This window comes from Pantoea sp. Ap-967 (genome assembly GCF_011752565.1).
Taxonomy (GTDB): Bacteria; Pseudomonadota; Gammaproteobacteria; order Pseudomonadales; family Pseudomonadaceae; genus Aquipseudomonas.
In genome coordinates, this window is record NZ_VWXK01000027.1 from 1 (window position 1) to 81269 (window position 81269).

Here is an 81269-nt window from a genome sequence, read left to right on the forward strand (position 1 = left end):
ATGTGTTCCTGTGTGACCATCTCCTGGGGAGGCTTGGACGGGGTGAAAACCGCGTCCAAGCCTCAAATGTGTAAACCATGTCCCCGGTTTACGATGTAAACGATGTCTCCGGTCGTACACCCGCGAAGGCCGCGACACGGCACTAGAGGCTGAACCGCCCCACCATTCCCCGCAATTGCTGCCCCAGCTGCTCCAATTCCCCGCTGGAAGCCGCTGTCTTCTCACTGGCCGCGCTGGTCTGGTCCGACACATCGCGCACGCTGATAACACTGCGGTTGATTTCCTCGGCCACCACGCTTTGTTCCTCGCTGGCCGTGGCAATCTGCTGGTTCATGCCCTGGATGCTCGATACCGTGTCGGTGATCTGGCCCAAGGCGTGCCCTGCCTTGCGGCTAAGCTCCACGCTCTGTTCAGTCAGCCGCTTGCTGTCGTCGATCAGGCGTGTCACTTCGTCGGTGCCGCTGTGCAGGCTGCAGATCAACTGCTCGATTTCCTCGGTCGATTGCTGGGTACGCTGGGCCAGCCCACGCACCTCATCGGCCACCACGGCAAAGCCGCGGCCCGCTTCCCCGGCCCGGGCCGCCTCGATGGCCGCGTTCAGCGCCAGCAGGTTGGTCTGCTCCGACACCGACTTGATCACATCGAGGATGCTGCCAATGCGCTGGCTTTCCCCCGCCAGGTGCTGCATGGCGGCCATGCAGTGGTCCATCTGCCCGGCCAGCCGCTCGATACGTGCAATCGCCTCGCTCACCACCTCATCGCCCAGCTGCGCCTGGTGGTCGGCCTCCGAGGCGGCTTGGGAAGCCTGTTCGGCATTCTGCGCCACCTCCTGTACGGTGGCGCTCATCTGGTTCATGGCCGTGGCCACCTGGTCGGTTTCCTCGCGCTGCTGGCCGATGCGCAGCTTGGTGTCCTCGCTGCTCACCGCCAGCTGCGAGGCCGCCAGTGACAGTTGGCCGACGCCTTTGTCGATGCCGCCGATCAGCTCCCGCAGGCTCAGGGTCATCTCGCGCATGCTGACCTGCAACTGCCCCATCTCATCCCTGCGCTCGACCGTTTCCACCTGGGACAGGTCGCCCTGGGCGATGCGCGAGGCCTGGGCCAGGGTGTGGTGCAGCGGCTGGGTGATCTGCCGGGTAATCAGCCACCCGGCGATCACCCCCACCACCAGGGCCAGCAAGGCCACGCTGGTGAGCAGCGAGCGGGCGGCCAGGGCTTCGCTGTCGCGTTGCGCCACCTTGCGCTGGCCCAGCTCCACGCTCACTGCGCGCAGGTCGTTGCCCATCTGCTCCATGCTTTGCTGCAACTGCTCGACCTTGACCGCCGTCTTGCGGTACTGGTCCAGGCGGGCGCGGTATTTGGCCAGTTCGATGCCGGGCTGGTCGGTCAGTGTGCGCGGCAAGCCCAGCGGGGCCAGCTCCCGAAGCAGTTGCCCAAGGCTGTTGTCGGCGCCTTGCAGGGCGGTGTCGCCCACCTTGGCGAAGTCTTCGAGGGGCGAGAAGGTGTAGGCGGGCACCAGGCTTTGCTGGTTGGCCGTCTCGACCTGGCGGCCCAGGGTATCCATACGGGTCAGTACGCCATTTTGCTGGCTGTCGGCCGGCATCTTCAGCAGGGCCTGGGTTTGCAGCTCATCGATCACATCGTTGAGCCTCTGCTCCTGCTCCTGCATGGCGATACGTTGTGCGCCGCGGTTCTCTACCGCCTGTTGCAGGGCGGTGAAGTCGGCCTGCAGGCGCTGCAGCAGTTGCAGCTTCTGGGTCAGCAACTGGCGCGACTCGTCCACGCTGCTGCGCTGTTGCAGGGTGGTCAGCATGCTGTCGAGTTGCTGCAAGGTGGCGGCGATCTGCGCTTTGCTGGTGTCGTCGGCGAGTACGCGGTAGGTGATGCGCTCGGCGCGCAGGTCTTTGGTCAGGTCGTTGATGCGGCCGATTTCACTGAGTTGTTCCGAGCGGGTAATGGCGCCGTCCAGGGCGCGCCAGCCGCTGACCGTGGTGGCCAGGGTGAGGGCCAGCACCACGGCGAAGCCCAGGGCGAGCTTGGCGGCGACACTGATATTGCCGAGCCTGTGGTTGAGGTAGCCGAACATGGCAGGTCTCCTTCCGATTGAGAGGGTAGGGGTGCTGGCGGAGTGCCGGCATCCCATCCCTGCCCATCGGCGGAGGGGCTGTAGGACTTGACCTGAAACTTATGTAGGAAAATTCGCCACAGACAGTGGGAAAAATGTTGAGCCTGCAACCCCCCTGTAGGAGCGGGCTTGCCCCGCGAACACCGGCAAAGCCGGTGCCATCCACCGCGTCGCCTGCTTCGCGGGTCAAGCCCGCTCCTACAATCTTGGCGTTAACACACGCTCGGCTCAGAGCCTGAACCGCCCCACCAACCCCTGCAGATGCGTCCCCAACCGCGCCAGCTCAACGCTGGAACTGGCCGTCTCCTCGCTCGCCGCGGAGGTCTGGTCGGAAATGTCCCGCACATTCATCACGCTGCGGTTGATCTCCTCGGCCGTGGCGCTCTGCTGCTCTGCCGCCGTGGCAATCTGCTGGTTCATCGCCTGGATCGACGACACCGTATGGGTGATGGTTTCCAGCGAGCTGCCGGCACGGCGGGTCAGCTCGACGCTGCTGTCGGTGAGCTGGCGGCTGGCGTCCATCACGCTGGCCACACGCTGCGTCCCGCTTTGCAGGCCGGCGATCAGTTCCTCGATTTCCTCGGTGGACTGCTGGGTGCGCTGGGCCAGGCTGCGTACCTCGTCGGCCACCACGGCAAAGCCACGCCCGGCCTCACCGGCGCGAGCCGCCTCGATGGCGGCATTGAGGGCCAGCAGGTTGGTTTGCTGGGCCACCGACTTGATCACGTCGAGCACGCTGCCAATCTTGTCGCTCTCGGCCTTGAGCTGGTTCATCGCCTCGCTGGAGTTCACCACCTCGCTGGCCAGCCGCTCGATCTGCGCAACGGCTTCGCCCACCACCCGGTCACCCTCGCGGGCCTGCTGGTCGGCCATCGCCGCGGCCTCCGAGGCCTGCTCGGCATTGCGCGCCACCTCATGCACGGTGGCGGCCATTTCGTTCATCGCGGTGGCCACCTGGTCGGTTTCGACCTTCTGGTTGTTCACCCCGGCACTGGTTTGCTCGGTAACTGCCGACAACTGCTCGGCGGCGCTGGCGATCTGGGTGACGCCGTCGCCGATGCCGCCGATCAGCTCGCGCAGGCCCTGGGTCATGCGCTGCATGCTGGCTTGCAGCTGGCCGAGTTCATCGCGGCGGCTGGACTGCAGGTCCTGGCGCAGGTCACCGTTGGCGACGCGCTCGGCGGCGGCGAGGATCTGGCGCAGCGGAATGATGATCTGCCGGGTAATGGCCCAGGCCGCCAGCAGGCCCAGCACCAGCGCCAGCACGGTGGCGCTGGCGAGCATCAGCTTGGCTTGGTGGGTGCCGGCATCGCGTACCTCGGTTTGCGAAACCGTCATCGCCTCGCTGGTCTGCAGCAACACCGAGCCCTGGTCGGCCATGCGCTGCAGGGCTTGCTCGCTGGCGCTTTGGGCGCTGCTGAACTGGTTCACCGCATCGCGGTAACCGGCAAGCGCCGTGGCGGCATCATCCAGGCTTGCGGCGTATTCGGCGGGCAGCTTGGCCGGCAGCGCCTTGAGTTCGGCCAGGGCCTGGTCGATGGCCTGCAATGCGGTTTGCTGGTAGTCGGCATTGCCACTGTAGGTGTAGCCGCGCACCTGGTAGCGCGCCTGCTGCACCAGGGCGCTGACCTCCACGGCATACTGGTACTGGCCAAGGTCGCCGGCCTGGAGCAGGCGTTGCTGCACACGGCTGATCAGGGCAACCGCCTTGTCGGCGGTGTCACCCAGCACGCCGCGCGCGGCTTCACGGCGCTGGCCGGATTGCTTGATGTCCTGGAAGGCCTGCTGGTACTGGCTCAGCGCGGCCTGCTGTTGTTGCAGGCGCTGGCGGTCGGCGGGCTGGTCGATCTGCGCGAGCATGGTGCTGATCTGGCGCTCAAGGTTGCCCAGGGCCTTTTCCAGCTCGCCGATGGCGGCGTCGTTGCGGTCGCGCTGGTAGTGCTGGCGGGCGATGCGCAGCTCCTGGGTGTACTGGTGGATCAGCGAGATATTGCCCAGCTTGTCACCGCGCTCAGTGACGCTGTTCAAGCCTTGCCAACCGGTCAAGGTAATGGCGAGGGTCAACAGAAGCACCAGGCCGAAGCCCAGCCCCAGCTTGCGATTGACGCTTACGTTCCCCAGCGATTGGGCTAACCATTGGTACATGTTCGACTCCCCGGCAGTGTGGCAGCACGGCTTTATTGTAGTGATGCCACACCATCGGCGCGCGCCGGGGAAACTTGATAGTGAAAAGCTGACCCGCTTGTCAGAAAATCCTTGAGAGCAGGGCAGTTACCGCCGTTTCCACCCGCAGGATGCGCTCGCCCAGTTGCACGGGGGCAAGGCCGGCCTTGCCGAGCAAGTCCACTTCATAGGGAATCCAGCCCCCTTCCGGGCCAATGGCCAGGGTTACCGGGCCTTCGACGGCGCGCGGGCAAGCGGGGTAGGGGCCGGGGTGGCCGACCAGGCCGAGGGTGCCGGCGGCTATGGCCGGCAGGCGGTCCTCGACGAAGGGCTTGAAGCGCTTTTCGATGAGCACTTCCGGCAGCACCGTGTCACGCGCCTGCTCAAGGCCGAGGATAAGGTTGTCGCGGATGCTGTCCGGGTGCAGGAAGGGGGTTTGCCAGAAGCTTTTCTCGACCTTGTAGCTGTTGACCAGGATCAGCCGCTGCACGCCCAGGGTCGCCACCGTCTGGAACAGCCGGCGCAGCATCTTCGGGCGCGGCACGGCCAGTACCAAGGTCAGCGGCAGCTTGGCCGGTGGCGGTTGGTCGAAGGCTACCTGCAGCTCGGCTTCGTGCTGCTCCAGGCGCAGCACCGTGGCCTTGCCCATCAGCCCGCCGATGCGGCCCACGCGCAGGCTGTCGCCCACCGCCACGCCGTGGATATCCTGCATGTGGGTGAAGCGTCGGTCGGCGAGCACGACGCGGTCGGCCGCAACGAAGTCGGCCTCTTCAAGAAGCAACAGGTTCACGGCAAGGTCGCTGGCGGCTGGTCGTTGTGGTCGTTGCTGGCTTCGTCGTCAGCGTGGCTGCGCTTGCGGATCAGCCCACCGCACAGCACACCGATCTCGAACAACAGCCACATGGGCACCGCGAGCAGGGTTTGCGAGAAGATGTCCGGCGGCGTCAGGATCATGCCGACCACGAAGCAGCCGATGATTACGTAAGGGCGCACTTTCTTCAGGTACTTCACGTCGACCACGCCGATCCACACCAGCAGCACCACCGCCACCGGGATCTCGAAGGCCACGCCGAAGGCGAAGAACAGGGTCATCACGAAGTCGAGGTAGGCGGTGATGTCGGTCATCATGGTCACGCCGGCCGGGGTGGCAGCGGCGAAGAACTTGAACATCAACGGGAACACCAGGTAGTAGGCGAAGGCCATGCCGGCGTAGAACAGCAGGATGCTCGACACCAGCAAGGGAATGGCGATGCGCTTTTCGTGGCGGTACAGCCCCGGTGCGATGAAGCCCCAGATCTGCTGAAGAATGAACGGGATGGCCAGGAACAGCGAGACGATCATCGTCAGCTTGAACGGCGTGAGGAACGGCGAGGCCACGTCGGTGGCGATCATCGTTGCGTTGGCCGGCAGGTGCTCGCGCAGGGGCGCCGACACCAGGGTGTAGATCTGCTGGGCGAAGGAGAACAGCCCGGCGAAGATCAGGAAAATGACGGCCACGCAGCGCAGCAGGCGGGTACGCAGTTCAGTCAGGTGCGAGACCAGCGGCATGGGCTGGTCGTGTTCCGGGTTTTCGCTCATGGGGCTCGCGGCGGTTGAGGCTGATCAGGCGGTGTGGCCGGGGCGGCGGCCTGTTCGGCAGCAGGCGGGGCAGGCGTTGCGCCCGGCTGGGCGGCGGCGGGCGGCTGGGCCGGCGGCGTTTGCGGGTTGAGGATGCGCTTGGCTTCCTCTTCCATCTGCAGGATGTGCTCGTTGTGCAACTGGCGGCGGATGTCGTCGGCGCCGATCTCGCGCTCGACCTCCATCTTGATCGCGTTGAAGCTGCGCTTCAGCCGGCCGATCCAAAGCCCCGCAGTGCGCGCGGCGCCGGGCAGGCGCTCGGGGCCGAGCACCAGCAGGGCAACCAGGCCTACCAGCAGCAGTTCGCTGAAGCTGATGCCGAACATGGGTCAGTCTTTCCGCTGTGGCTCTTGGACCGGCTGGGCCTGGCCCTCGATGGTGTGGCCCTGCTGTGGCTGGGCAGTGTTCTGCACCGGTGGCACGGGCTGGGCAGGCGGCGGGGTTTGCTCGGCCGGCTTGTTCTCTTCGTCGTTCATGGCCTTGCGAAAGCCCTTGATCGACTCGCCCAGGTCGCTGCCGAAGTTCTTCAGCTTCTTGGTGCCGAAGACCAGTACCACGACCACCAGCAGGACGATCCAGTGTTTCCAGTCAAAAATACCCATTTCGTACTCCTGAAAATTGTCTGTTTACCCTGAGGGCTAGTTACCCCGAGGGCTAGCGGTGCACCCGTTGTGGGAGCAGGCGTGTAGTAACGCCCCCGAAACTATCAGGCAGACGGCTGTCGCGCTGCCTTCTCATCGTGCCCGGACAGCCCGAACCGGCGGTCCAGCTCATCGAGCACGGCTTGCGGATGCTGGCCCAGCGCACTGAGCATCACCAGGCTATGGAACCACAGGTCTGCGGTTTCGTAGATGACATCGCTGCAATCCTTGCTCAGCGCCGCATCCTTGGCGGCGATGATGGTCTCGACGGACTCTTCGCCGAGTTTTTCCAGGATCTTGTTCAAGCCCTTGTGGTACAGGCTGGCCACGTAGGAGCTGTCGGGGGCGGCCTGCTTGCGCTCTTCGAGCACGGCAGCCAGGCGGTCGAGGGTGTCGCTCATGTCAGTGTCCTGCGCTGTAGATGGCATCCGGGTCTTTCAGGACCGGGTCGACGATTTTCCACTGGCCGCCTTCGAAGACGCGGTAGAAGCAGCTTTCACGGCCGGTGTGGCAGGCGATATGGCCCAGTTGCTCGACCATCAGGATGATCACGTCGGCATCGCAGTCCAGGCGCAGTTCATGCAATTTCTGCACATGGCCGGACTCCTCGCCCTTGCGCCACAGCTTGCCACGGGAACGCGACCAGTAGATGGCGCGTTGCTCGGCGGCGGTCAACGCCAGCGACTCGCGGTTCATCCAGGCCATCATCAGCACGCGTCCGGTCTTGTGGTCCTGGGCGATTGCCGGTACCAGGCCATCGCTGTTCCACTTGATCTCGTCCAGCCAGTCTTTCATCGTCGACTCCAAAACGGGCCCGCTCCTGTGCCGGGCCCTTTGCGCTAGTGTGCCAGCCAGCAGCGCGGCTGGCTATTGGCGCACGATCAGGTAAAGGCCGGCGGCCAGCATCAACCAGGCCGGCCAAGCGGCCGGGGCAGCCAGGCTGGCGGCCTCGGCGGCGCTGGCGGCCAGCACCGCACCCCCGGCGAGCAGGCCCGCACCGAGCAGGCGCAGGGCCCAGCGGTCGCCCTGGCGGCGCCGCTCGGGCAGTGGCGGGTCTTGCAGGTGCGGCTGCGACAGGCGTTCGAGCAGGTCGCGGGTCATGCCCGCCAGGTGCGGCAGTTGTTCGGCCTGGCTGTACAGGTTGCCGATCACCGCCTTGGGGCTCATGCGTTCGCGCATCCAGCGTTCGAGGAATGGCTTGGCGGTGCTCCACAGGTCCAGGTCCGGGTACAGCTGGCGGCCCAGGCCTTCGATGTTGAGCAGGGTCTTTTGCAGCAGCACCAGCTGCGGCTGCACTTCCATGTTGAAGCGCCGCGCCGTCTGGAACAGGCGCATCAGCACCTGGCCGAAGGAAATATCCTTTAACGGTTTTTCGAAGATCGGTTCGCACACGGTGCGAATCGCCGCTTCGAATTCATTGACCTTGGTGTGTGCCGGCACCCAGCCTGAATCGATGTGCAACTGGGCCACACGGCGGTAGTCACGCTTGAAGAAGGCGATCAGGTTGCGCGCCAGGTAGTCCTGGTCCTCGGCGGTGAGGCTGCCGACGATGCCGCAGTCGATGGCGATGTACTGCGGGCTCCACGGCTTGACCGTGCTGACGAAGATGTTGCCCGGGTGCATGTCGGCGTGGAAGAAGCTGTCGCGGAACACCTGGGTGAAGAACACCTCCACGCCGCGCTCGGCCAGCAGCTTCATGTCGGTGCGCTGGTCGGCCAGGGTGGCCATGTCGGTCACCGGCACCCCGTAGATGCGCTCCATCACCAGCACCTTGGGCCGGCACAAGTCCCAGTACACCTGGGGCACGTACATCAGCTCGGAGCCTTCGAAGTTGCGCCGCAACTGGCTGGCGTTGGCCGCCTCGCGCAGCAGGTCGAGCTCGTCGTAGATGGTTTTCTCGTAGTCGCCGACGATTTCCACCGGGTGCAGGCGGCGGGCATCGGCCGAGGCGCGCTCGGCGGCCTTGGCGATCAGGAACAGCCAGGCCAGGTCCTGGGCGATGACCGGCTTGAGGCCAGGACGCACCACCTTGACCACCACTTCCTCGCCGCTTTTGAGGCGGGCGGCGTGCACCTGGGCCACCGAGGCCGAGGCCAGCGGCTCGACGTCGAAGCGGCTGAACAGCTGCGCCACCGGCGCGCCCAGCTGCGACTCGATCAGCGCCACGGCCTGCTTGGGGTCGAACGGCGGCACGCGGTCCTGCAGCAGCATCAGCTCATCGGCGATGTCGTTGGGCAGCAGGTCGCGGCGGGTGGACAGCAGCTGGCCGAACTTGATGAAGATCGGCCCCAGGTCTTGCAGCGCCAGGCGCAGGCGTGCGCCACGGCTAAGCGCCGAGGGCTTGCGGGGCAGCCAGCGCCACGGCATCAGCAGGCGCAAGCTGGCCAGCCACCAGGGCAGCAGCGGTTGGTCGAACAGCAGGTCATCGAGACGGTAGCGGATCACCACGCGCTGGATGCGGAAAAGACGGCGGACGGCGAGCAGCTTCATGCGTTATCGCTGGTATCAAGGGATCGGGAGAGGCGCTGCAGGCGCGCCTCGAGGCGTTCGATGTCGAGCTTGAGGCTGTCGAGCTCGCTGAAGGCGGCTTCGGCTTCGCGCTTGCCCACCAGGGTGCGCGACTCTTCGGCCAGGTATTCGGACAGGTTGTCGCTGAAACGTCCCAGGCCCTGGCGGGTCCAGCGTGCGCGCAGGCGAATGTGCCCGGCCAGCATCGCCGTGGCCACCGGGCCCAGCCAGCGTTGCAGCTCGTGCTCCCAGTCCAGCTCCAGGTCCTGCAGCACGCCGAACAGGTCGAGCAGCACGGCGCTGTCGCCATGCAGTTCCACCTGCGGGCTGTGCAGCACGGCGGTTTTGTCGCGGGCCACGGCCAGTTGCACCAGGCTGCCGGCCGGGGCGCGCAGGCTGCAGTCGACTTCACCTTCCCAGTGGGCGGCGAGCATCAGGCCTTCTTCATCGGGCAGGATGAACACCCGCAGGGCGGGCTGGCGGCAGTCGATCTCGATGACCTTGCCTTCCAGCGCGGCCAGGCGCGGCAAGGCCGTGCTGTCCATGCGCAGCACGCGGTTCAGGCCATGTTCGACGCTGGCGAGCAGCCCGGCCAGCAGCATCAGGGCTTGATTCCCCGGTGCACGGCAACGATGCCGCTGGTCATGTTGTGGTAGGTGACACGGTCGAAACCGGCCTCGACCATCATGCTCTTGAGGGTTTCCTGGTCGGGGTGCATGCGGATCGATTCGGCCAGGTAGCGGTAGCTCTCGGCGTCATTGGTGATCAGCTTGCCGGCCAGCGGCATGAAGGCGAACGAGTAGGCGTCGTAGGCCTTGGACATCAGCTTGTTGGTCGGCTTGGAGAATTCCAGGATCAACAGCCGCCCACCGGGCTTGAGCACGCGCAGCATCGAGCGGATGGCTGCGTCCTTGTGGGTGACGTTGCGCAGGCCAAAGGCGATGGTCACGCAGTCGAAGTGGTTGTCCGGGAACGGCAGCTTTTCGGCGTCGGCCTGAACGAACTCGATGTTGCCGGCCACGCCGCGGTCGAGCAGGCGGTCACGGCCAACCTTGAGCATCGAATCGTTGATGTCGGCGAGTACCACCTGCCCGCTCGGGCCTACCAAGCGCGAGAACTTGGCGGCCAGGTCGCCGGTGCCGCCGGCGATGTCCAGCACGCGGTTGCCGGCGCGCACGCCCGACAGCTCGATGGTGAAGCGCTTCCACAAGCGGTGCATGCCGCCGGAGAGCACGTCGTTCATCAGGTCGTACTTGGCGGCCACCGAGTGGAACACTTCGGCGACTTTCTTCGCCTTCTGGCTTTCAGGCACGTCCTGGTAGCCGAAGTGGGTGGTGGGTTCGGCGTGTTCGCCTTTGCGCTGGTCGTTCATATCGCTTCACCGGAAAAAATTACCGCCATTCTAGGGCGAACGGGCGGATTTGTCTTGGCGGGGTGTGCCCCGGGGCAGGCGCGGGCATAATGCCCATTATGTCTACATACCCAGGAATACCCGCATGACCCAGATCAGCGTCGAACGCAAACACTCCCTCGGCCGCGAAGCCGCCCGCGCCAAGGCCGAAGCGTTGGTCGACAAGCTCAGCCGCGAATACGACCTCAAGGCCACCTGGAACGGTGACCGGGTGGATGTGGCGCGCAGCGGCGCCAACGGCAGCGTGCACATTGGCGAAGACAGCATCCGCGTGGAGCTGAAGCTGGGCATGATGCTGTCGATGATGAGCGGCACCATCAAGGGCGAGATCGAACGGGCGCTGGACAAGGCCCTGGCCTGAGGCCCTGCCACCTTAGGGTGAAGATTCTAATTTCCCTCTCTACCTTGTGCTCAAGCCCAACCTCCATGGGCGGTTCCTCCCTCCACTCATGAGCATGAGGTACAGAACATGGCCAAAGTGAATGTGAAGCACAAGGACGACGCTCCGGGCACCCTGAGCGAAGTGCGCGGTTATGCGCGCAAGATCTGGCTCGCCGGTATCGGCGCCTACGCCCGTGTCGGCCAGGAAGGTTCCGACTACTTCAAGGAACTGGTAAAAGCTGGTGAAGGCGTCGAGAAACGTGGCAAGAAGCGCATCGACAAAGAGCTCGATGCCGCCAACCACCAGCTCGAAGAAGCCGGTGAAGAAGTCAGCCGCGTACGTGGCAAGGTCGAGCTGCAGCTCGACAAGATCGAAAGAGCTTTCGACGCACGGGTAGGCCGCGCCTTGAATCGCCTTGGCATTCCGTCTAAACATGACGTTGAGGCGTTGTCCATCAAGCTTGAACAGCTGCATGAGCTGCTTGAGCGCGTCGCGCACAAACCATAAGGAGAGCAGGATGGCTGGCAAGAAGAGTACCGACAAAGAAGGCAGCTCCTGGATTGGCGGGATCGAGAAATACTCCCGCAAGATCTGGCTGGCAGGGCTGGGTATCTATTCGAAAGTCGACCAGGATGGGCCGAAGCTGTTCGACTCGCTGGTGAAGGACGGCGAAAAGGCCGAGAAGCAGGCAAAGAAAACCGCTGAAGACGTGGCAGAAAGCGCCAAGTCCTCGACCACCTCGCGGGTTTCCGGGGTGAAGGACCGTGCACTGGGCAAGTGGAGCGAACTCGAAGAAGCCTTCGACAAGCGCCTGAACAGCGCCATCTCGCGCCTGGGCGTGCCAAGCCGCAACGAGATCAAGGCCCTGCACCAGCAGGTCGACAGCCTGACCAAGCAGATCGAGAAACTGACCGGTGCGTCGGTTACCCCGATCTCCTCGCGCTCGGCCGCCGCCAAGCCGGCAGCGGCCAAGGCTGCTGCCAAGCCACTGGCCAAGGCCCCGGCAAAAACGGCAGCGGCCAAGCCGGCGGCTAAAACGGCCGCCGCTAAGCCAGCGGCCAAGACCGCAGCGGCCAAGCCAGCCGCAAAACCTGCTGCCAAGCCGGTTGCAGCCAAGCCTGTCGCGGCGAAGAAACCGGCCGTGAAGAAAGCCCCGGCCAAGCCTGCTGCCGCCAAGCCAGCTGCACCGGCTGCCAGCGCCGCACCGGCGGCTACCCCGGCACCGGCCCCAAGCGCCGCCCCGGCCAGCAACCCGCCATCGGCACCGGCCAGCACCGGTTCGCTGCTCTGATCGCGGCGTGATGCCTTCGCGGCGGTTCGGCGTCCCGACAAGCCCGCTCCTGTAGGAGCGGGCTTGCCCCGCGAATGCGTCGGTGCAGCAACACACCCGTGTCAGGCCTACCCCTCTAGATACCGCACCGCCAACTGCTCAGCCTGCGCCCGCGCCTGTTCCTGCAAATGCGGCGCCACCAGCATCATCACCTGGTACACCACGATCCCCACATCCCCCTCGCGCCCCAGCACCCGCTGGTAATCGAGCGAGAACATCAGGGTCAAGGTGATCTGCTCCACCAGTTGCCCCAGCGCCTGGGTTTCACTGGTCACCAAGCCCTGCCCCTTGAGGCTGGCCAGCAAGGCCGCCAGCGTGCGCTTGAGCGCGTTTATCAAGCTGCGCATGCCGCGCGCAAGCTTTGGCAGGCGCCCGGTCAGGTTGGACAGGTCCTGGAACAGGAACCGGTACTGGGCCATGCGCTCGACGATCAGGTGCAGGAACAGCCAGTAGTCCTCGGCCTCCAGGCGCACCTCCAGCGGTGGGTCCAGCAGGGGCACCAGGGCTTCCTCGAAGCGCTCGAACAGCCCCAGCACCAGCGGCTCCTTGCCGTGGAAGTGGTAGTACAGGTTGCCCGGGCTGATGCCCAGCTCGTTGGCGATCTCCAGGGTCGAGACGTTGGGCTCGCCCTGCTGGTTGAACAGCTGCAGGGCGCATTCGAGTATCCGGTCGCGGGTCTTCATCCAGTCGGGGTACTCATCGGCTCAGGACATACGTGCCTGGCGCAGGGCCCAGCGGTGGGTAGGTGCTGTTGCCCAGCTCGGTGCGCGGCACCTTCAGCGGCCCGGAGCGCGGCGTCACCCACTCCAGCCACAACGGCCACCAGCTGCCCTCGCGGCGCTGGGCGTCGTGGAACCAGGCACGCGGGTCGCTGGACAGCTTGGGGTTCTCGAGGAAATACGCCTTGGGGTTGCCCGGCGGGTTGATGATGCTCTGGATATGCCCACTGTTGGCCAGCACGAACTGGCGCTCGCCGCCCAGCAGCAACGCCGAGCGATACACCGCATCCCACGGGGTGATGTGGTCGTTGCTGCCCGCCACGGTGAAGCTGTCCAGGTCCACCTGTTGCAGGTCGATCGGCGTGCCGCACACCTCAAGCCCGGCGGCGTGGGTGAGCGGGTTGAGCTTGAAGAAGTCCAGCAGGTCGCCGTGCAGGGCCGCTGGCAGGCGCGTGCTGTCGGCGTTCCAGTAGAGGATGTCGAAGGCCGGTGGGGTCTTGCCGAGCAGGTAGTTGTTGACCCAATAGTTCCAGATCAGGTCGTTGGGCCGCATCCAGGCGAAAATCCGCGCCACCTCGCCACCGTCCAGCACGCCGCGCTGGTAGGAGCGGCGCTTGGCCGCCTCGATGGTCTGCTCGTCGGCGAACAGGCTGGCGGGGCTGTCGAACTTGCTGTCGAGCAGGCTCACCAGGTAGGTGGCGCTGCGCACCCGGCGCAGCTGGTGCTTGGCTTGCAGGTGGCCTTGCAGCGCGGCCATGGTCAGGCCACCTGCGCAGGCGCCCATCAGGTTCGGGTCGCGGCTGCCGCTGATGCTGCGGCAGGCGTTCAGGGCTTCTTCCAGTGCCTGCACGTAGCTCGACAGGCCCCATTCGCGGTGGCGCGGGTCGGGGTTGCGCCAGCTGACCATGAACACCTGCAGGCCGCTTTTGAGCATGTACTGGACGAAGCTGTTGTTCGGCTGCAGGTCGAAGATGTAGTACTTGTTGATCTGCGGTGGCACCACCAGCACCGGCCGGGCGTGTTGCTTCTCGCTCATCGGCTTGTACTGGATCAGCTCCAGCAGGTCGTTGCGAAACACCACCGCGCCAGGGGTGGCCGCCAGGTTGCCACCCACCTCGAAGGCGCGCTCGTCCACCTGGCGTGGCAGGCCGTCGTTGTGCCGCAGGTCGTCGAGCAGGTGGGCCACGCCGCGTACCAAGCTCTGCCCACCGGTGTTGAACAGCTCCTTCACCGCCAGCGGGTTGAGCAGCGAATTGCTCGGTGCCAGGGCGTCGTTGATCAAGGTGAACAGAAAGTGCGCACGGGCGCGGTCGTCGTCGTCCAGGTGGCTTTCGTCGATCCACAGGCGGGTTTGCTTCTGCCACGCCAGGTAGGCCTGCAGGCCGCGCCGGTAGAACGGGTTCTGGCTCCACGTCGGGTCGTTGAAGCGAGTGTCCCGCGGGCTGGGTTGGTAAGGCGTGTCGCCGAGCATCACCCGGCCCAGCTGGCCGCCCAGGGCCACCAGGTGGCGGGCGGTGTGCAGGGGGTTGAGCAGGCCGTGGCGGCCCACGCTGCGCAACGTCGAGATCAGGTCACGGCCGCGCACACCGAGGATGGCGTTCTGTACGTTCATGCTGGTGGCGGGAAGCGTTGACGTTCCCTTGGCCGTTTTTTCTTTCATGGCAACACTCCGTTGTCAGGCCACGGCTTGGTTTCATGCAACAGCAAGCAACAAATCAGCCACCGGTGGCGGGGCTGGGGTGCATGACCGCGCGCTGACGCTCTTGCTGGAGAAACTTCATGATGATGGGGGCGACGGCCTCGGCCCGGGTGATCAGGAACAAATGACCGTCGTCGATAATGTGTAGCTGGGCATTGGGAATTCGCCAGGCCAGCAGGCGCATGTTGATCAAGGGAATCAGCGGGTCGTCGTCACCGGCCAGCACCAGGGTTGGCTGCTGGATCTTGTGCAGCCAGTGGACGCTGGTCCAGCCAAGGCCGGCGAACAGCTGCCAGTAGTAGCCCAGCTTGCCGCCCGAGCGCACCTTGGCTGCGTGGTGCATGGCCAAGTCCGGGTTGCGGCGAAAGCCGCCCCCGTAGATCAGCGGCGCGATGCGCAGCACGTGGGAGGGCTGCACGTAGCGCCGCGGGCTTGCCATCATCCACAGCACCTTGGGCTTGCCCGGCACCATCACCGCACCGGCGGCGGTGGCGGCCAGCACCAGCTTCTTGCAACGCTCCGGATAGTCATGGGCGAACTGCTGGGCCAGGGCGCCGCCCCAGGACACGCCGATGACGTTGACCTGGCCGTAGTCCAGGTAGTCGAGCATGCGCGCACACAGTTTGGCCAGGCCTGGGAAGCGGTACGGATGCTTGGGGGTGGACGAGCCACCCACGCCCGGCACGTCGAAGGCGATCACCTCCAGGTCCGGGTCCAGGGCCTCGATGAACGGGAATACCAGCTCCAGGTTGGCGCCGATGCCATTGAAGATCAGCAGCGGCGTCAGGTGTGGCTTGCCTGGGCGCACGGCGGTGCGGATGGATTGGTCGTCCAGTTCAACGGTGCGGTAAACGTAGGGTTGCGACATGCACGTGGCTCGGTGGTGAAAAAATCGCCGTGGTGCCCAGCGGGCCGCCACGGCATTGCAGCTCAACGCTCGTGGACGTAAGTCCCTGGCGATGCTTCCCCGGCGGCATAGGTGCGGTTGCCCAGGCGGGTCGGGGCCTTCTTCAACTCGCCCGAGCGCTCGCCCAGCCAGGCTTGCCAGTGCAGCCACCAGGAGTCGGCATGTTTCTCGGCGTTTTCCTGCCAGGCTGCTGGGTCACCCGGGCGGTCGGCACCGGTCATGTAGCGCGCCTTGGGGTTGCCGGGTGGGTTGAGGATGCTCTGGATATGGCCGCTGTTGGACAGCACGAACTCGATCTTGCCGCCGAACAGGTGCGCCGAGCGGTAGCACGAGTGCCACGGGGTGATGTGGTCGTTGGTGCCGGCGACGCTGAAGATGTCGCACTTGACCTGCTTGAGGTCGATGGAGGTGCCGCACACTTCCAGGGCGTCGGGGCGGGTCAGCGGGTTGTTCTTGAACATCTCGATGAGGTCGCCGTGGAACGCGGCGGGCAGGCGCGTGGTGTCGTTGTTCCAGAACAGGATGTCGAACACCGGCGGCTCGTTGCCGAGCAGGTAGTTGTTCACCCAGTAGTTCCAGATCAGGTCGTTGGGGCGCATCCAGGCGAACACCTTGGCCATGTCGCTGCCTTCGAGCACGCCAGCCTGGTAGGAGTGGCGCTTGGCCGCTTCCAGGGTCTGCTCGTCGACGAACAGTGCCACCTGGGTATCGACCGTGGTGTCGAGCACGCTGACCAGCAGGGTCAGGGCATTGACCTTCTGCTCGCCGAGCGCGGCGTAGTGGCCCACCAATGCGGTGCAGGTGATGCCGCCGGAGCAGGCGCCGAGCATGTTCAAGTCTTTGCTGCCGGTGATCGACAGCACCGCGTCGACGGCTTCCTTGAGCGCATCGATGTAGGTCGACAGGCCCCATTCGCGCTGGGCCTTGGTCGGGTTGCGCCAGCTGATGATGAAGGTCTGCTGCTGCGAGCGCAGGCTGAAGCGGGCCAGGCTCTTGTCCGGGCTCAGGTCGAACACGTAGAACTTGTTGATTTGCGGCGGCACCACCAGCAGCGGGCGGGCATGCACCTGCTCGGTGATGGGGCTGTACTGGATCAGCTCCAGCACGTCATTGCGGTACACCACCGCGCCTTCGCTGGTGCCCAGGTTCTTGCCCACCTCGAAGGCTTCCATGTTCACCTGGCTGGGCATGCCGCCGTTGTTGACCATGTCCTTGGCCAGGTTCGACAGGCCGTCGAGCAGGCTCTTGCCGCCGGTTTCGAAGAAGCGCTTGACCGCTGCCGGGTTGGACAGGGTGTTGGTGGGCGCCATGGCCTCGGTCATCAGGTTGATGACGAACTGGCCGCGGCTGATGTCCTGGGGCGACAGGTCGCTGCTGCCGATCCAGTCCTGTAGCTCCTTGCGCCAGGCCAGGTAGGTTTGCAGGTAGCGGCGGTACAGGGGGTTCTTGCTCCAGGCCGGGTCGGCGAAGCGGCGATCGTCGCTTTCCGGCACCAGGCTGGACTTGCCCAGCAACACATTCTTCAGCTCCAGGCCGAAATGCGCCACGTGCTTGGCGCTGTGCAGCGGCTGGCGCACGGCCTGGCGCAACACAGTACGAGCAGAGCTCAGCAGGTCTTTGCGGCGAATGCCGATGACCGGGTTCAGGCCCAGGGTGTTTTCCGAGGCCTGCCGCTGCAACTCATCGTTGTTCTTGTTACTCATCTACGACGCTCCGTTGTCCTGAGACGAGTACCGGTTTGCCAAGGCCTGTGCCCCGGCGGACAGCCCGGTACTGCTACTCGGGTGACCAGTGATAAGGAACAGCGGTGCTGCGGGCCGGATGCTTTCGGCGATGAGCTGCGGGGGATTCTGCGTGTGAAGACAGCCTGCTTTCGCTCGCGACCTTTTACATACCGACCAGTGCCTGATCGCCTTCAAGGCGATGCAGGGAACTTGCCAGCTCCATTGGTTACCCGACTTTCATGTAATGCGCAAGACAACCCGTTTAAGAGTTGTCTGTAAGGCATTCAAACAGATGAGATTAGAAAATGCGCTCTAAAGCCTGGAAGCGTTGAGCTAGAGCATGAGTTTGACCACGGATTCGGCCGGGTCGCGGGATTTGCCGGCCTTGTGCAGTTCATCCAGGTACTCGGCCCACAGCTGCGCCTGGCGCAGGCACAACTGCTCAAGGTACTCCCAGGTGAACAGGCCGCTGTCATGGCCGTCGTCGAAGGTCAGTTTCAGGGCGTATTGGCCGGCAGGTTCCAGGCCGACGAGGCCGACGTTGATCTTGCCAAATTGCAGGATGGGGTTGCCGTGGCCCTGGACCTCGGCGGAAGGGGAGTGCACGCGCAGGAACTCGGCGGGCAGCTGGTAGACCTCGCCGGGGGCGTAGGTGAGGCTGAGGGTCTTGGAAGCTTTGTGCAGGTTGATGGCGGTGGGCAGGCGGGCCATGGCGGGAATCTCTTGTGAGCAGATGTTGCAAGCTTCGGGAGATTCCGGGGATTGTGCAAGGGGGCTGCCTTGCAGCCCTTTTCGCGACCTGCGGTCGCTCCTACCAGGAACCGTGATCCGCCGCCGGACCGCGATGCACCGCCGGACCGCAATCCTGCGACGGAATGCGATTCTCCGGTAGGAGCGACCGCCAGGTCGCGATGGGCCGCAAAGCGGCCCCTGCGGTCTTACAAAATGTACCGCGACAGGTCTTCGTTCTGCGCCAGCTCACCGAGGTGGCCATTCACATACGCCGCATCGATACGAATCGGTGCTTCGTCGTGGCTGCTGGCCAAATCGCCTGCACTGAACGACACCTCTTCGAGCAGGCGCTCAAGCAGGGTGTGCAGGCGGCGGGCTCCGATGTTCTCGGTTTTTTCATTGACCTGGTAGGCGATTTCGGCCAAACGCTTGATGCCGTCGGCAGCGAACTCGATGTTCAGCCCTTCGGTCTTGAGCAGAGCACTGTACTGCTCGGTCAGCGAGGCATGCGGCTCTTGCAGGATGCGCTCGAAGTCTTCCGGGGTCAGCGCCTTGAGCTCGACACGGATCGGCAGGCGGCCTTGCAGCTCTGGCACCAGGTCGCTTGGCTTGCTCAGGTGGAACGCACCGGAGGCGATGAACAGAATGTGGTCGGTCTTGACCATGCCCAGCTTGGTGTTGACGGTGCAGCCTTCGATCAGCGGCAGCAGGTCGCGCTGCACGCCTTCACGGGACACATCGGCGCCGCCGACATTGCCGCGCTTGGCCACCTTGTCGATTTCGTCGATGAACACGATGCCGTGCTGTTCGACCGCTTCCAAGGCCTTGGCCTTGAGCTCTTCTTCGTTGACCAGGCGGCTGGCTTCCTCGTCGCGCACCATCTTCAGCGCGTCCTTGACCTTCAGCTTGCGGCTCTTGCGCTTGCCCTTGCCCATGTTGGCGAACAGGCTCTGCAGCTGGTTGGTCATCTCTTCCATGCCGGGCGGCGCAGCGATTTCCACGCCCACGTTCTCGGCCACTTCGATTTCGATTTCCTTGTCGTCCAGCTGGCCTTCGCGCAGGCGCTTGCGGAACAGCTGGCGGGTGTTGGAGTCGCTGCTGCTTTGTGCCGCTTCCTCGCTGAAGCTGGTGACCCGCGCCTGCGGCAGCAGGGCGTCGAGGATGCGGTCTTCGGCGGCGTCTTCGGCGCGGTGGCGCACGCGGACGATTTCCTGCTCGCGGAGCATTTTCAGGGCAGCATCGGCCAGGTCACGGATGATCGACTCGACATCGCGGCCCACATAGCCCACTTCGGTGAACTTGGTGGCTTCGACCTTGAGGAACGGCGCGTTGGCCAGCTTGGCCAGGCGGCGGGCGATTTCGGTCTTGCCGACGCCGGTAGGGCCGATCATCAGGATGTTCTTTGGCGTGACTTCAGCACGCAATTCGGCAGGCAGTTGCATGCGCCGCCAGCGGTTGCGCAGGGCGATGGCGACGGCGCGCTTGGCGTCGTCCTGGCCGATGATGTGGCGGTTGAGTTCGTGGACGATTTCGCGGGGGGTCATGGACATGATCAATAGGGTCCTTGCACGGGGCTTATCAGCGTGGAAAAGCTCCGCCACCGGGGCGGAGCGCCAGAACAGCTGATTTACTCGGCCAGGTCCTGCTCCTCGATGGTCAGGTTGTGGTTGGTGAACACGCAGATGTCACCGGCGATGTTCAGGGCGGCCTCGGTGATTTCCCGGGCCGACAGGTCGGTCTTGTTCAGCAGGGCACGCGCCGCAGCCTGGGCGTAGCCGCCGCCGGAACCCATGGCGATCAGGCCGTCTTCGGGTTCGACCACGTCACCGTTGCCGGTGATGATCAGCGAGGCGTCCTTGTTGGCCACGGCCAGCATGGCTTCCAGGCGGCTCAGGGAGCGGTCGGTGCGCCATTCCTTGGCCAGCTCCACGGCGGCACGCACCAGGTGGCCGGAGTGTTTCTGCAGTTGGGCCTCGAAGCGTTCGAACAGGGTGAACGCATCGGCGGTGGCACCGGCGAAACCGGCAATCACTTCACCGTTGTACAGGCGACGGACTTTTTTCGCGTTGCCTTTCATCACGGTGTTGCCGAGGGATACCTGGCCGTCGCCGCCCATGACGACTTTGCCGTTACGGCGGACAGAAACGATGGTGGTCAAGGGGAGAGTCTCCACGCAGCGGGGCAAAATTGCCTGATGCAGACTCATATGGGGGTGGGGGGAAGAATTTCAACCGAAGGGGATGAATGGTTGCTGAACCTGGCGCGGCCAATGGTAGGAGCGACCGTAGGTCGCGAAAAGGGCCGCTTTGCGGCCCTGGGCGGCTGTGCCGCCCTTTCGCGACCTCTGGTCGCTCCTACCTGAAGCAGCGTGCGTTGCCGGTCAGGCCTCGTGGCAGACGTGGCCATCGACCAAGGTATAACGCACGGCCGCCGGCAGGCAGTGGCCGATGAACGGGCAGTTGTCGCCGCGCGACAGCCATTGCTCGCCAGCAATAGTCGAGGCCTTGGCATCGAACAGCACCAGGTCCGCAGCGCCGCCCACTTTCAGCTCGCCGGCCGGCAGGCGCATCGCCTTGGCCGGGCCGCTGCTCAGGCGCGCCAGCAGGGTCGGCAGGTCGAGCAGGCCGTCCTCGACCAGGGTCATGGCCAGCGGCAGCAACAGCTCGACGCTGCTGATACCCGGTTCGGTGGCACCGAACGGGGCCAGCTTGGCATCGCGCTCGTGGGGCTGGTGATGGCTGGAAATCGCCTGGATCACCCCCGACTTCACCGCCTCGCGCAGGCCGTCGCGGTCGGCGGCGGTACGCAGGGGCGGCTGCACGTGGTACAGGCTGGAGAACTCGCGCAGCGATTCGTCGGTGAGAATCAGCTGGTACAGCGCCACGTCCGCGGTCACCGGCAGGCCCAACTGCTGGGCCTGGGCGATCAGCCGGGCGCCACGGGCGCTGGTGATCTGGGTGAAGTGGGCGCGCACGCCGCTCTGTTCCACCAGCAACAGGTTGCGCGCCAGGGCCACGGTTTCGGCGCTTTCCGGGATGCCGGGCAGGCCGAGGAAGCTGGCCATGGCGCCTTCGTGGGCCAGGCCGCCCTGGGCCAGGTCGCGGTCCTGGGAGTGGAACACCACGGTCAGGTCGAAGGTGGCCGCGTATTCCAGGGCACGGGCCAGGGTACGGTTGTTGGGGATTTCCTTCAGGCCGTTGCCGAAGGCCACGCAACCGGTGTCACGCAGGGCCACCAGTTCGGCCAGTTGCTCGCCTTCCAGGCCCTTGGTCAGGGCGCCGATCGGGTAGACCTTGCTGTTGGCGGCCTCGCGGGCGCGGTCGAGGATCAGCTCGGCCACTGCCGAGGTGTCCAGCACCGGCTTGGTTTGCGGCGGGCAGCACAGGCTGGTGACGCCCCCGGCCACGGCGGCGCGGGTTTCGCTGGCGATGCTGCCCTTGCGGCTGTAGCCCGGCTCGCGCAGCGACACACCGAGGTCGACCAGGCCAGGGGCGGCAATCAGGCCGTCGGCCTGAATCGTGCGGCTGGCGCTGAAGCCTGCAGGCGCGGCGCCGATGGCAGCGATGCGTCCGCCGTCCAGGTGCAGGTCGGTGACCTGGTCCAGGCCGCTGGCAGGGTCGATCACCCGGGCGCCAAGAATGCTGATGGTCACTGGGCGTTCTCCTGGTCGAATTGACGTTGCGCGTTCTGCCCGCTCATGGCCATGGACAGTACCGCCATGCGCACGGCGATGCCGTAGGTGACCTGGTTGAGAATCACCGAGTGCTTGCCATCGGCCACCGCCGATTCGATCTCGACCCCGCGGTTGATCGGGCCAGGGTGCATGACGATGGCGTCGGGCTTGGCGCCGGCCAGGCGCGCGGTGGTCAGGCCGAACAGGCGGTAGAACTCGCCTTCGCTGGGCAGCAGGCCACCGGCCATGCGCTCACGCTGCAGGCGCAGCATGATCACCACGTCGACGTCCTTGAGGCCTTCGGCGAGGTCGGTGTACACCTTCACGCCGTATTGCTCGATGCCGATCGGGATCAGGGTTTTCGGGCCGATCACGCGGATGTCCGGGCAGCCCAGCGCCTTGAGCGCGAGCATGTCGGAGCGAGCCACGCGCGAATGCAGGATATCGCCGACGATGGCCACCGACAGGTTCTCGAAGCTGCCCTTGTGGCGGCGGATGGTGAGCATGTCGAGCATGCCCTGGGTCGGGTGCGCGTGGCGGCCGTCACCGCCGTTGATCACGGCCACGTCCGGGCACACGTGCTCGGCAATGAAGTGCGCGGCGCCCGAGTCGGAGTGGCGCACGACGAACATGTCGGCGGCCATGGCTTCGAGGTTGCGCAGGGTGTCGAACAGGGTTTCGCCCTTGCTGGTCGAGGAGGTCGACACGTTCAGGCTGATCACGTCGGCGGACAGGCGCTGGGCGGCCAGTTCGAAGGTGGTGCGGGTGCGGGTCGAGTTCTCGAAGAACACGTTGCACACGGTCTTGCCGCGCAGCAACGGGACTTTCTTCACGGCCCGGGCGCCGACTTCGAGGAACGAGTCGGCGGTGTCGAGGATCTCGGTGAGCAGTTCGCGGGGCAAACCGTCGAGCGAGAGGAAGTGGCGCAGCTGGCCCTGGTCATTGAGCTGCAGCGGGCGCTTGGCGTCGATTGGCGTCATCGCGAGGGGACTCTTAAAGGGCGGAAGCGGAAGCGAGGTCCTGGCGCTCGAGGGCGAGCGGTGCGGGCCCGGTCAATTTTACCCGTTCATGGGCGGCCAGCGACAGGGTGGCGCCGAGTACATTGGGGCGGATCGGCAGTTCGCCGGCATCCAGGTCGAGCAGGCAGACCAGGGTGACGCTGGCCGGGCGGCCGTAATCGAACAGTTCGTTGAGCGCGGCGCGGATGGTGCGGCCGCTCATCAGCACGTCGTCGACCAGCACCAGGTGCTGGCCTTCCACCTCGAACGGCAGCTCCGACGGGCGCACTTGCGGGTGCAGGCCGTTCTGGCTGAAGTCGTCGCGGTAGAACGACACGTCCAGGGTGCCCAGCGGGCTCTGGTCGGCCATGGCTTCCTGGAGGGCCTGGGCAACCCAGACGCCGCCGGTGCGGATGCCGATGTAGCGGGGTTCGCTGATGGCGCGGCGGGCCAGATGGGCGCGTAGGTCGACAGCCATCTGCCGGATCAGCTCGGCGGGATTGGGTAGGCTCATTGCGTATCTCCTGGGGGCGCCGGGGTGTGGTTGCCCCGGCGTGGACGCGGAAAGATCAGGTATTGGCCTCCAGCCAGCCTTGCAGCAGCAGGGCAGCGGCAATGGCATCGACCGGGTTGTCGCGGTAACTGCCGCGCTGGCCGCCGCGGGCCAGGCGTTCGCCCTTGGCCTCGAAGGTGGTCAGGCGTTCGTCGTGGGTGTGCACGGGCAGGTTGAAGCGGCCGTTCAGGCGGCGGGCGAATTTTTCCGCGCGGGCGCTCATTTCGCTGGGGGTGCCGTCCATGTTCAGCGGCAGGCCGACGACGATGGCGTCGGGTTTCCACTCGTTGATGAGTTTTTCCACCTGGGCCCAGTCCGGCACGCCGTTCTGCGCCTTGAGGGTGCACAGCTCGCGGGCCTGGCCGGTGATGACCTGGCCCACGGCCACGCCAATCTGCTTGCTGCCGTAGTCGAAGCCCAGCAGTAGGCGCAGCGTAGGGGTCTGTTCGGCCATCAGGCGTGGCCCGCCTGGCTGGTCAGCAGGCTGAGGTTGATCCCCAGGCTTGCGGCGGCGGCGTCCAGGCGCAGGTCGCTGTTCAGGCCGAAGATGATCTCCGGGTCGAACGGGCAGTTGAGCCAGGCGTTATCGGCCAGTTCCGCTTCCAGCTGGCCTGCTTCCCAGCCGGCATAGCCGAGGGTAATGAGGCTTTGTTTGGGCCCTACACCGGCGGCGATGGCCAGTAGCACGTCCTGCGAGGTGGTCAGCGACAGCCCTTCCAGGGCCACGGTGGCCTGGAAGCTGCATTCGCTGCTGTGCAGCACGAACCCGCGGTCGGTTTGCACCGGGCCACCCTGGTAGATCGGCACCTGCAGCGTGCTGGCCGGCGGCGTTTCGTCCGGGCGCAACTGCTCGAGGATGTCGGCCAGGCTCAGCTCCTGCGGTCGGTTGACCACAAGGCCCATGGCGCCATTGGCGTTGTGCTCGACGATATACGTGAGGGTCTGGGCGAAGTTCGGATCGGCCATGTGCGGCATGGCGATCAGGAACTGGTGCTTGAGGTAGCTCGGGGTGAGGGTTTTCATGGGGGATAGTGTGGCGCCAGGTGGCGAGGCTGACAAGGTGTCATCGCCGGTCTGGGAGGGCGCCGCTGTGCGGCGCATCGCGAGCTGCGCTCGCTCCTACACAGTGCGCGTAGGGCCGGGGGATGATTGGCCCGAAACAAACGTAGGAGCGAGCGCAGCTCGCGATGCGCCGCGCGGGCGGCGCTCGATATCCGCGCCACCCCATGCTGCAAGCCCTGCGCACAGCGCCCCCAATCAATTACTGGACAAACGGTCCCCACGGGCAAAACGCCAGGTGCGGATGATCTCCAGCCGGTCGAACTCGGCCAGGTCGCCGGTGAACGGTGCGAACGGCGCCGCCAGGCGCACGATACGCTGGGCCGCCTGGTCCAGCACCGGCTGCCCGGAAGACTCCAGCACCAGCACTTCGTACAGCGAGCCATCGCGGTTGATCGACACCATCATCCGCAAGCTGCCGTAGATCTGCTGGCGACGCGCTTCGTCGGGGTAGTTGAGGTTACCCACCCGTTCTATCTTCTTGCGCCATTCTTCCTTGTACCAGGCGCCCTTGTCGCGCATGGTCGAGGCGGCGTTCAGGCGGTGGATGCGCGGGCGCTTGGCGTACATCTGCTGCTCGTTGGACAGCTCCGCCTCAAGGCTGGCGATCTGGCTCGACAGCTGCGAGCTGTCGAAATCCGGCGTGGCCGCGGCCGGCTTGGGCTGTGGCTTGCTTTCCTTGGGCTTGGGCTCGACCTTCTGCGCCTTGGCCGCCTGGGTGGCCACGGCGGACTTCTGCGGCACCGGTGGCGGCGCCACTTCAGGCTTGGCAGCCGGCGGCGGGGTCACCTTGTTGATCTTGCTGTCCTGGAACGGCGCCACCTCGGTGGTGGTGGGCACCGCTTTCTTTTCCAGGGTGCCGCTGCCTTGCTGGTTGTCCTGGGCCTGGTAGTCGGCCTTCTCGGGCGCTTTCTCGCTCTTGAAGGTGGCCAGGGTGATGTCCATGGTCTGGCGGATTTGCGCAGGCTTGACCACGCTGAAACCCACGCCGAGGATCAGCGCCAGGTGCACCAGGGCAGCCAGGAACAGGGTAAAGCCAAGCCTGTCCACCGGGCGAACGCGGGGTGGCAGCAGGTCGGCGGGGATGTCGGCAGGCAGCGTCATCGGGTATCCAGCAACTGCGAAGCGGGGCAGTGGCTCAGTCGAAAAGGACCGGCATCATACCCCACTCCGTGCATTTGCTCTGTGTTGGCGGTCAGCGCGCCTTGAGCTGGCGATCAATGGCATCCATCAGCTTGCCACCGATATCGGTGTTGTAGGCCGCATCGATCTCGCGGATGCAGGTCGGGCTGGTGACGTTGATCTCGGTGAGGTAATCGCCGATCACGTCGAGGCCGACGAACAGCAGGCCCTTGGCCCGCAGGGTCGGGCCGACCTGGGCGGCGATCCAGCGGTCGCGCTCGGTCAGCGGGCGCGCTTCGCCACGCCCACCGGCAGCCAGGTTGCCGCGGGTTTCGCCGCTGGCCGGGATACGTGCCAGGCAGTAGTCCACCGGCTCGCCGTCGATCATCAGGATGCGCTTGTCGCCGTCCTTGATTGCCGGCAGGTAGGCCTGCGCCATGATCTGCTGGGCACCCAGCGCGGTCAGGGTTTCCAGGATCACCGACAGGTTGGGGTCGCCGGCCCGGTGGCGGAAGATCGAGGTGCCGCCCATGCCGTCCAGCGGCTTGAGAATCACGTCACCATGCAGGGCTGCGAATTGGCGGATGATGTCCGGGCGGCGGCTGACCAGGGTTGGCGGCGTGCACTGCGGGAACAGCGTGGCGAACAGTTTTTCGTTGCAGTCGCGCAGGCTTTGCGGGCGGTTGACCACCAGCACGCCTTCGCCCTCGGCCTGCTCCAGCAGGTAGGTGCTGTAGACGAACTCCATGTCGAACGGTGGGTCCTTGCGCATCAGGATCACGTTCAGCTCGGCCAGCGGGGCGTCCTGTTCCTCGCCCAGCTCGAACCAGCGCGCCGGGTCGGCGAACACCTTCAGTGGGCGCATGCGCGCGCGGGCCTTGCCCTCGCCCTGGTAGAGGTCGTGCTGCTCCATGTAGAACAGCTCCCAGCCACGGGCCTGGGCCGCCAGCAGCATGGCCAGCGAACTGTCCTTCTTGTAGGAGATGGACGCGATGGGGTCCATGACAATGCCGAGGCGAACGCTCATGGGGTGGTTCCTCTGGCGGCCGGTGGCCGCGGTCGATCGAAAGAAAAGTGGCTCAGGGTGGCGCTGTGAGCGCCGCAGGTCAAGGGGCGCGGCAGATGGAACGGGCACCCGGAGTGTGCTAAAAATGCCAGTCACAGTGCTGTACAACAGGCCTTTGGGGCTGCTGCGCAGCCCTTTCGCGACACAAGGCCGCTCCCACAGGGTTCGGCGTGATTCTTGTGGGAGCGGCCTTGTGTCGCGAAAGGGGCGCGAAGCGGCCTCGGGCTTTCAGCATCAAACAGCGACGGTAGCGCAAAACATGGAACAACCCCTGAAGGTGATGGTGATCGACGACTCCCGCACGATCCGCCGCACCGCGCAGATGTTGCTCGGCGAGGCCGGTTGCGAGGTGGTCACCGCCAGCGATGGCTTCGATGCCCTGGCCAAGATCGTCGACCAACAGCCTCAGATCATCTTCGTCGATGTGCTGATGCCCCGCCTGGACGGCTACCAGACCTGCGCCGTGATCAAGCACAACAGCGCCTACAAGGACATCCCGGTGATCCTGCTGTCGTCGCGCGATGGCCTGTTCGACAAGGCCCGTGGCCGGGTGGTCGGTTCCGACCAGTTCCTGACCAAACCCTTTAGCAAGGAAGAACTGCTCGACGCGATCAGGGCCCACGTGCCTGGTTTCGTCGCGCTCGAACAACCCGCAACCTGACCGCGCCCCGCCCGGCGCGGCCTTCAATGTCCTGATGGGGAACCAGCATGGCCCGCGTTCTGATTGTCGACGACTCGCCGACAGAGATGTACAGATTGACTGAATGGCTGGAAAAGCACGGCCACCAGGTGCTCAAGGCCGACAACGGTGCCGACGGCGTGGCCCTGGCCCTGCAGGAAAAGCCCGATGCGGTGCTGATGGACATCGTCATGCCCGGCATGAATGGCTTCCAGGCCACCCGCCAGCTGAGCAAGAACCCGGAAACCGCCGGCATTCCGGTGGTGGTGGTGACCACCAAGGACCAGGAAACCGACCGCATCTGGGCCCAGCGCCAGGGTGCCCGTGATTTCCTCACCAAGCCGGTGGAAGAGGACGCCCTGATCGCCAAGCTCAAAGAAGTGCTGGGCGCTTGACCACCCGCCCGCAAGGCGCGTCGCTGACCGCCTTCGAACTGTTGCTGGACATCGACCGGCGCTGCCGTCTGCTGGTGGCCGACCAGCCACCGCAGGACACCCGCCTGCAGCACTGGAGCGGCATCGGCTTTCGCATCGCCGGGCAGTGGTTCGTCGCGCCCATGGGTGAGGTGGCCGAAGTGCTGCGCGAGCCGCGCAGCAGCCGGGTGCCTGGGGTACAGCCCTGGGTGTGCGGGGTGGCCAACCTGCGTGGGCGGCTGCTGCCGGTGATGGACCTGAGCAGCTTCTTCGGCCTGGGCCCGGCCGCACCCGGCAAGCAGCGGCGGGTGTTGGTGCTGGACCATGAAGACCTGTTCGTTGGCCTGTTGGTCGACGAAGTGCTGGGCCTGCAGCATTTCGCCCTGAGCAGCCTGCAACTGTCGCCGCCGCAGCCTTTGCTGCGTGCCGCCGCCCGCTTCGTTCAGGGGCATTTCGCGCGTGAACGCACCTGGGCGATCTTCAGCCCCTTCGCCCTGGCCCAGGCGCCGGGCTTTCTTGACGTGGCGCTATAGGACTTTCGAACGTGAACAAGCCGGCCACCCCCGTCGCCCCCGCCAGCATGACCCCCCGCACGCGCAGCATCGTGCAGATCACCGTGCTGTTCGTGATCCTGATCCTGTCGATCATCCTGCTGTTTGCCAACTTCGCCTACCTCAATACCCAGGCCAACCACGACAAGCAGTACATCGGCCACGCCGGCGAGTTGCGCGTGCTGTCCCAGCGCATCGCCAAGAACGCTACCGAGGCCGCAGCCGGCAAGGCCCTGGCCTTCAAGCTGCTGTCCGATGCGCGCAACGACTTCGAGCGCCGCTGGAGCTACCTGCGCGAAGGCGACAAGTCCACCGGCCTGCCCCCGGCCCCGGTGGCGGTGCGCGATGAAATGGAAACCGTGCGCCAGGACTGGGAAAACCTGCGCAAGAACACCGACACTATCCTCGCCAGCGAACAGACCGTGTTGTCGTTGCACCAGGTGGCGGCGACCCTGGCCGAAACCGTGCCGCAGTTGCAGGTCGAGTACGAAAAAGTGGTGGAGATCCTGCTGCAGAGCGGCGCCCCGGCCAACCAGGTGGTGGTGGCCCAGCGCCAGTTGCTGCTTGCCGAGCGTATTCTCGGTTCGGTCAACACCGTGCTGGCCGGCGACGACAGCGCCGCCCAGGCCGCCGACAGCTTTGGCCGCGACGCCAGCCGCTTCGGCCAGGTGCTCGAAGGCATGCTCGGCGGCAACCCGGCCATCCAGGTAACCCGTGTCGAGGACGCCGATGCCCGCGCGCGCCTGGCCGAGATTGCCGAGCTGTTCCAGTTCGTGGCGGGCTCGGTGGATGAAATCCTCGAAACCTCGCCCGAGCTGTACCGCGTGCGCGAGGCGGCCAGCAACATCTTCAGCCTGTCGCAAACCCTGCTCGACGAGGCCTCGCACCTGGCCAACGGCTTCGAGAACCTGGCCGGCGGGCGTACCCTCGACACCGTGGGGGGTTACGTTCTGGGCCTGCTGGCGCTGGCCTCGATCATCCTCATTGGCCTGGTGATGGTGCGCACCACCCACCGCCAGTTGCATGAAACCGCCGAGAAGAACGAGCGCAACCAGCAGGCGATCATGCGCCTGCTCGATGAAATCGAAGAGCTGGCCGATGGCGACCTGACCGTGACCGTGTCGGTCACCGAGGACTTTACCGGCGCCATCGCCGATTCGATCAACTACTCCGTCGACCAGCTGCGCGACCTGGTGGCCACCATCAACCACAGCGCCGAGCAGGTGGCAGCCGCGGTGCAGGACACGCAGAACACCGCCCGCCAGCTGGCCAAGGCCTCGGAGCATCAGGCCGAGCAGATCAGCGAGGCGTCCGAGGCGGTGGGCGACATGGTCGAGTCGATCGACCGGGTGTCGGCCCATGCCTACGAGTCGGCCAAGGTCGCCGAGCGCTCGGTGGCCATTGCCAACAAGGGCAACGAGGTGGTGCACAACACCATCAACGGCATGGACAACATCCGCGAGCAGATTCAGGACACCGCCAAGCGGATCAAGCGCCTGGGTGAGTCTTCCCAGGAAATTGGCGATATCGTCAGCCTGATCGACGACATTGCCGACCAAACCAACATTCTTGCCCTGAACGCGGCGATTCAGGCCTCGTTGGCCGGTGAGGCCGGGCGCGGCTTTGCCGTGGTGGCCGACGAAGTGCAACGCCTGGCCGAGCGCTCGTCTTCGGCCACCCGGCAGATCGAGGCGCTGGTGCGCACCATTCAGGCCGACACCAACGAGGCGGTGATCTCCATGGAGCAGACCACCGCCGAAGTGGTACGCGGCGCCCGCCTGGCCCAGGATGCCGGCGTTGCATTGGCCGAGATCGAGGGTGTGTCGCAGAACCTGGCCGAGCTGATCCACAGCATCTCCGATGCGGCCCAGTTGCAGACCTCCTCGGCCGGGCAGATTTCCCACACCATGGCGGTGATCCAGCAGATCACCGCGCAAACCTCCGCAGGCTCCGGCGCCACCGCCGACAGCATCCGCCACCTGGCGCGCATGGCCAGCGAGATGCGCCGGTCGGTGTCCGGTTTTACCCTGCCGGCACCTGCCGAGCGCAGTTGAGGAGCGCCCATGGCCGCTGCCGTCACCCCCGAGCGCCACGACACCGTGGCCCTGGCCTGGACCCGGGCCGCCATCCTCGATTGCCTGGGCCAGGCGCGCCAGGCCCTGGAGCGCTTTGCCGGGGAAACCGGCGACCCGTCGATCCTGGCCTTCGTGGTGGACAACCTGCACCAGGTGCATGGCTGCCTGCGCATGCTCGAACTCAGCGGCGCCACGCGCCTGGCCGAGGAACTGGAGCTGCTGGCCAGGGCCTTGGCCGACGGCCAGGTCAGCCCGCGAGGCGACTGCCTGGGCCCGTTGTTCCGCGGCCTTGAGCAGCTGCCGTCGTACCTGGAGCGGCTGCGTGGTGCGCGCCATGACCTGCCGCTGGTGATGCTGCCGCTGCTCAACCAGCTGCGCGCCTGCCGCGGTGTCGAGCCCCTGGCCCAGGCCAGCCTGATCAGCGGCGCCGCCCAGCGCTTTGCCGGTGACGACGACCTGGCCAACCTCGACCTGTCGCTGGGCAACTGGCGCGAGCAGCTGCAGGCAGGCCCCGGCCGCGACGCCCTGCGCTCGGTAATCACCGCCCTGTGCGATGACCTGGTGCGCATCAAGGAGCGCCTGGACCAGTTCGTGCGCGGCGACCGCCAGCACAACGAAGAACTGGATGCGCTGCTGGCGCCCTTGCGCCATGTGGCCGACACCCTGGCCGTGCTGGGCTTCCAGCAGCCACGGCGGGTCATCATCGACCAGGTACTGGCCTTGCAGGCGCTGGCCCAGGGCGAACGGGCGGTGGATGACGCGGTGCTGATGGATGTGGCCGGTGCCTTGCTGTACGTCGAGGCCACGCTCAACGGCATGGTGCTGCCGCTGGAGGAGGGCGGCGCCGGCAGCCTGCCGGGTTCGGACCTGGCGGAGATTCGCCAGCTGGTGCTCAACGAGTCGCTGAATGTGTTGCAACAGGCCAAGGACCTGATCGGCGATTGCCTGGAGTCCGGCTGGCCACGCCAGCGCCTGCAACCCTTGCCGGGCTTGCTGCAGCAGGTGCGTGGGGCGCTGGCGATGCTGATGCTGCCGGCAGCTGCCGAAGTGTTCGGCGGCTGCGCAGGTTATGTGCTGGGCTGGCTGCAGCACCTGGACGTGGAGCCACCCGCGCAGGACCTGACCCACCTGGCCGAAGCCTTGAGCGCCGCCGAGTGCTACCTGCAATGGCGCGTCGCCGACCCACTGGCCGACGCCCAGCCCTTTCTCGACATGGCCCGTGCCAGCCTGACCGCACTGGGCGTGGCCTGTACCCACGCCGGCCCGCAGGGTGGTTGCGAGCCTGGCAGCGACGGCATCGACGATGAGCTGCGCGAGGTGTTTCTCGAAGAAGCCGGCGAGTTGCTGCCGGAGATCGAACGGCACTGGCTGCGCTGGCGCGCCGACAATCGCCTGAATGATGCCCTGGTGCACGTGCGCCGCGACCTGCACACGCTCAAGGGCAGCGGGCGCATGGTGCATGCCGAAGCGGTGGCGGAACTGGCCTGGGGCGGTGAGCACCTGCTCAACCGTGTGCTCGAAGGGCGCATTGCCCTGAGCCCGGAAGGCGTGGTGGCGCTGCAGCGGGTGTTCGTCCACCTGCCGGACCTGCTCGCCGACTTCGCAGCCGGCCAGCTGCCGCAGCTCAGTGAAATCGAACAGCTGGCGGCGCACCTGCATGCCCTGGCCGAAAATGACAGCCCGGCGCCAGCCGAGATCGATGGCCTCGACCCACAGCTGCTGGATATCTTCCGCAATGAAGCACAGGGCCACCTGGCCAGCCTGGCGACGTTCCTGCAGGCCGCAGGCGGCCAGGATTGCGAGGTCAACGATGCCCTGCAGCGCGCCCTGCACACCCTCAAGGGCAGCGCGGCCATGGCCGGGGTCATGCCCATCGCCGAGCTGGCCACCGCTTTCGACCGCCTGGTGCGCGAGTACCGCAGCCACCAGCTGCCCTTGCAAGCGCCGGAGCTGCAGTGGCTGCAGGCGGCCCACGGCCTGTTCCGCCAGGGCCTGGCGCAGCTGGGCAGCTCGCCCTTGGCGGCGATTCCTGGCGCGGTGCAGTTGATCGAGCTGGTTGGCGAGGCCGTGGACCTGCGCCTGGCCAGCCTGCACGCCGAACCCCATGCCGGGCGCCGCGGCAAGCGCGACCCGCAGTTGATCGCAAGCTTCCTGGCCCAGGCCATGGACATCCTGCTCGATGCCGAGTCGCTGCTGTCTCGCTGGCAACAGCAACCGGCCCAGCGCGAGCCGCTGGACACCCTGCTCGACGCGCTGACCAGCCTCGGCCATGCCGCGCACCTGGCCGACCTGTGGCAAATGGATGCCGTGTGCGAGGCGCTGCTCGACCTCTGCGGCGCAGTGGAAGAAGGCAGCCTGGGCGCCAGTGCGCGCTTTTTCACCGCCGTCCAGCAAACCCTGGATGCGTTGTTGGACATGCTCGACGAAGTGGCCGCCGGGCAGGAAATCACCCCGCGCCCAGACTGCGTGGACGCCCTGCGCCACCTGCTCGACGGCGCCCTGGCGCCGGATGCCACAGGGTTGGTGAGCCGTGATGCGGTCACCCCGCTGGATGGGCTGCCTGAGCCGGCCGAAGAGGCCGAAAGCCCCGGGGACAAGGAACTGCTGGAAGTCTTCCTCGAAGAAAGCTCGGACATCGTCGAAAGCGCCGCCGCCGCCCTGGCGCGCTGGCAGGCCGACCCGCGCAGCAGCGTCGAGGTGGAGAACCTGCTGCGCGACCTGCACACCCTCAAGGGCGGCGCGCGCATGGTCGAAATCGCCGCCATCGGCGACCTGGCCCACGAGCTGGAATTCCTTTACGAACTGCTCGCCGCCGGCCGCCTGCCGCCGAGCGCTGCGCTATTCGCCCTGCTGCAGAACTGCCACGACCGGCTGGCGCACATGCTCGACGCGGTGCGCCTGGGCCAGCCGCTGCACGCGGCCACCGCGCTGATCGACTACATCCGCAACTTCAGCAGCGCCGCGTTGACCGACAGCGCCGCCGGGCAGGTGCAGGCCGACAGCGCACCTGCCGAGGCGCCGGCGGTAGCGCCGGAGCGGGCGCCCGGCGACATGGTCAAGGTCGACGCCGAACTGCTCGACGACCTGGGCAACCTGGCCGGTGAGCACTCGGTGATTCGCGGGCGCATCGAACAGCAGGTCAACGATGCCCAGTTCGCCCTCAACGAGATGGAAACCACCCTGGAGCGCATGCGCGACCAGCTGCTGCGCCTGGACATCGAAACCCAGGGCCGGATCAGCAGCCGCCAAGCCTTCGAGGGCGATGCCTACGAAGACTTCGACCCGCTGGAAATGGACCGCCACTCCCAGCTGCAGCAGCTGTCGCGGGCGCTGTTCGAGTCGGCTTCCGACCTGCTCGACCTGAAGGAAACACTGGCCCAGCGCGCCCAGGAGGCCTACAGCCTGTTGCAGCAGCAGGCGCGGGTGAACAGCCAGTTGCAGGAAGGCTTGACCGCGACCTTGATGGTGCCCTTCGAGCGCCTGGTGCCGCGCCTGCAGCGGGTGGTGCGCCAGGTGGCCAGCGAGCTGGGCAAGCAGGTTGAACTGGTGGTGGGCAATGCCGAGGGCGAGCTGGACCGCAGCGTGCTCGAACGCATGGTCGCGCCGCTGGAGCACATGCTGCGCAACGCCGTCGACCATGGCCTGGAAGCGCGTGAGGCGCGCCTGGCGGCTGGCAAGCCGGAGCAGGGCACCATCCACCTGAATCTGCTGCACGAGGGCGCCGACATCGTCATCGAGATGACCGACGATGGCGCGGGGGTGCCCCTGGAAGCGGTGCGGCGCAAGGCAATCAAACGTGGCCTGCTGGACCCGCAGGCGCAGCTGAGCGACCACGAGATCCTGCAGTTCATCCTGCGCCCGGGCTTTTCCACGGCAGAGAAGATCACCCAGATTTCCGGGCGTGGCCTGGGCATGGACGTGGTGCACGAAGAGGTCAAGCAACTGGGCGGCTCGATGACCATCGAGTCGGCCCCGGGCAAGGGCGCCCGTTTCCTGATCCGCCTGCCGTTCACCGTGTCGATCAACCGCGCCTTGATGGTGCATGTGGGCGAGGAGCAGTACGCCATCCCACTCAACACCATCGAAGGCATCGTCCGCGTGCCGCCGGCGGAACTGGCGGCCTGCTACCAGCTCGACGTGCCGCGCTACGTGTATGCCGGGCATGAATACGAATTGCGCTACCTGGGCGAGCTGCTGCAGGGGGTGCCACGGCCGGTGCTGCTGGGGCAGAGCGTGCCGCTGCCGGTGTTGCTGGTGCATTCCCAGGAGCAGTCGTTCGCCATCCAGGCCGACAGCCTGTCGCCCAGCCGCGAGATCGTGGTCAAGAGCCTTGGGCCGCAGTTCGCCGCGGTGGCCGGGCTGTCCGGCGCGACGTTGCTCGGCGATGGCCGGGTGGTGCTGATTCTCGACCTGCTGGGCCAGCTGCGCGGCCAGCAACGGCGCCTGGCGCGCCTGCCGGGTGGCAGTGGCGTGCAGCAAACGCTGTTCGGCCCGGCGCCGCGGCGGGCCTTGCTGGTGATGGTGGTGGACGATTCGGTGACCGTGCGCAAGGTCACCAGCCGCCTGCTCGAACGCCACGGCATGAGCGTGCTGACCGCCAAGGACGGGGTCGACGCCATGGCCCTGCTGGAAGAACACCGGCCCGATGTGTTGTTGCTGGACATCGAAATGCCGCGCATGGACGGCTTCGAAGTGGCCACCCGCATTCGCCGCGACGAGCGCCTGAAGGACTTGCCGATCATCATGATTACCTCGCGCACCGGGCAGAAGCACCGCGACCGGGCCATGGCCATTGGCGTCAACGACTACCTGGGCAAGCCCTATCAGGAGTCGGTGCTGCTGCAGAGCATCGCCCACTGGAGCCACAGCCATGCTTGAACTGATTGCCGGGCAGCGCAGCAGCCTCACGGGGTTGCTGCTGCCCCTGGGTGACCGCACCCTGGTGTTGCCCAATGTGGCGGTGGCCGAACTGATTGGCCAGCGCAACCTGGTGTGCCAGCGCGGCGAGCCGGGCTGGCACCTGGGCTGGATCGACTGGCGCCAGCAGCACCTGCCGCTGATTGGTTTCGAGGCCGCCTGTGGCGGCGAGACGCCGTGTGGCGAGCGGGCGCGCATCGTGGTGCTCAATGCCCTGGGCGATACCGGGCTGCGCTACCTGGCGGTGCTGCTGCAGGACATACCGCGCTCGTGCAAGCTCGACAGCCAGCTCAACTACGTGGATGTGGCGCTGGGCAGCCTGGAGCTGGCGGCGGTGCAGGTGGGCGAGCAGGTGGCACGGGTGCCGGATCTGGCGGGGCTTGAACGGTTGGTGCGTGACGCGCAATTGCAATCTGCGCTTGGGTAGGATGTTTGGGTTGAGGGCCTCTTCGCGGGGCAAGCCCGCTCCTACAGGAACCCAGCCCGGATCAGGAGGTCTGTGTCTGCATGTATTACGGTGAACGCTTCAACGCCTGGACCCACCTTGTCGGTGCCGTCCTGGCCTGTATCGGTGCCATCTGGCTGATCGTGGTCGCGGGCCTGCAGGGCGACCCGTGGAAAATCGTCAGTTTCTCCATCTACGGCAGCACCTTGCTGCTGCTCTACAGCATCTCCACCCTCTACCACAGCACCCGTGGCCGGGCGAAGGTGATCATGCGCAAGCTCGACCACCTGTCGATCTACTTGCTGATCGCCGGCAGCTACACCCCGTTCTGCCTGGTGAGCCTGCGCGGCCCCTGGGGTTGGAGCCTGTTTGGCGTGGTCTGGGGCCTGGCGGTGATCGGCATGCTGCAGGAAATCAAACCGCGCTCCGAGGCACGCATCCTGTCGATCATCATTTACGCGGTGATGGGCTGGGTGGTGCTGGTGGCGGTCAAACCGTTGCTCAATACCCTGGGCAGCGCCGGTTTCGCCTGGCTAGCGGCCGGCGGCGTGTTCTACACCGTCGGCATCATCTTCTTCGCCCTCGACAGCCGCTTGCGCCATGCCCACGGGATCTGGCACCTGTTCGTGATCGTCGGCAGCCTGCTGCACTTCGTGGCGGTATCGTTCTACGTGCGTTAGCCGCGTCAGGAAAAATCGCCCCACAGCTGCTGGGCCACCGACAGTGCCACCACGGGGGCGGTTTCGGTGCGCAGCACGCGCGGGCCGAGGCGGGCGGCGTGGAAGCCGGCGGCCTTGGCCTGGTCCACTTCGGCATCGCTCAGGCCGCCTTCGGGGCCAATCAGGAAGGCCAGTTTCGCGGGCTTTTGGTGGCTGGTCAGCGGCTCGGCCACCGGGTGCAGCACCAGCTTGAGGTCAGCCTCGGTGGCCTTGAGCCATTCGGCCAGGGTTAGCGGCGGGTGAATCACCGGCAGGGTCGAGCGGCCGCATTGTTCGCAGGCGCTGATCGCCACCTGGCGCCAGTGGGCCAGGCGCTTGTCGGCACGTTCGTCCTTCAGGCGCACTTCGCAGCGTTCGCTGACGATCGGGGTGATGGCGTTGGCGCCCAGCTCGGTGGCCTTCTGGATCGCCCAGTCCATGCGCTCGCCACGGGACAGGCCCTGGCCGAGGTGCACGTGCAGGGGCGAGTCGGCCTGGCCAGGCAGGGCCTGGTCGAGGCTTACACGCACGGTCTTCTTGCCGACTTCGAGCAACTGGCCGAGAAATTCCTGGCCGCTGCCGTCGAACAGTTGCACGGCGTCGCCGGGGGCCATGCGCAGCACGCGGCCAATGTAATGGGCCTGGGCTTCAGGCAGGTCGTGCTCGCCAAGGCTCAAGGGGGCGTCGATGAAGAAGCGGGACAGTCTCATGGTTCAACTCGAAATAAGGTGTGGGCACAGCCCCTGGTAGGAGCGACCGAAGGTCGCGAAAGGGCCACATGGCTAAGTAGAGGTGCCAGGGGGCTGCCTTGCAGCCCATCGCGACCTTCGGTCGCTCCTACCGGGGACTGGCATGTCGCTTGGGGCTTAGCCCGGGTCGCGGAAGTCGGGGTGGAAATTGGCGGGCACGGCCACGCTGACGCTGTCGCGGGTGGCGATGTCGATGCCTTCGCTGGCCACCTCGGCGAGGAAGTCGATCTGCTCCGGGGTAATCACGTACGGCGGCAGGAAGTACACCACGCTGCCCAGTGGGCGCAGCAGGGCGCCGCGGGTCAGGGCGTGCTCGAACACCTTCAGGCCACGCCGCTCCTGCCAGGGGTAGGCGGCCTTGGTGGCCTTGTCCTGGACCATCTCGATGGCCAGGGCCATGCCGGTCTGGCGAATTTCGGCAACATGGGCGTGCTCTGCCAGGTGCGCGGTGGCGCTGGCCATGCGCGTGGCCAGGGCCTTGTTGGCCTCGATCACGTTGTCCTGCTCGAAGATGTCCAAAGTCGCCAGGGCAGCGGCGCAGGCCAGCGGGTTGCCGGTGTAGCTGTGCGAGTGAAGGAACGCGCGCAGGGTTGGGTAGTCGTCGTAGAACGCCTGGTAGACCTTGTCGGTGGTCAGGCAGGCGGCCAGCGGCAGGTAACCGCCGGTCAAGGCCTTGGACAGGCACAGGAAGTCCGGGCGGATGCCGGCCTGCTCGCAAGCGAACATCGTGCCGGTGCGGCCGAAGCCCACGGCGATTTCGTCGTGAATCAGGTGCACGTCGTAGCGGTCGCACGCTTCGCGCAGCAGCTTGAGGTACACCGGGTGGTACATGCGCATGCCGCCGGCACCTTGAATCAGCGGCTCGATGATCACCGCCGAAAGGCTTTCATGGTGCTCGGCCAGGGTCTGCTCCATGGCCGCGAACATGTTTCGCGAGTGTTCTTCCCAGCCCATGCCCTCGGGGCGCAGGTAGCAGTCTGGGCTGGGCACCTTGAGGGTGTCGAGCAGCAAGGCCTTGTAGGTTTCGGTGAACAGTGGCACGTCGCCCACCGACATCGCGGCGATGGTTTCGCCGTGGTAGCTGTTGGTCAGGGTGACGAAGCGCTTTTTCGCCGGTTTGCCGATGTTCTGCCAGTAGTGGAAGCTCATCTTCAGCGCCACTTCGATGCACGACGAGCCGTTGTCGGCGTAGAACACCCGGTCCAGCCCCGCCGGCGTCATGGCCACCAGACGCTCCGACAGCTCGATGACCGGCTGGTGGCTGAAACCTGCCAGGATCACGTGTTCCAGCTGGTCGACCTGGTCCTTGATGCGCTGGTTGATGCGTGGGTTGGCATGGCCGAACACGTTGACCCACCAGCTGCTCACCGCATCCAGGTAACGCTTGCCGTCGAAGTCCTCGAGCCACACGCCTTCGCCCCGGCGAATCGGGATCAGCGGCAGCTGCTCGTGGTCTTTCATCTGGGTGCAGGGGTGCCACAGGACCTTCAGGTCGCGTTGCATCCACTGATCGTTGAGGCCCATGGGCACTTCTCCTGGCGTTGCGGCGTGGTTCGAACCTGTAAGCCTAAGCAAAGCCAGGGGGCAGGACAACCGTTGCCGGCCAAAGGCGGCCAAGGTGCGCGGCGCCGTCGCTGCACTGCTGGCCGAAACCTGTGGCAAAAATAAAATTTCCTGTTGCCTGAGGCACTTGATATCGCCGTGCTGGCAGGCCCTCAATAGCTGACGTATTCTTAGCGCATCGCTCTCGGGGCATTCCTGCCTCTTCTCATTCCTGTAATTTCAACTCGGAGTTCGCCGACATGGCTGCTGCTTGGGTGCGCCTGTGCGCGTTGGTATTGATCGGTGTGTCCAGCGCGGGGGCACTGGCGAAGGACAAGACACCCACGGCGATCGTGGTGGGTGGCGGCCTGGCAGGCCTGACCGCCGCCTACGAGCTGCAGAACAAGGGCTGGCAGGTGACCTTGCTGGAAGCCAAGGCGGGCATGGGCGGGCGTTCGGGCCTGGCCACCAGCGAGTGGATCGGCAACGGCAAGGCCCAGCCGGTGCTCAACCAGTACCTGGAGCGCTTCAAGCTCGATACCCTGCCAGCACCGGAATTCGTGCGTACCCCCGGTTACCTGATCGACGGAGAATACTTCAGCGCCACGGACCTTGCCACCAAGCAGCCGGCCACCGCCGAAGCCCTCAAGCGCTACGAGAAAACCCTCGACGACCTGGCCCGCTCGATCGACGACCCGCTCAACCCGCAGGCCACCAGCACCCTGTTCGCCCTTGACCAGATGAACGTGTCCACCTGGCTCGACAAGCTGCAACTGCCGGCCACTGCGCGTCAGTTGGTCAACCAGCAGATTCGTACCCGCTACGATGAACCGTCGCGCCTGTCGCTGCTGTATTTCGCCCAGCAGAACCGCGTTTACCGTGGCGTCAGCGACCGCGACCTGCGCGCCGCGCGCCTGCCTGGCGGCAGCCCGGTACTGGCCCAGGCCTTCGTCAAGCAGCTCAAGACCATCAAGACCAGCTCGCCGGTGACCGCCATCGTCCAGGACAAGGACGGCGTCACGGTCAAGGTCGGTAGCGTCGGCTACCAGGCCGATTACCTGGTCATGGCCGTGCCGCTGCGCGCCCTGGCCAAGATCCAGATCACCCCGGGCCTGGACGCCCAGCACCTGGCGGCGCTCAAGAGCACCAACTACGGCTGGCGCGACCAGCTGATGCTCAAGTTCAAGCAGCCGGTATGGGAAAGCCGTGCGCGCATGTCGGGTGAAATCTTCAGCAACACAGGCCTTGGCATGCTGTGGATCGAGCCAGCGCTCAAGGGCGGCGCGAACGTGGTGATCAACCTCTCCGGTGACAACGCCCGCCTGCTGCAGGCGTTTGGCGACAAGCAGATGGTCGACCAGGTGCTGATCCGCCTGCATGCGTTCTACCCGCAGGCCCGGGGTGCGTTCACCGGTTACGAGGTCAAGCGCTACAGCGTCGATGCCGGCACCGGTGGCGCCTACCTGGCCTACGGCCCAGGGCAGATCAGCAAGTACTGGCGCCTGTGGGAGCGCCCGGTGCAGCGTATCGCCTTTGCCGGCGAGCACACCGACGCGCTGTACCCAGGCACCCTCGAAGGCGCCCTGCGCAGTGGCCAGCGTGCCGCCGGCCAAGTGCAGGACCTGCTGGCCGGCAAGTCGTTCGACCCGGCCAAAGCCGCGGCAGTGGCCGCAGCGGCAACCGCAACCGCGGGCGCAGTGGCTGCCAAGCAGGAAAAACCGGGGTTCTTCTCGCGCCTGTTCGGCGGGGCAGACAAGCCTGAAGTGAAGGCAGAACCGGTGGCCAAGGCGGTAGAAGCAGCGCCAGCGCCTGCGCCGGCACCTGCTGCAGCCCCTGCACCTGCTGCAGCCCCTGCACCGGTTGCACCGGAAGCGGTGGCCAAGGAAGAACCGGCCAAGCCTGCCGCAACCAAGGCGGCACCGGCCAAGCACGCCCCGGCGCACAAGCCGGCGGCCAAACCCGCAGCCAAACAGGCGCACAAGGCAGTCGAGCCGAAGAAGGCGACGGTCAAGTCTGCGCCGGCCAAGAAGCCTGCCAGCGATTCCCAGGCCAAGGCAGGCTGAGTCCTGCACTGGCCCCTTCGCGGGGCAAGTCGGGTCGCCGCACCGCCGCTCCTACATTCGATACCATTGTCCATGTAGGAGCGGCGGTGCGGCGACCCGACTTGCCCCGCGAAGGGGCCGCACTGGCATCCCCCCACTCTCCGGCTATCGTTAATGTTTCCTTAATAGCGAACTTGCACACTAATCATCGGATTTCTCGATAATCCAAAGCAATTTTTTAAGCTTTTATTCGATACGTTAACCGATAGTCTGTGCACAGCTCTCACGGGAAACCACGTCATCATGCAAATGCGCAACTCACCCTCTCGCTATGGCGTGGTCAGCATCGTCCTGCACTGGGGCGTGGCCCTGGCGGTCTTCGGCCTGTTTGGGCTGGGCCTGTGGATGGTCGGCCTCGACTACTACGACCCTTGGCGCAAGGCCGGCCCCGACCTGCATAAAAGCATTGGCCTCACCCTGCTGGGCGTGATGCTGCTGAGGGTGCTCTGGCGCTTCGTCAGCCCGCCGCCACCGGCACCGGCCAACCACGGCGCGTTTACCCGCCTGGCTGCCAAGCTGGGCCACCTGGCGCTGTACCTGGGGCTGTTCGCGGTGATGATCGCCGGTTACCTGATTTCCACCGCCGACGGCGTTGGCATTCCGGTGTTCGGCCTGTTCGAAGTGCCGGCCCTGATCAGCAACCTGCCCGACCAGGCAGACCTTGCCGGTGCCATTCACCTGTGGCTGGCCTGGGGCCTGGTGGTCTTCGCCGTGCTGCACGCCCTGGCTGCGCTGAAACACCATTTCATCGACCGTGACGCGACCCTGACCCGCATGCTGGGCCGCAAAGCTTGACTCTCAACCTCAATTGCATAGGAAGGAACTAAGGATGTTGAAAAAGACTTTTGCCGCTCTGGCGCTCGGTACTGCACTGTTCTCCGCCGGCCAGGCAATGGCTGCCGAGTACAAGATCGACAAGGAAGGCCAGCACGCGTTCGTCGACTGGAAGATCAGCCACCTGGGCTACAGCTTCATCCATGGCACCTTCAAGGACTTCAGCGGCGACTTCACCTGGGACAGCGCCAAGCCTGAGGCCAGCAAGATCAACGTCGACCTGAAAACGGCCAGCGTATGGTCGAACCACGCCGAGCGTGACAAGCACATCGCCAGCAAGGACTTCCTGGACGTCAGCAAGTACCCGGATGCCAAGTTCGTCTCCACCGCCGTCAAGTCCACCGGTGACAAAACTGCCGACGTGACCGGCGACCTGACCCTGCACGGCGTGACCAAGCCGGTCACCTTCAAGGCCACCTTCAACGGTGAAGGCAAGGACCCGTGGGGCGGCGAGCGCGCAGGCTTCAACGCCACCACCACGCTGAACCTGAACGACTTCGGCATCAAGGGCCCAGGCCCGACTTCGCAGACCCTGGACCTGGACATCAGCGTCGAAGGCGTGAAGCAGAAGTAATCTGTTCCAGTTGAAAAACCGAGGGGGCCGCTTTGCGGCCCTTTCACAGCAAAAAGCCGCTTCTACAGAAGCGGCTTTTTGCTGTGAAAGGGCTGCCAGGCAGCCCCCTTGGTCTATCGGTCAGCCTTTACGGGTGAGCAGCGCTGGGCGCTCGCCACGTGGGCGGCTTGGCAGGTCGTCCAACTGCTCGGGCGTTGGGAAACGGTCGAGCTTGGATTCCTTGCGGATGATCACCGGCTGGTGCTGTTCGCGGGTGCTGCGTACTGCCGGTTCCTGGCGCGAGGCATCGTCACGGCCGGCCGAGCGGCCACGGCCAGCGCCATTGTTGTCACGGCGAGCGCCGCCACCGTTGTTGCTGCGCGGGCGCTTGTCGCCGTTGGCACTGCGCGGCTGGCCGCCGTTGTTGCTGCGCCCCTGGCCCTGGCCGCCGCCGTTGCTGCGTTGGCCATTGCCTTGGCCTTGCCCTTGCCCTTGCCCTGCGCCACCTGGGCGGCGGTTGCGGCCCTGGTTCTTGGCATTCTGGTAGGGGCTGACGTAATCGGCGCGGTTGCCGAAGTTGTCGACATCGTCGTCCAGGAATTCTTCCGGGTCACGGTCGGCAGTTGCCTTGGGCGCGCTGTTGCTGCTGGCCTGCTGCTGGCGTGGCTTCTTGTCACGCGGCTTGCGCGGTTGCTGCTGTTGCTTGTCGCCGGCCTTTTCCTTGTCGGCTGGCTTGTCGGCCGCCTGCTGCTTGGCCTTGCCTTTGTCCTTGCCCTTGTCCTTGCGCCCGCCGTTGGCGTCTTTGCCGCCTTCGCCGCGGGCCTGCTGGTTACGGCCACCACGGCCATTGTTCTGCGGGCGCTCGCGCACTTCGGGCTTCTCGGCTTCCACCTGGCTGGCATCGAAGCCCATCAGGTCGCCATCGGGAATCTTCTGCTTGGTGACGCGCTCGATGCTCTTGAGCAGCTTTTCTTCATCCGGCGCGACCATGGAGATGGCCTCGCCCGAGCGCCCGGCACGGCCGGTACGGCCGATGCGGTGCACGTAGTCTTCCTCGACGTTGGGCAGCTCGAAGTTGACCACGTGGGGCAGTTGGTCGATGTCCAGGCCGCGGGCGGCGATGTCGGTGGCAACCAGCACCCGCACGCTGTTGGCCTTGAAGTCGGCCAGGGCTTTGGTGCGGGCGTTCTGGCTCTTGTTACCGTGGATGGCGGCGGCGGTCAGGCCGTGCTTTTCCAGGTATTCGGCCAGGCGGTTGGCGCCGTGCTTGGTGCGGGTGAACACCAGCACCTGCTCCCAGGCACCCAAGGTAATCAGGTGCGCCAGCAGCGCGCGCTTGTGGCTGGCCGGCAGGCGGTAGACGCGCTGCTCGATACGCTCGACGGTGGTGTTCGGCGGCGTGACCTCGATGCGCTCCGGGTTGTGCAGGAGCTTGTCGGCGAGGTCGGTGATGTCCTTGGAGAAGGTGGCCGAGAACAGCAGGTTCTGGCGCTTGGCCGGCAGGCGGGCGAGGACCTTCTTGACGTCATGGATGAAGCCCATGTCGAGCATGCGGTCGGCTTCGTCGAGCACCAGGATTTCCACGTGGGCCAGGTCGACCTTGCCTTGGCCGGCCAGGTCCAGCAGGCGGCCTGGGCAGGCCACCAGCACGTCGACACCCTTGGCGATGGCCTGGATCTGCGGGTTCATGCCAACGCCGCCGAAGATGCAGGCGCTGACCAGGGGCAGGTCGCGGGCGTACACCTTGAAGCTGTCGTGCACCTGGGCCGCCAGCTCGCGGGTCGGGGTCAGCACCAGCACGCGCGGCTGACGCGGGCCGTGGCGCTGGGACTTGTCCGGGTGGCCAGCAGGGAACAGGCGTTCAAGGATCGGCAGGGCGAAGCCACCGGTTTTACCCGTGCCCGTTTGCGCGGCAACCATCAGGTCACGGCCCTGCAACACGGCGGGAATGGCCCGCTGTTGCACGGGAGTCGGCTGGGTATAGCCCGCAGCTTCGATAGCGCGGACAAGAGCCTCGGAGAGACCGAGGGAAGCAAAGGACATGGGCAATCCTGTTCTCGTGTGGGCTGGGCCCGTAGGGATGTTCTGCCTGGCGCGACGGGCATCGGTGGGATGCGATCGCGTCCGGTCCAGCTGGGCTTTCACTGCACATCCGGGAAACGGAAGGTAGACGCCTGGGGGCGTCGGTGCCGATCGGGATGCCTGTTGCGAGGCCGAGCGTCCGGGCGTGAGCCGGGCGGGAAGGCCCGAGTATAACAGAGCTAACGCGGCGTGCTGCTTTCCTGCTGCTCAACGGCGTCAGCAAGATCGCTGGCGTCGCCAATGTAGCGTTCGATAATCGCCAGGTAGGCCGGTTCTTGCCTGAAACGGCGCAGTTCCTCGGTAAACGCCTGGGCCAGCGCTTCACGCCCCGGTTTGCGCGCAAGGCCCAGGTACTGGGCCCTGCGGTTGATCACCAGGGGCAATTCCTCGACCTGCTGTTCAACGCCCAGGTGCCGGCGCAGGTAGCGCCCGACCCGGCGGTCGGTAATCAGCAGGTCGATGCGCTTGCGCATGAGCTTGCCGAAATTGGCCTCATGGCTGGGCGCCGCCTCGCGGCGAAAGGCGTCGGACTCGTTGAATTCGGCGCCATAGTCGTAGCCAGGCGAGGTGCCCACGGTAAGCCCGGCAAGGTCTTGCAGTTGGTTGACGGCGTGGCGCCGGTCGCGGGCCTGGTACAGCACGAACTCGACCTCCGACATCGGCTCGGCGGTGTAGATCATCCAGGCCTGGCGCGCCTCGACCTGGAACACATCCATCACCCCGTCGGCCTGGCCTTGCTCGACCATTGCCAGGCAACGCCGCCAGGGCATGAATTGCCATTGCACTTCGATCCCCAGGCGCCTGAACACCTCGCTGGTGATTTCGTAGTCGATGCCCTTGGCCTGGCCGGCTTCCTGATAGATGTACGGGGCCCAGTCGTCGCTGACCAGGCGCAGCCGTTCGCCCAGCGCCATCGGGCTCAGGCAGGCGAGCAGCAGGATGCACAACAGGCGGGAGAGGGCGGGCATGGCGCGAGATTACGCGCTCGGTCGTGGCTTAGCCAGTTAAGTTGATAGGCGCCTGGGCCAGCCTCTTCGCGGGTAAACCCGCTCCATGGAGCGAATCGCAATTATCTGATTTAACAGAAAACCCTGTAGGAGCGGGCTTGACCCGCGAAGCAAGCACCGCGGTGGATGGCACCGGCTCCACGCTCAGGCATGGGGCGCGCGTAGCAGGTGCGCCTCGATATCCTTGCGGCGCTCCCCCAGCGACAGGCGCAGGCTTGGATGGCGCAGGCACTGGCGCAGCTCCTCGGGCGCCATTTGCCCGTGGCGGTGGTTGAGGTTTTCCAGCGCCTTGTCCCACCAGGCCGGGGCGCAGGCGCGGTCGAACTCGTTGGGGTAGGGGTAGCAGCCATACAGCAGCTCGCGCACGAACTGGCGCTCGCGGCTCGGCAGGGTCAGGCTCAAGGCCCTGTAGCCCAGGCGTTGCCAGGCCGGTGGGCGGGGCAGTTGGTCATTGACCAGGAGCACGTCGGCCAGCGCCGCCTCGCCCAGTGGGTCATCGCCGTGCTTGCGCAGCCAGGCCTGGATCTTGGCGCGAAACTGCGCCTTGCGGCTCCAGTAGTGGTGGATCACATCGGTACACCCGGCCAGTGCCAGGTGGCGGTAGGCGGCCACTGCCAGGCAGAACTCTTCCAGGGTGTAGGCGCTGCGGGCCAGCGGGTGGAATTCGTCCATCATGGCGATGGAGCGGTCGAGCACTTCGGCGTTTTCGGCGCACAGGCCGATCACGCCCGAATTGACCAGGGGCATCTGGCAGTCGGCCAGGCCGCGCTCGGCCAGGATGCCCAGCAGGTTCTTGTACAGCAGGCACTTCTGGTCCTCGCCATAGCGGCCGCCGACCGCGTTGCACAGCAGGGTGCCAGGCTTGACCCGCTGGAACAGCTGCAGCGGCGAATGGCGGAAAAAGGTGTCAGTATCGATCAATACGGCCTGCGGGCAATCGCGCAGCACCTGGCGCAGCAGCACGTGCTTGCTGCGAAAGTGATAACCATGGGGGGCATTCCAGGCCGTGCGGGTGGCTTCGTCGAGCAGGTGCACGGTGACCGGCAGCCTGGCATAAGGCTCGGCAGTGTCGGTGTAGACCTGGATATCGATGGCCGGGGCGTGGAGGTTGCCCAAGTGCGCAAGGGCGCTGACGATGCTGAAACAGGCTTCCTGATGGTACGTGGCTGGGCCGAATGCCAGGTACACGAGCTGTGGGCGTGATGGCAGGCAATGTTGCATGACGCGAAACCTGTTTGGACCAGAAAAAATTAAGGCCTCAGTCTACGACCAAAGCCTTAATCGAATCTGAACCAGAGTTTGCCAAAAAATGTCAGCGCGGCAGCTTCAGGTTGTTCCAGATCGCCAGGCTCGGTTCAGCCTGGTTCAGGGTGTAGAAGTGCAGGCCCGGTGCGCCGCCTTGCAGCAGCTGTTCGCACATGCGGGTGATCACTTCCTCGCCGAAGGCCTGGATGCTGGCGGCGTCGTCGGCATAGGCTTCCAGCTGCTTGCGGATCCAGCGCGGGATCTCGGCGCCACAGGCGTCGGAGAAGCGTGCCAGCTTGTTGTAGTTGGTGATCGGCATGATGCCCGGCACCACTGGAATGTCCACGCCCAGCTTCTGCGCGCGCTCGACGAAGTAGAAGTAGCTGTCGGCGTTGAAGAAGTACTGGGTGATGGCGCTGTCGGCACCGGCCTTGACCTTGTGCGCGAAGTTGGCAAGGTCAGCTTCGAAATTCGGCGCTTGCGGGTGCATTTCCGGGTAGGCGGCGACTTCCAGGTGGAAGTGGTCGGCGGTTTCCTGGCGGATGAACTCGACCAGGTCGCTGGCGTGGCGCAGCTCGCCACTGGCCATGCCCATGCCCGACGGCAGGTCGCCACGCAGGGCAACGATGCGCTTGATGCCGGCTGCCTGGTATTCGGCCAGCAGGGCGCGCAGGTCTTCCTTGGTATCGCCCACGCACGACAGGTGCGGTGCGGCAGGCACTTTCACTTCGTTTTCCAGCTGCAGCACGGTGTTCAGCGTGCGGTCGCGGGTCGAGCCACCGGCACCGTAGGTGCAGGAGAAGAAGTCCGGGTTGTAGGTCGCCAGCTGGCGGGCGACGCCCATCAGCTTCTCGTGACCGGCCTCGGTCTTGGTGGGGAAGAACTCGAAACTGTAGCGGCGTTCTTGTGACATCAGGCGTTCCTCGTGCAGCCTGCTTCGGGTGGCAGGTTGCAAGTAAAAGCCAGATCGGTGATGGCCGATCTGGCTTGGGCGGCGTTCAGGTTGCGGTCTTGAAGCGCGACGCTTCAAGCCTGCCGCTTAGTAGCGGTAGGCGTCCGGCTTGAACGGGCCTTCGACGGTCACGCCGATGTACTCGGCCTGTTGCGGGGTCAGCTGGGTAACCACGCCGCCGAAGCCGCGGACCATTTCCAGGGCCACTTCTTCGTCGAGTTTCTTCGGCAGCACTTCAACGGTCAGGCGCTCGGCTTTCTTGGCGGCTGGCAGTTCGGCGAACTTCTGCTCGAACAGGAAGATCTGCGCCAGTACCTGGTTGGCGAACGAGCCGTCCATGATGCGGCTTGGGTGGCCGGTGGCGTTGCCCAGGTTGACCAGGCGGCCTTCGGCCAGCAGGATCAGGTAGTCGTCGTTGTGCGGGTCGAAGGTGCCAGCGCCGGTGCGGTGGATCTTGTGAACCTGCGGCTTGACCTCTTCCCATGCCCAGTTCTTGCGCATGAAGGCGGTGTCGATCTCGTTGTCGAAGTGGCCGATGTTGCAGACCACGGCACGCTTCTTCAGGGCCTTGAGCATGTTGGCGTCGCAGACGTTGACGTTACCGGTGGTGGTGACGATCAGGTCGATGCGGCCCAGCAGGTCGGCGTTGATGCCGGCTTCGGTACCGGTGTTGATACCGTCCTTGAACGGCGAAACCACTTCGAAGCCGTCCATGCAGGCCTGCATGGCGCAGATCGGGTCGACTTCGGTGACCTTGACGATCATGCCTTCCTGGCGCAGCGACTGGGCCGAGCCCTTGCCCACGTCACCGTAGCCGATCACCAGGGCCTGCTTGCCCGACAGCAGGTGGTCGGTGCCGCGCTTGATGGCGTCGTTCAGGCTGTGACGGCAACCGTACTTGTTGTCGTTCTTGCTCTTGGTGACCGAGTCGTTGACGTTGATCGCCGGGACTTTCAGCTCGCCTTTGGCCAGCATGTCCAGCAGGCGGTGCACGCCGGTGGTGGTTTCTTCGGTCACGCCGTGGATCTTGTCCAGCATGGCCGGGTATTTCTTGTGCAGGATTTCGGTCAGGTCACCGCCGTCGTCCAGCACCATGTTGGCGTCCCACGGCTGGCCGTCCTTGAGGATGGTCTGCTCGATGCACCACTCGTACTCCTGCTCGGTTTCGCCTTTCCAGGCGAACACCGGGATGCCGGCAGCGGCGATGGCGGCGGCGGCCTGGTCCTGGGTGGAGAAGATGTTGCACGACGACCAGCGTACTTCGGCGCCCAGGGCGACCAGGGTTTCGATCAGCACGGCGGTCTGGATGGTCATGTGGATGCAGCCGATGATCTTCGCGCCCTTGAGCGGTTGCTCGGCCTGGTACTTGCGGCGCAGGCCCATCAGTGCCGGCATTTCCGATTCGGCGATGATGACTTCCTTGCGGCCCCAGTCAGCCAGGGAGATGTCGGCGACCTTGAAGTCGGAAAAACCTGCAGGCGTGTTTACAGCGCTCATGAGAGCCTCCATTCGTAGTGTGCGAATGGGCGCCGTTGTGCGTTGAGCGTCCGCTTGCGCGGACAACGCCCCAACCGAGCCTGACAGGCCGAGCCTGCTGCAGCGCCCCTCGGTTGGGTGGCGGGATGGCCGCCACCGCGGGTGGCCATGAAATCGGCAGGGATTATAGCCGGGGCTGTGTGACACACCCAAGGCTTTCTGTCGATTAATCGCGACGATAGTCGATGATCAATGGAGCGGCGGCGACCGCTCTGCCATCATTGCTTCACGTCAGCCAAGCCGGTCAGGAGCCAAGATGAACTTTCACACCCGCAAATGGGTAAAACCCGAAGACCTCAACCCCAACGGCACGTTGTTCGGCGGCAGCCTGCTGCGCTGGATCGACGAAGAGGCCGCGATCTATGCCATCGTCCAGCTGGGCAACCAGCGCGTGGTGACCAAGTACATTTCCGAAATCAACTTCGTCAGCGCCTCGCGCCAGGGCGACATCATCGAACTGGGCATCACCGCCACCGAATTCGGCCGCACCTCGATCACCCTCAAGTGCGAAGTGCGCAACAAGATCACCCGCAAGGCGATCTTGACCGTGGACAAGATGGTCTTCGTCAACCTGGGCGAAGATGGCCTGCCGGCGCCGCACGGGCGGACCGAGATCAAGTACATCCAGGACCAGTTCCCGGATTCGGAAGTCGAGTAAGCGTTTCGCCAGTGCCGGCCTCTTCGCGGGGCAAGCCCGCTCCTACAGGCGGGCTTGCCCGCGAAAAGGCCGGAACCTGTCTCAAGGCTGGGCGCTGACCCTGCGCACCACCCCACCAATGCTCAAGCCCTGCACCAGAATCGACGACAGCACCACGATATAGGTGATCGACAGCAGCAGGTCGCGCTCATCGCCCATGGGCAGCGACAGCGCCAGGGCCACCGACACGCCGCCACGCAGGCCGCCCCAGGTCAGTACGCGGATGGTGCCCTGGGGCACCGTGCGCCAGCGGCGCAGCAGCAGGATCGCCGGGGCCACGGTCAGCAGGCGCGAGGCCAGCACCGCCACCGCCAGCACACTGCCGGCCGCCAGGTGCAGCCAGTTGAACGGCAGCAGCAACAGCTCCAGGCCGATCAGGGCGAACAGCAGGGCGTTGAGCATGTCGTCGATCAGCTCCCAGAAACCGTCCATGTAGCGGCGGGTCATGTCGTTCATCGCCAGGTTGCGCCCCAGGTTGCCGATGATCAACCCGGCCACCACCATGGCAATCGGCGCCGACACATGCAGCTCGTAGCACATGGCCGAGCCGCCAATCACCAGTGCCAGGGTCAGCATCACCTCCACCTGGTACTGCTCGACGCTCTTGATCATGCGGTAGGTGGCATAGCCGATCAGGCCGCCGAACAGCACCCCGCCAATGGCCTCGCGGGCGAACAGGATGGAGGTGTCGGCAATGCTCGGCGTTTCGCCCAGTTGAATGATGCCCAGCAGCACGGTGAACACCACGACTGCGGTGCCGTCGTTGAACAGCGACTCACCGACGATGGTGGTTTTCAGCGGCTTGGGGGCATTGGCGGTACGTAGCGCACCCAGCACGGCGATCGGGTCGGTGGGCGAGATCAGTGCGCCGAACAGCAGGCAGTAGATCAGCGGCACCTGCCAGCCGAACAGGGCGAACACCCAGTGCGACAGGTAGCCGATCACCACGGTGGCGATCAGCACGCCCAGGGTCGCCAGCAGCCCGATGGGCCAGCGGTAGCTGCGCAGGTCGCTGAGGTTGACGTGCAGCGCACCTGCGAACAGCAGGAAGGCCAGCATCCAGTGCATCAGCAGGTCGTTGAAATCGATCTGGTTCATCAGCCCTTCGACGCGCTCTTCCAGGCCAGGGAAGCCGATCAGGCTCAGGCCCTGCAGCATCAGGGAGAACAGCAGCGCCGTCACCATCACGCCGATGGCGGGTGGCAGGCCGATAAAGCGGTAGTTCACATAGGTGAGGAGGGTGGTGAGGCAGATAAACGCGGCAACTAATTCAAGCATCCCGAATCCTGTGACAGTGGCTTCCAAGTCGTTACCCGAATGGCTCGGGCAGTTCTTTGATGATCTGGCGAGGGCCTCGGGACACAGCTTTTGACCCAAATCCCACAATTCGTTCCCAGCACAGCGCTACCGCCATGCCCGCCAACGCCTTATATTCAACCCCTGAAGATCGTCACAAGGACCCCAAGGCGTGCTGGCAACTTCCCTGGTATTGGTCGCCGCCCTGCTGCACGCGACCTGGAACACCCTGATCAAGTTCAGCGCCGAGCGGTTGCTGGTGATCGCCAGCATGGATGTGGTGGCATTGATCTTCGCGGTGTTCGCCGTCGCCTTCACCGAATTTCCCCCTGGCGAGATCTGGCCCTGGCTGCTGGCCTCGGCACTGGCCGAGCAGCTGTACCGCTTCCTGCTGATCCAGGCCTACCGCGTGGGCGACCTGGGGTTGGTCTATCCGCTGATGCGCGGGCTGTCGCCCCTGGTGGTGCTGGGGTTGACCCTGGCCTTTGCTGGCGAGTCGCTGAGCCAGCAACAAATCATCGGTATCCTGCTGATTCCTTGCGGCATGGCCTGCCTGCTGTGGCAAGGCGGCGGCGGGGACCGCCTGCCTTGGTCGATGCTGCCGGTGGTGGCGCTGATCGGCCTGTGCATCGGCTGCTACACCTGGTTCGACGGCCAGGCGGTGCGCCTGTGGGGCAAGCCCTGGGACTACCTGGTATGGCTGACCTTGCTCAGTGCCTGGCCTTTCCCGTTACTGGCCAGCGTGGCCAGGCGCGCGCCGTTCGTGCTGTTCTGGCGCACGCAGTGGCGGCTGGGCCTGGCGGTGGGGTTTTGCGTGCTGTTCAGCTACGCGCTGGTGCTGTGGGCCATGCACCTGGGGTCGGTGGCCGAGGCGGCGGCGCTGCGCGAGCTGAGCGTGGTGCTGGTGGTGCTGCTGGGCATGCGCTACCTCAAAGAACCTTTTGGCGGGCCAAGACTCCTAGCTTGCGGGCTGGTGTTGGCCGGCATGTTGGTAATGAAGCTGTGACCTTACGACTGAACAAGGAGTGCTGTGCATGACCGTTGCCCTGTGGTGCATCCTGATCGCGTTGTTTCTGGCGCCGCTGTGCGCGCTGATTGCCAAGGTATCGAGCGGCCGCTTCGGCCTGAAGGACAACCACGACCCGCGGGCCTTCCTCGACACCCTGTCGGGCTTGCCGCGCCGCGCGCACGCCGCCCAGCAGAACAGCCACGAGGCCTTTCCGGCGTTTGCCGCGGCGGTGCTGGTGGCCGATATCGTGGGCAATGCCGAACAGGTGACCCAGGATGTGCTGGGGGTGCTGTATATCACCAGCCGGCTGCTGTACATCATCTGCTACCTGGCGGACTGGGCAGCGTTGCGCTCGGTGGTGTGGTTCGCCGGGGTGGCGTTGATCGTGTCGTTCTTCGTGGTTTCCATTTAGTGAGCGACTAACTAGCTGATTTAGCGGAAAACTCTGTAGGAGCGGGCTTGCCCCGCGAAGCAGGCAACGCGGTGCGTGGCACCGGCTGCGCCGGTGTTCGCGGGGCAAGCCCGCTCCTACAGAGGCAAAGCGTAACGTCAGAGGACTTTAGGCACTTCAGGCAACGGTTTGCCCTTGGGCCACAGCATCCAGATCTGCCCCTGCTGCTTCATGTTCCCTGCCAGCTCACCCGCTTCAGGCCCGGTTCCCCAGAACAGGTCGGCGCGCACCTCGCCCGCAATCGCCCCTCCGGTGTCCTGGGCACCCACTGGCCGCACCACCGGCGTGCCATCAGGCCGGGTGGTCGACAGCCACAACAAGCTCCCCAACGGAATCACCTTGCGGTCGATGGCCACGCTGTAGCCTGCCGTCAGCGGCACGTTCAGCGAGCCGCGTGGGCCTTCGTTGCTGTCTGGGCGGGTGCTGAAGAACACGTAGCTGGGGTTACTGGCCAGCAGTTCCGGCACCCGCTGCGGGTTGGCCTGGGCCCAGGCATGGATGGCGCCCATGCTCACTTCTTCCTTTTTCAACTGGCCCTGGTCCACCAGCCAGCGCCCGATTGGCCGGTAGGGGTGGCCGTTCTGGTCGGCATAGCCCAGGCGCAGCTGGCGGCCGTCTTCCAGCTGCACCCGGCCAGAGCCCTGGATCTGCAGGAACTGCAGGTCCATCGGGTCGGTCAGCCAAGCCAGTACCGGCGCCTTGACGCCGTTGCGGTTGATGACCTCAGCCGTGTCGTAGGGCTTGAGCACGCGGCCATCCAGGCGCCCGCGCAGGCGCTTGCCCTTGAGCTCGGGGTACACGCTGGCCAGGTCGACGACGATCATGTCGTCCGGCACCCCATACACTGCCACGTGGGCGGCTTCGGTGCGCTTCAGGCTGCCGGGGTAGACCGGTTCGTAGTAGCCGGTGATCAGGCCGTTGGCGTTGTTGTCGGCGGCTCGCAGGCCGTAGACCTGCAGGTTCTGCTCAAGGAATGTGCGCACCTGGGCGGCGCTTGCGCTGTCGCTGCCGGCCGCTTCGCAGGTGGCGGCCCACACCGGGTCGCGCTTGAGCTTTTCGCAGCCGCTGCGCCAGGCATAGAAGCCGGCCAGCAGGTCTTCGTCGCTGACCGCGGGCAGGTCTTGCCAGGTGGCCGGGGCATAGGTGGCGATGGCATGGGGCTCAGGCTTGGCGTTGTCGCCGCCGTTGCAGCCTGCCAGCAAGGCCAGCGCGGGGAGTGTCCAGGCCAGGTGGCGCAGGGCAGATTTCATCAGTGGGTACCTGTTGGGGGCGAACATGAAGATTCGCCCTTGTGTTTTATGTGGCTATTGGTCTTTGCCCGATGGGCGGCGATACTGGCGGCCCATTTACCTAGGCCGACGTGAACCCGATGTTCAAGCGATTGACCGTTGTACTGCTTGCCGCCCTTGCCCTGAGCGCCTGTGACCGGGTTGACCCGAACTCGCCGCTGGGCAAGCGCAAGGCCATCTTCAAGGACATGCTCAAGACCAGCGAAGACCTGGGGGGCATGCTGCGCGGGCGCTTGCCGTTCGACGGCGTGAAATTCGCCGTGGGTGCGGCGAAACTCGATGGCCTGGCCCATGAGCCGTGGCAGCACTTCCCGCAGGTGCGTGATGGCGGCGACAGCAGTGCACGGGCGGACGTGTGGCAGCGGCAAGCGCGCTTCCAGGACCTGGCCAGGCAGCTGGAGGGGGTGACCGGTGAGCTGGTGGGCGTAACCCGCACCCAGCCGCTGGACGCGGCGCGGTTGAAAGCGCCGATGGACAAGGTGGAGGCGGCGTGCAAGGCGTGCCATAGCGAATTCCGCAATCACTGAAGCGCTGGGCTGGCGCTCACTCTGTAGGAGCGAGCGTTGCTCGCGATGGGGCGCGTAGCGGCCCCAGGCTTTCAGCTTCGTGGCCACAATTGCCGGGGCTGCCTTGCAGCCCATCGCGAGCTGCGCTCGCTCCTACAGGTACCGCGCTGGCTGGCCCAGGCGCCTTAGCGGTCCAGGTCGTCAACCGCTTCCTGCAATTCCTTGCGTGACTCGGCCAGCTTGTCCTTGCGCTTGTTGATCTTCTCGGCGTCGCCTTTCTTCTCGGCTTTCTTCAAGTCTTTTTCACGCTGTGCCACTTCGTGACGCGCATCCAGCACCTTTTGCTCGCGCTCTTTGCGCAGGCTGCTGTCGGTGCAGTTCTGCGCACCGCGCAGGGCCTCTTCCAGCCCGGCCACCTGGTCGTTGTTGCCGTGGTCACGGGCAATCTGCAACTGGTTCTCGATGGCGCTGCGCTTGGCGGCGCAGCCGGTCAGGCCTTCATCGGGCGCGGCGGCCTGTGCGGCGCCAGCCGCCAGGCCCAGCGCGGTCAGCAGGGCGAGGGTGGACATGGATTTCATCAAAGCCTCCTGGACGGGGCGGGGCAGCAAAAGTTGGGGCAAATCCTGCCTTGGTTTTCACGATTTAGAAACCCTTCTTCGATGTTTCTGAAACAAGTTGGGCGTTTTCCTACAGCTGTTATTGTTAAAAGGCGTTGCCAACTCATTGAAAGCCCTCTATTCCGCGCGCTCCCAGCTGCTCGGCAAGCGCCTGCACCTCTGCGGTGGCGAAGAACGCCGTGAGTTGCCGTGCGCGGATGTCACCGATGCCCGGCAGTGCCTGCCAGTCCTGGGCGCCAAGCCCGGCAAGGTGTGCCCAATCGCCAGGCAGGCTGAGGTTGCGTGGGGCGGGCACGCCGAGCCCGCGCAGCCATTGGCTGAAAGGCCGGGCCCGGCCCAGCGCGAAGCTTGCCTGCAACTGCCTGGCTACCGCGCTGCTGATGCCGGGCAGGGCCGCCAGTTGTTCCACATCAAGGCTTAGCCAGTCGCCCAGCTGGGTCACCTGCCCGGCCTGCACCAGTCGCCGCCAGGTGCCTGGCCCGGTGCCCGGCATGGCCAGCCCCTGCTTGCCACTGAGCCACACCAGGCGGGCGATGAACTGCTCCTGGCAGCCATCGCTGGCCTGCCAGCAGCTGTGGGCGCCGTATTGCCCGGGGCCGGGCGGCGTGACCGGCTGGCGCTCGGTGGCGCGGTGCACCACTTGGTCGAAGCGTGGGATGGTCAAGCCGGCAAGGCTGATGGCCACTTGGTCACCCGGGCGAATATCCAGCGCTTGCCAGCGGGCCAGGGAGCCCAGGCTGACCTGGGTAACCCGGCGATCGTCCAGCTCAACGGTGTTCAGCTTCAACACCGGGGTGACGCGCCCGGTGCGGCCAACCCGAAACTGCACCTCACGCACCTCGGCCATGGCCTGGGAAAACGGGTATTTCCAGGCTGCGATCCAATACGGCGCACTGGCCTGCCAGCGGTCGGCAGGGGGGCGGCTGTCCTGGCGCAGGATGACGCCATCGGTGGCAAAGGGTAGCGCCGAGCGGTACCAGTGCTCGCGCCAGTGGGCCGCTTCCTGGGCGCTGGTGATGGCCACACTGAAGCGCTGGCTGTCGCCGAAGCCCAGTTGCGCCAGCTGTAGCAGGCGCTCGGCCTGGCTGGCCGGGCCCTGGGGCCAGTCCCAAACGAACAGGCCGATGGTTGCGCCCTGCTCGTGGCTCAGTTGTTTGCGCGCCAACAGCCCGGCCACCGTGCCGCGGGCGTTGGCCGCGCCGGCCTGGGCTTGCACGTGGGCGTCCAGGCGCAGGTAAAGCTCGCCTTGCACCACCAGGTTTCGCGGCTCGGGCAATTGCCGGGTGATCGCGCCCAAGGCCGCGATATGCCGGCTCCAATCGTGACCCTGAACGCCGTCACCGCGGCTCAGCACTTGCACCAGCTGGCCGTTTTGATAGACCAGCGTGGTGGCCACGCCATCGACCTTTGGCTGCAACCAGACACCGGATTTACCGCGCATCCAGCGCTCCACTGCCTGCGCGTCGCCGAGTTTGTCGACGCCGGTGTGGGGGACCGGGTGGGCGATTGGGCCACGGGCGCTGGCCAGCGGGTTTGGTTGGTGCGCCAGGGCGAAACAGCCTTGCAGGTTTTGCAGGCGTTGGCGGCTCTGGTCGTAGAGCGTGTCGGCGACCAGGGCCTGGCCCAGGCGGTGGTAGTGGTCATCCCATTGGCTCAGGGTATTGCGTAGCTGCAGGACTTCCGCCCGGGCGCGTTCGGGTGGCCAGTCCGGGCACTGGGCGGCTTGGGCGGGGAGCGCGAGGAAAAGCAGGAGCAGCAACAGCGGCATGGCACGCATCCTTGCGTGGCGAGGTGGAGCGCTCAGCCTAGATACAGGCGAGCGCGAATGCGCGTTGCAGTTGTCAGGTGATATGTCGGGCGGCGCTTGCGCGGCGCCTGCCTGGTAGGAGCGAGCAAAGCTCGCGATACGATGCATCAGGCAAAAAAAAAGCCCCCGCCGATCCACTCGGCAGGGGCTTTGGTCAACCGCGGCAGGAAAAATTACAGGCCAGCAGCGTCACGCAGCGCCTGGGCGCGGTCGGTGCGTTCCCAGGTGAAGGTGGTGAAGGTGTCGTCGCCGACGGTCTTCTGCTGCGGCTCGCGGCCGAAGTGGCCGTAGGCTGCGGTTTCCTGGTACATCGGGTGCAGCAGGTCGAGCATCTTGGTGATGGCGTACGGGCGCAGGTCGAAGCACTCGCGCACGATCTGGATGATCTTGTCGTCGGAAACCTTGCCGGTGCCGAAGGTGTTGATCGAAATGGAGGTCGGCTGGGCCACGCCGATGGCGTAGGACACCTGGATCTCGCAGCGCTCGGCAAGGCCGGCGGCAACGATGTTCTTGGCGACATAGCGGCCGGCGTAGGCGGCGGAACGGTCGACCTTGGACGGGTCCTTGCCGGAGAACGCGCCACCACCGTGGCGGGCCATGCCGCCGTAGGAGTCGACGATGATCTTGCGGCCGGTCAGGCCGCAGTCGCCCACTGGGCCACCGATGATGAAGTTGCCGGTCGGGTTGATGTGGAACTGGGTGCCCTTGTGCAGCAGTTCGGCCGGCAGGGTGTGCTTGACGATCAGCTCCATCACGGCTTCCTGCAGGTCTTTCTGCGAAACCTCAGGGTTGTGCTGGGTGGACAGCACCACGGCGTCGATGCCCACCACCTTGCCATTTTCGTAACGGCAGGTGACCTGGGACTTGGCATCCGGGCGCAGCCAAGGCAGCAGCTTGGATTTGCGCGCTTCGGCCTGGCGCTCGACCAGACGGTGCGAGAAGCAGATCGGTGCCGGCATCAGCACGTCGGTTTCGTTGCTGGCGTAGCCGAACATCAGGCCCTGGTCGCCAGCGCCCTGGTCTTCTGGCTTGGAGCGGTCAACACCCTGGGCGATGTCCACCGACTGCTTGCCGATGATGTTCATCACGGCGCAGGTGGCGCCGTCGAAGCCGACGTCGGAGCTGTTGTAGCCGATGTCGATGATGACCTTGCGCACCAGGTCTTCCAAGTCGACCCAGGCCGAGGTGGTGACTTCGCCGGCGATGATCGCGACACCGGTCTTGACCAGGGTTTCACAGGCGACGCGGGCATACTTGTCCTGGGCGATGATGGCATCGAGGACTGCGTCCGAAATCTGGTCGGCGATCTTGTCCGGATGCCCTTCGGACACGGACTCGGAGGTGAAAAGGGAGTATTCGCTCATCTCGACGGGTTCCTAAAATTTACCGATGGTGTGTGTCGCCAGCCGTCCGCTGAAAATGGCGGACCTGGATCTGGAAACCGTTACGCAAGCCCACATAGAGGCTGTCCCCCGGGGCCAGCCCGGCTGCTGTGGCCCAACGGGCCAGGTCGTCCTGCTCAAAACCCAGCCAGAGGTCGCCGCAGGCATCGCGCGCCCACCCCTGGTCATGGCTGCACAGTTCGGTGACCAGCAGGCTGCCGCCTGCCTTCACCCGTTTGGCCAGCTGGCGCAGGGCCAGGGCCGGGTCGCTGAAATGGTGCAGGACCATGTTCAGCACAACGCAGTCGGCTTCCACATCCGTTGCACCCAGTGCATCGGCCAACTGCAGGTTTACGTTGCCCAGGTGTTCGCGTTCGCACACCTGGCGCGCCAGTTCGAGCATGGTCGGGCTGTTGTCCAGGGCCGTGACCTGGGCAAAGCGCCGGGCCAGGTCCGGGAGGAAACCACCATCGCCCGGGCCGACCTCCAGCACGCTGGCGCTGGCGGCGAAATGCAGCTTGTCGAGCAGGGCCAGCAGGCTTTCGCGGTATTGCGGCAGGCCGGCGATCAGGTCTTGCTGGGCGCGGAATTTCTCTTCCACCCGCAGGAAAAAGTCTTGGCTGGTGGCGGCGCGGCGCTGCTGCACTTGGGCGATACGCGCCTGCACGTCGTGCGCCAGGGGCAGCTCGTCGACCTCTTCGAGCAGCGCCGTGTGCAGGCGACCACCGAAATGCTGGCTGTCGGGCAGGGCACGGCGATAGAAGATCGCATTGCCTTCGCGGCGGGTGGCCACCAGGTCGGCCTGGGCCAGCACCTTGAGGTGGTGGCTCATGCCCGACTGGCCGATGCCGAAGATCTGCGCCAGTTCCAGCACGCCGAACGAGTCGCTGGCCAGGGCGCGCAACACGTTCAGGCGCAGCGCATCGCCACTGGCCTTGCACAGGGCGGCCAGGGTATCGCTTTGCTGGGGAACGGGTTGCTCATTGATGTTCATGGGGCGGCAGTCTAGACAGGCATGGCAGCACCCGCAAGGCCTATATCAAAAAGTTTTGATATTGAGTGATAGGCGGAAAACCCCATGCCTGCCGGGGCCTTTTCGCGGGTAAACCGGCTGTCACAGGATGAGGCCCGCACTGTTCTCCGGGTTTTTACCCGAAATGAGTGCCAATCAGAGGAAAATCCCCCAACTGCGACCATCCGTCATTGCCCCCAGCCCCCGCAGTGGGCGAAAATGGTCGCCTTTTTCGTGACACCACCCAATTCAAGCCCCAGGAGATAAGCGATGCCCAGCCGTCGTGAACGTGCCAACGCCATTCGTGCCCTCAGCATGGATGCCGTGCAAAAGGCCAACAGCGGCCACCCAGGTGCCCCCATGGGCATGGCGGATATCGCCGAAGTGCTTTGGCGCGACTATCTGAAGCACAACCCGAGCAACCCGAAATTCGCCGACCGCGACCGCTTCGTGCTGTCCAACGGCCACGGCTCGATGCTGATCTACTCCCTGCTGCACCTGACCGGCTACGACGTCACCATCGATGACATCAAAGGCTTCCGCCAGCTGCACAGCCGCACCCCGGGCCACCCGGAATACGGCTACACCCCAGGTGTGGAAACCACCACCGGCCCGCTCGGCCAGGGTATCGCCAACGCCGTGGGCTTCGCCCTGGCGGAAAAAGTCCTGGCGGCCCAGTTCAACCGTGACGGCCACACCATCGTCGACCACAACACCTACGTGTTCCTTGGCGACGGCTGCATGATGGAAGGCATCTCCCACGAAGTCGCCTCGCTGGCCGGCACCCTGGGCCTGAACAAGCTGGTCGCCTTCTATGACGACAACGGCATCTCCATCGACGGCGAAGTGCACGGCTGGTTCACCGACAACACCCCGGCCCGTTTCGAAGCCTACAATTGGCAGGTCATCCGCAACGTCAATGGCCACGATGCCGACGAAATCAAGATGGCCATCGAGACGGCGCGCAAGAGCGACCGCCCGACCCTGATCTGCTGCAAGACCATCATCGGTTTCGGCTCGCCGAACAAGCAGGGCAAGGAAGACTGCCACGGTGCTCCGCTGGGCAACGACGAAATCGCCCTGGCCCGCAAGGAACTGAACTGGAACCACGGCCCGTTCGAAATCCCCGCCGACATCTATGCCGAGTGGGATGCCAAGGCCGCTGGCGCCAAGGCCGAAGCCGACTGGAACCAGCGCTTCGACGCCTACGCCAAGGCTTACCCGGAGCTGGCTGCCGAGTTCAAGCGCCGTGACAGCGGCGAGCTGCCGGCCGACTTCAGCGAAAAAGCCCAGGCCTACATCAATGAAGTGGCTGCCAAGGGCGAAACCATCGCCAGCCGCAAGGCCAGCCAGAACGCGCTGAACGCCTTCGGCCCGCTGCTGCCTGAATTCCTCGGCGGCTCGGCTGACCTGGCCGGCTCCAACCTGACCCTGTGGAAAGGTTGCAAGGGCGTGGAAGCCAATGACGCCAGCGGCAACTACGTGTTCTACGGCGTGCGCGAGTTCGGCATGACCGCCATCATGAACGGCGTTGCCCTGCACGGTGGCCTGGTGCCTTACGGCGCCACCTTCCTGATGTTCATGGAATACGCCCGTAACGCTGTGCGCATGTCGGCGCTGATGAAGCAGCGCGTGATCCACGTCTATACCCACGACTCCATCGGCCTGGGCGAAGACGGCCCGACCCACCAGCCGATCGAGCAGCTGACCAGCCTGCGCAGCACGCCGAACCTGGACACCTGGCGCCCGGCCGACGCGGTGGAATCTGCCGTGTGCTGGAAAAACGCCCTGGAGCGCAAGGACGGCCCTTCGGCGCTGATCTTCTCGCGCCAGAACCTGCAGCACCAGGACCGCGACGCCCAGCAGATCGCCGACATCAGCCGCGGCGGCTATGTGCTCAAGGACTGCGCCGGCGAGCCTGAGCTGATCCTGATCGCCACCGGTTCCGAAGTGGGCCTGGCCGTTCAGGCCTTCGCCAAGCTGACCGAGCAGGGCCGCAAGGTGCGTGTGGTTTCCATGCCGTGCACCAGCGTGTTCGATGCCCAGGATGCCGCCTACAAGCAGTCGGTACTGCCGCTGGAAGTTGGCGCGCGCATCGCCATCGAAGCCGCCCACGCCGACTTCTGGTACAAGTACGTCGGCCTGGAAGGCCGCGTCATCGGCATGACCACCTACGGTGAGTCGGCCCCGGCCGCCGCGCTGTTCGAGGAATTCGGCTTCACCCTGGAGAACATCCTGGGTACTGCCGAAGAGCTGCTGGAAGACTGATACAGGCAAGGCGAGGGCCTTTGGCCCTCGTTCGCGGCGCAAGGCCGCTCCTACAGGGTATTGCGTCCGCCGTCCCCTGTAGGAGCGGCCTTGTGCCGCGAATGGGCCGCACAGCGGCCCCGTACATTCGCCGGAGTTAACGAGCCACCTATGCCCCACCCGCGTCCTTACAAAGTTGCACTCAACGGTTACGGCCGCATCGGCCGCTGTGTCCTGCGCGCACTGTTCGAGCGTGGGGCCAGGGCCGGCTTCGAGATCGTTGCCTTGAACGACCTGGCCGACCAGGCCAGCATCGAATACCTGACCCGCTTCGACTCCACCCACGGGCGTTTCCCCGGTGAGGTGAAGGTCGACGGCGATTGCCTGCACATCAATGGCGACTGCGTGAAGGTGATGCGCAGTGCCACCCCCGAAGGCGTCGACTGGGCGTCGCTGGGCATCGACCTGGTGCTGGAGTGCTCCGGTGCCTACCACACCCGTGCCGACGGCCAGCGGTTCCTCGACGCCGGCGCACCGCGCGTGTTGTTCTCGCAGCCCATGGCCAGCGAGGCGGACGTCGATGCCACCGTGGTCTATGGCATCAACCAGGATTGCCTGACGGGCAACGAGCGCCTGGTGTCCAACGCCTCCTGCACCACCAACTGCGGCGTGCCGCTGTTGCGCGTGCTGGACCAGGCGTTCGGCATCGACTATGTGCAGATCACCACCATCCACTCGGCGATGAACGACCAGCCGGTGATCGACGCCTATCACCACGAAGACCTGCGCCGCACACGCTCGGCCTTCCAGTCGGTGATCCCGGTGTCCACGGGCCTGGCGCGCGGTATCGAACGCCTGCTTCCGGAACTTGCCGGGCGAATCCAGGCCAAAGCGGTACGGGTGCCGACCGTCAACGTCTCGTGCCTGGACATCACCCTGCAGACCGCCCGCGACACCAGCGCGGCCGAGGTCAACCGGGTGTTGCGCGAGGCGGCGCTGGACGGCCCGCTGAAAGGCCTGCTGGCCTACACCGAGCTGCCCCACGCCAGCTGTGATTTCAACCATGACCCGCATTCGGCCATCGTCGATGCCAGCCAGACCCGCGTCTCAGGCCCCCGCCTGGTGAACCTGCTGGCCTGGTTCGACAACGAATGGGGGTTCGCCAACCGTATGCTCGACGTTGCCGACCACTATCTGCACGTCGTCCACTCTACCCGCAGCAAACAGCCCTGAAGGACTGCATTCATGACCGTGTTGAAGATGACCGACCTCGACCTGCAAGGTAAGCGCGTACTGATTCGCGAAGACCTCAACGTGCCTGTGAAGGACGGTGTGGTAACCAGCGACGCGCGTATCCTGGCAGCGCTGCCGACCATCAAGCTGGCCCTGGAAAAGGGTGCCGCCGTGATGGTCTGCTCGCACCTGGGCCGCCCGAGCGAAGGCGAGTTCTCTGCCGAGAACAGCCTCAAGCCGGTTGCCGACTACCTGAGCAAGGCCCTGGGCCGCGACGTGCCGCTGGTGGCCGACTACCTGGGCGGCGTCGAGGTCAAGGCCGGTGACCTGGTGCTGTTCGAGAACGTGCGCTTCAACAAGGGCGAGAAAAAGAACGCCGATGAACTGGCGCAGCAGTACGCGGCCCTGTGCGACGTGTTCGTGATGGACGCCTTCGGCACCGCCCACCGCGCCGAGGGTTCGACCCATGGCGTTGCCAAGTTCGCCAAGGTTGCCGCTGCCGGCCCGCTGCTGGCTGCCGAGCTGGACGCCCTGGGCAAGGCCCTGAAAGCCCCGGCCAAGCCGATGGCGGCCATCGTCGCCGGCTCCAAGGTATCGACCAAGCTGGACGTACTGAACAGCCTGAGCAGCGTCTGCGACCAACTGATCGTGGGTGGCGGCATTGCCAACACCTTCCTGGCCGCCGCTGGCCACCCAGTCGGCAAGTCGCTGTACGAGCCTGACCTGGTCGACACCGCCAAGGCTATCGCCGCCAAGGTCAGCGTGCCGCTGCCAGTGGACGTGGTCGTGGCCAAGGCCTTCGCCGAAGACGCCGAAGCCACCGTCAAGGCCATCGCCGACGTGGCGGCCGACGACATGATCCTGGACATCGGCCCGCAAACCGCGGCCAACTTCGCCGAGCTGCTGAAGTCGTCGAAAACCATCCTGTGGAACGGCCCGGTTGGCGTGTTCGAATTCGACCAGTTCGGCAACGGCACCAAGGTGCTGGCCAAGGCCATCGCTGACAGCGCGGCATTCTCCATCGCCGGTGGTGGCGATACCCTGGCGGCCATCGACAAATATGGCGTCAGCAAGGATATCTCCTACATTTCTACCGGTGGCGGCGCGTTCCTCGAATTCGTCGAAGGCAAGGTACTGCCGGCCGTGGAGATCCTGGAACAGCGGGCAAAAGCCTGATAAAGGCGGCGCCTGGCAAAGGGAGCGACCTGATGGTCAAGCAATTGCCTGTGATGATCCTGGCCTGCCTGCTGGGCGCCTGCTCCAGCGGCCCCACTGCGGACGCCGACCCGGCGCACCCGCCCAAGGGCGGGTGCTACCAGTCCGAGTGGCAAGCCGAGACGGTGCCGGTGATCAGCAAGCGCGTCGGGCCGCAAGGCCTGGACAAGTATGATGAAGAACACCAGCGCCAGGCGCCGGGTTGCCCTTGAACCTGCGTTTCGTCGGTACAGGCAACCAAGCGGCCGTTGTGTGGTCATCTAGAGGATATTCAATGAAAGCGCTGATGGCCGCCTCGGCCCTGGCGACACTGGCAGGCTGCTCGCTGCTGCAGCCGGCGCAACCGGCCCCGGCCGACAACTGGACCCGCTGGGTCTGCGATACCCAGGCCGAAGTGCTGTGGCGCTTCGCCGATGCCAAACACGACCAGGTCGATGTCCGCCTGGGTGGCGGCGACCAGGTCTACCGGCTCAAGTCCGAGCCGGGCGCCTCGGGCGCGCTGTACAGCGATGGCGTGCTGGCCTTCCACACCAAGGGCGAAGAAGGCCTGGTGTACTGGGTGGCAACCAACGATCTGATTGGGCGGGGCTGCAAGGCACCGTGACTGGCCGGGCCGCCACGCGGCCCACACAACTTGAACAGCAACCGCCCCTGCGGCAGGCTTGCATGAAACAAACGACGCTTGTCGGGAGAGAGATACACAATGGCACTCATTAGCATGCGCCAGATGCTGGACCACGCCGCCGAGTTCGGTTACGGCGTTCCGGCTTTCAACGTCAACAACCTCGAACAGATGCGCGCCATCATGGAAGCGGCCGACAAGACCGACTCCCCGGTGATCGTCCAGGCTTCGGCCGGCGCCCGCAAGTACGCCGGTGCCCCTTTCCTGCGCCACCTGATCCTGGCTGCCATCGAAGAATTCCCGCACATTCCGGTGTGCATGCACCAGGACCACGGCACCAGCCCGGACGTCTGCCAGCGCTCGATCCAGCTGGGCTTCAGCTCGGTCATGATGGACGGCTCGCTGGGTGAAGACGGCAAGACCCCGACCGACTACGAGTACAACGTGCGCGTTACCCAGCAGACCGTGGCCATGGCCCACGCCTGCGGCGTATCGGTAGAGGGCGAGCTGGGCTGCCTGGGTTCGCTGGAAACCGGCATGGCCGGTGAAGAAGACGGTATCGGCGCCGAAGGCGTGTTGGACCACAGCCAGATGCTGACCGACCCGGAAGAGGCCGCCGACTTCGTCAAGAAGACCCAGGTCGACGCCCTGGCCATCGCCATCGGCACCAGCCACGGCGCCTACAAGTTCACCAAGCCGCCTACCGGCGACGTGCTGGCCATCGACCGCATCAAGGAAATCCACAAGCGCATCCCCAACACCCACCTGGTGATGCACGGTTCTTCCTCGGTTCCGCAAGAGTGGCTGGCGATCATCAACCAGTACGGCGGCGACATCAAGGAAACCTACGGCGTACCGGTTGAAGAAATCGTCGAAGGCATTAAGCACGGCGTGCGCAAGGTCAACATCGACACCGACCTGCGCCTGGCCTCCACCGGTGCCATGCGCCGCCTGATGGCACAGAACCCAAGCGAGTTCGACCCGCGCAAGTTCTTCGGTGAAACCGTGAAGGCCATGCGCGACGTGTGCATCGCCCGTTACGAAGCCTTCGGCACCGCCGGCAATGCCTCGAAGATCAAGCCGATCTCCCTGGAAGGCATGTTCCAGCGTTACCTGAAAGGTGAGTTGGCCGCCAAGGTCAACTAACAGGCCGTCAAAGCCAGAAAACCCGCAGCGATGCGGGTTTTTTTATGCGCGGAATTCAGGTTGAATTCCCTGCAGGGGAACCATTAGTCGGCTAACGTGATACTTATTCACTGATAGCGTTCTGATTGCATTGAATGTTGCATCCCCGAGGCTAGAGTATTTAATCGGATCCAATCAAAAGTTGATGCTGGTCAAACAAGAGAAGCAGCATGGATGGCGCTTACCCTCAACCATTGGATGGCAAGTCGGTTCTCCTGGTGGTAGACGACTACCCGGAAAACCTGATCAGCATGCGCGCCCTGCTGGCGCGCAATGATTGGCAGGTGCTGACGGCAAGCTCCGGGACCGAAGCCCTGGGCACCTTGCTCGAACACGATGTCGATCTGGTGCTGCTGGATGTGCAGATGCCGGAGATGGACGGTTTCGAGGTGGCCCGCCTGATGCGCGGCAGCCAGCGTACCCGGCTTACCCCCATCATCTTCCTCACCGCCAACGAGCAGTCCGACGCCGCCGTGCTCAAGGGCTACGCCAGTGGCGCGGTGGACTACCTGTTCAAACCGTTCGACCCGCAGATCCTCAAGCCCAAGGTGCAGGCGCAGCTTGACCAGCAGCGCAACAAACGCATGCTGCAGCGCCTGACCCGTGAGCTGGAAGCCGCCCGCGCGTTCAATGCCTCGATTCTGGAAAATGCCGCCGAAGGCATTCTGGTGGTCGGCGCCGAGGGGCTTATCAGTTTTGCCAACCCGGCGATTTCGCGCTTGCTCAAGACCCCGGTCGAGCAACTGCAGGGCGCCCCGTTGCTGAGCCTGCTGCAGCTGGCCAATGCCACCCTGTGGACCGAGTCGGAGTTCCATAGCGCCTACCTGGCGCGCCAGATCGTGCGCGTGCACGACGCGCACCTGCGCACCCCGGGTGGCCAACTGGTGCCGGTGGCCCTGTCCTGCGCACCGTTGCCGGCGGAGCAGCAGGCCATGGTGGTTACGGTGCTGGACATGTCGGTGGAGCGCAACCTGCACCAGCAACTCGAATACCAGGCGGTCACCGACCCGCTGACCGGGCTGCTCAACCGCCGCGGTTTCTACCAGGCCGCCGAGGGCGCATTGCTGCGCAGCGAGCGCTCGGACAAGGCCCAGGCCTTGATGTACATGGACCTGGACGGCTTCAAGCGGATCAACGACTCGCTCGGCCACGAAGCCGGCGACCGGGTGCTGCGCTGGGTGGCCGAGCAGATCAAGGACTGCCTGGGCAGCGAGGCCCTGCTGGCGCGCATGGGCGGTGATGAATTCACCGCCCTGTTCGACGGTTTGCCGTACCCGGAACAGGCCGGGCGTTATGCAGAGAAATTACTCGAACGTGTGTCGATCCAGCAGCAGATCGAAGGGCTCGACGTGTGCCTGGGCGTGAGTATCGGGATTGCCACCTACCCCGATTGCGGGGCCAATGTGGAAGGCTTGCTGAGCGCCGCCGACACTGCCATGTATGCGGCCAAGCAAGCCGGCCGCCAGCAGTACCGTTTCTACGACCAGGAACTCAATGGCCGGGCGCGTTCGCGCCTGATGCTCGAAGACAGCGTGCGCAATGCCATCGAGGCGCAGGATTTCACCCTGGTGTACCAACCCCAGGTGGCGTTCGCCGATGGCAAGCTGCGCGGCTTCGAGGCGCTGTTGCGTTGGCAGCACCCCAGCGTCGGCGATGTGCCGCCCGGGCTGTTCATTCCATTGCTGGAGGAAGCGCGCCTGATCAACCGCCTGGCCAGCTGGATCTACCGCCAGGGCGCCGCCCAGCGCCAGGCCTGGAGCCAGCGCTTCGGCGCGGACCTGGTGCTGGGCATCAGCCTGAGCCGGGCGCAGTTCACCATGCCCGGTTTGGTCGACGAGCTGCAGCGGGTGATTCAGGACGACCAGCTGATTCCCTCGCAGCTGGAGGTGGAGGTGGCCGAAACCTCGCTGATGTACAACATCGACGCGGCCATCAAGCAGATTCACCGCCTGCGCGAGCTGGGCGTGCGCGTGGCCCTGGACGACTTCGGCGCCGGTGACTGCTCGTTGCGCATGCTGCGCGACCTGCCGATCGATACGGTGAAGCTGGACCGCCACCTGGTGGCGCGCTTGCCGGACTCAGCCGCCGATGCCGCGTTGGTGCGCAGCGTGATCAGCCTGTGCGCCGACTACCGCATCACGGTCATTGCCGAAGGCGTGGAAACCCCGGCCCAGGCTGCGTGGCTCAAGGCCAACGGGTGTGAATACGTGCAGGGCTTCCTGGTGGCCTACCCGATGACCGCCAATGATGCCAGCGGCTTCCCGGCGAATTATTCCTGGCCACGGCCATGATTGGCTAGAATCGGCATTCGTTACACCGAAGCCGTGCCATGACCGAACTACGCTATTTGCAAGCTTACCCGCCGCACCTGCAGGAGCAGGTGCGGCAGATGATCGACAGCGACCGCCTGGGCGAGTACCTGCAGCGCCGTTACCCCGGCCGCCATGCCGTGCAGAACGACAAGGCGCTGTACGGCTATGCCCAGGACTTGCGCCAGCAGTACCTGCGCAGTGCGCCGAACCTCGACAAGGTGCTGTTCGACAACCGGCTGGACCTCACCCACCGGGCCCTGGGGCTGAACACCGCGGTATCGCGGGTGCAGGGCGGCAAGCTCAAGGCGAAGAAGGAAATCCGTATTGCCTCGCTGTTCAAGGAGGCGGCGCCGGAGTTCCTGCGCATGATCGTGGTGCATGAGCTTGCGCACCTGCGCGAGCGCGACCACAGCAAGGCGTTCTACCAGCTTTGCCAGCACATGGAACCGGCCTACCACCAACTGGAATTCGACCTGCGCGTCTACCTGACCTACCGGGAGTTGCCAGGCAACCTGTAAGGACCCGCAGCATGGATGTGAGCAAGACCAAGAGCAGTTTCTACCGCCGCCTCTATGTGGCCTGGCTGATCGACAGCCAGACCGCCACCAGTGTACCGGCGCTGATGGAGGCCACCGGCATGCCACGGCGCACGGCGCAGGACACCATCGCCGCGCTGGCGGACCTGGACATCGTCTGCCAGTTCGAACAGCAGGACGGCGCGCGCAACCATGCCGGGCAGTACCGCATCCATGACTGGGGCGCGATCGACAAGCAGTGGATCATCCAGCACCTGCGCCAGATCAAGACAGTGCTCGGGTACCCTTGAGGCACGCGGCGGCGCATCGCGAGCTGCGCTCGCTCCTACATTCCCAAGGCCAACACCACCCTGGTAGGAGCGAGCGCAGCTCGCGATAGGGCCCGCCCAGGAATCCTCACGTCGCCGGCGATTCCTTGACCAAATGCGCCGCCAGGGTTCGCAACGGCCCCAGCTGCCGGCAAATCAGCGCCAACTGTGTTTGCACCAAACGCTGATGCTCATCCAGCTCTTCGGGCATCTGCTCCAGCGCATTGGCCAGCGCTTCTTCCTCGTCACTGTGGATCGCCACCGGCAAGCGCGCCGCCAGCCCATTGGCGATTTCATCCAGGCTGCTGGCCACGCGCTGCCCGGCACCCTCGATCAACTGCTCCTGTACCTCGGCCGGCAAGGCCGTGTCGCGGTGCGCGCCCAGCCCAGACAGGTAGCTGAGCAAGGTGTGCGACAACACCAGGAAGCGGAACCCCACATCGGCTTCCTTGCGAAAGTGCCCAGGCTCCATGAGCATGTTGGCCAGCGTGGTCGACAGCGCCGCGTCGGCGTTGTGGGCGTTGCGCCGGGCCAGGCGGTAGGCCAGGTCGTCGCGCTTGCCATGGGCGTACTGCTGCATGATCTGGCGCAGGTACACGCTGGCGCAGGCCAGGGTGTTGGCCAGCGCCTTGTTCAACCGCCGGCCCTGCCAGTCGGGCAGGAACAGGAACACTGCCAGGATGGCGATCAGGCTGCCCACCAAGGTATCGAACAGGCGCGGCAGGAACAGGCCATAGCCATCGCCGATTTGGTTGAAGCAGAACAGCACCATCAGGGTGATCGCTGCTGTGGCCAGGGTGTAGCGGGTGGTGCGGTTGACGAAGAACACCACCCCGGCGGCCACCGCGAACAGCGACTGGATGACCGGGTTGGGGAACAGGTCGAACAGCGCCCAACCCACGGTCAGGCCGATGGCCGTGCCGATGATCCGCTGCACCAGCTTGCGCCGGGTGGCGCCATAGTTGGGCTGGCAGACGAACAGCGTGGTGAGGATGATCCAGTAGCCTTGGGTGGGGTGGATCAGGTGCACCATGCCGTAGCCGATCGACAGCGCCAGCGGTAGGCGCAGGGCATGGCGAAACAGCAGCGAGGTTGGCGTCAGTTGGGTGCGCAGGCGCGTCCACACGTCTTTCAGGTTGCGCGGCGAGCGGTCGAGCAGGCTGCTGTCGCTGGCATCGGCCAGGCTGTCGGGGTTGCTTGCGGCGCTGAGCAGGCGGTCGAGGGTCGCCAGGTTGGCGGCCAATGCCCGCAGCGAGCGCAACAGGCTGCGCCAGGCTGGGTTGCTTTGGATGCGCAGGTGCTCCAGCGAGGCGTTGAGGTCTTCCAGGGCTTCGGCGAAACCGCTGGCCAGGACGAAGGGCTGGCGCAGGCGGATCGACCGGGCCAGTTCCTGGCAGGACGAGCCTTGCTTGCGCAGCAGGCGTTGGCAGCGGAACATCACGTCGCTGTGGAAGAACGCCTCGCTCAGGGCGTTGTACGGGTAGTGCGAGGCGCTGACCCGCTCGTGGATATCCTGGGCCAGGAAGTACAGCTTCAGGTAGCGGCTGACCTTGGAGTTCGGCTGGCTGTTGCCCACCCGGTGCAGGATGATTTCCTTGGCCGCATTGAGCGCCGCCACCACTTTGCCGTTCTGCCGCGCCAAGGCCAGGCGCTGGGCTTCGACATCGAGGGTGCGGATCGGCTCGAACAGCGCCGCCTTGAGCTTGAGGTAGCTGCCCAGCTCGAAGAACAGCTTGGCCAGGCTCTGTTGCACCGGCTGGTTGGAAAACAGCGCCTGCCACAGCACCGAGAGCAGGCCGTACCAGGCCGCACCGGCCACCAGCAGCATCGGTTCGTGCCAGAAATCGGTCACCAGGCCGCCGCGCTGGTCCACGCCGATCATGGTGTACACGGCGGTAATCAGCGTCGCCGAGGCGATCGCCCCGTAGCGCTCGCCCAGTGCGCCGAGCATGGTCAGGCCGAATGCCGCCAGGGCCAAGGCGATGGCGAAGATCCAGGGGTAGGGGAACAGCAACTCCACCGCCAGCGCGGCAATGGCGAAACACACCAGGGTGACGGCCAAGGCGCTGAGGCGGCCTTGCCAGCTGTCGTCGGTCTCGGCCAGGGCGCTGGCGATGATGCCGAGGAACAGCGGAATCAGCAGGGCCATCTCGTTCTGGTACCAGCACAGGGCCAGGCTGCCGGTGAGGGCAAGGGTAACCCGGATGCTGTAGCTGAACTTGTCTTGGCCCCACAGGCGACGCAGTGACTGACGTAACGAGCTCGATGACATGATGGCCTGCTAGGCAGTGATCGAAAGAATGCATTGCAGCACGGCCCAGCAAGAAGCGTTCCGTGCTGCTGAATGGATTCTACCCTACACGAACTGCGCTGCGGCGTTGGCAGAGGCCCAGGCCCACTGGAAGTTGAAGCCGCCCAGATGCCCGGTCACATCCAGCACCTCGCCGATGAAGTACAGGCCTGTGCTTTTCAGCGATTCCATGGTCTTGGACGACACTTCGCGGGTGTCTACGCCACCCAGGGTCACTTCAGCGGTACGGTAGCCTTCGGTGCCGGCCGGCACCACCTGCCAGTTCGCCAGTTTTTCGGCGATCTGCGCCAATTCTGCCGGGGTGTACTGCTTCATCGGCCTGGATTCGAACCACTGCTCGGCCAGCAGGTTGGCCAGCTTGCGGGTGAATACCTCGGCCAATACCGTCTTGAGCTCGGCGTTGGCGCGCTCTGCCTGCACCTGTTGCAGCCAGTGCAAGGCATCGCGGTCGGGCAGCAGGTTGATCTCCACCGTGTCGCCAGCTTCCCAGAACGAGGAAATCTGCAGGATCGCCGGGCCACTGAGGCCGCGGTGGGTAAACAGCAGGTTTTCGCGGAAGCTGGTGCCGTTGCAGCTGGCGGTGCAGTCCAGCGAGGTGCCCGACAGCTCGGTGCACAATGCCTTGAGTTGGGGCTCGGTGATGGTGAACGGCACCAAACCGGCGCGGGTGGGCAGCAAGGCATGCCCAAACTGGCGCGCCACCTGGTAGCCGAAGCCGGTGGCGCCCAGGGTTGGAATCGACAGGCCGCCGGTGGCGATCACCAGCGATTGGCAGGCGAAGGGGCCTGCACTGGTTTGCAGCAGGTAGCCGGTTTCGGTTTTCTCGATGTGCTCGATGCTGGTGCTCATGCGGATTTCGGCGCCGGCGTCGGCGCATTCGGCCAGGAGCATGTCGAGGATGTCACTGGCCTTGTTGTCGCAGAACAGCTGGCCGAGCTTCTTCTCGTGGTAGGGCACACAGTGCTTGGCCACCAGCTCGATGAAGTCCCACTGGGTGTAGCGGGCCAGTGCCGACTTGCAGAAATGCGCGTTCTGCGACAGGAAATTGGCAGGCTCGGTGTACATGTTGGTGAAGTTGCAGCGTCCGCCGCCCGACATGAGGATTTTCTTGCCGGGCTTGTTGGCGTGGTCGAGCAGCAGCACCCGGCGGCCACGGCGCGCGCTGAGCTGGGCGCACATCAGGCCGGCGGCGCCGGCGCCGAGGATGATCACGTCGGTGGAGTGCACGGTGTTACCTCATAGATTGCCGGGGCTGCTCTGCAGCCCAATCGCGACCTGCGGTCGCTCCTACCGGAATTGCGCGGCCCGCATTGGGCGCTACGCGATCCCTGGTAGGAGCGACCGCATGTCGCGATTGGGCCGCAAAGCGGCCCCAAAAGGGTTCAGACGATACGAACTTTCAGGGACCGGCCCTTGATCTTGCCGCTGTTCAAGCGCTGCATGGCCTGCTTGGCCAGCGGCCGTTCGACGGCCACGAACGCCTGGAAGTCGAAAATCGCGATCTTGCCCACCTGCTTGCCCGGAATGCCGGCATCGCCGGTCAGCGCGCCGAGGATATCGCCCGGGCGCAACTTGTCCTTGCGCCCGGCCGCGATGCACAGGGTGCTCATCAGCGGCAGCAGCGGCTCGCCACCCTTGTTCTTCAGGCTGTCCAGCTGGTCCCAGCGCAGCGGGCTTTTCTGCAGGGCCTCGATGGCCTGGGCACGGTGGCCTTCGGCTGGCGCCACCAGGCTCACCGCGATGCCTTTTTCGCCGGCCCGGCCGGTGCGGCCCACGCGGTGTACGTGGATCTCGGCATCACGCGCCAGTTCCACGTTGATGACCATGTCCAGGCCATCGATATCCAGGCCGCGGGCGGCCACGTCGGTGGCCACCAATACCGAGCTGCTGCGGTTGGCGAACATGGTCAGCACCTGGTCGCGGTCGCGCTGTTCCAGGTCGCCATGCAGGGCCTGGGCGACGATGCCCTTGGCGGTCAGGTGGGCAACCACGTCCTCGCACTGCTGCTTGGTGAAGCAGAAGGCCACGCAGGACTGCGGGCGGTAGTGGCCGAGCACGCGGGTCACGGCGTCCAGGCGCTGCTGCGGGTCGATCTCGATGAAGCGCTGCTCGATCTGGTTGTCGGCGTGCAGGCTCTCGACCTTCACCTGCTGCGGCTTGCGCATGAAATCGGCGGCCAGTTGCTCGATGCCGGCCGGGTAGGTGGCCGAGAACAGCAAGGTCTGGCGACGCGAAGGGGTTTTGCCAATGATGCTGGCGATGGCGTCGAAGAAGCCCATGTCGAGCATGCGGTCGGCTTCGTCGAGGATCAGGGTGTTCAGGCCATCGAGCACCAGGGTGCCTTTGTCCAGGTGCTGCTGGATACGCCCAGGGGTGCCGACGATGATGTGCGCGCCATGCTCCAGCGAAGCGATCTGCGGGCCCAGCGACACGCCGCCGCACAGGGTGAGGATCTTGATGTTGTCCTCGGCACGGGCCAGGCGGCGCAGTTCCTTGGCCACCTGGTCGGCAAGCTCGCGGGTGGGGCACAGCACCAGGGCCTGGCAGCCGAAGTAGCGCGGGTTGATCGGGTTGAGCAGGCCGATGCCGAAGGCGGCGGTCTTGCCGCTGCCGGTCTTGGCCTGGGCGATCAGGTCCTGGCCGCGCAGGATGACGGGCAGGCTCTGGGCCTGGATTGGCGTCATCGAGGCATAGCCGAGGGCGTCCAGGTTGGCCAGCATGGCGGCGGACAGCGGCAGGGAGGCAAAGGCGGTGGATTCGGTGGTCACGAGGCGGGCCTGCGGTGCGAAGCGAAAAATGCCGCACAGTCTACCAGCCTCATGGCCATTCGCCCTACGACTCCATGTGTTGTTCCGGACGACGGGCACGCCTTCCGTCCGTCGGCGACAGCTGCAGGAAGATCGCCGCCGCCAACATGGCCATGACGCCGATGGTGACGAACGTCAGCTGGAACGCACCCAAGGTGGTTTCCACGCCCTCGGCGCTGCCAGCGGCGGTGAAGCCGCCAAGCAAGGCCCCGGCGCAGGCCACGCCCAGGCTCAACGACAGTTGCGCAACCACCGACAGCAGGCTGTTGCCGCTGCTGGCGCTGGCATCGTCGAGGTCGATCAGGGTCACCGTGTTCATGGCCGTGAACTGCATCGAGTTGACCGCACCGAGCAGCGCCAGCTGCACCAGCAGCAGGGCATACGGGGTTTGCTCATCGACCAGCCCCAGGCTTGCCAGCAACAGCCCCAGCAGCAAGGTGTTGCCGGTGAGCACGATGCGGTAGCCCAGGCGTTCGATCAACGGCCGGGCCACGGACTTGGCGACCATCGCCGAGGCCGCCAGCGGGATCATGCTCATGCCGGCCTGGGCCGGTGAATAGCCCAGCGCTACCTGCAGCAGCAATGGCACCAGGAACGGCAGGGCGCCGCTGCCCAGGCGCGAGAACAGGTTGCCGAGGATGCCGATGGCGAAGGTGCGCACGCGGAACAGGCTGGGCGAGAACAGCGGCTCCGGGTCGCGCCCGGCACGCAGCCAGTAGGCGGCCAGGCAGGCCATGCCGGCAAACAGCAGCAACATGACCCGCAGGTGCGGCAGGTGCAGCTCGCCCAACCCCTCCATGGCGATGGTGATCAGCACCATGGCCGCGCCGAACAGGACGAAGCCCGGGCCGTCGAAGCTGGTGCGCTCGGCGCCGCGCAGGTCGGGGATGAACTTCCACACCGCGTAGCAGCCCAGGGCGCCGACCGGCAGGTTGAGCAGGAAAATCCAGTGCCAGCTAAGGATTTCCACCAGCCAGCCGCCCAGGGTCGGGCCCAGCAGCGGGCCGAGCAGGCCGGGGATGGTGATGAAGCTCATCACCCGCACCAGCTCGCTGCGCGGGTAGGCGCGCAGCACCACCAGCCGCCCGACGGGCAGCATCAGCGCGCCGCCCAGGCCCTGGATCACACGCGCGAAGATCAGGAACACGAGGCTGTTGGCGGCGGCGCACAGCAGCGAGCCGAAGCTGAACAGCAAGATGGCGCTGAAGAAAATGCGCTTGGTGCCGAAGCGGTCGGCGATCCAGCCCGAGGCCGGTATCAGCAGCGCCACGGTGAGCATGTAGGCGATCACCACGCCCTGCATGCGCAGCGGGTCTTCGGCAAGCGAGCGGGCCATGGCGGGCAGGGCGGTGTTGAGGATGGTGCCGTCCAGGGACTGCATGAAGAAGGCGATGGCCACCACCCAGGGCAGCCAACGGGCGGTGGTGGGGTCAAGCGGTGCTCGGTCGGGCATGGCTTCCTCTTTTTGCCTGTGCCGGCCCTTTCGCGGGGCAAGCCCGCGCCTACAGCGAAAGGGCCGGAAATGCCAATCACAATGTCAGGGTAAGGCCTTTGACCAGCGCACCCGGCAGATGACTCGACCCGGTGCTGCGCTGCCCATAGGTACTGGTAGACAAGATCATCTCGCGCTCGCAGGTCAGGTCTTCCAGCTGGCTCCCCAGCAGGCTGTATAGGCTGTCGTCAAAGCGCATGGTGCTCACCGGCCCCTGGATCTCGCCGTTCTCCACCCAGAAGGTGGCAAAGCGGGTCAGCCCGGTCATGCGCGCAGCGGGCAAGTCCGAGTAGTTCAGGTACCACAGGTTGCTGATATACAGCCCGGTGCCGAGCCGCTGCAGGATCTGCCCGGTGGCAAGGCTGCCCGGCGCCAGGCTCAGCGCACAGGGCGACTCATAGCTGTCGGCACCATTGGCCAGCAGCGCGAACTCCGCCGCGCTGCGTGCGCTGATCAGCCGCTTCAGTGCCTGGCCCTGCTGGATCAGCGGTACATCCAGGCGCGGCGAGCCTTCGTCGGAAAACGCCGGGCTCAGCGAGCCGCTGACCTGCTCGGTGAAGCTCACCAGCGGGCTGAGCTGCGCATCGCCGCTGTACAGGCGCTGCAGCGCGCTGTTGCCGGTGGCCAGGGCCTGCGCGGAGAAACCGCCCCAGCACAGCATGCCGGCGATTTCGTCCATGGCGGCTGGCGCCAGGTAGGCGCGGTAGCTGCCGGGCTTGAGGGTGACCGCCGGGCGGCCCAGATAGCCCAGCTGCTCCCGGGCCTGGCGCAAGCGGGCGCTGAAGTCCGCGGCGCTCCACTGCTGCCCGGCGTAATTGGCCTTCACCGCCTGGCCATTGTTGTGGAACAGGCTCCAGTCGAAGTTGAAGCTGTTGGCCTGGTGCCAGCCCAAGGCCCCGTAGGAGCTGGCAAAGCCCCGGCAGATCGGGCCGGCGGCGTAGATCCCGACCAGGTCGAGGTCGCCGGCTTCGCGGTCGAGCAGGGCCAGTACTTCACTCAGCTCGGGCAGCGGCTGCACCTGCTGGCTGTGGCTTTGCCAGGCGCTTTCGTCCAGGCGCAAGTACGGGTCGACGGCCAGCAGCGGCAAGGTCTGGCGCAGTTGCGCCAGGGCATCGAGCAGGCGCTGGTGGTCGAGCGGGGCGTCACCACTCAAGGTCACCTGCTGCTCTGCCTGGCGGTTGTCGCGGATCAGCCGCAGCTGTGCGCTGGCTTGGCTCACGTCGCCGGCCTGGCGCACCTGGGCGTGGTTGAAGCGCACGAACTGCGAGTGCTCGGCGCTGTAGCCGAGGGTGAATTGTTCACCGGCCTGCAGGGCGCTGCGCACGGCGCCTACCAAGGCTTCGAATGCATGTTTCATCAGGCGTCTCCCCCGAATACGTCGATCTGGCGGAACACGCAGGCGGGCGAGGCGTGCCCGACCCGCACCACCTGGTTGGGTTCGCCCTTGCCGCAGTTGGGCGTGCCCAGCACCTGGAAGGTGCTGCGGTCACCGACTGCCGCCAGGTTTTGCCAGAACTGCGCGGAGATGCCGCGGTAATTGGGGTTCTTGACGATGCCCTTGAGCTCGCCGTTCTCGATCAGCTGGCCCCATTCGCAGCCGAACTGGAACTTGTTGCGCGCATCGTCGATGGACCAGGAACGGTTGGTGCGCATCAGGATGCCGTGCTCGATGCCGCCGACCAGTTGCTCCAGGCTCTGGTCGCCCGGTTCGATGTTGAGGTTGGCCATGCGGTCGATCGGGGCGCGGTTCCAGCCACAGGCGCGGCTGTTGGCAACGCCGTCCAGGCCCGAGCGGAACTGCGACAGCGCGCCGCCCAGCGGGCGCAGCAGCAGGCCATCGCGGATCAGGAACTGCTTGCTGGCCGCTGTGCCGTCGTCATCGAAGCTGTAGCTGGCCAGCTCTTCGCCGATGGTGGGGTCGAAGGTCACGTTGAGCTGTGTGGAGCCGTACTGCAGGTGGCCGAAGTCGCTGGCCTTGACGAAGCTGGTGCCGGCGTAGTTACGCTCGTCACCGAGGATGCGGTCCATCTCCAGCGGGTGGCCGATGGACTCATGGATCTGCAGCATCATCTGGTCGGGCATCAGCAGCAGGTCACGCGGGCCGCTGGGCGTATTTGGCGCCAGCAACAGCTGCAGCGCCTCATCGGCGACCTGGCGGGCGGCGCCGACCAGGCCACAGCGTTCGATCACCTCGAAACCGCCCTGCTGGCCGAAGTTGTCGCGGCCCAGGCTGCGGCTCTGGCTGTCCTGGCCGTTGCTGGCGGTGACGCTCAGGCCGGGGAACAGGAAGCACTGGGCATGGCGCAGCTCGGCGCCCGCGCTGTTCAGGTAGGTTTGCTCCACCAGGCTCAGGCCCAGGCTGGCCTGCCAGTCCACCAGGCGGCTGTCCTTGGGCACGCTGGCCGATTCGGCGGCGAGCAAGCCCAGGCAGTCGGCGAGGTTGGGCAGCGGCTGGTCGAAGTTGGGCGAAATGTGGTCGTGGCGGGCATCGGTCACGGGTTGGCCGCGCAGGTCGAGCAGGCTGTAGCTGGCGATCTGCCGGGCCAGTGCCTCGGCCTGTTCCAGCGCCCGTTGCAGGCCGGCCTGGGACAGGTCGGCAGTGGCCGCGTAGGCCTCCACGCCGTTGACCCGTACCGTGAGCATGGCGCCTTCGTCCTGGCTGAAGAAGGGTGGCTCGGCCACATTGCGGCGCACCGACAGCGCCTGGTGCGACTGTTTTACATGGCGCAGGGAAAACAACTCGGCCGTGCTGCGCAGCGCGTTGAAGCGCTGGCGCAGCAGGGCGCTGGAATCGAACATGTGCAAGCCTCCGTTTTCACGGTGGCTCCCCCTAGAACCACCCGTCTTGCATGGTGAGGCAGGTGTCGTCGCGTGCCTCTAGCAATGCCAGGTCATTATGGCAGCCCGGTACTTCCCAGGTCAGGAAATAACGAGCGGCTTGCAGCTTGCCCAGGTAGAAGTCGCGGTCGGCGGGGTTGCCCTTCAACAGGCCGAGCTCAGCGTGAACCGCCTGCTCCAGCCAGCGCCAGCCGATCACGCAGTGGCCGAACGCCTTGAGGTACAGGGCCGAATTGGCCAGGGCGCCGGCGACCTTGCCCTGGGCCAGGTCACCGAGCAGCGCCAAGGTCACGCTTTGCAGGCGGTTGACCAGTTGTTCCAGCGGCTGGCGCAGTGGGTCGAGGGCGGGGTGATGGCTGGCACGCTCGGCGGTGGTGGCAATCAGGCGGATCAGTTGCTTGAGGCCGGCACCGTTGTTCTGGGCAAGCTTGCGGCCCAGCAGGTCGAGCGACTGGATGCCCTCGGTGCCTTCGTGGATCGGGTTCAGGCGGTTGTCGCGGTAATACTGCTCGACCGGGTATTCGCGGGTGTAGCCGTGGCCGCCAAGGATCTGGATTGCCAGTTCGTTGGCCTTGAGGCAGAAGGCCGAAGGCCAGGACTTGACGATGGGCGTCAGCAGGTCGAGCAGTTCCTGGGCCTGTTTGCGCTCGGCTTCTGCACTGGCGGTGTGGGTATCGTCGAACAGCCGCGCGGCGTACAGGCCCAGGTCGAAGGCGCCTTCGACATAGGCCTTCTGCGCCAGCAGCATGCGTTTCACATCGCTGTGCTCGATGATCGGCACGCCCGGGCTGTGTGGGTCTTTATTGTCTGGCAGGCGGCCTTGCGGCCGCTGACGGGCGTATTCCAGTGAGTAGAGGTAGCCGGCGTAACCCAGCATCACGGCGCCCATGCCCACACCGATGCGCGCCTCGTTCATCATCTGGAACATGCAGGCCAGGCCCTGGTGTGGCTGGCCAACCAGGTAGCCGACGCATTGGCCGTTGTCACCGAAGTTCAGTGCGGTGGAGGTAGTGCCGCGCCAGCCCATCTTGTGGAACAGCCCGGCCAGCAGCACGTCGTTGCGTGGGCCGCGGCTGCCGTCTGCGTTGACCAGGTACTTGGGCACGATGAACAGCGAGATGCCTTTCACCCCGGCGGGTGCGTCCGGCAGCTTGGCCAGCACCATGTGCACGATATTTTCCGACAGTTCGTGGTCGCCGCCGGAGATGAAGATCTTGTTGCCCTTGAGCCGGTAGCTGCCATCGCCTGCCGGTTCGGCACGGGTGCGGATGTCGGCCAGCGACGAGCCGGCATGGGGTTCGGTCAGGGCCATGGTGCCGAAGTAGCGGCCTTCGATCATCGGTTGCAGGTACAGGCGTTTCTGTTCCGGGCTACCAAAGCTTTCGATCAGGTTGGCCGCGCCCATGGTCAGGAACGGGTAGGCCGTGGTGCCGGCGTTGGCTGCCTGGAAATGGGCGAAGCAGGCCTGCGAGACGAGGCTGGGCAGTTGCATGCCGCCCACTTCGAAGTCGCGGTTGGCATTGAGGAAGCCGGCTTCGAGGAAGGCATCGACAGCGGGCTTCACTTCGGCAATCAGTTCGGCGCGGCCATCCATATACCGCGGTTCGTTTTCGTCGGCCTTGCGGTTGTGCGGGGCGAAGAATTTTTCGGCGATGGTGCGTGCGGTGGCCAGGGCGGCGTCGAAGGTTTCGCGGCTGTGCTCGGCGAAGCGTGGGCGCTGGGTGAGCGCTTGGGCGTCGAGGACTTCGTAGAGTTCGAAGGCGAGGTTGCGGGGGCTGAGCAGAGTCTCGGGCATGGTCGCGGTCCTTGGGCGGGATGCAGCGAGTCTAGGGGGTTGGGTGGGGGGCGGGGAGGTTAATAGGTTTGGGTGATATGGGTTTAGAAAGGGGGGAGGCGTTTTTGGGGCCTGCCTTGGGGATTTTAGCGCCTGTGAGATCGAGCGCCGCCCGCGCGGCGCATCGCGAGCTGCGCTCGCTCCTACGTTTGTTTCCGGCCAGTAACGCCTGTGGCAGACGCGCGCGACCGCCTTGTTGGTACGACGCGATATTGCGCCATGCGCCAAAGCGTTCGCGCGCAAATCCCCCAGGACCCACTGGCCCGAAACAAACGTAGGAGCGAGCGTAGCTCGCGAAGCGCCGCGCGGGCGGCGCTCGATCTCACAGGCGCAGAATCTCCTTGGGCAATCACAGGGAAGAACCCTACGCGCAATGGTGGCATTACCGTCGCTCTGCGCGACTCCTTAGGCGTTGGGCGGTGCATGATTCAAGCGGGCAAGGCTATCGGAATTTTCTTACTTTGCCCTCGGAAGCGTATGGCATACGCCTAAACAGGCACCGATGTTCAATGGCAGCCCTAAACAACACAAGGGTTGCTAATAATGTCTGAACAAGAGAAGGCCCCGGCTACTCAACAGTCGCAGTTTTTTGTGGTGTCTTTAAAGAAAGTAGCGATCGTCAGCTTTTTTACATTTGGTTGGTATTGGCTTTTTTGCTTTCATCGTAGCTGGGTACTGCACCGAAGGTACACTGGGGAGCGGGTGCTACCACTGATTCGTGCATTGTTCGCCGCTTTTTTCGTTTATTCGTTGCTAAGGCGTGTGGATAAGAAGATTTGTAGTTCAGGGCGCAGGTATCAGTGGTCGCCGCTCGCGATAACTCTGGTTTTTATTGTCAGCTGCGTAGTTACTTTTTATGTAGAACACGGTCTGTACGGACCCAGCGTTAACGCTGCGATTATTGGGCTTTTTTTGTTGGATGTATTGAATGTCTGGTGCGTGGTGATCATGCAGCGCGCAATAAATTATTCTGAGGGGGATGTTAGCGGGGAGGCAAATTCGGCGATTACTGTTTTTAATTGGCTGTGGATGGCATTAGGCCTGTTGATATGGCCCAGCCTGATTTTGGCAGTGCTTGCGGGATTGCTGATGGGTATCGATTAGGCGCAGCTTGATGGTGCGGGCTCGTTGCCCGCAAGCGCGCCGCCATCCCGTGTAGGAGCGGGCTTGCCCGCGAACACCGGCTCAGCCGGTGCCATGCACTGCGGTGCCTGCTTCGTAGAGTTCGAAGGCGAGGTTGCGGGGGGTTGAGCAGAGTCTCGGGCATGGTCGCGGTCCTTGTGCGGTCAGACAGGGAGCGTTCTTGGGGGCTGCCTTGGGGATTTTAGCGCCTGTGAGATCGAGCGCCGCCCGCGCGGCGCTTCGCGAGCTGCGCTCGCTCCTACGTTTGTTTCCGGCCAGTAACGCCTGTGGCAGATGCGCGCGACCGTCTTGTTTGTACGACGCTATATCGC

At 65.3% G+C, this 81269-nt stretch carries 71 protein-coding genes, 1 pseudogene and 1 riboswitch; of the genes and pseudogenes, 27 read left to right on the forward strand and 45 right to left on the reverse strand.

The annotated features are described in order from the left end of the window. Positions 1-142 precede the first annotated feature (142 nt). The 11 genes from F3J45_RS22805 to ubiE all read right to left on the reverse strand — a co-directional run bounded on the left by F3J45_RS22805 (position 143) and on the right by ubiE (position 10426). Positions 143-2086, reverse strand: a complete 1944-nt coding sequence (locus tag F3J45_RS22805) for a methyl-accepting chemotaxis protein (protein ID WP_167068285.1) — start codon at positions 2084-2086, stop codon at positions 143-145. 267 nt (positions 2087-2353) lie between these two features. Next, positions 2354-4270 carry a methyl-accepting chemotaxis protein gene (locus F3J45_RS22810; RefSeq protein ID WP_167068288.1) on the reverse strand — a complete coding sequence of 639 codons (1917 nt, stop codon included), beginning with the start codon at positions 4268-4270 and terminating at the stop codon, positions 2354-2356. A 100-nt stretch (positions 4271-4370) separates the two neighbouring features. Next, positions 4371-5078 carry a 16S rRNA (uracil(1498)-N(3))-methyltransferase gene (locus F3J45_RS22815; RefSeq protein ID WP_167068291.1) on the reverse strand — a complete coding sequence of 236 codons (708 nt, stop codon included), beginning with the start codon at positions 5076-5078 and terminating at the stop codon, positions 4371-4373. Further along, on the reverse strand, positions 5075-5866 hold the full coding sequence (tatC, locus tag F3J45_RS22820) for a twin-arginine translocase subunit TatC (RefSeq protein ID WP_167068294.1): 792 nt from the start codon (positions 5864-5866) through the stop codon (positions 5075-5077). Before tatC ends, F3J45_RS22815 begins: the two co-directional genes overlap by 4 nt. Further along, positions 5863-6231 carry a Sec-independent protein translocase protein TatB gene (gene tatB / locus F3J45_RS22825; RefSeq protein WP_167068297.1) on the reverse strand — a complete coding sequence of 123 codons (369 nt, stop codon included), beginning with the start codon at positions 6229-6231 and terminating at the stop codon, positions 5863-5865. The genes tatC and tatB overlap by 4 nt, the downstream gene beginning before the upstream one ends. A gap of 3 nt (positions 6232-6234) precedes the next feature. Next, on the reverse strand, positions 6235-6507 hold the full coding sequence (locus tag F3J45_RS22830; protein ID WP_167068300.1) for a twin-arginine translocase TatA/TatE family subunit: 273 nt from the start codon (positions 6505-6507) through the stop codon (positions 6235-6237). Between the two features lie 104 nt (positions 6508-6611). Beyond that, a complete protein-coding gene (locus F3J45_RS22835; protein WP_167068303.1) occupies positions 6612-6947 on the reverse strand; it encodes a phosphoribosyl-ATP diphosphatase in 336 nt (111 codons plus the stop codon). Position 6948: 1 nt separating this feature from the next. Then, positions 6949-7341, reverse strand: coding sequence for a phosphoribosyl-AMP cyclohydrolase (gene hisI, locus F3J45_RS22840; protein WP_167068307.1), 393 nt, complete (start codon positions 7339-7341; stop codon positions 6949-6951). Positions 7342-7413: 72 nt separating this feature from the next. Further along, positions 7414-9036 (reverse strand): ubiquinone biosynthesis regulatory protein kinase UbiB, encoded by a 1623-nt coding sequence (gene ubiB / locus F3J45_RS22845; RefSeq protein ID WP_167068311.1) that lies wholly within the window; start codon positions 9034-9036, stop codon positions 7414-7416. After that, entirely contained in the window at positions 9033-9656 is a 624-nt protein-coding gene (locus F3J45_RS22850; protein WP_167068314.1) for an SCP2 domain-containing protein, read from the reverse strand. Before F3J45_RS22850 ends, ubiB begins: the two co-directional genes overlap by 4 nt. Next, a complete protein-coding gene (gene ubiE / locus F3J45_RS22855) occupies positions 9656-10426 on the reverse strand; it encodes a bifunctional demethylmenaquinone methyltransferase/2-methoxy-6-polyprenyl-1,4-benzoquinol methylase UbiE (RefSeq protein ID WP_167068316.1) in 771 nt (256 codons plus the stop codon). The genes F3J45_RS22850 and ubiE overlap by 1 nt, the downstream gene beginning before the upstream one ends. Positions 10427-10550: 124 nt before the next feature. On the opposite strand from ubiE, the gene F3J45_RS22860 reads away from it, so the two are divergent. The 3 genes from F3J45_RS22860 (at position 10551) to F3J45_RS22870 (ending at position 12138) form a co-directional block, all read left to right on the forward strand. Continuing rightward, complete coding sequence (locus F3J45_RS22860; protein ID WP_167068318.1) at positions 10551-10826, forward strand: polyhydroxyalkanoic acid system family protein; 276 nt, start codon at positions 10551-10553, stop codon at positions 10824-10826. Between the two features lie 108 nt (positions 10827-10934). Further along, positions 10935-11354 carry a phasin family protein gene (locus F3J45_RS22865; RefSeq protein ID WP_167068320.1) on the forward strand — a complete coding sequence of 140 codons (420 nt, stop codon included), beginning with the start codon at positions 10935-10937 and terminating at the stop codon, positions 11352-11354. Positions 11355-11364: 10 nt separating this feature from the next. Beyond that, positions 11365-12138 (forward strand): phasin family protein, encoded by a 774-nt coding sequence (locus F3J45_RS22870; protein WP_167068322.1) that lies wholly within the window; start codon positions 11365-11367, stop codon positions 12136-12138. Between the two features lie 107 nt (positions 12139-12245). Here F3J45_RS22870 and F3J45_RS22875 read toward each other — a convergent pair whose 3' ends face one another. The 14 genes from F3J45_RS22875 to gshB form a co-directional block, all read right to left on the reverse strand. Further along, a complete protein-coding gene (locus tag F3J45_RS22875; protein ID WP_167068324.1) occupies positions 12246-12860 on the reverse strand; it encodes a TetR/AcrR family transcriptional regulator in 615 nt (204 codons plus the stop codon). Positions 12861-12873: 13 nt separating this feature from the next. Further along, complete coding sequence (gene phaC / locus F3J45_RS22880) at positions 12874-14556, reverse strand: class II poly(R)-hydroxyalkanoic acid synthase (protein ID WP_167068326.1); 1683 nt, start codon at positions 14554-14556, stop codon at positions 12874-12876. A gap of 55 nt (positions 14557-14611) precedes the next feature. After that, entirely contained in the window at positions 14612-15463 is an 852-nt protein-coding gene (phaZ, locus tag F3J45_RS22885; RefSeq protein WP_167068328.1) for a poly(3-hydroxyalkanoate) depolymerase, read from the reverse strand. 62 nt (positions 15464-15525) lie between these two features. Then, complete coding sequence (gene phaC, locus F3J45_RS22890; RefSeq protein WP_167068330.1) at positions 15526-17205, reverse strand: class II poly(R)-hydroxyalkanoic acid synthase; 1680 nt, start codon at positions 17203-17205, stop codon at positions 15526-15528. Positions 17206-17559: 354 nt separating this feature from the next. After that, on the reverse strand, positions 17560-17937 hold the full coding sequence (locus F3J45_RS22895) for a gamma-butyrobetaine hydroxylase-like domain-containing protein (RefSeq protein ID WP_167068333.1): 378 nt from the start codon (positions 17935-17937) through the stop codon (positions 17560-17562). A gap of 227 nt (positions 17938-18164) precedes the next feature. Next, entirely contained in the window at positions 18165-19511 is a 1347-nt protein-coding gene (hslU, locus tag F3J45_RS22900; RefSeq protein ID WP_370526457.1) for an ATP-dependent protease ATPase subunit HslU, read from the reverse strand. A gap of 74 nt (positions 19512-19585) precedes the next feature. Continuing rightward, positions 19586-20116, reverse strand: coding sequence for an ATP-dependent protease subunit HslV (hslV, locus tag F3J45_RS22905; protein ID WP_027920652.1), 531 nt, complete (start codon positions 20114-20116; stop codon positions 19586-19588). Positions 20117-20338: 222 nt separating this feature from the next. Further along, entirely contained in the window at positions 20339-21610 is a 1272-nt protein-coding gene (locus tag F3J45_RS22910) for a dihydroorotase (protein WP_167068337.1), read from the reverse strand. Next, positions 21607-22611, reverse strand: coding sequence for an aspartate carbamoyltransferase catalytic subunit (locus F3J45_RS22915; protein ID WP_008099987.1), 1005 nt, complete (start codon positions 22609-22611; stop codon positions 21607-21609). Before F3J45_RS22915 ends, F3J45_RS22910 begins: the two co-directional genes overlap by 4 nt. A gap of 13 nt (positions 22612-22624) precedes the next feature. Next, positions 22625-23143, reverse strand: a complete 519-nt coding sequence (gene pyrR, locus F3J45_RS22920) for a bifunctional pyr operon transcriptional regulator/uracil phosphoribosyltransferase PyrR (RefSeq protein WP_167068340.1) — start codon at positions 23141-23143, stop codon at positions 22625-22627. 55 nt (positions 23144-23198) lie between these two features. Next, complete coding sequence (gene ruvX / locus F3J45_RS22925; RefSeq protein WP_167068342.1) at positions 23199-23636, reverse strand: Holliday junction resolvase RuvX; 438 nt, start codon at positions 23634-23636, stop codon at positions 23199-23201. After that, a complete protein-coding gene (locus tag F3J45_RS22930) occupies positions 23636-24205 on the reverse strand; it encodes a YqgE/AlgH family protein (RefSeq protein WP_167068344.1) in 570 nt (189 codons plus the stop codon). Before F3J45_RS22930 ends, ruvX begins: the two co-directional genes overlap by 1 nt. A gap of 234 nt (positions 24206-24439) precedes the next feature. Next, positions 24440-25345, reverse strand: coding sequence for an energy transducer TonB (locus tag F3J45_RS22935; protein WP_167068347.1), 906 nt, complete (start codon positions 25343-25345; stop codon positions 24440-24442). Positions 25346-25436: 91 nt separating this feature from the next. After that, the gene (gshB, locus tag F3J45_RS22940; protein WP_167068350.1) at positions 25437-26390 is read right to left on the reverse strand and encodes a glutathione synthase; all 954 of its coding nucleotides are present in this window, start codon (positions 26388-26390) and stop codon (positions 25437-25439) included. 298 nt (positions 26391-26688) lie between these two features. Between gshB and pilG the strand changes: the two genes are divergently transcribed. The 7 genes from pilG to F3J45_RS22975 all read left to right on the forward strand — a co-directional run bounded on the left by pilG (position 26689) and on the right by F3J45_RS22975 (position 36189). After that, positions 26689-27090, forward strand: a complete 402-nt coding sequence (pilG, locus tag F3J45_RS22945) for a twitching motility response regulator PilG (RefSeq protein WP_167068353.1) — start codon at positions 26689-26691, stop codon at positions 27088-27090. A 47-nt stretch (positions 27091-27137) separates the two neighbouring features. Continuing rightward, positions 27138-27503 (forward strand): twitching motility response regulator PilH, encoded by a 366-nt coding sequence (pilH, locus tag F3J45_RS22950; protein WP_167068356.1) that lies wholly within the window; start codon positions 27138-27140, stop codon positions 27501-27503. After that, positions 27500-28054, forward strand: coding sequence for a chemotaxis protein CheW (locus F3J45_RS22955; protein WP_167068359.1), 555 nt, complete (start codon positions 27500-27502; stop codon positions 28052-28054). The genes pilH and F3J45_RS22955 overlap by 4 nt, the downstream gene beginning before the upstream one ends. Positions 28055-28065: 11 nt before the next feature. Continuing rightward, entirely contained in the window at positions 28066-30126 is a 2061-nt protein-coding gene (locus F3J45_RS22960; protein WP_167068362.1) for a methyl-accepting chemotaxis protein, read from the forward strand. A 9-nt stretch (positions 30127-30135) separates the two neighbouring features. Beyond that, entirely contained in the window at positions 30136-35025 is a 4890-nt protein-coding gene (locus tag F3J45_RS22965; RefSeq protein ID WP_167068365.1) for an Hpt domain-containing protein, read from the forward strand. Further along, positions 35018-35491 carry a chemotaxis protein CheW gene (locus tag F3J45_RS30155; RefSeq protein ID WP_167068369.1) on the forward strand — a complete coding sequence of 158 codons (474 nt, stop codon included), beginning with the start codon at positions 35018-35020 and terminating at the stop codon, positions 35489-35491. The genes F3J45_RS22965 and F3J45_RS30155 overlap by 8 nt, the downstream gene beginning before the upstream one ends. A gap of 80 nt (positions 35492-35571) precedes the next feature. Continuing rightward, positions 35572-36189, forward strand: a complete 618-nt coding sequence (locus tag F3J45_RS22975) for a hemolysin III family protein (RefSeq protein WP_167068374.1) — start codon at positions 35572-35574, stop codon at positions 36187-36189. A gap of 5 nt (positions 36190-36194) precedes the next feature. Here the strand turns inward: F3J45_RS22975 and F3J45_RS22980 are convergent, their stop codons facing one another. Together F3J45_RS22980 and F3J45_RS22985 are read right to left on the reverse strand one after the other, a co-directional pair. Beyond that, positions 36195-36917, reverse strand: a complete 723-nt coding sequence (locus F3J45_RS22980) for a 16S rRNA (uracil(1498)-N(3))-methyltransferase (protein WP_167068377.1) — start codon at positions 36915-36917, stop codon at positions 36195-36197. Positions 36918-37073: 156 nt separating this feature from the next. Continuing rightward, entirely contained in the window at positions 37074-38480 is a 1407-nt protein-coding gene (locus tag F3J45_RS22985; RefSeq protein WP_167068381.1) for an adenosylmethionine--8-amino-7-oxononanoate transaminase, read from the reverse strand. 278 nt (positions 38481-38758) lie between these two features. Between F3J45_RS22985 and F3J45_RS22990 the strand changes: the two genes are divergently transcribed. The 3 genes from F3J45_RS22990 to F3J45_RS23000 all read left to right on the forward strand — a co-directional run bounded on the left by F3J45_RS22990 (position 38759) and on the right by F3J45_RS23000 (position 42008). After that, a complete protein-coding gene (locus F3J45_RS22990) occupies positions 38759-40561 on the forward strand; it encodes a flavin monoamine oxidase family protein (RefSeq protein ID WP_167068384.1) in 1803 nt (600 codons plus the stop codon). 282 nt (positions 40562-40843) lie between these two features. Then, on the forward strand, positions 40844-41395 hold the full coding sequence (locus tag F3J45_RS22995) for a cytochrome b (protein ID WP_167068388.1): 552 nt from the start codon (positions 40844-40846) through the stop codon (positions 41393-41395). Between the two features lie 37 nt (positions 41396-41432). Next, positions 41433-42008, forward strand: coding sequence for a YceI family protein (locus F3J45_RS23000; protein ID WP_370526458.1), 576 nt, complete (start codon positions 41433-41435; stop codon positions 42006-42008). A 642-nt stretch (positions 42009-42650) separates the two neighbouring features. Here F3J45_RS23000 and F3J45_RS30160 read toward each other — a convergent pair. The 5 genes and pseudogenes from F3J45_RS30160 to ahcY all read right to left on the reverse strand — a co-directional run. After that, positions 42651-44030: pseudogene (locus F3J45_RS30160) on the reverse strand (DEAD/DEAH box helicase); the annotation flags it as partial. A 218-nt stretch (positions 44031-44248) separates the two neighbouring features. After that, positions 44249-45037: an ABC transporter substrate-binding protein gene (locus F3J45_RS23010; RefSeq protein WP_167068394.1), complete on the reverse strand. Its 789-nt coding sequence runs from the start codon at positions 45035-45037 to the stop codon at positions 44249-44251. A gap of 183 nt (positions 45038-45220) precedes the next feature. After that, positions 45221-46297, reverse strand: a complete 1077-nt coding sequence (locus F3J45_RS23015; RefSeq protein ID WP_167068397.1) for a hypothetical protein — start codon at positions 46295-46297, stop codon at positions 45221-45223. Positions 46298-46388: 91 nt separating this feature from the next. Then, positions 46389-47234: a methylenetetrahydrofolate reductase [NAD(P)H] gene (metF, locus tag F3J45_RS23020; RefSeq protein WP_167068400.1), complete on the reverse strand. Its 846-nt coding sequence runs from the start codon at positions 47232-47234 to the stop codon at positions 46389-46391. Between the two features lie 126 nt (positions 47235-47360). Then, on the reverse strand, positions 47361-48770 hold the full coding sequence (gene ahcY, locus F3J45_RS23025; RefSeq protein ID WP_167068402.1) for an adenosylhomocysteinase: 1410 nt from the start codon (positions 48768-48770) through the stop codon (positions 47361-47363). A gap of 20 nt (positions 48771-48790) precedes the next feature. Further along, positions 48791-48887: riboswitch (S-adenosyl-L-homocysteine riboswitch) on the reverse strand. A 178-nt stretch (positions 48888-49065) separates the two neighbouring features. Here ahcY and F3J45_RS23030 point away from each other — a divergent pair. Continuing rightward, positions 49066-49467 carry an acyl-CoA thioesterase gene (locus tag F3J45_RS23030; RefSeq protein WP_167068405.1) on the forward strand — a complete coding sequence of 134 codons (402 nt, stop codon included), beginning with the start codon at positions 49066-49068 and terminating at the stop codon, positions 49465-49467. An 81-nt stretch (positions 49468-49548) separates the two neighbouring features. Here the strand turns inward: F3J45_RS23030 and F3J45_RS23035 are convergent, their stop codons facing one another. Next, positions 49549-50784, reverse strand: coding sequence for a sodium:proton antiporter (locus F3J45_RS23035; RefSeq protein WP_167068408.1), 1236 nt, complete (start codon positions 50782-50784; stop codon positions 49549-49551). Between the two features lie 190 nt (positions 50785-50974). On the opposite strand from F3J45_RS23035, the gene F3J45_RS23040 reads away from it, so the two are divergent. Together F3J45_RS23040 and F3J45_RS23045 are read left to right on the forward strand one after the other, a co-directional pair. Continuing rightward, a complete protein-coding gene (locus tag F3J45_RS23040; RefSeq protein WP_167068411.1) occupies positions 50975-51808 on the forward strand; it encodes an EamA family transporter in 834 nt (277 codons plus the stop codon). Positions 51809-51836: 28 nt separating this feature from the next. Then, on the forward strand, positions 51837-52223 hold the full coding sequence (locus tag F3J45_RS23045) for an MAPEG family protein (protein WP_167068414.1): 387 nt from the start codon (positions 51837-51839) through the stop codon (positions 52221-52223). Between the two features lie 137 nt (positions 52224-52360). Here the strand turns inward: F3J45_RS23045 and F3J45_RS23050 are convergent, their stop codons facing one another. Then, a complete protein-coding gene (locus F3J45_RS23050; RefSeq protein WP_167068419.1) occupies positions 52361-53512 on the reverse strand; it encodes a murein transglycosylase A in 1152 nt (383 codons plus the stop codon). 119 nt (positions 53513-53631) lie between these two features. On the opposite strand from F3J45_RS23050, the gene F3J45_RS23055 reads away from it, so the two are divergent. After that, positions 53632-54078, forward strand: a complete 447-nt coding sequence (locus F3J45_RS23055) for a cytochrome c (RefSeq protein WP_167068422.1) — start codon at positions 53632-53634, stop codon at positions 54076-54078. 164 nt (positions 54079-54242) lie between these two features. Here F3J45_RS23055 and F3J45_RS23060 read toward each other — a convergent pair whose 3' ends face one another. The 4 genes from F3J45_RS23060 to F3J45_RS23075 all read right to left on the reverse strand — a co-directional run bounded on the left by F3J45_RS23060 (position 54243) and on the right by F3J45_RS23075 (position 58857). Beyond that, positions 54243-54635 carry a DUF1090 domain-containing protein gene (locus tag F3J45_RS23060; protein WP_167068425.1) on the reverse strand — a complete coding sequence of 131 codons (393 nt, stop codon included), beginning with the start codon at positions 54633-54635 and terminating at the stop codon, positions 54243-54245. A gap of 142 nt (positions 54636-54777) precedes the next feature. Further along, complete coding sequence (gene ligB / locus F3J45_RS23065) at positions 54778-56442, reverse strand: NAD-dependent DNA ligase LigB (protein WP_167068428.1); 1665 nt, start codon at positions 56440-56442, stop codon at positions 54778-54780. A gap of 212 nt (positions 56443-56654) precedes the next feature. Further along, positions 56655-57845, reverse strand: a complete 1191-nt coding sequence (gene metK / locus F3J45_RS23070) for a methionine adenosyltransferase (RefSeq protein ID WP_167068431.1) — start codon at positions 57843-57845, stop codon at positions 56655-56657. Between the two features lie 19 nt (positions 57846-57864). Continuing rightward, on the reverse strand, positions 57865-58857 hold the full coding sequence (locus tag F3J45_RS23075) for a metalloregulator ArsR/SmtB family transcription factor (protein WP_167068434.1): 993 nt from the start codon (positions 58855-58857) through the stop codon (positions 57865-57867). A 288-nt stretch (positions 58858-59145) separates the two neighbouring features. On the opposite strand from F3J45_RS23075, the gene tkt reads away from it, so the two are divergent. The 9 genes from tkt (at position 59146) to F3J45_RS23120 (ending at position 68515) form a co-directional block, all read left to right on the forward strand. Beyond that, positions 59146-61143 (forward strand): transketolase, encoded by a 1998-nt coding sequence (gene tkt, locus F3J45_RS23080; protein ID WP_167068437.1) that lies wholly within the window; start codon positions 59146-59148, stop codon positions 61141-61143. 150 nt (positions 61144-61293) lie between these two features. After that, complete coding sequence (epd, locus tag F3J45_RS23085) at positions 61294-62355, forward strand: erythrose-4-phosphate dehydrogenase (protein WP_167068440.1); 1062 nt, start codon at positions 61294-61296, stop codon at positions 62353-62355. A gap of 12 nt (positions 62356-62367) precedes the next feature. Beyond that, entirely contained in the window at positions 62368-63531 is a 1164-nt protein-coding gene (locus F3J45_RS23090) for a phosphoglycerate kinase (protein ID WP_167068444.1), read from the forward strand. A gap of 32 nt (positions 63532-63563) precedes the next feature. Next, positions 63564-63782: a hypothetical protein gene (locus F3J45_RS23095; RefSeq protein ID WP_167068447.1), complete on the forward strand. Its 219-nt coding sequence runs from the start codon at positions 63564-63566 to the stop codon at positions 63780-63782. Positions 63783-63844: 62 nt separating this feature from the next. Then, positions 63845-64174, forward strand: coding sequence for an MliC family protein (locus tag F3J45_RS23100; protein ID WP_167068450.1), 330 nt, complete (start codon positions 63845-63847; stop codon positions 64172-64174). A gap of 99 nt (positions 64175-64273) precedes the next feature. Next, positions 64274-65338, forward strand: a complete 1065-nt coding sequence (fba, locus tag F3J45_RS23105) for a class II fructose-bisphosphate aldolase (protein ID WP_008093958.1) — start codon at positions 64274-64276, stop codon at positions 65336-65338. Positions 65339-65547: 209 nt separating this feature from the next. Then, entirely contained in the window at positions 65548-67668 is a 2121-nt protein-coding gene (locus F3J45_RS23110; RefSeq protein ID WP_167068453.1) for a bifunctional diguanylate cyclase/phosphodiesterase, read from the forward strand. Between the two features lie 38 nt (positions 67669-67706). Continuing rightward, positions 67707-68207 carry a M48 family metallopeptidase gene (locus F3J45_RS23115; RefSeq protein ID WP_167068457.1) on the forward strand — a complete coding sequence of 167 codons (501 nt, stop codon included), beginning with the start codon at positions 67707-67709 and terminating at the stop codon, positions 68205-68207. Positions 68208-68218: 11 nt separating this feature from the next. Next, entirely contained in the window at positions 68219-68515 is a 297-nt protein-coding gene (locus F3J45_RS23120) for a helix-turn-helix domain-containing protein (RefSeq protein WP_167068460.1), read from the forward strand. A gap of 106 nt (positions 68516-68621) precedes the next feature. On the opposite strand, the gene yccS is transcribed toward F3J45_RS23120, so the two are convergent. From yccS to F3J45_RS23155, 7 genes are all read right to left on the reverse strand, one after another. After that, positions 68622-70805 (reverse strand): YccS family putative transporter, encoded by a 2184-nt coding sequence (yccS, locus tag F3J45_RS23125; RefSeq protein ID WP_167068463.1) that lies wholly within the window; start codon positions 70803-70805, stop codon positions 68622-68624. A gap of 84 nt (positions 70806-70889) precedes the next feature. Further along, entirely contained in the window at positions 70890-72071 is a 1182-nt protein-coding gene (locus F3J45_RS23130; protein WP_167068466.1) for an NAD(P)/FAD-dependent oxidoreductase, read from the reverse strand. A 155-nt stretch (positions 72072-72226) separates the two neighbouring features. Then, a complete protein-coding gene (gene dbpA, locus F3J45_RS23135; RefSeq protein WP_167068470.1) occupies positions 72227-73612 on the reverse strand; it encodes an ATP-dependent RNA helicase DbpA in 1386 nt (461 codons plus the stop codon). A 64-nt stretch (positions 73613-73676) separates the two neighbouring features. Continuing rightward, a complete protein-coding gene (gene mdtD, locus F3J45_RS23140; RefSeq protein WP_167068473.1) occupies positions 73677-75104 on the reverse strand; it encodes a multidrug transporter subunit MdtD in 1428 nt (475 codons plus the stop codon). 76 nt (positions 75105-75180) lie between these two features. Further along, the gene (locus tag F3J45_RS23145; RefSeq protein ID WP_167068476.1) at positions 75181-76500 is read right to left on the reverse strand and encodes a TldD/PmbA family protein; all 1320 of its coding nucleotides are present in this window, start codon (positions 76498-76500) and stop codon (positions 75181-75183) included. After that, positions 76500-77942, reverse strand: coding sequence for a TldD/PmbA family protein (locus F3J45_RS23150; protein WP_167068479.1), 1443 nt, complete (start codon positions 77940-77942; stop codon positions 76500-76502). The genes F3J45_RS23145 and F3J45_RS23150 overlap by 1 nt, the downstream gene beginning before the upstream one ends. A gap of 31 nt (positions 77943-77973) precedes the next feature. Next, positions 77974-79776 (reverse strand): acyl-CoA dehydrogenase, encoded by a 1803-nt coding sequence (locus tag F3J45_RS23155; protein WP_167068482.1) that lies wholly within the window; start codon positions 79774-79776, stop codon positions 77974-77976. 582 nt (positions 79777-80358) lie between these two features. On the opposite strand from F3J45_RS23155, the gene F3J45_RS23160 reads away from it, so the two are divergent. Then, positions 80359-80919: a hypothetical protein gene (locus F3J45_RS23160; RefSeq protein WP_167068485.1), complete on the forward strand. Its 561-nt coding sequence runs from the start codon at positions 80359-80361 to the stop codon at positions 80917-80919. Positions 80920-81269 lie beyond the last annotated feature (350 nt).

What these genes read in the sequence shown, in the direction of transcription:
- F3J45_RS22965 (WP_167068365.1), top strand. Translation starts at nt 30,136, where the DNA reads ATGGCCGCTGCCGTCACCCCCGAGCGCCACGACACCGTGGCCCTGGCC.
- metK (WP_167068431.1), bottom strand. Translation starts at nt 57,845, where the DNA reads ATGAGCGAATACTCCCTTTTCACCTCCGAGTCCGTGTCCGAAGGGCAT.
- F3J45_RS23045 (WP_167068414.1), top strand. Translation starts at nt 51,837, where the DNA reads ATGACCGTTGCCCTGTGGTGCATCCTGATCGCGTTGTTTCTGGCGCCG.
- F3J45_RS23155 (WP_167068482.1), bottom strand. Translation starts at nt 79,776, where the DNA reads ATGCCCGAGACTCTGCTCAGCCCCCGCAACCTCGCCTTCGAACTCTAC.
- tkt (WP_167068437.1), top strand. Translation starts at nt 59,146, where the DNA reads ATGCCCAGCCGTCGTGAACGTGCCAACGCCATTCGTGCCCTCAGCATG.
- epd (WP_167068440.1), top strand. Translation starts at nt 61,294, where the DNA reads ATGCCCCACCCGCGTCCTTACAAAGTTGCACTCAACGGTTACGGCCGC.
- F3J45_RS22980 (WP_167068377.1), bottom strand. Translation starts at nt 36,917, where the DNA reads ATGAGACTGTCCCGCTTCTTCATCGACGCCCCCTTGAGCCTTGGCGAG.
- F3J45_RS22860 (WP_167068318.1), top strand. Translation starts at nt 10,551, where the DNA reads ATGACCCAGATCAGCGTCGAACGCAAACACTCCCTCGGCCGCGAAGCC.
- F3J45_RS22870 (WP_167068322.1), top strand. Translation starts at nt 11,365, where the DNA reads ATGGCTGGCAAGAAGAGTACCGACAAAGAAGGCAGCTCCTGGATTGGC.
- F3J45_RS23015 (WP_167068397.1), bottom strand. Translation starts at nt 46,297, where the DNA reads ATGCAACATTGCCTGCCATCACGCCCACAGCTCGTGTACCTGGCATTC.
- pilH (WP_167068356.1), top strand. Translation starts at nt 27,138, where the DNA reads ATGGCCCGCGTTCTGATTGTCGACGACTCGCCGACAGAGATGTACAGA.
- F3J45_RS22830 (WP_167068300.1), bottom strand. Translation starts at nt 6,507, where the DNA reads ATGGGTATTTTTGACTGGAAACACTGGATCGTCCTGCTGGTGGTCGTG.
- F3J45_RS23030 (WP_167068405.1), top strand. Translation starts at nt 49,066, where the DNA reads ATGAACTTTCACACCCGCAAATGGGTAAAACCCGAAGACCTCAACCCC.
- F3J45_RS22985 (WP_167068381.1), bottom strand. Translation starts at nt 38,480, where the DNA reads ATGGGCCTCAACGATCAGTGGATGCAACGCGACCTGAAGGTCCTGTGG.
- tatB (WP_167068297.1), bottom strand. Translation starts at nt 6,231, where the DNA reads ATGTTCGGCATCAGCTTCAGCGAACTGCTGCTGGTAGGCCTGGTTGCC.
- F3J45_RS23090 (WP_167068444.1), top strand. Translation starts at nt 62,368, where the DNA reads ATGACCGTGTTGAAGATGACCGACCTCGACCTGCAAGGTAAGCGCGTA.
- F3J45_RS22805 (WP_167068285.1), bottom strand. Translation starts at nt 2,086, where the DNA reads ATGTTCGGCTACCTCAACCACAGGCTCGGCAATATCAGTGTCGCCGCC.
- F3J45_RS23055 (WP_167068422.1), top strand. Translation starts at nt 53,632, where the DNA reads ATGTTCAAGCGATTGACCGTTGTACTGCTTGCCGCCCTTGCCCTGAGC.
- ahcY (WP_167068402.1), bottom strand. Translation starts at nt 48,770, where the DNA reads ATGAGCGCTGTAAACACGCCTGCAGGTTTTTCCGACTTCAAGGTCGCC.
- F3J45_RS22865 (WP_167068320.1), top strand. Translation starts at nt 10,935, where the DNA reads ATGGCCAAAGTGAATGTGAAGCACAAGGACGACGCTCCGGGCACCCTG.
- F3J45_RS22850 (WP_167068314.1), bottom strand. Translation starts at nt 9,656, where the DNA reads ATGCTGCTGGCCGGGCTGCTCGCCAGCGTCGAACATGGCCTGAACCGC.
- F3J45_RS23100 (WP_167068450.1), top strand. Translation starts at nt 63,845, where the DNA reads ATGAAAGCGCTGATGGCCGCCTCGGCCCTGGCGACACTGGCAGGCTGC.
- ubiB (WP_167068311.1), bottom strand. Translation starts at nt 9,036, where the DNA reads ATGAAGCTGCTCGCCGTCCGCCGTCTTTTCCGCATCCAGCGCGTGGTG.
- mdtD (WP_167068473.1), bottom strand. Translation starts at nt 75,104, where the DNA reads ATGCCCGACCGAGCACCGCTTGACCCCACCACCGCCCGTTGGCTGCCC.
- F3J45_RS23075 (WP_167068434.1), bottom strand. Translation starts at nt 58,857, where the DNA reads ATGAACATCAATGAGCAACCCGTTCCCCAGCAAAGCGATACCCTGGCC.
- tatC (WP_167068294.1), bottom strand. Translation starts at nt 5,866, where the DNA reads ATGAGCGAAAACCCGGAACACGACCAGCCCATGCCGCTGGTCTCGCAC.
- F3J45_RS23035 (WP_167068408.1), bottom strand. Translation starts at nt 50,784, where the DNA reads ATGCTTGAATTAGTTGCCGCGTTTATCTGCCTCACCACCCTCCTCACC.
- F3J45_RS22975 (WP_167068374.1), top strand. Translation starts at nt 35,572, where the DNA reads ATGTATTACGGTGAACGCTTCAACGCCTGGACCCACCTTGTCGGTGCC.
- metF (WP_167068400.1), bottom strand. Translation starts at nt 47,234, where the DNA reads ATGTCACAAGAACGCCGCTACAGTTTCGAGTTCTTCCCCACCAAGACC.
- gshB (WP_167068350.1), bottom strand. Translation starts at nt 26,390, where the DNA reads ATGAGCGTTCGCCTCGGCATTGTCATGGACCCCATCGCGTCCATCTCC.
- ruvX (WP_167068342.1), bottom strand. Translation starts at nt 23,636, where the DNA reads ATGGCCGAACAGACCCCTACGCTGCGCCTACTGCTGGGCTTCGACTAC.
- phaC (WP_167068330.1), bottom strand. Translation starts at nt 17,205, where the DNA reads ATGAGTAACAAGAACAACGATGAGTTGCAGCGGCAGGCCTCGGAAAAC.
- F3J45_RS23110 (WP_167068453.1), top strand. Translation starts at nt 65,548, where the DNA reads ATGGATGGCGCTTACCCTCAACCATTGGATGGCAAGTCGGTTCTCCTG.
- F3J45_RS23120 (WP_167068460.1), top strand. Translation starts at nt 68,219, where the DNA reads ATGGATGTGAGCAAGACCAAGAGCAGTTTCTACCGCCGCCTCTATGTG.
- pilG (WP_167068353.1), top strand. Translation starts at nt 26,689, where the DNA reads ATGGAACAACCCCTGAAGGTGATGGTGATCGACGACTCCCGCACGATC.
- ubiE (WP_167068316.1), bottom strand. Translation starts at nt 10,426, where the DNA reads ATGAACGACCAGCGCAAAGGCGAACACGCCGAACCCACCACCCACTTC.
- F3J45_RS23150 (WP_167068479.1), bottom strand. Translation starts at nt 77,942, where the DNA reads ATGTTCGATTCCAGCGCCCTGCTGCGCCAGCGCTTCAACGCGCTGCGC.
- F3J45_RS22990 (WP_167068384.1), top strand. Translation starts at nt 38,759, where the DNA reads ATGGCTGCTGCTTGGGTGCGCCTGTGCGCGTTGGTATTGATCGGTGTG.
- F3J45_RS22995 (WP_167068388.1), top strand. Translation starts at nt 40,844, where the DNA reads ATGCAAATGCGCAACTCACCCTCTCGCTATGGCGTGGTCAGCATCGTC.
- pyrR (WP_167068340.1), bottom strand. Translation starts at nt 23,143, where the DNA reads ATGAGCCTACCCAATCCCGCCGAGCTGATCCGGCAGATGGCTGTCGAC.
- yccS (WP_167068463.1), bottom strand. Translation starts at nt 70,805, where the DNA reads ATGTCATCGAGCTCGTTACGTCAGTCACTGCGTCGCCTGTGGGGCCAA.
- F3J45_RS23060 (WP_167068425.1), bottom strand. Translation starts at nt 54,635, where the DNA reads ATGAAATCCATGTCCACCCTCGCCCTGCTGACCGCGCTGGGCCTGGCG.
- F3J45_RS30155 (WP_167068369.1), top strand. Translation starts at nt 35,018, where the DNA reads ATGCTTGAACTGATTGCCGGGCAGCGCAGCAGCCTCACGGGGTTGCTG.
- F3J45_RS22935 (WP_167068347.1), bottom strand. Translation starts at nt 25,345, where the DNA reads ATGACGCTGCCTGCCGACATCCCCGCCGACCTGCTGCCACCCCGCGTT.
- phaC (WP_167068326.1), bottom strand. Translation starts at nt 14,556, where the DNA reads ATGAAAGAAAAAACGGCCAAGGGAACGTCAACGCTTCCCGCCACCAGC.
- F3J45_RS22810 (WP_167068288.1), bottom strand. Translation starts at nt 4,270, where the DNA reads ATGTACCAATGGTTAGCCCAATCGCTGGGGAACGTAAGCGTCAATCGC.
- F3J45_RS22930 (WP_167068344.1), bottom strand. Translation starts at nt 24,205, where the DNA reads ATGAAAACCCTCACCCCGAGCTACCTCAAGCACCAGTTCCTGATCGCC.
- F3J45_RS23160 (WP_167068485.1), top strand. Translation starts at nt 80,359, where the DNA reads ATGTCTGAACAAGAGAAGGCCCCGGCTACTCAACAGTCGCAGTTTTTT.
- F3J45_RS23010 (WP_167068394.1), bottom strand. Translation starts at nt 45,037, where the DNA reads ATGCCCGCCCTCTCCCGCCTGTTGTGCATCCTGCTGCTCGCCTGCCTG.
- F3J45_RS22915 (WP_008099987.1), bottom strand. Translation starts at nt 22,611, where the DNA reads ATGACGCCAATCGACGCCAAGCGCCCGCTGCAGCTCAATGACCAGGGC.
- F3J45_RS23050 (WP_167068419.1), bottom strand. Translation starts at nt 53,512, where the DNA reads ATGAAATCTGCCCTGCGCCACCTGGCCTGGACACTCCCCGCGCTGGCC.
- fba (WP_008093958.1), top strand. Translation starts at nt 64,274, where the DNA reads ATGGCACTCATTAGCATGCGCCAGATGCTGGACCACGCCGCCGAGTTC.
- F3J45_RS22835 (WP_167068303.1), bottom strand. Translation starts at nt 6,947, where the DNA reads ATGAGCGACACCCTCGACCGCCTGGCTGCCGTGCTCGAAGAGCGCAAG.
- phaZ (WP_167068328.1), bottom strand. Translation starts at nt 15,463, where the DNA reads ATGTCGCAACCCTACGTTTACCGCACCGTTGAACTGGACGACCAATCC.
- F3J45_RS23145 (WP_167068476.1), bottom strand. Translation starts at nt 76,500, where the DNA reads ATGAAACATGCATTCGAAGCCTTGGTAGGCGCCGTGCGCAGCGCCCTG.
- F3J45_RS22875 (WP_167068324.1), bottom strand. Translation starts at nt 12,860, where the DNA reads ATGAAGACCCGCGACCGGATACTCGAATGCGCCCTGCAGCTGTTCAAC.
- hisI (WP_167068307.1), bottom strand. Translation starts at nt 7,341, where the DNA reads ATGAAAGACTGGCTGGACGAGATCAAGTGGAACAGCGATGGCCTGGTA.
- F3J45_RS22895 (WP_167068333.1), bottom strand. Translation starts at nt 17,937, where the DNA reads ATGGCCCGCCTGCCCACCGCCATCAACCTGCACAAAGCTTCCAAGACC.
- F3J45_RS23095 (WP_167068447.1), top strand. Translation starts at nt 63,564, where the DNA reads ATGGTCAAGCAATTGCCTGTGATGATCCTGGCCTGCCTGCTGGGCGCC.
- F3J45_RS23115 (WP_167068457.1), top strand. Translation starts at nt 67,707, where the DNA reads ATGACCGAACTACGCTATTTGCAAGCTTACCCGCCGCACCTGCAGGAG.
- ligB (WP_167068428.1), bottom strand. Translation starts at nt 56,442, where the DNA reads ATGCCGCTGTTGCTGCTCCTGCTTTTCCTCGCGCTCCCCGCCCAAGCC.